Origin of the sequence: Paenibacillus sp. FSL H8-0282, assembly GCF_037963825.1 — a bacterium.
Lineage (GTDB): Bacteria > Bacillota > Bacilli > Paenibacillales > Paenibacillaceae > Paenibacillus_AQ > Paenibacillus_AQ odorifer.
This window is the reverse complement of sequence record NZ_CP150146.1, coordinates 2,941,242-3,056,584: the sequence shown is the minus strand read 5'-3', so window position 1 is coordinate 3,056,584 and position 115,343 is coordinate 2,941,242. Positions and strand designations below refer to the sequence as shown.

Annotated in this window: 126 protein-coding genes and 1 pseudogene (2 of these 127 cut by a window edge); 21 read left to right on the top strand and 106 right to left on the bottom strand. The window is 42.8% G+C overall.

The window, feature by feature from the left end; all coding sequences use genetic code 11:
* The 7 genes from NST94_RS13455 to NST94_RS13425 all read right to left on the bottom strand — a co-directional run.
* On the bottom strand, nt 1–683 hold the 5' portion of the coding sequence (locus tag NST94_RS13455) for an extracellular solute-binding protein (RefSeq protein WP_339282070.1). Its footprint begins 1,003 nt before the window's first position; 683 of the gene's 1,686 nt are visible here — the first part of the coding sequence; it begins with the start codon at nt 681–683; the stop codon falls past the left edge of the window.
* A 72-nt stretch (nt 684–755) separates the two neighbouring features.
* Complete coding sequence (locus NST94_RS13450; RefSeq protein WP_036678249.1) at nt 756–1,652, bottom strand: carbohydrate ABC transporter permease; 897 nt, start codon at nt 1,650–1,652, stop codon at nt 756–758.
* Nucleotides 1,653–1,681: 29 nt separating this feature from the next.
* Nucleotides 1,682–2,650 carry an ABC transporter permease subunit gene (locus NST94_RS13445; protein ID WP_076129315.1) on the bottom strand — a complete coding sequence of 323 codons (969 nt, stop codon included), beginning with the start codon at nt 2,648–2,650 and terminating at the stop codon, nt 1,682–1,684.
* Nucleotides 2,651–2,894: 244 nt separating this feature from the next.
* A complete protein-coding gene (locus tag NST94_RS13440; RefSeq protein ID WP_339190900.1) occupies nt 2,895–4,115 on the bottom strand; it encodes an FAD-dependent oxidoreductase in 1,221 nt (406 codons plus the stop codon).
* Nucleotides 4,116–4,199: 84 nt separating this feature from the next.
* Nucleotides 4,200–4,760, bottom strand: a complete 561-nt coding sequence (locus tag NST94_RS13435; RefSeq protein WP_232061338.1) for a YeeE/YedE thiosulfate transporter family protein — start codon at nt 4,758–4,760, stop codon at nt 4,200–4,202.
* 22 nt (nt 4,761–4,782) lie between these two features.
* Nucleotides 4,783–5,010 (bottom strand): sulfurtransferase TusA family protein, encoded by a 228-nt coding sequence (locus tag NST94_RS13430; RefSeq protein WP_076129313.1) that lies wholly within the window; start codon nt 5,008–5,010, stop codon nt 4,783–4,785.
* 66 nt (nt 5,011–5,076) lie between these two features.
* On the bottom strand, nt 5,077–5,766 hold the full coding sequence (locus NST94_RS13425; protein ID WP_076135115.1) for a YeeE/YedE thiosulfate transporter family protein: 690 nt from the start codon (nt 5,764–5,766) through the stop codon (nt 5,077–5,079).
* A 173-nt stretch (nt 5,767–5,939) separates the two neighbouring features.
* Between NST94_RS13425 and NST94_RS13420 the strand changes: the two genes are divergently transcribed.
* Nucleotides 5,940–6,824, top strand: coding sequence for a LysR family transcriptional regulator (locus tag NST94_RS13420; protein WP_076135116.1), 885 nt, complete (start codon nt 5,940–5,942; stop codon nt 6,822–6,824).
* A 2-nt stretch (nt 6,825–6,826) separates the two neighbouring features.
* On the opposite strand, the gene NST94_RS13415 is transcribed toward NST94_RS13420, so the two are convergent.
* The 8 genes and pseudogenes from NST94_RS13415 to NST94_RS13380 form a co-directional block, all read right to left on the bottom strand.
* On the bottom strand, nt 6,827–7,042 hold the full coding sequence (locus tag NST94_RS13415) for a sulfurtransferase TusA family protein (protein ID WP_076129310.1): 216 nt from the start codon (nt 7,040–7,042) through the stop codon (nt 6,827–6,829).
* Between the two features lie 14 nt (nt 7,043–7,056).
* Nucleotides 7,057–7,383: pseudogene (locus tag NST94_RS13410) on the bottom strand (PhzF family phenazine biosynthesis isomerase); the annotation flags it as partial.
* 43 nt (nt 7,384–7,426) lie between these two features.
* On the bottom strand, nt 7,427–8,230 hold the full coding sequence (locus NST94_RS13405) for a DUF5071 domain-containing protein (RefSeq protein ID WP_339282069.1): 804 nt from the start codon (nt 8,228–8,230) through the stop codon (nt 7,427–7,429).
* Entirely contained in the window at nt 8,197–8,637 is a 441-nt protein-coding gene (locus NST94_RS13400) for a hypothetical protein (protein WP_175617375.1), read from the bottom strand. Before NST94_RS13400 ends, NST94_RS13405 begins: the two co-directional genes overlap by 34 nt.
* Nucleotides 8,638–8,969: 332 nt before the next feature.
* On the bottom strand, nt 8,970–9,473 hold the full coding sequence (locus NST94_RS13395; protein WP_076185971.1) for a GNAT family N-acetyltransferase: 504 nt from the start codon (nt 9,471–9,473) through the stop codon (nt 8,970–8,972).
* 10 nt (nt 9,474–9,483) lie between these two features.
* Nucleotides 9,484–9,999 (bottom strand): TlpA disulfide reductase family protein, encoded by a 516-nt coding sequence (locus NST94_RS13390; protein WP_076185973.1) that lies wholly within the window; start codon nt 9,997–9,999, stop codon nt 9,484–9,486.
* Nucleotides 10,000–10,014: 15 nt separating this feature from the next.
* Nucleotides 10,015–10,542: a ClbS/DfsB family four-helix bundle protein gene (locus NST94_RS13385; RefSeq protein WP_076278990.1), complete on the bottom strand. Its 528-nt coding sequence runs from the start codon at nt 10,540–10,542 to the stop codon at nt 10,015–10,017.
* A 172-nt stretch (nt 10,543–10,714) separates the two neighbouring features.
* The gene (locus NST94_RS13380; RefSeq protein ID WP_339282068.1) at nt 10,715–11,581 is read right to left on the bottom strand and encodes a S66 peptidase family protein; all 867 of its coding nucleotides are present in this window, start codon (nt 11,579–11,581) and stop codon (nt 10,715–10,717) included.
* A gap of 170 nt (nt 11,582–11,751) precedes the next feature.
* On the opposite strand from NST94_RS13380, the gene NST94_RS13375 reads away from it, so the two are divergent.
* Nucleotides 11,752–12,246 (top strand): hypothetical protein, encoded by a 495-nt coding sequence (locus NST94_RS13375; protein WP_339282066.1) that lies wholly within the window; start codon nt 11,752–11,754, stop codon nt 12,244–12,246.
* Nucleotides 12,247–12,308: 62 nt separating this feature from the next.
* Here NST94_RS13375 and NST94_RS13370 read toward each other — a convergent pair whose 3' ends face one another.
* Genes NST94_RS13370 through NST94_RS13360 form a run of 3 tightly spaced genes read right to left on the bottom strand, consistent with a single transcriptional unit; the run spans nt 12,309 to nt 14,761 of the window.
* Nucleotides 12,309–12,782 (bottom strand): GNAT family N-acetyltransferase, encoded by a 474-nt coding sequence (locus NST94_RS13370; protein ID WP_339282065.1) that lies wholly within the window; start codon nt 12,780–12,782, stop codon nt 12,309–12,311.
* Between the two features lie 41 nt (nt 12,783–12,823).
* Nucleotides 12,824–13,855, bottom strand: a complete 1,032-nt coding sequence (locus tag NST94_RS13365; RefSeq protein WP_339282064.1) for a Gfo/Idh/MocA family oxidoreductase — start codon at nt 13,853–13,855, stop codon at nt 12,824–12,826.
* Nucleotides 13,856–13,873: 18 nt separating this feature from the next.
* Nucleotides 13,874–14,761, bottom strand: coding sequence for a sugar phosphate isomerase/epimerase family protein (locus NST94_RS13360; protein ID WP_339282063.1), 888 nt, complete (start codon nt 14,759–14,761; stop codon nt 13,874–13,876).
* Between the two features lie 124 nt (nt 14,762–14,885).
* Here NST94_RS13360 and NST94_RS13355 point away from each other — a divergent pair, with 124 nt between their 5' ends.
* Together NST94_RS13355 and NST94_RS13350 are read left to right on the top strand one after the other, a co-directional pair.
* Nucleotides 14,886–15,770, top strand: coding sequence for an AraC family transcriptional regulator (locus tag NST94_RS13355; protein WP_076129302.1), 885 nt, complete (start codon nt 14,886–14,888; stop codon nt 15,768–15,770).
* Between the two features lie 28 nt (nt 15,771–15,798).
* On the top strand, nt 15,799–16,620 hold the full coding sequence (locus tag NST94_RS13350; RefSeq protein WP_339282062.1) for a DUF2785 domain-containing protein: 822 nt from the start codon (nt 15,799–15,801) through the stop codon (nt 16,618–16,620).
* A gap of 89 nt (nt 16,621–16,709) precedes the next feature.
* Here the strand turns inward: NST94_RS13350 and NST94_RS13345 are convergent, their stop codons facing one another.
* The 7 genes from NST94_RS13345 to NST94_RS13315 all read right to left on the bottom strand — a co-directional run bounded on the left by NST94_RS13345 (nt 16,710) and on the right by NST94_RS13315 (nt 23,839).
* On the bottom strand, nt 16,710–17,504 hold the full coding sequence (locus tag NST94_RS13345; RefSeq protein ID WP_339190882.1) for a hypothetical protein: 795 nt from the start codon (nt 17,502–17,504) through the stop codon (nt 16,710–16,712).
* A 75-nt stretch (nt 17,505–17,579) separates the two neighbouring features.
* Complete coding sequence (locus tag NST94_RS13340) at nt 17,580–18,683, bottom strand: Gfo/Idh/MocA family oxidoreductase (RefSeq protein ID WP_076185988.1); 1,104 nt, start codon at nt 18,681–18,683, stop codon at nt 17,580–17,582.
* Between the two features lie 20 nt (nt 18,684–18,703).
* Nucleotides 18,704–19,426 (bottom strand): ThuA domain-containing protein, encoded by a 723-nt coding sequence (locus tag NST94_RS13335; RefSeq protein WP_339282061.1) that lies wholly within the window; start codon nt 19,424–19,426, stop codon nt 18,704–18,706.
* A gap of 25 nt (nt 19,427–19,451) precedes the next feature.
* The gene (locus NST94_RS13330) at nt 19,452–20,612 is read right to left on the bottom strand and encodes a Gfo/Idh/MocA family oxidoreductase (RefSeq protein WP_339173966.1); all 1,161 of its coding nucleotides are present in this window, start codon (nt 20,610–20,612) and stop codon (nt 19,452–19,454) included.
* A gap of 10 nt (nt 20,613–20,622) precedes the next feature.
* Complete coding sequence (locus NST94_RS13325; RefSeq protein ID WP_076194330.1) at nt 20,623–21,666, bottom strand: LacI family DNA-binding transcriptional regulator; 1,044 nt, start codon at nt 21,664–21,666, stop codon at nt 20,623–20,625.
* A gap of 188 nt (nt 21,667–21,854) precedes the next feature.
* Complete coding sequence (locus NST94_RS13320; protein WP_339282060.1) at nt 21,855–22,604, bottom strand: sulfite exporter TauE/SafE family protein; 750 nt, start codon at nt 22,602–22,604, stop codon at nt 21,855–21,857.
* Between the two features lie 359 nt (nt 22,605–22,963).
* Nucleotides 22,964–23,839 (bottom strand): LysR family transcriptional regulator, encoded by an 876-nt coding sequence (locus NST94_RS13315; RefSeq protein ID WP_076278999.1) that lies wholly within the window; start codon nt 23,837–23,839, stop codon nt 22,964–22,966.
* 128 nt (nt 23,840–23,967) lie between these two features.
* On the opposite strand from NST94_RS13315, the gene NST94_RS13310 reads away from it, so the two are divergent.
* A complete protein-coding gene (locus NST94_RS13310; RefSeq protein WP_339190878.1) occupies nt 23,968–24,861 on the top strand; it encodes a DMT family transporter in 894 nt (297 codons plus the stop codon).
* Nucleotides 24,862–24,932: 71 nt separating this feature from the next.
* Here NST94_RS13310 and NST94_RS13305 read toward each other — a convergent pair whose 3' ends face one another.
* The 6 genes from NST94_RS13305 to NST94_RS13280 form a co-directional block, all read right to left on the bottom strand.
* Nucleotides 24,933–26,432 (bottom strand): MDR family MFS transporter, encoded by a 1,500-nt coding sequence (locus NST94_RS13305; RefSeq protein WP_339282059.1) that lies wholly within the window; start codon nt 26,430–26,432, stop codon nt 24,933–24,935.
* A gap of 247 nt (nt 26,433–26,679) precedes the next feature.
* A complete protein-coding gene (locus NST94_RS13300) occupies nt 26,680–27,420 on the bottom strand; it encodes a stalk domain-containing protein (RefSeq protein WP_339282058.1) in 741 nt (246 codons plus the stop codon).
* A 130-nt stretch (nt 27,421–27,550) separates the two neighbouring features.
* Nucleotides 27,551–28,315: a M15 family metallopeptidase gene (locus tag NST94_RS13295; protein WP_339282057.1), complete on the bottom strand. Its 765-nt coding sequence runs from the start codon at nt 28,313–28,315 to the stop codon at nt 27,551–27,553.
* A 14-nt stretch (nt 28,316–28,329) separates the two neighbouring features.
* Nucleotides 28,330–29,241: a hypothetical protein gene (locus NST94_RS13290; protein ID WP_052097010.1), complete on the bottom strand. Its 912-nt coding sequence runs from the start codon at nt 29,239–29,241 to the stop codon at nt 28,330–28,332.
* Between the two features lie 59 nt (nt 29,242–29,300).
* Nucleotides 29,301–30,626 (bottom strand): FtsW/RodA/SpoVE family cell cycle protein, encoded by a 1,326-nt coding sequence (locus NST94_RS13285; RefSeq protein ID WP_076301973.1) that lies wholly within the window; start codon nt 30,624–30,626, stop codon nt 29,301–29,303.
* On the bottom strand, nt 30,623–30,955 hold the full coding sequence (locus tag NST94_RS13280; protein WP_036678319.1) for a PadR family transcriptional regulator: 333 nt from the start codon (nt 30,953–30,955) through the stop codon (nt 30,623–30,625). Before NST94_RS13280 ends, NST94_RS13285 begins: the two co-directional genes overlap by 4 nt.
* Before the next feature lie 81 nt (nt 30,956–31,036).
* Between NST94_RS13280 and NST94_RS13275 the strand changes: the two genes are divergently transcribed.
* The 4 genes from NST94_RS13275 to NST94_RS13260 all read left to right on the top strand — a co-directional run bounded on the left by NST94_RS13275 (nt 31,037) and on the right by NST94_RS13260 (nt 33,879).
* Entirely contained in the window at nt 31,037–31,615 is a 579-nt protein-coding gene (locus NST94_RS13275; protein ID WP_339282056.1) for a hypothetical protein, read from the top strand.
* A gap of 159 nt (nt 31,616–31,774) precedes the next feature.
* A complete protein-coding gene (locus NST94_RS13270; RefSeq protein ID WP_076186017.1) occupies nt 31,775–32,269 on the top strand; it encodes a hypothetical protein in 495 nt (164 codons plus the stop codon).
* Between the two features lie 198 nt (nt 32,270–32,467).
* On the top strand, nt 32,468–33,001 hold the full coding sequence (locus NST94_RS13265) for a PadR family transcriptional regulator (RefSeq protein WP_076186019.1): 534 nt from the start codon (nt 32,468–32,470) through the stop codon (nt 32,999–33,001).
* Between the two features lie 59 nt (nt 33,002–33,060).
* Nucleotides 33,061–33,879 (top strand): SDR family oxidoreductase, encoded by an 819-nt coding sequence (locus NST94_RS13260; RefSeq protein ID WP_339282055.1) that lies wholly within the window; start codon nt 33,061–33,063, stop codon nt 33,877–33,879.
* A gap of 195 nt (nt 33,880–34,074) precedes the next feature.
* Here NST94_RS13260 and NST94_RS13255 read toward each other — a convergent pair whose 3' ends face one another.
* Both NST94_RS13255 and NST94_RS13250 read right to left on the bottom strand, forming a co-directional pair.
* Complete coding sequence (locus NST94_RS13255; protein WP_076130929.1) at nt 34,075–35,529, bottom strand: DHA2 family efflux MFS transporter permease subunit; 1,455 nt, start codon at nt 35,527–35,529, stop codon at nt 34,075–34,077.
* A gap of 50 nt (nt 35,530–35,579) precedes the next feature.
* Complete coding sequence (locus tag NST94_RS13250; RefSeq protein WP_076186025.1) at nt 35,580–36,149, bottom strand: TetR/AcrR family transcriptional regulator; 570 nt, start codon at nt 36,147–36,149, stop codon at nt 35,580–35,582.
* 1,164 nt (nt 36,150–37,313) lie between these two features.
* On the opposite strand from NST94_RS13250, the gene NST94_RS13245 reads away from it, so the two are divergent.
* Nucleotides 37,314–37,748 (top strand): DUF4395 domain-containing protein, encoded by a 435-nt coding sequence (locus tag NST94_RS13245; RefSeq protein ID WP_076126204.1) that lies wholly within the window; start codon nt 37,314–37,316, stop codon nt 37,746–37,748.
* 11 nt (nt 37,749–37,759) lie between these two features.
* On the opposite strand, the gene NST94_RS13240 is transcribed toward NST94_RS13245, so the two are convergent.
* The 16 genes from NST94_RS13240 to mraY form a co-directional block, all read right to left on the bottom strand.
* On the bottom strand, nt 37,760–38,293 hold the full coding sequence (locus tag NST94_RS13240; protein WP_076305476.1) for a hypothetical protein: 534 nt from the start codon (nt 38,291–38,293) through the stop codon (nt 37,760–37,762).
* A gap of 64 nt (nt 38,294–38,357) precedes the next feature.
* Entirely contained in the window at nt 38,358–38,798 is a 441-nt protein-coding gene (locus tag NST94_RS13235; protein WP_280752839.1) for an NUDIX domain-containing protein, read from the bottom strand.
* Nucleotides 38,799–38,824: 26 nt separating this feature from the next.
* The gene (locus NST94_RS13230) at nt 38,825–39,700 is read right to left on the bottom strand and encodes a serine/threonine protein kinase (RefSeq protein WP_280752838.1); all 876 of its coding nucleotides are present in this window, start codon (nt 39,698–39,700) and stop codon (nt 38,825–38,827) included.
* A gap of 46 nt (nt 39,701–39,746) precedes the next feature.
* Nucleotides 39,747–40,016: a PQ-loop domain-containing transporter gene (locus tag NST94_RS13225; RefSeq protein ID WP_076126195.1), complete on the bottom strand. Its 270-nt coding sequence runs from the start codon at nt 40,014–40,016 to the stop codon at nt 39,747–39,749.
* Nucleotides 40,017–40,096: 80 nt separating this feature from the next.
* Nucleotides 40,097–41,086 (bottom strand): ROK family protein, encoded by a 990-nt coding sequence (locus NST94_RS13220; RefSeq protein ID WP_339282054.1) that lies wholly within the window; start codon nt 41,084–41,086, stop codon nt 40,097–40,099.
* A gap of 36 nt (nt 41,087–41,122) precedes the next feature.
* Nucleotides 41,123–42,622 carry a PLP-dependent aminotransferase family protein gene (locus tag NST94_RS13215; RefSeq protein ID WP_339282053.1) on the bottom strand — a complete coding sequence of 500 codons (1,500 nt, stop codon included), beginning with the start codon at nt 42,620–42,622 and terminating at the stop codon, nt 41,123–41,125.
* Between the two features lie 31 nt (nt 42,623–42,653).
* On the bottom strand, nt 42,654–42,965 hold the full coding sequence (locus NST94_RS13210) for an AzlD domain-containing protein (protein ID WP_036686713.1): 312 nt from the start codon (nt 42,963–42,965) through the stop codon (nt 42,654–42,656).
* Nucleotides 42,962–43,678 (bottom strand): AzlC family ABC transporter permease, encoded by a 717-nt coding sequence (locus NST94_RS13205; RefSeq protein ID WP_339282052.1) that lies wholly within the window; start codon nt 43,676–43,678, stop codon nt 42,962–42,964. The genes NST94_RS13210 and NST94_RS13205 overlap by 4 nt, the downstream gene beginning before the upstream one ends.
* Nucleotides 43,679–43,826: 148 nt before the next feature.
* A complete protein-coding gene (locus tag NST94_RS13200) occupies nt 43,827–44,930 on the bottom strand; it encodes a PRK06851 family protein (protein ID WP_076183817.1) in 1,104 nt (367 codons plus the stop codon).
* Between the two features lie 135 nt (nt 44,931–45,065).
* Complete coding sequence (locus NST94_RS13195; RefSeq protein ID WP_339190846.1) at nt 45,066–46,598, bottom strand: M56 family metallopeptidase; 1,533 nt, start codon at nt 46,596–46,598, stop codon at nt 45,066–45,068.
* Between the two features lie 11 nt (nt 46,599–46,609).
* A complete protein-coding gene (locus NST94_RS13190) occupies nt 46,610–46,969 on the bottom strand; it encodes a BlaI/MecI/CopY family transcriptional regulator (protein ID WP_076126183.1) in 360 nt (119 codons plus the stop codon).
* A 201-nt stretch (nt 46,970–47,170) separates the two neighbouring features.
* Nucleotides 47,171–47,611, bottom strand: a complete 441-nt coding sequence (locus NST94_RS13185; protein ID WP_076126240.1) for an NUDIX hydrolase — start codon at nt 47,609–47,611, stop codon at nt 47,171–47,173.
* A gap of 67 nt (nt 47,612–47,678) precedes the next feature.
* A complete protein-coding gene (locus tag NST94_RS13180; RefSeq protein WP_076126181.1) occupies nt 47,679–48,299 on the bottom strand; it encodes a thermonuclease family protein in 621 nt (206 codons plus the stop codon).
* 152 nt (nt 48,300–48,451) lie between these two features.
* Nucleotides 48,452–49,615, bottom strand: coding sequence for an MFS transporter (locus NST94_RS13175; protein WP_339282051.1), 1,164 nt, complete (start codon nt 49,613–49,615; stop codon nt 48,452–48,454).
* Nucleotides 49,616–49,696: 81 nt separating this feature from the next.
* Entirely contained in the window at nt 49,697–50,008 is a 312-nt protein-coding gene (locus tag NST94_RS13170) for a helix-turn-helix transcriptional regulator (protein ID WP_076183917.1), read from the bottom strand.
* Between the two features lie 106 nt (nt 50,009–50,114).
* A complete protein-coding gene (mraY, locus tag NST94_RS13165; protein WP_076126177.1) occupies nt 50,115–51,068 on the bottom strand; it encodes a phospho-N-acetylmuramoyl-pentapeptide-transferase in 954 nt (317 codons plus the stop codon).
* A gap of 295 nt (nt 51,069–51,363) precedes the next feature.
* Here mraY and NST94_RS13160 point away from each other — a divergent pair, with 295 nt between their 5' ends.
* Both NST94_RS13160 and NST94_RS13155 read left to right on the top strand, forming a co-directional pair.
* Entirely contained in the window at nt 51,364–51,984 is a 621-nt protein-coding gene (locus NST94_RS13160) for a TetR family transcriptional regulator (RefSeq protein WP_076218025.1), read from the top strand.
* A gap of 47 nt (nt 51,985–52,031) precedes the next feature.
* Nucleotides 52,032–54,335, top strand: a complete 2,304-nt coding sequence (locus NST94_RS13155; protein WP_339282050.1) for an MMPL family transporter — start codon at nt 52,032–52,034, stop codon at nt 54,333–54,335.
* A 101-nt stretch (nt 54,336–54,436) separates the two neighbouring features.
* Here the strand turns inward: NST94_RS13155 and NST94_RS13150 are convergent, their stop codons facing one another.
* The 6 genes from NST94_RS13150 to NST94_RS13125 all read right to left on the bottom strand — a co-directional run bounded on the left by NST94_RS13150 (nt 54,437) and on the right by NST94_RS13125 (nt 59,934).
* Nucleotides 54,437–55,567: a GNAT family N-acetyltransferase gene (locus tag NST94_RS13150; RefSeq protein ID WP_339282049.1), complete on the bottom strand. Its 1,131-nt coding sequence runs from the start codon at nt 55,565–55,567 to the stop codon at nt 54,437–54,439.
* A 36-nt stretch (nt 55,568–55,603) separates the two neighbouring features.
* Nucleotides 55,604–56,233 (bottom strand): hypothetical protein, encoded by a 630-nt coding sequence (locus NST94_RS13145; RefSeq protein ID WP_339282048.1) that lies wholly within the window; start codon nt 56,231–56,233, stop codon nt 55,604–55,606.
* A gap of 115 nt (nt 56,234–56,348) precedes the next feature.
* Nucleotides 56,349–57,134 (bottom strand): ABC-2 family transporter protein, encoded by a 786-nt coding sequence (locus NST94_RS13140; protein ID WP_036686696.1) that lies wholly within the window; start codon nt 57,132–57,134, stop codon nt 56,349–56,351.
* 6 nt (nt 57,135–57,140) lie between these two features.
* The gene (locus tag NST94_RS13135; protein WP_051491475.1) at nt 57,141–57,890 is read right to left on the bottom strand and encodes an ABC-2 family transporter protein; all 750 of its coding nucleotides are present in this window, start codon (nt 57,888–57,890) and stop codon (nt 57,141–57,143) included.
* A gap of 127 nt (nt 57,891–58,017) precedes the next feature.
* The gene (locus NST94_RS13130; RefSeq protein ID WP_076126169.1) at nt 58,018–59,073 is read right to left on the bottom strand and encodes an ABC transporter ATP-binding protein; all 1,056 of its coding nucleotides are present in this window, start codon (nt 59,071–59,073) and stop codon (nt 58,018–58,020) included.
* Between the two features lie 78 nt (nt 59,074–59,151).
* Nucleotides 59,152–59,934 carry a GTP cyclohydrolase II gene (locus tag NST94_RS13125; RefSeq protein WP_076183786.1) on the bottom strand — a complete coding sequence of 261 codons (783 nt, stop codon included), beginning with the start codon at nt 59,932–59,934 and terminating at the stop codon, nt 59,152–59,154.
* A 194-nt stretch (nt 59,935–60,128) separates the two neighbouring features.
* On the opposite strand from NST94_RS13125, the gene NST94_RS13120 reads away from it, so the two are divergent.
* Nucleotides 60,129–60,455: a winged helix-turn-helix transcriptional regulator gene (locus tag NST94_RS13120; protein ID WP_036686688.1), complete on the top strand. Its 327-nt coding sequence runs from the start codon at nt 60,129–60,131 to the stop codon at nt 60,453–60,455.
* Nucleotides 60,456–60,532: 77 nt separating this feature from the next.
* Here NST94_RS13120 and NST94_RS13115 read toward each other — a convergent pair whose 3' ends face one another.
* The 13 genes from NST94_RS13115 to NST94_RS13055 form a co-directional block, all read right to left on the bottom strand.
* Nucleotides 60,533–61,417, bottom strand: coding sequence for an ABC transporter permease subunit (locus NST94_RS13115; RefSeq protein WP_339282047.1), 885 nt, complete (start codon nt 61,415–61,417; stop codon nt 60,533–60,535).
* Nucleotides 61,414–62,406 carry an ABC transporter ATP-binding protein gene (locus NST94_RS13110; RefSeq protein ID WP_339282046.1) on the bottom strand — a complete coding sequence of 331 codons (993 nt, stop codon included), beginning with the start codon at nt 62,404–62,406 and terminating at the stop codon, nt 61,414–61,416. The genes NST94_RS13115 and NST94_RS13110 overlap by 4 nt, the downstream gene beginning before the upstream one ends.
* Complete coding sequence (locus NST94_RS13105; protein WP_339282045.1) at nt 62,406–63,491, bottom strand: DUF4179 domain-containing protein; 1,086 nt, start codon at nt 63,489–63,491, stop codon at nt 62,406–62,408. Before NST94_RS13105 ends, NST94_RS13110 begins: the two co-directional genes overlap by 1 nt.
* 46 nt (nt 63,492–63,537) lie before the next feature.
* On the bottom strand, nt 63,538–64,056 hold the full coding sequence (locus NST94_RS13100) for a sigma-70 family RNA polymerase sigma factor (protein ID WP_076135192.1): 519 nt from the start codon (nt 64,054–64,056) through the stop codon (nt 63,538–63,540).
* A 119-nt stretch (nt 64,057–64,175) separates the two neighbouring features.
* Entirely contained in the window at nt 64,176–64,493 is a 318-nt protein-coding gene (locus NST94_RS13095; RefSeq protein WP_036686678.1) for a hypothetical protein, read from the bottom strand.
* A 143-nt stretch (nt 64,494–64,636) separates the two neighbouring features.
* Nucleotides 64,637–66,091, bottom strand: coding sequence for an N-acetylglucosamine-specific PTS transporter subunit IIBC (gene nagE / locus NST94_RS13090; RefSeq protein WP_036686675.1), 1,455 nt, complete (start codon nt 66,089–66,091; stop codon nt 64,637–64,639).
* 47 nt (nt 66,092–66,138) lie between these two features.
* Nucleotides 66,139–66,645 carry a PTS glucose transporter subunit IIA gene (locus tag NST94_RS13085; RefSeq protein ID WP_076126158.1) on the bottom strand — a complete coding sequence of 169 codons (507 nt, stop codon included), beginning with the start codon at nt 66,643–66,645 and terminating at the stop codon, nt 66,139–66,141.
* 22 nt (nt 66,646–66,667) lie between these two features.
* Complete coding sequence (locus NST94_RS13080; protein WP_076126156.1) at nt 66,668–67,540, bottom strand: PRD domain-containing protein; 873 nt, start codon at nt 67,538–67,540, stop codon at nt 66,668–66,670.
* Nucleotides 67,541–67,753: 213 nt separating this feature from the next.
* Entirely contained in the window at nt 67,754–68,137 is a 384-nt protein-coding gene (locus tag NST94_RS13075) for a DivIVA domain-containing protein (protein ID WP_036686669.1), read from the bottom strand.
* A gap of 93 nt (nt 68,138–68,230) precedes the next feature.
* Nucleotides 68,231–68,590, bottom strand: coding sequence for a helix-turn-helix transcriptional regulator (locus tag NST94_RS13070; RefSeq protein ID WP_036686667.1), 360 nt, complete (start codon nt 68,588–68,590; stop codon nt 68,231–68,233).
* Between the two features lie 557 nt (nt 68,591–69,147).
* Entirely contained in the window at nt 69,148–69,300 is a 153-nt protein-coding gene (locus NST94_RS13065) for a hypothetical protein (protein ID WP_339282044.1), read from the bottom strand.
* 410 nt (nt 69,301–69,710) lie between these two features.
* Nucleotides 69,711–69,842, bottom strand: a complete 132-nt coding sequence (locus tag NST94_RS13060) for a GNAT family protein (RefSeq protein ID WP_254848749.1) — start codon at nt 69,840–69,842, stop codon at nt 69,711–69,713.
* Between the two features lie 37 nt (nt 69,843–69,879).
* Nucleotides 69,880–70,071, bottom strand: a complete 192-nt coding sequence (locus NST94_RS13055) for a GNAT family protein (protein WP_254847608.1) — start codon at nt 70,069–70,071, stop codon at nt 69,880–69,882.
* 251 nt (nt 70,072–70,322) lie between these two features.
* Here NST94_RS13055 and NST94_RS13050 point away from each other — a divergent pair, with 251 nt between their 5' ends.
* Nucleotides 70,323–71,213 (top strand): GNAT family N-acetyltransferase, encoded by an 891-nt coding sequence (locus NST94_RS13050; RefSeq protein WP_076183777.1) that lies wholly within the window; start codon nt 70,323–70,325, stop codon nt 71,211–71,213.
* 35 nt (nt 71,214–71,248) lie between these two features.
* Here NST94_RS13050 and NST94_RS13045 read toward each other — a convergent pair whose 3' ends face one another.
* From NST94_RS13045 to aroC, 7 genes are all read right to left on the bottom strand, one after another.
* Nucleotides 71,249–72,187, bottom strand: coding sequence for a GNAT family N-acetyltransferase (locus tag NST94_RS13045; protein WP_339282043.1), 939 nt, complete (start codon nt 72,185–72,187; stop codon nt 71,249–71,251).
* Nucleotides 72,188–72,309: 122 nt separating this feature from the next.
* Nucleotides 72,310–72,744 (bottom strand): hypothetical protein, encoded by a 435-nt coding sequence (locus NST94_RS13040; RefSeq protein WP_143766419.1) that lies wholly within the window; start codon nt 72,742–72,744, stop codon nt 72,310–72,312.
* Nucleotides 72,725–72,994, bottom strand: coding sequence for a hypothetical protein (locus NST94_RS13035; RefSeq protein ID WP_339282042.1), 270 nt, complete (start codon nt 72,992–72,994; stop codon nt 72,725–72,727). Before NST94_RS13035 ends, NST94_RS13040 begins: the two co-directional genes overlap by 20 nt.
* Before the next feature lie 156 nt (nt 72,995–73,150).
* On the bottom strand, nt 73,151–73,603 hold the full coding sequence (locus NST94_RS13030; RefSeq protein WP_076126146.1) for a hypothetical protein: 453 nt from the start codon (nt 73,601–73,603) through the stop codon (nt 73,151–73,153).
* A 322-nt stretch (nt 73,604–73,925) separates the two neighbouring features.
* A complete protein-coding gene (locus tag NST94_RS13025) occupies nt 73,926–74,120 on the bottom strand; it encodes a hypothetical protein (protein ID WP_076126143.1) in 195 nt (64 codons plus the stop codon).
* 33 nt (nt 74,121–74,153) lie between these two features.
* Nucleotides 74,154–75,011: an NAD(P)-dependent oxidoreductase gene (locus NST94_RS13020; RefSeq protein ID WP_076183766.1), complete on the bottom strand. Its 858-nt coding sequence runs from the start codon at nt 75,009–75,011 to the stop codon at nt 74,154–74,156.
* Between the two features lie 161 nt (nt 75,012–75,172).
* The gene (aroC, locus tag NST94_RS13015; RefSeq protein ID WP_076126139.1) at nt 75,173–76,228 is read right to left on the bottom strand and encodes a chorismate synthase; all 1,056 of its coding nucleotides are present in this window, start codon (nt 76,226–76,228) and stop codon (nt 75,173–75,175) included.
* 104 nt (nt 76,229–76,332) lie between these two features.
* Here aroC and NST94_RS13010 point away from each other — a divergent pair, with 104 nt between their 5' ends.
* Nucleotides 76,333–77,232, top strand: coding sequence for a LysR family transcriptional regulator (locus tag NST94_RS13010; RefSeq protein ID WP_339282041.1), 900 nt, complete (start codon nt 76,333–76,335; stop codon nt 77,230–77,232).
* A 927-nt stretch (nt 77,233–78,159) separates the two neighbouring features.
* Here the strand turns inward: NST94_RS13010 and NST94_RS13005 are convergent.
* Nucleotides 78,160–78,744 carry a general stress protein gene (locus NST94_RS13005; protein ID WP_076126136.1) on the bottom strand — a complete coding sequence of 195 codons (585 nt, stop codon included), beginning with the start codon at nt 78,742–78,744 and terminating at the stop codon, nt 78,160–78,162.
* A gap of 98 nt (nt 78,745–78,842) precedes the next feature.
* Complete coding sequence (hrpB, locus tag NST94_RS13000) at nt 78,843–81,335, bottom strand: ATP-dependent helicase HrpB (RefSeq protein WP_339282040.1); 2,493 nt, start codon at nt 81,333–81,335, stop codon at nt 78,843–78,845.
* Nucleotides 81,336–81,474: 139 nt separating this feature from the next.
* On the opposite strand from hrpB, the gene NST94_RS12995 reads away from it, so the two are divergent.
* Nucleotides 81,475–81,897 (top strand): GNAT family N-acetyltransferase, encoded by a 423-nt coding sequence (locus NST94_RS12995; protein ID WP_339282039.1) that lies wholly within the window; start codon nt 81,475–81,477, stop codon nt 81,895–81,897.
* Between the two features lie 137 nt (nt 81,898–82,034).
* On the opposite strand, the gene NST94_RS12990 is transcribed toward NST94_RS12995, so the two are convergent.
* Together NST94_RS12990 and NST94_RS12985 are read right to left on the bottom strand one after the other, a co-directional pair.
* Entirely contained in the window at nt 82,035–82,433 is a 399-nt protein-coding gene (locus NST94_RS12990; RefSeq protein WP_339282038.1) for a DnaJ family domain-containing protein, read from the bottom strand.
* Nucleotides 82,434–84,019: 1,586 nt separating this feature from the next.
* Complete coding sequence (locus NST94_RS12985) at nt 84,020–84,163, bottom strand: hypothetical protein (protein ID WP_339173866.1); 144 nt, start codon at nt 84,161–84,163, stop codon at nt 84,020–84,022.
* A gap of 333 nt (nt 84,164–84,496) precedes the next feature.
* On the opposite strand from NST94_RS12985, the gene NST94_RS12980 reads away from it, so the two are divergent.
* The gene (locus NST94_RS12980) at nt 84,497–84,973 is read left to right on the top strand and encodes an SRPBCC family protein (protein WP_076308080.1); all 477 of its coding nucleotides are present in this window, start codon (nt 84,497–84,499) and stop codon (nt 84,971–84,973) included.
* Here NST94_RS12980 and NST94_RS12975 read toward each other — a convergent pair.
* The 4 genes from NST94_RS12975 to NST94_RS12960 form a co-directional block, all read right to left on the bottom strand.
* Nucleotides 84,965–85,774: an SDR family NAD(P)-dependent oxidoreductase gene (locus tag NST94_RS12975; RefSeq protein WP_036686506.1), complete on the bottom strand. Its 810-nt coding sequence runs from the start codon at nt 85,772–85,774 to the stop codon at nt 84,965–84,967. The two genes, NST94_RS12980 and NST94_RS12975, sit on opposite strands and share 9 nt — an antisense overlap.
* A gap of 226 nt (nt 85,775–86,000) precedes the next feature.
* Nucleotides 86,001–86,867: a transglutaminase family protein gene (locus tag NST94_RS12970; protein WP_280752817.1), complete on the bottom strand. Its 867-nt coding sequence runs from the start codon at nt 86,865–86,867 to the stop codon at nt 86,001–86,003.
* Nucleotides 86,864–87,817: an alpha-E domain-containing protein gene (locus NST94_RS12965; RefSeq protein ID WP_076104260.1), complete on the bottom strand. Its 954-nt coding sequence runs from the start codon at nt 87,815–87,817 to the stop codon at nt 86,864–86,866. Before NST94_RS12965 ends, NST94_RS12970 begins: the two co-directional genes overlap by 4 nt.
* 75 nt (nt 87,818–87,892) lie before the next feature.
* Complete coding sequence (locus NST94_RS12960; RefSeq protein ID WP_036686502.1) at nt 87,893–89,356, bottom strand: circularly permuted type 2 ATP-grasp protein; 1,464 nt, start codon at nt 89,354–89,356, stop codon at nt 87,893–87,895.
* A 354-nt stretch (nt 89,357–89,710) separates the two neighbouring features.
* Here NST94_RS12960 and NST94_RS12955 point away from each other — a divergent pair, with 354 nt between their 5' ends.
* On the top strand, nt 89,711–90,589 hold the full coding sequence (locus NST94_RS12955) for a DUF1835 domain-containing protein (RefSeq protein ID WP_248548163.1): 879 nt from the start codon (nt 89,711–89,713) through the stop codon (nt 90,587–90,589).
* Between the two features lie 124 nt (nt 90,590–90,713).
* Here NST94_RS12955 and ftsY read toward each other — a convergent pair whose 3' ends face one another.
* The 12 genes from ftsY to NST94_RS12895 all read right to left on the bottom strand — a co-directional run bounded on the left by ftsY (nt 90,714) and on the right by NST94_RS12895 (nt 103,488).
* Complete coding sequence (gene ftsY, locus NST94_RS12950) at nt 90,714–91,721, bottom strand: signal recognition particle-docking protein FtsY (protein ID WP_076183732.1); 1,008 nt, start codon at nt 91,719–91,721, stop codon at nt 90,714–90,716.
* A gap of 36 nt (nt 91,722–91,757) precedes the next feature.
* The gene (smc, locus tag NST94_RS12945; protein WP_076126122.1) at nt 91,758–95,327 is read right to left on the bottom strand and encodes a chromosome segregation protein SMC; all 3,570 of its coding nucleotides are present in this window, start codon (nt 95,325–95,327) and stop codon (nt 91,758–91,760) included.
* Nucleotides 95,328–95,524: 197 nt separating this feature from the next.
* Nucleotides 95,525–96,229 (bottom strand): ribonuclease III, encoded by a 705-nt coding sequence (gene rnc, locus NST94_RS12940; protein WP_038570606.1) that lies wholly within the window; start codon nt 96,227–96,229, stop codon nt 95,525–95,527.
* 15 nt (nt 96,230–96,244) lie between these two features.
* Nucleotides 96,245–97,480, bottom strand: a complete 1,236-nt coding sequence (gene fabF, locus NST94_RS12935) for a beta-ketoacyl-ACP synthase II (RefSeq protein WP_076101782.1) — start codon at nt 97,478–97,480, stop codon at nt 96,245–96,247.
* A gap of 218 nt (nt 97,481–97,698) precedes the next feature.
* Nucleotides 97,699–97,932: an acyl carrier protein gene (locus NST94_RS12930; RefSeq protein ID WP_339282037.1), complete on the bottom strand. Its 234-nt coding sequence runs from the start codon at nt 97,930–97,932 to the stop codon at nt 97,699–97,701.
* A gap of 125 nt (nt 97,933–98,057) precedes the next feature.
* The gene (fabG, locus tag NST94_RS12925; RefSeq protein ID WP_036686492.1) at nt 98,058–98,807 is read right to left on the bottom strand and encodes a 3-oxoacyl-[acyl-carrier-protein] reductase; all 750 of its coding nucleotides are present in this window, start codon (nt 98,805–98,807) and stop codon (nt 98,058–98,060) included.
* A 54-nt stretch (nt 98,808–98,861) separates the two neighbouring features.
* Entirely contained in the window at nt 98,862–99,785 is a 924-nt protein-coding gene (gene fabD / locus NST94_RS12920; protein ID WP_076138632.1) for an ACP S-malonyltransferase, read from the bottom strand.
* A 21-nt stretch (nt 99,786–99,806) separates the two neighbouring features.
* Entirely contained in the window at nt 99,807–100,796 is a 990-nt protein-coding gene (locus NST94_RS12915) for a beta-ketoacyl-ACP synthase III (RefSeq protein ID WP_139329841.1), read from the bottom strand.
* Between the two features lie 8 nt (nt 100,797–100,804).
* Nucleotides 100,805–101,794 carry a phosphate acyltransferase PlsX gene (plsX, locus tag NST94_RS12910; protein WP_339282036.1) on the bottom strand — a complete coding sequence of 330 codons (990 nt, stop codon included), beginning with the start codon at nt 101,792–101,794 and terminating at the stop codon, nt 100,805–100,807.
* Nucleotides 101,778–102,374 (bottom strand): transcription factor FapR, encoded by a 597-nt coding sequence (gene fapR, locus NST94_RS12905; RefSeq protein ID WP_339282035.1) that lies wholly within the window; start codon nt 102,372–102,374, stop codon nt 101,778–101,780. The genes plsX and fapR overlap by 17 nt, the downstream gene beginning before the upstream one ends.
* Nucleotides 102,375–102,732: 358 nt before the next feature.
* Nucleotides 102,733–102,906 (bottom strand): 50S ribosomal protein L32, encoded by a 174-nt coding sequence (gene rpmF, locus NST94_RS12900; RefSeq protein WP_019911234.1) that lies wholly within the window; start codon nt 102,904–102,906, stop codon nt 102,733–102,735.
* 69 nt (nt 102,907–102,975) lie between these two features.
* Nucleotides 102,976–103,488, bottom strand: coding sequence for a DUF177 domain-containing protein (locus tag NST94_RS12895; RefSeq protein WP_036686482.1), 513 nt, complete (start codon nt 103,486–103,488; stop codon nt 102,976–102,978).
* 209 nt (nt 103,489–103,697) lie between these two features.
* Between NST94_RS12895 and NST94_RS12890 the strand changes: the two genes are divergently transcribed.
* Nucleotides 103,698–104,936, top strand: a complete 1,239-nt coding sequence (locus NST94_RS12890; RefSeq protein WP_076280754.1) for a nucleotidyltransferase — start codon at nt 103,698–103,700, stop codon at nt 104,934–104,936.
* Here NST94_RS12890 and NST94_RS12885 read toward each other — a convergent pair.
* Nucleotides 104,926–105,963 carry a SepM family pheromone-processing serine protease gene (locus NST94_RS12885; protein WP_076126114.1) on the bottom strand — a complete coding sequence of 346 codons (1,038 nt, stop codon included), beginning with the start codon at nt 105,961–105,963 and terminating at the stop codon, nt 104,926–104,928. The two genes, NST94_RS12890 and NST94_RS12885, sit on opposite strands and share 11 nt — an antisense overlap.
* A 152-nt stretch (nt 105,964–106,115) precedes the next feature.
* On the opposite strand from NST94_RS12885, the gene NST94_RS12880 reads away from it, so the two are divergent.
* Nucleotides 106,116–107,342: a nucleoside recognition domain-containing protein gene (locus tag NST94_RS12880; RefSeq protein ID WP_339282034.1), complete on the top strand. Its 1,227-nt coding sequence runs from the start codon at nt 106,116–106,118 to the stop codon at nt 107,340–107,342.
* Here NST94_RS12880 and coaD read toward each other — a convergent pair.
* The 8 genes from coaD to NST94_RS12840 all read right to left on the bottom strand — a co-directional run bounded on the left by coaD (nt 107,320) and on the right by NST94_RS12840 (nt 113,446).
* Nucleotides 107,320–107,832, bottom strand: a complete 513-nt coding sequence (coaD, locus tag NST94_RS12875) for a pantetheine-phosphate adenylyltransferase (protein WP_076126111.1) — start codon at nt 107,830–107,832, stop codon at nt 107,320–107,322. The two genes, NST94_RS12880 and coaD, sit on opposite strands and share 23 nt — an antisense overlap.
* The gene (rsmD, locus tag NST94_RS12870; protein WP_076190033.1) at nt 107,816–108,424 is read right to left on the bottom strand and encodes a 16S rRNA (guanine(966)-N(2))-methyltransferase RsmD; all 609 of its coding nucleotides are present in this window, start codon (nt 108,422–108,424) and stop codon (nt 107,816–107,818) included. The genes coaD and rsmD overlap by 17 nt, the downstream gene beginning before the upstream one ends.
* 362 nt (nt 108,425–108,786) lie before the next feature.
* A complete protein-coding gene (locus NST94_RS12865) occupies nt 108,787–109,743 on the bottom strand; it encodes an alpha/beta hydrolase (protein WP_339282033.1) in 957 nt (318 codons plus the stop codon).
* A gap of 228 nt (nt 109,744–109,971) precedes the next feature.
* A complete protein-coding gene (locus NST94_RS12860; RefSeq protein ID WP_081389784.1) occupies nt 109,972–110,076 on the bottom strand; it encodes a sporulation protein YjcZ in 105 nt (34 codons plus the stop codon).
* A 120-nt stretch (nt 110,077–110,196) separates the two neighbouring features.
* Nucleotides 110,197–110,619, bottom strand: coding sequence for a hypothetical protein (locus tag NST94_RS12855; protein WP_076275523.1), 423 nt, complete (start codon nt 110,617–110,619; stop codon nt 110,197–110,199).
* Between the two features lie 112 nt (nt 110,620–110,731).
* Nucleotides 110,732–111,016 carry a holin gene (locus tag NST94_RS12850; RefSeq protein ID WP_076101776.1) on the bottom strand — a complete coding sequence of 95 codons (285 nt, stop codon included), beginning with the start codon at nt 111,014–111,016 and terminating at the stop codon, nt 110,732–110,734.
* Nucleotides 111,017–111,036: 20 nt separating this feature from the next.
* Complete coding sequence (locus NST94_RS12845; protein ID WP_076301873.1) at nt 111,037–111,846, bottom strand: glycoside hydrolase family 73 protein; 810 nt, start codon at nt 111,844–111,846, stop codon at nt 111,037–111,039.
* A gap of 991 nt (nt 111,847–112,837) precedes the next feature.
* Complete coding sequence (locus NST94_RS12840; RefSeq protein ID WP_076126101.1) at nt 112,838–113,446, bottom strand: pentapeptide repeat-containing protein; 609 nt, start codon at nt 113,444–113,446, stop codon at nt 112,838–112,840.
* Nucleotides 113,447–113,569: 123 nt separating this feature from the next.
* Between NST94_RS12840 and NST94_RS12835 the strand changes: the two genes are divergently transcribed.
* Nucleotides 113,570–113,950, top strand: coding sequence for a PilZ domain-containing protein (locus NST94_RS12835; RefSeq protein WP_076126099.1), 381 nt, complete (start codon nt 113,570–113,572; stop codon nt 113,948–113,950).
* A gap of 113 nt (nt 113,951–114,063) precedes the next feature.
* On the opposite strand, the gene NST94_RS12830 is transcribed toward NST94_RS12835, so the two are convergent.
* Both NST94_RS12830 and NST94_RS12825 read right to left on the bottom strand, forming a co-directional pair.
* On the bottom strand, nt 114,064–114,792 hold the full coding sequence (locus tag NST94_RS12830) for a hypothetical protein (RefSeq protein WP_248548155.1): 729 nt from the start codon (nt 114,790–114,792) through the stop codon (nt 114,064–114,066).
* Nucleotides 114,786–115,343, bottom strand: the 3' portion of a protein-coding gene (locus tag NST94_RS12825) for an ABC transporter ATP-binding protein (protein ID WP_248548154.1). 144 nt of this gene lie beyond the right edge of the window; only the last 558 of its 702 coding nucleotides appear in the window; its start codon lies off the right edge, out of view — the gene reads right to left on this strand; its stop codon occupies nt 114,786–114,788. The genes NST94_RS12830 and NST94_RS12825 overlap by 7 nt, the downstream gene beginning before the upstream one ends.

Here is a 115,343-nt window from a genome sequence, read left to right as displayed (position 1 = left end):
AACGGAATAACGTCAGGGAACTTTGCCTTAACAGCATTTAAATAAGCATACAAATCATCTGTCGTTTCTAGCTTAGGAGAACCAAGCTCTTTGTAAATCTTTTTATTAATAGCATAACCGGCGTTTCCGTTTGGTTGAGTTGTATAATAATTCGGCAGCTGATAGATCTTCCCATCAGGGGAACGAAGCAATTCCAAATGTCCAGCTGTTAAGTATTTCTTAAAGTTTGGATATTTATCAATATATTCATCCAAAGGAACTAGCATATCCGCTTGGCGAAGACGTTCTACGTCAGCACCTTTCTCGGTCCACACAATATCCGGCAGCTCGTTACCAACGATCATCGTTTGCAGCTTTTGAGCGTTATTACCACCAGAGCTAATTCCTGTGACATTGATCTTCAGATTATCTAAAATCCATTTAGAAGCAGCATCTTTGCCCCATTTCGGCATTTGATACCAGCCGTAATTTCCGTAGAATGAGACTTCAAGCGGTTCTTTCCCTAATTCATACAAATCAGCCGCAGGAGCTTCAGTTGCTGTGTTGACCGCTGTTCCCCCTTCTTTCTCTGGTTCAGCAGTTGCCGCCGGAGCGCTTGAATTGTTGCCACTACAACCCGCCACCAAAGTCGTCAATAGCAAGGTAGACATCATACCGAGAAGCATCTTTCTCTTAGTCTTCAATGTATTTTCCCCTTTCAATTTGTAATCTATGTTCAAAGCAATACGCTCTAAACCCAATCTCATTCTATCATCCTACTCTTTCAATGATCCGACCAAGACCCCTTTAACGAAGAATCTTTGTAGGAATGGATACACACATACAATCGGAATGGTTGCAACCATGATCGTAGCCATCGTTAATGACTTCGAGGTTATTTTCTTAGCCGAGTTAATATGAGCAATGGAGCTTGCATCTACATTTGACAGCTGTTCTGAAGCAATATTAGAGAACAATATCTGTCTTAAAATGGTCTGAATCGGCATTAACTCCTCTTTCGTAATGTAAATACTCGCTACGAACCACTCATTCCAGTGATTTACTGCTGTGAACAAAGATAATGTTGCTATAACTGGTCCCGACAAAGGAAGTACGATGCGGACAAAAGTCCCCCAATATCCACAACCGTCAATCTTTGCTGACTCCTCTAAACCTTGTGGAAGACCTTGAAAGAAGGTCCGGAATATGATCATATTCCATACGCTGACCAGTGCAGGAATTATAAACACCCAAAATGAGTTGAAGAGACCTAAACTTCTGATAAGCATGTATGACGGAATGAGTCCCCCACCGAAATACATAGTAATGATACACATAATCATGTAGTATTTGCGACCCATCAGTTCACGCTTCGACATTCCATAAGCGAATATCGAAGTGGCCAGTATCGCTGTTACTGTACCGATTACTGTCCGCAATGTAGCAATGACGAATCCACCCATTAGACGAGAATCTTCAAAAACGATCTTATAATTCTCAAGCGTGAACTCACGGACCCAGAAAGTAACTCCACCTTTCGAAGTATCCATCCCCTCATTAAAGGAAATAACAAGTGAGTTCCAAAATGGATAAAAAGCGGAAAATGCCAGTAAGGTCAAAAATACATATATGAATCCTATAAATATTCGATCTCCTATATTAATACGTTTCATAGTTTGGTCCCCCTATATTGAGTAATTCATTACCACAAGCTGTTCCCTGCTCTTCTGGCAATGAAGTTGGCAAAGGTAAGTAATGTCACGCTGATCACGGCCTTGAACAATCCGATAGCAGTCGCATAGGAGTACCTGAAATTGTCTATACCGACACGTACAACATATACATCAACTGAATCTGACACTTCTCGTAGAGCTGGATTGGAAGCTAGGATCAAAATATCTTCGAATCCTGCATTCACCAGATTACCGATTGCCAAAATCATAAAGATGATTACAACTGGCATAATTGAAGGCAACGTTATCAAATATATCTGTTTAAACCGACTTGCACCATCCATCGAAGCCGCTTCGTATAAATGCGGGTCAATACCAGCAATGGCAGCTAAGTACACGATTGAAGCAAATCCAATTTCTTTCCATACATTGGTTGTAACTAAAATGCCCCAGAAATATTCTGTCATGGAAAGGAAGTTGATCGGTTCATCAATGAATTTCAATTTCTCAAGCAGCATATTTATACTGCCGTTATCTACGGATAACATCGAGGTAACCATTGAGCCGATAACTACCCAAGATAAGAAGTGAGGCAAGTAAGTAACGGTCTGAATCACTCGTTTAAAGAACATCTTACGGACTTCGTTCAGCATTAACGCCAAAATAATCGGTGCAGGAAATCCAAAACAAAACTTCAGTAAGCTGATGATGATTGTATTTTTCATAACCACTTCAAATTCAGGAGCATTAAAGAAGTAAATAAAGTGCTTTAAGCCAACCCAGTCACTGCTAATAAAGCTATTCCCTAACTTGTAATCCTGGAATGCAATTAGAATCCCGTACATGGGGATATAGGCAAAAATAAAAACTAGAACAAGTGCTGGTAATACCATAAGCTGTAGATCTATTTGCTTAAAAAAGCGTCTGATCCCGCTAGTTCGTTGCTTGTTGAGATTCGGTCCGGATCTCTTGTCTGGTGCGACGCTTGCGTTCGCCATAGGTGAATCCTCCTTGTGATGATTTTGAAGATATGTACAGATAATTGATGTCCTTTCTCCCTCCGCTATAGTTGCAACATTTATAAAATAATCATAAGGTTTAAGCGCTTTCAAAAATATATGACAAAACAACTATTATTGATACTTTGACACTCTCTTGCATTAGCTCGTCTCATATTCCTTAAGCTTGAATAAAAAAAGACACATACAGAGATAACATCTGTATGTGTCTTTGACTTTCTCCTTAATTAGCAAGAGTCCTCAGTATTTCTTCATTTATCTTTTCAGTAATTACTTTTTGGACCTTCCCATTATCCAGATAAACAATAGAAGGAACTGAATCTATCCCTAGCTTGGCAGCAAGTCCGGGTGACTTATATACATCTACCTTTGTGACCCTGACATCCGAATGGGATTGCTCAAATCCCTCAATTAGAGGCAATAACTCCCGACAGGAAGGATCTGTGGCATTCCATAAATAAACAACAGATGCTTTGCCTTGATTCAGAATTTGATGCTCATACACCTCACATTCAGATATATACTTCTCTGCACCATACCCTGCAATGGCACCATCGCCAACAGCGGTAGCAACTTGTTTTAGAAATTTATCGCACACATCTCCTGCTGCAAAGACCCCAGGTATATTCGTTTCCATTTTCTCATTAATAAGTACATATCCATTACGATTTAGATCTACTACCCCTGATAAAATTTCTGTGTTAGGGGTGTATCCAATAAATAAGAAACATGAATCGACCTTTACGTTTTGCAGTTCATTAGATTTTAAATTTTTCAGGACGACGGAATTCAAACGTTCCTCACCTTCGAAAGAACTTACCACCGTATTCCACATGAATTCCATTTTAGGGTTTTCTAGTGCCTGCGTTTTGGCAATTTCATTACAATCCATTTTCCCATGATCATGCATGACAGATACGATCACTTTATCTGCAAACTTAGTCAGAAACATCCCTTCCTCAATAGCTGCATCACCACTGCCAACGACCATAACTGTTTTCCCCGTATTTGCCGCAGCGTCACAGGTTGCACAAAAGGAAATTCCTTTATCATATAAGAACATATCTTCATTAGCTGCACCTGTAATTCTTGGTTTTCCTCCACTGGCTATGATAATGACTTTACATTCATATCGAACCCGAAAGGTTTCCACTACTTTAATCCCTTCCGCTGCCGAGACAGATTTGACATCTGTCATTTTGAAATCCACACCAAATTTTTTGGCTTGTTTATGAAATAATCCCATAAGATCTGTTCCGGTCGTTCCTTCAGGAAAACCAGGATAATTTTCTATTTCATTAGTATAAGTCGCAAGACCGCCTACCAGCGATTTTTCCAAAAGAAGTGTCTTCAATTTTGCTCGTCCACAATAGATCCCTGCTGTTAATCCAGCAGCCCCGCCACCGATAATGACGACATCATACTGTTCTGTCTTCTTTTCCATTTCAATTGACCCTCCTGTGTAGACTATGATTTCAATAAAATAGGCTGACTCTCGTCAGCACTATAAGCTCAGCCTATTTCACTTTTACATAAAGAATTTGGCTAATAATTTACTGCCTATAAATGCACCAACCAGCAGGAACAATCCAAAAATCCAGCCTGAAAGCGATAAAGAAGCTATAGCCGTAAATAATGCACCTATATTACATCCATTAGCCAGTCTAGCTCCGTACCCCATGAGCAACCCACCAAGTACAGCCGCCACTACCTGCTTTTTGGACTTAATTTTCTTAAGCTTGAACTCGGAAGCAAACAATGTCGCTGCTAATGCACCTAAGATAATCCCTACATTTCGAATAGACCCACCATCATTCAAAAATCCGGAAGATAATGTTTTTTGAGCTTTCTCCGTACTAAAGTAAGCCCAGTTATCTACATTTCCTCCTACCAGTCGATACGCCCAAGCTCCCCAGTCCGCGAAGGCGCTGGTTACTCCCCATCCTTTTGAGAAAACAGCCAGATGTGCTGTAGCGAACACAGCGAGAAGTACAGCTCCAGTTACATAAGTAAACGGTTCTTTGAGCAATTGCTTGTAAAAGCGGTTAGACGATATCTTCAACCAGAATTCGTTCACCGTTTCATTCACCGTCCTTTCCTACTTAGCGATCCTATTTTACCTTCTCAATAACAACTTCCCACTCGCCATCATCGACCTCTTCGATTTCCACATTATGTCCCTGTTTTCTCGCCCATTCTGGTACGTTTTTCATTGCGCAGCTATGATCAATAGCAACAACTAGAACGTCTCCAACATTTAGTTCAGTCATTTTCTTTTCTGTTCTCATTAACGGTACCGGACAAGCTTCTCCCAGGCAATCAAGTGTAAATTCAGCCATCTTAAAAACCACCTTTTATATTTTTTAAAATTCCTAATAGTGAAAATATTCACGTAATAACTTAAACTAATCTGCGCTTCCCATCTTTTTCTCTTGCCATTTAACTGCAGCGATGTACAACAGAAGAATGATCAGGAACTGAACAACTAGCGCTCCAAGCCAACCAAAGACGTCTGGTAAAAATACAGTGGGTGCATCCTTTATAACGTTAGCTCTCCACCAACCCATATCATGTGATCCCCAAAGTGACCCAATGACAAAAAACACAAGTGACAACATCTGCATCGTGAATCCTTCACCTACACGCATCAATGTACCCGAAGCGCAACCCCCTGCAATAACCATGCCTATTCCGAATAATACTGCGCCAATTATCAAAGCAAAACTGATTTGACCCACATTATCCATCCCAGGAATCGGTTTACCTTCCAGGAATGCTGGATACTTTATGGCTGTAAATCCGATCGTAGCGAGAGAAAATGCTATCAGTACAGCTCTTGTTACCGATGTGCTGCCTGTAATACATGGATCTCTAAGTGATGCAGTAAAACAGAAACGTGATCTTTGCAAAATAACGCCAAACGAAATACCGAAAAGCAGGTAGACAACCATTTTATCGTGGGAATGGTCTAGGAAAAAACCAAACCCAATAATGAGAACTGTGACCAGCAACGCGATGGGCAACTGACTCTTTTTAGGTTTTCTAGGAGCTCTGGTTCGGGTTGATTTCGTTTCGGGACTTACGGTTTGCCCCATAGTCTAACACCTCCATCGTTTTATGTAATTGACTATGTGAAAATAGTAACATACTTATTTGCGCTGTGGTTATCTGCTTTCTTTATGCTGTATAAGTGTTACTAATGGCACAGATGGAGCGTAATCAAGTATGCTATAGTTTGCACTAACAGCGGGCAACAGGAGGAATAAGTATGAATATGGAAACGCTTAAATTATTTTTAGATATTGCTTCGTTAAAAAGTATATCTAAAGCCGCTCAGAAATCTCATATCACCCAATCCGCACTGAGTCAGCAGTTGAAATCCTGGGAGAATACCTTGGGTTCTGAGCTTTTTGTGAGAAGTAATAAAGGGGCCAGCCTAACAGAAGCAGGGATTATAGCAGAGAAGTATGCGGAGCAAATCTGTAAATTGTATGATGATATGGTCACAGAGATCAATCATTTACAGCCAACACAACATGAGCTGTCTATTTATGCGATTCCAGAAGTCTGTAATTATGCCCTGCCATGTACTTTATATGAGGTAAAAAAGCATTTTCCCAATTGCCATATCACTCTAAACGAAGGGGCATCGTCACTGGTAGAAGAACGTTTGCTTCTTGAAGAAGGTGATGTTGGCTTTATTTCCGGGCCTTCCCCGAAATCTGAATTAAGCTCCAATATGGTGTTTTCTGATCAAGTTATGCTAGTGGCAAGCAGTACGACCGTTTGTCCTGATAAAATCACACTGAATGAGCTCCCTAAATATCCGTTAATCTGGTCCTCACAGCTTCATTGTGTGCAAAGGGCTTTAAATAACATATCTGCGGGTGAGCTTAAATTAAACATACTGTTTAATCTGGACTCCCTTGAGGCGGTAAAGCTTGCTGCAATTAGAGGACATGGTGTTGCCTTTCTGCCTTATATGTCCATAAAAAAAGAGTTGTATAGTAAACAACTCAAGATTATTCATATTGATCAGTTCCAAGTAAATAACGATGTCTACATGGTAAAAAAACATAATCAGCGTTGTGACAATGATACGAAACAATTAATTCGTTATATAGAAAAGACATTGATTGATACATTGTGTTGAACTTATATCTCAATCGTAATCTCCCATACCCCATTAATAACTTCTTGGATGGTACATTTCAAATTTGAACCACGACAGTAATCCGTGATGGAAACTTTTGCGCAGCTATGATCAGTAACCAGCATCACCTGTTCGCCATTTTGAATGGCTTTTTGATGTTTTTTTAACATCATTACTGGTACTGGACAGATTTCTCCCAGACAATCAATTTCAATCATGAAGTTACCATACTGAATTGAATGGGTAGCACCCCCACGTTTGTTTCGATCTTTATCGAGCCAGCTTCACCAAGGATCCCCTTTGTTTTTAAAGCAAATAAAGATGCCATTGTAGCATGTCCACAAAGATTGATCTCATGGCCTGGCGTAAAATACTTAAGCCTTAAATCAGCTACATCTGATGAGACTACAAAAACTGTTTCGTTAAAACCGACCTTATGAGCTATCGCTTGCATGTCACTTTCGCTCAAATGAGCCGCATCTAATACTACACCAGCTGGATTTCCTTTGTTGGGATAAGGAGAAAAAGCATCATAATGAAGTACTTTTATGTTGTTCATTGGTTAGTCTCCTTTCAATTTATTTCAATAAAGCTTGATAACTTCACGAAGTGAGAAACTCAGCAGTAAAAATTTCTATTTCTCTTAAAACTTCTTGGCGGTTAGATATCGCATTACATATATAAAAACGGTCTTTATTGTGCTCATGAAACTGTTTAATTACATTAGGCTGCTGATTTAAGAATTCTTTATGAAGAGCTTCACAATCAAGATGAGTATCATGAAGTTCCTTGAGTTCAAATACAAGGACATCTTTTTTGTGCTGGATTATTTCACAGACCACATCTTTTGCGTATATACCGTGAGTTAATAAGATTCTTAATGCCGATAGGTCATTGGCTTTTTCCTGTGAAATCTTAATTAATTCTGCTTGTATCTGTTGGACTTGTTTCGTGTTCCAATGATCAATTAATTTTTCGAAAATCCAATACACCCATTCTTGATCATCGCTGTGTTGATTTAGTACATCTTTAACATATGGAATCATCGGATCCCCTATTTCAAGTAAAAAACCAGCTATTTCCCCCGCACCTGGCCAATTTAAATCTTGTATCCATTCAAGCAAACCCGGCAATATGCTTTTCACACGTGGATATCCTAAACGTATGACTGTTTCAGCCGCTCCATCCCAATAGTCTTTTGATATAGGTTGTACTAATAAATGCAAAGCTTCATCCTTTATATATTGTAGCTTATTAATTGCATCTTCCTTTTCCTCTTCGCGTGTGTGCCATGATAATTTTTTGATTAGACTAGATGCTTCTTCCACTAGATTCACCCTTTGAACTTGAATTTTCCACCACGCCGTTCTAGCTACAACACTGCTTTCTTCCGCTTCATTATCCAAATTATTAATAAGACGATAACCGATGTCCCCAATAAGAAATACATCCAAATCGTTTTTTTAACCAATTCATCATTGGGATAATGGCCTTTATTATAAGCTTTTACAAAGATATCCTCTTGGGTCTTAATAGCAATGTAATCTTTTGGATCGGTATTGATAATTGAGTAGTAGGGCGTACCTTTAGGATAAATATTCGAGAAATTCCCCCTGTACGTGCCTTCCTCATCGGAATATTTAGTTACATGCCCTATCTTCTTATCGATTTCTTCGGAGGGGATGAGTTCATCGTCTGATATTTCGTAGATGTCACCTGAATAAACAACAAACGAACCGGCCCAATCCGCGTAGACCGCATGTAATGGCAATAAAGCAATTATGGCTAGAATTACAATAATGAATTTCTTCATCTCAACCTCCTAGCTTTGGGATTCGATTGATTTATAGATTGTTTTGAAATCTTTTCCATTATTTAATCCATCAATAAGCTCCACTAAACCTGACAAAGATTCCAAACCATCTATTAATTTCTGAATGGGCGATCACATCCGCGTTAAATCCGTCTGGATCAATATCGTTCAAAAGTATCGTTGTTGTGACCTCTGTAAAATCTGGTTCTACATAAAAGGTTGAGGATTTATCATATAGACAACAATCAGCATCAGAAGCAAAAATGAAAGAAATGCGGTGATGATTATGAGTTTCTTTCTTTTTTTGATCATAGGGATTAACTCCTTACGATTTAGATACAAAGTGATTTCCGATAAATGTATTTATGATCCTCATCCATATCCGTTGATTTCATATACCCCACACTGCGCCAAAACCTTTCATTTGCATCATTAGTCGGGGTTAACTCGATATACTTTGCACCGTCTGCATAAACATGTTTTTCGACCATTGAATAGGCAAATTCACCATACCCTAAATTCCGATACGTAGGTTCAATATAATACTCCATTAAAAAACACTTTCCACCCTCATCAAAATAAGTAACATACATTAAAAATCCAAGCACAGTACCGTCCTTATGTATAAGAAACAAATTTAAAGGATTTATATCTCTTGTTCTTAGCTCTTCAATGATCTCTCTATACTCGTCTGAATAAAAGTAATCCAGGTCAAAATCATCGCCCATAGATACGTGGAGAGATAATTCATTAATGTAACTATTAAAAAGTCCCCAAAATATATCTACATCCGATTGATCTTTTGCTGCAAAAACCTCTAAATGGATCGTATTCATTTCAACCTCCTTAATCATAGTTTTTAATGAAAATCTTAAACGAACTCTCAATTGCGTCAAAATCAGTCGAGCCAATAATTTGATCCATGACCTTGCCATCAGAGTTTATAAAAAACAACGCAGGAAAAGCTTGTTCACCAAATTGTTTATGGAGATCACCTGTTTCATCTAGGAGAACAGGATACTTTATGTTGTAATCCGCCACGTATTGTTTTACTTCAGAAAGATCATCTTGATAAAGCAAATTGATTCCGTATATGTTCACTCTATTTTTATATTTCTCATACAATGAGACAATCTTAGGAGCGTCGTCATTACAATATGGACACCATGAGGTGAAAAATACGAATACAGTGGGTTTCTCCGTGAAGTCCACTTGTATTTTGTTTCCATTCGCCAACTCTTTTAGTTCAATGTTCTCAGGACTCTTAATGGGTTTAGAAGTGTTGTTTACTACGACAAGTATAATCGAGCTTAATGCAATCAAAAATATAAATGTACTTACAATAATAGATATCTTCTTCAAAAATAATCCGTCCTTTTATACTTCCTTAGTTACATTAAGCTTTTTCCATTTGCGAATCTTAGAACGAAAAGTCTTAAACGGTGCTACTGAATTAATATGAATCCATTTGACCATTGGCCATCTTGGATTGTTTCCTGTCCATTTCCGCACGCCTTGCGTAAAAAGTTCTTCATCACTTAAAGAATCAATCCAGTTCTGCCACTGATGCTCTGTCTCTTGAAATAAAGATCTTAACTCGTCTAATGAGTAGGCAGCATATGTATGATAAAACGATTGATATAATCCGCCAAGCTGATTCCATTTATAATCCGGTGAAGGTGTAATAACGGTTAACCCTGCTTTTTCATCCTTATCCCATTTCATAATAAGATTCAACCAGCCCAATTGATAAGCAATGATTTCTGCTGGGGTACGATCAACCCCTTCCATACGATTGTCTCTTTGGGAGTGCTCAATGCCATCAAATTCATGATCAAGAGACTGATAGGCAATATGAATCGCATCTTTCAATTCTTCTTTTGATAGATAATCTTGTGTAGACATCATACCCCTCCTTTAAAACACTTTTTTAAATTACTTTACAAACGTATTATGTACTCGCTCTGATTTCAATAAATATGCAGTCCAAATTGCACACGTAAACACTGACCTAATGATCCCTTTGAGTGAATCTCCATTTCCAAGTTCTCTGGCAAGCGGAATTTGATAAAGAATTTCACAAAGTGATTTTATTGCCCACAACAATACACTTACTGTTACTGCCATGCCCAAGCTCAGCTGTCTTTATGATAGGAATGGAGGCGGAATGGCTAATTTCCTTCACATACTCTTCTACTATCGGGAATTCATTAAAGTTCTCAAGTTCTGAAAACGAGCCTAGAATCAATCCAGCACAAGCATCAAAATATTTCAATTGCTGGAGCTGAGCAAAAAAGGAGACTATTTTGTTAGCTCTGCCACTTAAACTCTCCAACAATAATATTTTGTCACAAGGATCCGGAAAATAGCTTGTCCCTGCCAGCTTCAAAAAACAGCGAATATTCCCCCCGATTACTATCCCGCTCATCTGGTTACCACGAATCCAATGATACCGGAAACTGTAAAGATCGTTTTGACCCTCGAAGAATGTTCGATAAAAAGCCCTTTGCTGCTCCGCCCCATCAGAAGACACTAAATTCATCAACTGATAATGATAGGATTTCGAATTATTTTGCGTAAATAAAGCGTTCAAAATAACTGACAAATCACTCATTCCAAAAAAGGGTTTGGGGTTCATTCGGATACTTTCATAGTCTATGTACTCTAAGATCTGATTGGCAGAATCCCCGCCTGAAATATCGAATATCGCGCTAATTTCAGTATTTTCAAATAGTTGATTCAGCTCCGCTGCTCTTTCCTTGGGATTGCCGCTGAAATAACCCTCTTTTCTAAACAAAGTATTAGCCATCACTACATGGAGTCCAAATGAATGCAAAACTCTTTTTAATTCCTCTACTTTAGCTAGGTTTTCTACTCTCACACCATCTGAACAAGCAATCAGTCCTACTTTATTCCCGCGAGTAAATTTTAAGGTTGTGTTCATTTTAATAATCCTTTCGATTCTACTTTTTAGTTTAATCTCCTCAAATTTACGATCATATTTACACCATACCATATTTAGGGATTTGAATCATTTTCTTCTTGAAATTATGAAACCACAACATGGTAATATAAGTATAATAATGCAAGATCAAATACATTGGGGGTGTACTAATGCGTAAATCACCGTTGATATTAAGCATGATATTATTATCCCTGGCGTTAATTATGGGATGTAGTTCAGAAGTAGATGATGCTACTAAAGCCGCAGAGAAATATAAAAATGTAGAATATACCGTCAAGGCTTCTGAGGATTTAATGTCTGATGAATCCATTCTTGCGCGAAATGAAGAGATGAAACCGTATTTTACAGAATACTTTTCCGAAAAGGCTATAGCGAACCGAATTACAATTATCCCATTTAAAATCGCTGATAAACAAAAGCTTTCTTTAAAACCGGAAAACCTAAAATTCAACCTTTCCGAACAAAAAAAAGAGATTATCGAGTTAAAATATACGGTGGATCTTGTTTTATTGGATAAGGATGACAAAGAAAGTAAACGTGTGCCTTTGGAAGGTATATTGACTCTCTTTGATGTGGATAGTAAATGGTTAGTTCAAGGGGATCGATTTGATACTGTAGCATTAATGAACTTGATTGATGGGTGAATTTGAATATCCTTCTTATCACAAAAAGCAGACTGCTCTAATGAGCAACCTGCTTTTTTGAATTACATTATTTTTTTGCTCATCCTATAATTGACCAACAAAACACCTTTTCGTTCTATACTTTGTTTCGCAATAAGCTGGTACCCCTGTCGTTCAAAAAAAGGTTTAGCAGTGATGCTTGCTTCGGTATCCATTTCATAAAGACCCTGTTCTTTTGCTTTCAATTCAAGCTTATTCGCCAATGCAGAGGCTACACCTTGCCCTTGGTAATCCTTGTGAACATATAATCGATCCAAATGTCCTTCTGCTGTCATATCAGAAAAGCCCACAATAATATTATTAATTTCGGCTACATAAGTGATATTTTGACGTAAAGAAGCTCTCCAAGTATTAAGCTTAAGTGCCTCTTCCTCTTTAGGTGCCCAAGCATCCAGCTGTTCCTGTGAGTAGTCTTGTTTGTTTACGGAATGAACTGTTTCGTAGAACAATGAGACAATTTGACTAAGATCCGATTCTCGGTAAGCTCTAATATTCATTTTGATCTCCTTGCTGGCGATTGTAGTAACAGAAGTCAATCTCAGAACTCCACTAGATCAATTTTCCGGCCAGATTCAGCACTTTCCAGCGCTCCGAACACCATTGCCATACTATACCGATTATCTCTACAATTCGTCTCTGCAGGACGTTGCTCTGCTAATGACAAGAACATCTCATCCAAACACCCGTGATGGAATGTTTTACTCATCTCAACGTTTTCACCATTTAGACGCTTTACGTCACGAATGAACTTATCACTCTGATCTCCTGCAGTAACTACCTCAGCATATGGCAGCTCATGACCATCCCAGATTGCGGTTCCTTTCTCCCCGTTAACCCGCCAAGAAGCTTCCCATGACGTGGATGCACCTTCTGCACACCAAGATCCCTGATAGGTAAATATTGAACCGTCGGACATCTCGAAAATGCACACTGCCGAAGCATTCCCCTCATACCATGAACCGGGAGGATTAAACTCCTGACAGTATACGGACACAGGGTTCGCGCCACTAATAAACCGGGCCTGGTCGAAGGTATGAATCGCCATATCCAGCAGCAACGGACTTTTCATAACATCACGGAATCCCCCGAAATGAGCCCCAAGGAAAAAGCTTGCACCGATAAATCCTGTTCTTCCGATGGTTCCTGATTCTATGATTTTTCTTAAAGAACGAATACGAGGATCATAACGGCGGTTCTGCATCACAGCATGAGCGTCTCCAGTCCGTTCCGAGATCTCAACAATCTTATTACATTCCTCCATAGTCTCAGCTAAAGGTTTCTCACTAAACACATTACATCCAAGTTCCAATGCAGTGCTAGAAATATTGAAATGACTTCCTGGAACAGTAACGTCAAAGATGAGATTTGCTGCGGTCTCCTGTATCGCCTGCTTAATATCCGTAAACGTCAGACATGAAATCCCATGCTTCACGGCCATCGCCTCAGCTGACTCCAACCTTATATCTACTAGAGCAACGATCTTAGTATCTGGACGCAATAAAGCGTATTCAATCCATGCATTAGCCATTCCTCCGCAACCTGCAACTACTACCCGATACTGTGCTGTCATATTTCTCCCCCTGACTTATTAAAGCGGATTAGGCACAAAGCTGCCTCCGCGGCATTGTTTTAAATGATTCAAGGCATGTACTTGACCCGTCATTTCCAGTTCATCCCGATAGACAGGATCATGCCAACCTTCAATATCAATGGTGCCTTTATAACCAGCCTGACGCAAAATGGAGATCACATCCGTCCAGTTCGTATCACCAAAACCCGGAGTACGGTGCCATACATAAGGTTTCGGGCCGTGGATTCCATATTCTTTTACAATATCCCAAGCGATGGTGGCATCCTTGCCGTGTACATGGAAAATCTTATCTGTCCATTTGCGCAGCTGTGGAATCGGGTCAATCAACTGCACCATCTGATGGCAGGGCTCCCATTCGAGTCCGATATTGTCAGCAGGGACAGCGTTAAACATCTTTTCCCAGGCTATTGGATGATGAGCGATATTCCAGTCCCCTGAAGTCCAATTGCCATCCATGGAACAGTTCTCAAAAGCAATTCTTACTCCGCGATCTGCTGCTCTTTTTGTCAGCTCACCAAATACCTCGGCAAACTTCGGAATCGATTCATCAATGGACACTCCTGGTAGTCGTCCCGTGAATCCTGATACCATATCAGTACCAAATACATGAGCAAGATCAATAAGCCGTTCCCAGCTCGCTAATGCATCGGAATTGTCACCCGTATTCGTCAAAGGATTGCCAAAGATGCCAACCGATGAAATCACAAAATCATGTTTTGCCGCAAGTTCTTGCACACGCTTACCAGTTTCCACAAGATCTGTTTCACCTGTAGTCTGCCAGAAGGTTAAGCTAAAAGATTCGAAGCCATGACCTACGATTTGCGGAATCACTCTAACAGCATCTCCGCCTCCAACTAATGTGCCTATACGCATTGTATCCTTCATCTTGTGTACCACTCCAATATTGGTTTATAGTAAGTTCTATAACCCGAGTATATACTGCATTTGAGCTTAAAACTCTTATTATATTGTGTTTATATAGTCGTATATTGTGGGAGTTGAATAAATATTGAGCTATCCTAATGATCTTAAAGAATACCCTCAATTAGAAGGAAACACCTATCCGTTTCGATTGTTTTTTAATGAATGCAAACATGCGAAAATCGGCCAGAACATCCTTTTTCTACACTGGCATGAGCATTTCGAAATCATTATCATGCAAGCAGGCAGCGCCATTTTCCACATCGATAGCAAGCCCTACGAACTGCATCCCGGAGAGGTTTTGTTTGTTCCTTCTGGAGGTTTGCATGTTGGATATAGTCTGCGGGATGATCATGTCCGATTTATATCCGTCGTATTTCATAGTTCTTTATTTAAAGATTGGAAGCAAGATCCTCAACATGAACAATTCGTAGCTCCCTATTTGGAGAATCGATATCAGCTACCAGTTAAACCAGCGGCACTAGTTCCAACCTGTTCTACTTATTACTCTCTTCTGAACACTATCGTGGATGAAGTGCATCAGAAAGGTCCTGCATTTCAGCTGATCATCAAAAATCAACTTCATCTGCTTTTTGTATTGCTCTCCCGTACCTTTTTGCCTGAGCAGGTTTCTGGCAGAACAAATGAACGTCAATCCTTCAATCGTGAGCGTTTTAAGCCATTGCTGGAGTACATGGAGAACCATTTTGATGAGAAAATGACTATTGAAAGCGCCGCGAGATCCGTTAATCTAAATCCATACCATTTCTGCAAAACCTTTAAGAAGCTCACCGGCCGAACCTTCATCGATTATGTTAATCTTTGCCGCGTAAATGAAGCAGAACGACTGTTGCTGGAGACAGATTTTACTGTAACGGAGATTGCTGGACGAGTGGGCTGCGACAATCCTAATTATTTTACCAAGCTGTTTAAGCAATATAAAGGAACTACACCATCCGGTATTAGAAAATAATTCACACTGGAAAATAGGAGATTATAAAATGAATTTAAAAGAAACGTTGATATGCATAAAAGAAAATGATTACCAAGCACCTTCCGATACCTTCCAGTTGGTACAAGAAATGATAAATAACATTGGTTCTTTAGATGCCCAACTACGGGATGAGCTAATTTATACAACTTTTTCTCATTGGATCCCAGGTAATTCTCTAACTACAAACGGACTGGAACAACTTATACCCGTTATCTTGGATAAAAACCATTTGCATTTTAAGCTTGGCGAAACCAATACAGACTCTGTCTTTACCAGATCTTTCTCTATGCTAGTTATCCCACTCCTCTTCATGAGGCATAAAGAATCACCATTTCTCTCAAGAGAGCAAATTCATCAGATAAAAGAGAAGGTATTTTGCAGTGTGCAAAATGAGCGGGATTACCGGGGGTATGACGAAGAAAAAGGCTGGGCTCATGCTATAGCCCATGCAGCAGATACTTTAGATGAATTGGCTCAATGCTCCGAACTGGATGAAAATGACCTCATAACTATCCTCGATTTGGTTTACGAAAAGATGACCCTAACAGATCGAATATACTCCGATGGGGAAGATGAGCGAATGGTAAGATCCATAATGAGTGTTTTAGATAGAAAAATGCTTAGTCAGACTTATGTAGAGCAATGGATTCAAAGTTTTGGTGATGTGGAGAAAAATCCAGAATTTCTTCCTGCCTTTAAACAAAAAAATAATATAAAGAACTTTTTGAAAAGTTTATATTTTCGAGTTAAATATTACAAAGTACATGCCAATCTCTGTCCAACAATCGAGCATACATTATATAAAGTAGAAAAAGTATACTATTCCTAATTAAAAAAAGTGAGGGTTAGAGCACCCTCACTTTCCATCTACAGTTCAAATACGTGGAGCACTTGCTACCTGTTGACGGGTCTATTAGATTATTCAGTAATTGCTAGCTCCATCCTCCGCACACTCGCAAGCGCGGGAAAAGATTCCAGCACCATCCCTGTATTCCATAACTTAACCTGCTGTCCTACCTGTAAATCCTTAAAGCTGATGGTCTTTCCAGCTTCATTAAACATTTCAGATTTCGCATTGAATGTGAACCAGTAAGATGGATCTTCGTTACCAGGTTCAAGGATTAGAATCCGCTTCGCCTGTTTAGTATCGATATCAACGATTGTACCTACTACATGCGGATCACCTATTTCTGAAATATCATAGGTCAACATCTTTGGATCGATCCACTTTTCAATTTCAAGCTTAGCTGCTTCCGCATCATCTGACGGAATGGTTATAGTTACTTTATTACCAATCGTATCTACACCAGAGCCGTAGAGATTCAGCTTCTGGTATAGTTCTTGTTCATGCAACAATTCTTGAGCAGCTAATAACTCTTGCATCGTATATTTCACATCATGAAGTTCATAAGTACCTGCAGTGAAAGTCTGAGCAAGGCTTTGCTCAATCTCCGAGTTCAAACCTACAATATTAATATGAACCTTGTTATCTTGCAGATAAATATCTCCGTTAGGAATCTTCTGAGCTGATAAGAAAGTCTTAACCGCGCCTGGATCATCCATTGCGGGGTTCGTAGAAGCTAAAATTTGTGGTTCTGAACTAATTACAGGAGTTGGAACCGGCTCCTTATTCGCTTGTTGAGCCTCTGAACAGCCACTGATTAACAAAATAACAACGGGAATCCATATCCAACCAATAATTATCTTACGCATCCTATTAACACCTCCACTCTTCATCTTCTCAAACGAAGACCGGAAGTGATAGGTTGCAGATTCAGGAAGAATTCTCTAATCCAAAGTATAAGGAGCAAGACCGATTGGAAGTGCCGCAGGACGAGTGCAGGTGCTTTCCATTTCGTAGAATGAATGAGCATCAGAAGAATCATGGAAAGCCCACATTGCTTCTAATACGTGATAAGCCAGTTCTCCACTGGCACGATGCTCTCTACCCGTCCGAATGGCGTAAGCCATATCTGCTGGTCCAATCCCGCGGGTATTCTGATCATACCCTGACAACAACGGCTGTTCCGTCCACTCATTCTCACCCATAAGCCGGAGTTTCACGGGACCCCCAAAGTTATTCGGGTCTGGAACTTGAATCGTTCCTAGCGTTCCGTAGATTTCTATATGCGGCAGGTTGCTCCCGCCAAAGATATCAAAGCTTGTAATCAACGTTGCAATGGCACCATTTTCAAATCGTAAGGTTCCGGCTACGTGAGTTGGAATTTGAACAGGAATTTTATTCCCAAATTTCTTCTCACTTGTTATCGTACGTTCTTCCAGCGCTTTCCCAGTCATTCCGCTAACCGTATGAATAGGACCCAACAGCTGCACCAAAGCCGTCAAATAGTAAGGACCCATATCGAACATTGGACCTCCACCAGCGGCATAATAAAATTCCGGATCTGGATGCCAATGCTCATGTCCACGGCCCAGCATAAACGAAGTAGCTGCAACAGGTTCGCCAATTACTCCTTCATCTATCAGCTTCAAAACCGTTTGAATTCCCGCTCCGAAGAATGTCTCCGGTGCACTGCCCACAAGTACTCCCTTTTCCCGCGCCGCAGTCAGAACTTTGCGTCCTTCTTCTCTCGTCACAGCTAGAGGTTTCTCAACGTATACATGTTTACCCGCTTCAATAGCTTTCAGGCATACTTCCGCATGAACAGCTGGGATCGTTAAGTTGATTACGATTTCTATCTCTGGATCATTCAGTAATTGTTCTGTGGTATAGACGTTTGGAATATTGTATTTATCCGCTTGTTCTTGTGCTCTCACCAAATCTAAATCTGCACATGCAACTAGATCAAGGATCTCGAACTTTTGACAGTTCTCCATATAGATACTACTGATTTTACCGCATCCAATAATACCAACTTTGACTTTATCCATTCGCTGATCGCTCCCAGAATTTATTGACTGTCTGCCATTCCACTATAACTATTATTACCCCCCGAAACATTGGATAATGCTTGCGCTTTACCTTCAGCTGCCCATATTAATCCTCTGCGCATCATTTCACGCACTTGCGGCTGATCTACAATGTCCGCATGATGCCCCAGTGAATTATAATAAACTCTGCCCAAGCCCCAACGTTTTGTCCAAGCTACTGGCATATCAACAGCCTTATTATACGAATGAGGCCCTTCAACTACTGGAAAACGAGTCGTAGCAAGAACTTCAACAGCTGGATCTACATGCAGATAATATTGCTCTGAGCAAACACTGAAATCTTCTAATCCTTCTACCAGAGGACTTGAGCTTTGACAAATCTCTACGGTATAGTTAACGCCGTCATTCCCAGGATGAGCTACCCATTGTCCACCCGTCATAAACTGCCAATCTACATTATTACGAAAAGAATCACACATCCCGCCATGGCAACCGGCAAGACCTGTTCCATGCTGTACAGCTGCGGAGACATGATTCACAAAATCCTGCTCGATTGTGCCCATTGTCCATACCGGCACGATCAAATCTAGTCCAAGAAGCTTATCTGCATCAGCAAAAGCCTCCAGTGTATTCGATACTTCAACTTCAAACTGTTCCTCTTGCAACATTTTAGCGAATATATCAGCGACCTGCTCAGGCTCATGACCCTCCCAACCGCCCCATACAATCAATGCTTTTCTCATCTTCAGCACTCCTTCTAAGGTTAGATTACATCTCGGATAAATCGACCCACCGGCGTTCATCAATAGAGCGTTCTACAGCCTCTAACACCGCTTGGCATTTCACTCCATCATTGAAATTTGGTTCTGGCTGACGACCTTCTTCAATTGCGTTAGAAAGCTCCAGCATTTCGTGAATAAACGTATGTTCAAAACCAATCGTATGACCTGGTGGCCACCAAGCCTCTGCATACTCATGAGCAGGATCGGTCGCCAGCACACGGCGAAAACCTTGTACATCCTCTGCATCCGAGGTCAAATAAACTTCTAATTCATTCATACGTTCGAAGTCGAATTTCACACTGCCAAGACTCCCATTGATCTCAAAAGAATTGGTAGAGCGATGACCCGCTGCGAATCTTGTAGCTTCAAAGCTGCCCAGAGCACCATTATCAAAACGGGCTAAAAATAAGGTGGCATCGTCAACGGTAACCTTACCCTTGGGTGCATCCTTATCTCCTTTAGCGCTTAAACCAGTCATTTCAGCGGCGAGCGGACGCTCTTTTATGAAGGTCTCGCTCATGCCGATTACTTCCTTCATATCACCTACTAAGAAATGAGCCAAATCTATGAGATGCGCCCCCAGATCTCCATGCGAACCTGAACCGGCGATATCCTTCTGCAGTCTCCACACTAAAGGGAAATCCGGATCTATTATCCAATCCTGTAGAAACCAAGCCCGAAAATGATAAATCTTTCCCAGCTGCCCACTCTCTATGAGCTTCTTAGCCAGTCGAACTGCCGGAGAAAAGCGATAATTAAAACCAACCATATGTGTAACTCCCGCGTCTTCAGCAGCTTGCAGCATTTCACGGGAATCCGCCAAGGTCAGCGCAAGTGGTTTTTCACAAAAAATATGTTTACCTGCTTTGGCTGCTGCCAAAGCTATCTCTTTATGCGCGTTGCTGGGAGCATTAATATCTATAAGATCAATATCCTCTCGAGCGATCAGATCCTTCCAGTCCGTAACACAATCCGCCCAGCCTAACTGCGATGCAGCTTCTCCAAGCGCTTCACTATTACGTCCACAGATTACAGACATTTCCGGTTTAAGCGCTTTCGGGAAAAACATAGGCAAACTGCGATAAGCATTACTGTGGGCTTTACCCATAAATTTATAACCGATCATTCCAATGCGAAGCTGTTTCATCTTATTCCTCCTAAGTGTTGATAGATTTAGATGAAGCTCGTATAACTAGTTCTGTCGGTAATTTGATCTGTACGGCTGGTGCGGGTACTTCTGCCAGATTGTTTCCCAGCAATTCAATGATTTGGGCTGCGGCAAGTTCACCTAGTTCGTAAAAGGGAACCCGCACACTGCTTAATGCAGGTGTGGTAAGCTCCGCAGCTTCCGAATCATCATAACCCACAATAGCTGGCAGGCGATCCCTTGGTATTCCTAGCTCCTGCAGCCCTTGCTGCAAACCAATGGCCATCCGATCATTAGCGGCCATAATCGCATCAATCTCATTCAGCAAAGGCAACATTTCTTTGGCAGCTATAATTCCGCTTTTCCGGCTAAAGTTACCTTCGAACAAAAGTGAAGAATCTACAGAAAGATTCACCTCTGCCAAAGCGCGGGTATACCCCGTTAAACGATCTCGGCTGTTGGAATAAGATTCTGGCCCATTTAGAAAAGCAATCCTCTTAAAACCTTGTTCCAGTAAGTGTTTAGCCGCTTGCCAGCTTCCTTCGACATGATCGGCATCCACCTCGTGAAAAGCTTCCCCAGCAAAATGCTGATTAATCAGACAAAAAGGATGGTCTTCTTCCTTCAAACGGCGGAGTGAGGCTAGCTCACCTGGCTCTTCTTTAGCGCCAAGCACAATGCAAGCATCGATCTTCCGCATCTTAAACAACTCGTTATAATCCATTGGCGCTTCGGCATTCCGAAACAGCATTAACAGATCATAACCCTCTTCTCGCGCCTTGCTCCCTATTCCACTTAATATTTCCGAAAAATAATAAGTGGAGAACAAGCGGGCTTTCGGCAAATAAGGCATCACTACACCCAAGTTCCCGCTCCGTCTACGAGCAAAGCTCTGAGCAAGTGAACTAGGGGTATAGCCTAGCTTCAGTGCAGCTGCCAACACACGTTCCTTCGTTTCTTCCTTAATCGGACCAACATTGTTTAACACGCGAGATACTGTGGCTTCTGAGACACCTGCAAGCTCGGCAACCTCTTTACGGCTGGCGATATAAATTCCTCCTTCTCATAGGTTATGAACAGTGACATTAAGCCTCGTTCAATTCGCTATTCGAAAACGCATTCATTTAATGTACGCGCGTACATTTTCTCATGAACAAGGCTCTTCGTCAACCCTAAGATTGGATAAATTTAAAAGACGTTCATATACACTAAGGAGAAGAACGTCTTTCTATTTCTTTTCAACTATCCGCGAGGTACTAGCATTAGGACACCAAGTAAAATGATAATCAGAAATAAGTAACTCTCAAATTTTTTAGCAGGAATACGTTTATTCACATATACCCCAAGCACCGTAGCTAAGAGAATTGCTGGAATAGAATATCCATAAAGAACAAGAGCATCCGCCGTCCACAATCCCCCGATAGCATGACCCGTTACAACGAGTACACCAGAAATAAGAAAATGAGCTTGCAACGTACCCCGAAAACGATCCGGATTCCATTGTCGTAAAGTACCATAGATCACGACAGGGACACCATTAAAGTTATAAGCACCGCCAAGTACACCCGAAGCGAATCCGAAAGGATAGACCCAGCCTTTTGCCTTAAGCAAGGGATGATCGATCGTCTTAAATATTCTCTTCTTAATCACCGAATAAACTCCATAAACAATCAAAAATATACCAAGTCCAGTCATAATTACACTTGCCGGTGCTAAATAAAGCATGACAAGTCCTACAGGAATTCCTATCACTGTTGAGAGTGCTAATCGAATCAAAATAGATCGTTCTATATGCCGCCACCCACTCACAACTGTAAGTGAGGCAACCGTGAGGCCTGCCAATCCAATCAAAGAAACTGAGGTATGTATAGGAATCGGGAGCAGTGCAAGCAGTGGCATGCTCACAATCGCTTCACCAAAACCAAACACGGTTCTCATTAAGGCACCTATAAATACTGCTACTACGACTAGTGTAATTATTGTAACGCTCAATCGTATAATCCTCCTCCTAATCTCATCCATCCGTAATTGTGCATAAAGTCCTCACATTTCCAGAACATCTGAATACATTCCTTATTTCCACACTTCTAATTATAACATATTAATTATTCTAAAACAGATATTAATAGAGGATAAACATGCAATTTAAAGTCTCTCAAATCCTCTATAATGCCGTAAAAACTATAAGATAATGGAGATATACATATATTTAACGAAAATCCTTTAAAATCGATTACAGCGGCCTGTGTGTAGTTCCTGTTTTCTGAAAAACTAGCTGAAGTACTAAACAAAAAAACTGATCTCCCTTAACTTTGATGAGGTATCAGTTTCTTATTTTTTGACGTATTTATTTAGGTGTTATCTTTCAGCCACACCTGCACATGCTTTAGGAATTTTTTGGTGACGGGAGAAGCATATTTCATAGAGTGGACAGCAATTCCTAACGATCTGAAACTACGTTCCTCCAATTCTAGCATGGCCACATTATAATTTTGCCGGGTCAAGACAAGCTCTGGCAAAATACTAATGCCAAGGCCTTTCTCCACCATCGACATAATGGCATAGTCATCACCTGCTGAGAATTTAACATGAGGTTTAATACCCGCCTTATCCAGCACACGTCTAACATCATAATCCGAGCCTGCTTTCGGGATAATGAAATCCTCCTTAGCAATTTGCGATAAGGAAAGAAAGGGTTCTGCACTAAGTGGATTCTCTTTAGATACAATCCCTAACATCCGGTCTTTTTTTAAAGGAATTACGTCAAACTTCTCACGTGTAGGCAGTGAAATAAAACCGCAGTCGATCACTCCAGCCTCTATCCACTGCTCAACCTCCAAATAACCGCCTTCCATCAGCTTGATTTCTATATATGGGTATTCACTGCGAAATTGCTTAATCATCCCTGGCAGCCAATGCACAGACACACTGGTAAACGTACCGATGGTGATCGTGCCAATCTCTAGCCCGTGGATGTCCGCTACCTCCTGCTTCAATTTCTCGTTCCACTTCAAGATTTCACGGATAGGCTGCAGAACTTGTTCCCCGTTTACCGTCAATTTCACACCGGATCTATTTCTAATTAATAACGCGAACCCAAACTCCATCTCCAAGCTGCTAATGGTGTGACTAATTCCGGATTGCGTAAAACCCAACATTTCTGCTGCTTTTGTTAAGCTGCCTAGCTCTACAACTTTCAGAAAAATCTCATATTTATTAATGCTCAACCTCTGTTCCCACCCTTATAAATTACATAAGTTTTACTCATGTATCCTATGATAAACATTCAGTTACCTTATGTATAGAGCCGTATTATACTATATTGAGTTGAAAATGAAGAAGGATGGATGAAGAGATGAAACCGCTCAAAGCTGAGCTGCTGCTGTTAGTTGTAACATTATTTTGGGGCTCCTCCTACATATTTATGAAAATGGGGTTAGGTACGTTAGGCGAATTCAATCTGATTGCACTCCGCTTCGGACTTGCTTTTATATTAGCCGCTATGATATTCCACAAACGATTAAGACGAGTAGACATGAGAACATTAAAATATGGTGCTCTCCTCGGATTCCTCCTGCTAGGCGTATTCACATGTATAACCTTCGGACTTCAAACAACCACCACCTCAAACGCAGGATTTTTAGTTGCATTGACGGTTATTTTTGTACCGATCTTGGATCGAGTTATTTTCAAAAAAAGAGTTGCACCTCCGCAAGTGTTCGGCTCCATCCTCGCCATAGCCGGGATTGGACTTCTTACCTTAAATGCAACCTTAACTATTCAACCGGGTGACTTTCTGTGTATTCTTTCGGCAGTGTTCTATGCGGTACAGATCTTATTTACAGGCAAGGCGGTAAAAGAATGTGATTCCCTGAATATTGGAATCTTGCAGTTAGGATTTGCCGGAGGGTTGGCCTTAGTGTTGTCCGCAATCTTCGAGACACCTTCGCTCCCCTCTACTTTGCCAGGTTGGGCAGCAATTCTAGCGCTTGGTATCCTATGCAGTGCCTGTGGCTTCATCCTGCAACCTATTGCTCAAAAATATACTTCACCAACCCGCACCGGACTAATCTTCTCCCTTGAGCCGGTCTTCGCTGCGATGTTTGGTTATTGGTTCGCTGCTGAGAAGTTGTCGATGCAAGGCTATGCTGGCGCAGCGCTTGTTCTGCTGGGAATCGTGGCTTCTGAGCTGCTTGGTAAAGCAACTCTCCCCGCATCGTGGGCTCAGAAGAAACCAGAGCATTTATAACAATAAAGGCGTCGTTCAACTATACAAGCTGAACGACGCCTTTTCTATATTATCTATGTTTTTGGGTTCAATTAATGCCCCATCATCATCGCCGCATCTGCCTTCTGTCCCTCTCCAGAGGAAGGATCTCCAGTGGAAAGCTTAGGCTTGCGCAAAATAATACTCATCAATACACCTACCACACCTATGCAGCCAGACAGGAAGAACACATCATCAAAACCACTAACTGCGGCTGTCAAAGGATTACTTCCCGCTTTCAGTGCTCCCATGTGAACAGCGATCTGACTAGTCAGGTAACCTGTCATTCCAGCTATAGCAAATGAAACAACGACTTGTTGAGCAGCAGCAGTAAGTGAAGTTACACTTCCCACCCATTCACGTGGAGCAGCATTCAAAACATGAGTATTCAAAGGCATCATCGTTAGACCCATCCCAAAGCCTAAGAAACCGAGGTATGTCATAATTAACGATAAATTTGTTGTAACACTAATTCCGGATAACAGGAACAAGGTGACCGTAATGATACTAAGTCCAACAAACGCCAGTGGACGAGCCCCGATCTTATCAAACAACCTGCCGCCAATCGGCATTCCGATTGCTGAAGCTAAAGCCTGCGGAAGTAGAATCAGGCCGGTCTCCAGCGGGGTATAGCTTCGAATCTGCTGCAGGTAAAGGGGCACAAATAACATGGACCCAAACAAAGCAGCTTGCATAACCCAAGTTAAAATAATACCTCGAGTGAAATCCGACGAACGGAAAACTCGCAGTTGTAAAAGCGGATTTTTGTGAAGCAGCTCCACAATGACAAGAAGGATCAATGCAACCCCTCCAACAGATAAGCCAACAATAGCGGGAGTAGACGACCAGCTTGTTCCACCGCCTTCATTCACCCCATAAGCCAACATAGAGAAGGCAATTGGGGCAAGGATAATGCCTAGGATATCGAGTTTGCCTTTGCTCTTTTGTTCAGACTTCGGCAAATATTTAACACCAAGAATAATACCAACAATTCCAATAGGTACATTAATCAGAAAGATCCAGTGCCAGCTTACGTACTCCACCAGCCAACCGGATAAGACTGGACCGAGTGCCGGTGCTAAAAGCATTGGAATACCAAGCATCCCCATAATAGAACCTCGACGTTCTACTGGAGCTAATTTAAAAACCATCGCCATCCCAATGGGAGCAACCATCCCCCCGCCAAGACCTTGAATGACTCGAAAAATAATGAGCTGAGATGAACTTTGTGCAACCGAACATAACATAGAGCCAAGAATAAACATCGTAAGAGTTGCCAGAAAAACTTGTTTTGATCCAAAACGATCGGTCATCCAGCCCGCGAGTGGGATTACAGCCGCTAAAGCTAAAGTATAACCCGTAATCGCCCACTGAATCGTTTTGAGATCGGAAGCAAAATAATCAACCAGCTTGGGAACGGCCACATTCACAACAGTACCATCCAGAATAACCATAATCATACCGACAATAATAGCAAGAAGCGGGGGGATGATTGCTTTTAACGAAAAGGGTTGCTCTTCTGCAGAACTCATTCCAGTCATTGTTTTTGTCATCCAGTACTCCACTCATTTCTCTAATTTAATTAAATGCTTTATTGATTATTTCAAATTTTAATTTACATTCGATGAATCTGGAAGTCAACAAATAAAACCATTTTTTACATTAAAAACACATCGGGTTTACGATACCCTTCAGAAATTATCTGGGAAAGTATATTAGAACAGCAAAAAGACTATGCATAATCCCCTAAAATCTTCTCGCTTGGGAAATGTGCATAGTCATCATGGAATCATTTTCCGATTAGAGCATCTCTCTTAATTCTATAATTTTGCCCGATGTGTTCAAAATAATTTCAAGTGGAATCTCTGTCTCTGCAAAATCCAATACACAGCGGATAGAAAATTGATCCTCGTTATAGCTACTTTTTGTAGATTTAATCCCATGATAATTCCCGGCTTTTACCGTAATTTGCTTCCAGTCTTCCAGTACTCCATTTGAGCTTGGCTTATTTACGACCACATCATAATGATATCGCTCCGATAATTCATTATATTTACCGCCGACCAGTAACCCCGCTATAACACTCGCTGTCACTTCAGGGGTATACACTTCAACTTGATTGGACTCCCCATCATATGAGGTTACTAAACCAATTGTCTTAAAAAAGGAGATTGGAACATAGATATGATCCTGTCTGAATTCGAAATCATCTTTAAAAACCAACTCTTGTGCATTATTGATGCTAACTAAATGTTCGTTAAGCTTCCATTTAATTATTTCATTTATCCTTGTTAGCGTTATAGTTTCTGGACTTTTTTGATATGTTGTTGTATATTTCAATGCATTGGAAGCCTCTCTGAGCGGAATCATGACCGTGGAACCCTTATTGTAGGCTGAATGGGGATCAGTTTCCAGTAGTTTACCATTCAAAATCACGCTAACCTGGCCGGAGTCTGCCCATACTGTTGGAGCGGCAAATCCACCAAATCCATTAGTTAAAAACAGAACACCTAACACAACAACCGCTGCCATTTTGATCATCGCTCGAAACCTCCCTTTAGTTATTACAAGTATTATGTGCGTTTCCAGCATGTGCTAATCCAAAGGATAATCAAGCCAAGAAAAAAAAGAAGCCGTTCAACATTATGTTGAGCCACTTCTTTAGAAATGATTATTCCACCTTGAAGTCAAAATACTGCTTAGGAAAAGGTTCTTTTATCAGCGTAAAATGCCACCATTCCTTACTATAAGGTTTAAAGCCTTGCTTCACCATAACCTCTTTGAGAATTGCGCGATTTGCTTTCTGAGTCTTGGTGATTAACGATGTATCATAAAAAGAGATATCTCCGAAAAAATCAAACGGGCTGCCCATATCTACATCTAGACCGGTCTCTTTATTGACGATCGTTAAATCGATGGTACTGCCACGGGAATGTCCTGATTTTTTCGCTATAAATCCGAGTTTGAATAAATTACGTTTATCCAGTAGCGGGTAATATTGCTGCTTCATCTTAGTATCCGCGGAATTCTGTGACCATCTTACAAAATGATTCACCGCGGTCTGCGGACGATAAGCATCATAGATTTTTAGGATATATCCTTTTTTGGCTAAATCCTCACTTACTGCCTTCAAGGCTGTAGCTGCAGTCTGTGAAAAGATCGCTAAAGGCGCTTTATAACCATCAATCCGCTTCCCTACAAAATTATTGTCTCCGTAATAGCGAATTTCAAATTGGGCAGTAGGTATCACTTCATCCAAATAGACAAATCCTTGCGGCAGACGGTTTTTCTTCTCCAGCTGCATTTGCTGCAGTACATTGTCTGTAGATGATCCAACGTAAGCTGCATCTGCACTGCCCATAAAAATAGTGTTTATCCATAACAACAGCACAAATGCGAAAACTATGATTTTTGTTCCTCTAAATCCGCTTCTCAATAGATCCCGCCTTTTCATTTCGAATTAACCGTTTGATTCAGAAATTTCTCCACTTCAGGTGTGAGTTTATTATTCGTGGAATCAAGTAACTGTAGTAGTTTTTCTAAAATCATTAGGATTCTGGTGTCGCCTTTGTTTCCTTTTAATGCATTCTCATACGCCTTCTTTACTTCAGGTTTGATTACTTGCTCATCATAGTCATAAGCTGGTGTGTTGCTTGATCCATATAATAAGCGTGAAGTTGCATTGAGCAGCTCTTTTTGAAGAACGGTTGACCGATTGGAAGCTGGGTATTTCGTCACAAAATCCTCCAGTGCAAGCGCCCTGTTCGTTAACTCTGTCCAACTAATCACAATAGCTGCATCAAAAACACTTGGTTGATTCGATTCAGTGGCCATGATGTCTATATAAGCAGCGATGTCCTTCGTGACATACGGCTTAAAGCTTTTGAACCCCTCATAATGCATCACTGGATAGTACATGCCCTCACTAGTCTCCAGCTTATACCCCTTATCCCGTCCTTCAATTAACATATTGCGTACATTAGCATCTTTGATCGCATTAAGGAGTGTGCTGTAGGTTAGATTTTTGCTTTTGGAAAAAGCATTATTTATCTCTTTCTGAACATTCTCCGGAAAAACCTTCTCAGAGTACACAGGTAAATATGCCTTCTGTGCATTTTCGAGCTGGAGTGTCATCTGAGTTGCTGTCCAGGTATCCACTTCTTTGATATGGTTAATCAAATAATTCCGTGCGTTAGCAAGAGATGCCGGTTTCTGTACATATTGTTGGAATTGGTTATAGACTTTTGCAGATTCTTTCACAGTTGCGGCAGCTACAGTATCAGTTGTATGTATACTCCCAAACCCTCCCATAGAGCCTAGGGCAAAGGCAACACTTAACAAGCCTGTTTTTTTCCATCCCATTAAAAGACCTCCCTTAAGTATTCATACTTAATAATTAGACATACGAGAGGATCCTGAATCTAACGCAGTACAGTATTATCCTGGACGGCTCCAATATCCTTCCTACGATAAATTCCCATCAAAAGTCCAATAGCCGCATATTCAAACCATACATGACTCCCATAGCTCAGGAAAGGGAACGGGATAGAAGTCAACATCATTCCGCCGCTCAAAACAGCAAGACCATAGGTTAGTCTTATGGCTAGTAAAAATGCCAAACCCAACACTAAAGCTTGTCCATAGGGCTCACGAATCGCTCGTATCGTAGATAGAAGCTTGATAAAGAACCAGGAGATAACTGCAAGCAAAAGCAGCGCCCCCGCCCAACCAAAACAATGAATAAGATAGACAGGCAACATATCTGAGTAGACATACGGCAGCTTTTGTTCTACTGCTCCGAATCCGTGCCCCCACCAACCCGCTGAACTAATAACTTCACGCATTACTTGATAGATATAGCCATAACCTTCTGGATCTAAAGATGGATTTATTGCACTAATAATTCTGGCCATCAGGTAGTCGCTATTGAAGATGAACATTAGTCCAACTATTACAAAGAACCCTAATAATACTACACTCTTTATCCAATCGCGAGTAATCCATACATATAATAGTAGTGAAGAGATTAGATACACTACAAGCTCTGGAAGAGAGTTTAAAGAGATAAGAAGCCATGCAGGTGCTAACAGAAGGCTTGTGTCGAACAACCCACTCCGCCAAGTTTTCTTTTTAGCCGATTCCTTACGATTCACTAAAATCCCTGCTAACGCGACTATCAAAACATAAGGACGATAGGATGTCATATCAGGTAAGATCAAAAAAATCCTAGGACCATAATTTACTCCATTTATTGTTATCCCCCAGAATATACTCGACAGAATTCCTGCTATTGATGTTCCGTATAATACCCACGAGAAACTTCTCAGCTTTCTGAAATCAATGAAATACAATCCAAACATCAATACAATTCCAATGAGTATATTTATCGCTTGGCGTCTAAACGCATTATCCAAAAAAGCACCTTTAACAATATCACTGTAGCCTACATCCACAGAACTCATTCCGATCAGACTGATCGCGGATAATAAAGCTACAACACCAAACAATTCCCAAGGTACATGTGGTTTATGTATTAGATGAAGTTCCTTTCCTAACGTTTGCGGGTTCCCCATTTGTGCGATCGCCCAAGCTATGGCTTCTTCCCGTGATACACCGTCTGATTCTTTTTCACAAATTAAATCTTCTAGATGACTAGCTAATTCTTGACGTATCTCTGGGTGAGTTTTTTTCGCTTTAATCTCTGCACACACTTCATCCAAAAATTGCTGCTGCCTCTCTTTCATCATACACCACCCTCTCCCAGAACGGAGTCAACTGCACCTTTAAACATAACCCATTCTGCTTTTTTCTCCTTGAGTTTCTCTTTACCTTCATCCAGAATTCTATAGTATTTACGCTTCCTTCCCTCTACCTCCATCCAGTAAGCCTCTACCCAGCGCTCACTTTCCATCGCATGCAGAATTGGATACAAGGTTCCTTCTTTTAATGAAAAAACACCCTGTGATCTCAGCTCCAGCTCTTTGATTAACTCATAACCATATAATGGCTTCTCCAGTAAAAGAGTCAGAATTAACGTACCCGTACTGCCCTTCAGCATCTCTTTACTTACTTTCAACAGCTAACACCTCCTAAATTCTAACTTTACAATTGGCGTGGGACCGGATTCGGCTCATTCTACGGGATTTATACCGTTGATTTGCTTCGTCGAGCCGGATTCGGTTCATTCTACGGGATTTATACCGTTGATTTGCTTCGTCGAGCCGGATTCGGCTCATTCTACGGGATTTATACCGTTGATTTGCTTCCTCGGACCGGATTCGGCTCATTCTACGGGATTTATACCGTTGATTTACTTCTGCGGACCGGATTCGGCTCATTCTACGGGATTTATACCGTTGATTTGCTACCTCGGACCGGAATCGGCTCATTCTACGGGATATATACCGTTGATTTGCTTCGTCGAGCCGGATTCGGCTCATTCTACGGGATATATACCGTTGATTTACTTCGTCGAGCCGGATTCGGCTCATTCTACGGGATATATACCGTTGATTTGCTTCGTCGAGCCGGATTCGGTTCATTCTACGGGATTTATACCGTTGATTTGCTACCTCGGACCGGAATCGCCTCATTCTACGGGATTTATACCGTTGATCTGCTTCCTCGGACCGGATTCCGCTCATTCTACGGGATTTATACCGTTGATCTGCTTCCTCGGACCGGATTCCGCTCATTCTACGGGATTTATACCGTTGATTTGCTTTTTTTCCCATGACTAATATCTGTATATCATGAATATTAGTTATCCTTTTATACCTAGGACAACTATACATCGTAAATCTATGTATGTAAAGTTTCTATTAAGAAAGCCCTTATTCCCTCCTCATTCATGTATAATAATGGTAATACAAGCTGCATGTTGAGGAGATCAACGATGAGAAAAACAACAATAACAATCTTGAGTTTTACCGTTCTTTTCATATTTATTTTCGTTGGATATATGCTCCGTAACAATTCAATGAACTATTATGAGACGTGGAAGATAAATTGGGGCATATCGATCTCTAAACCTACAGAGTCAAAGGTGATATTTGAAAGTCCACCCAGTTTCCATGGGGATGGCGAAAGCTATTACTTATTAGATTATGACGAAAAGCAATTCAAAGAAATCAAAAACGCAGCATTTTGGCATCCCCTCAATGTTGAATCCATTGACCCCTTAAAAGAGAGAATATCAAGTTTCAAAGACTCTGTGATTGCCATTTATCCAAATGAAAAAGAAAAATACGAAAAATTATTTTGGGCTAACCCTATAGAACTCGAAGAAAGAGGATTGTATTACTATAAGAAAAAAGATGATGGTAGCTACTGTATCGTGATCCTTAACGTGGAGTTACAACGAGTATATATGATGGAATGGACACAATGAAAATTTAATAAGTGAGAATTAAATGACGATCGCTCCCCGGTATTCTGCCAGGGAGCGATCGTCGTTTTTTCGGGATGTCTCTTAATTATTATGAATACATAAAAAAACAACTCCAAGTATCCGTCCAATATATATTGACTCAATATATAAAGGTCTGATATATTGTGATAACGATATACAATTAAAGGAGGCCCTATTTTGAACAGTCAGGATGTTATTTTAGGCATGCTTATGAAAAAATCGTTGACTGGATACGAAATAAAGCAGTTATTGGAGGAAATATTCTCTAATTTCTATAGTTCTAGTTATGGAACGATTTACCCTACACTTGCTCGCATGGAAAATGAGGGTCTGATTACTAAGGAAAACATACCTCAGGAAGGTAAGCCTAATAAAAATCTTTTAAACATCACGGATAAAGGAAGAGATAGTTTTAATGCCTATTTACTAGCCCCACTAGAGGCTGACAGTATTAAGAAATCTGATTTTATGATGAGGCTTTATTTTGGTGAATTTGTCGGGTATGAGAAGGTGATTATTTGGTTGAAGCAAGCTCAAGAGGAATCACAACATAAGTTAGATCAATTACTCGCTCAGTATTCGCTTTATAAAGATGAAATGCATCCAGCACAGATCATCTGCATTCAAATTGGCATAGAAGAATATAAGGCTAAACTAACAACCATTGCTGAGGGATTGTTAAACATGGAGAAGTTAGTACTTACGAAGTGAGTTTTAATACGAACCAGGTTAAGATGTACCGCTCATAAAACTTTTAGGAGGAATTGTAGATGAAAACAATTTTTATAACGGGTGCTTCGTCTGGTATCGGTAGAACTACAGCAAAACATTTTGCTGAAAGAGGATGGAATGTGGTAGCCACGATGCGTTCACCTGAACAAGAAAGTGAATTCACTACACTTGATAATGTGTTGGTGTTACGGCTCGATGTTGAGAAAGCAGACACGATTCAACCTGCGTTAGAGGAGGCGATCAAACGGTTCGGTAAAATTGAGGTTCTTCTCAATAATGCTGGTTATGGAACAATGGGACTTATAGAAGTAGCTACAGATGAGCAGATCAGAAGACAGTTTGAAGTCAACGTTTTTGGTCTTATCAGTATGACAAAAGCCATGCTGCCACATTTTAGAGCTAATCAAGATGGTTTGCTGATCAATATCTCTTCTATGGGTGGAAAAGTAACCTTTCCTACAATGTCTCTGTATCATTCAACGAAATTCGCCGTAGAAGGTTTTTCTGAATCCGTATCTTATGAATTAGCATCACAAAACATCAAAGTAAAGTTAATTGAACCTGGTGCCATTCAGACAGACTTTGGTGGTAGATCGATGGAGTTCTTTTTTAATGAAGCATTAACGGAATATAAACCTTTTACTACTGCATTTTTGAGTAAATTGGGTGAGATGGAAAAACAACCTGCGTATGCTTCGCCTCCAGAACTTGTTGCGGAAACAATATATCAAGCCGCTACAGATGGGACAAGTCAATTCCGATATGTTGTTGGTGAAGATGCAAAAATGCTCATTCAAATGAAAGAAAATACGGCCGAAGAAGAATATCTGACTAATATATCCCAGCATTTTTCTTAAAAAAGAAAGCTTTAAGTGGAGTCGCTTTTCGGTATTCTACCGAGGAGTGGTCCTCTTTCTTATTGCGAACAAAAAAATCCCCTTCGATCAACAGTGTTAAGTCCATGAGATCATGAACTTTTTTTCACTGTCAATCCTAAGGGGATTTTACAAACTAACCTATTCGCACACCTTTTCTTGCGTCAAATTTATTTATTAATGCATCGGGGTATTCATTTTATGATTAACAACTACTCTTTTTATGAAGAAAGCAAGAATTAGTCCTACAATCGCCATACTCATTCCGAAAATAAAAGCATTTTGTACACCGTTCGTGAACGCAGGTAACATATTAGCTGGATCTGCTGGGTTCTCCACAGTTTTCATGTAGCTTTTTGAACCCGCGGTCATAATGCTGACTGCTAATGCAGTACCAATGGCACCAGCAACCTGCTGCAGTGTATTCATAATAGCTGTACCATCTGGATAAAGTTCTAGTGGCAACTGGTTAATACCATTCGTCTGTGCCGGCATAAATACCATTGAAATACCAATCATAAGCGTACTGTGAAGTACGATTACGAACACAACCGTAGAAGCTACAGTAATACTGGAGAAGAACCACAAGGCTACTGCTGCAATAATCAGACCTGGAATCACGAGCCATTTCGGACCGTATTTATCAAACATACGACCCATAATTGGGGACATCAATCCGTTTATAATTCCACCTGGAAGCAGCAACAGACCCGCTTTGAAAGCTGTATAACCTTGTCCTTGTTGAAGGTACATCGGAAGAATCAACATGGAGGACAGAATAACCATCATACAGATAAATACCATAGCTACACCAATAGCGAACATTGGATATTTAAAAGCACGCAGATTAATCATTGGCTCCTTCATCTTCATTTGACGAAGTCCAAACAATAACAGTGCTACTACACCTACGATGATCGCAATGATCACTTTCGGACTTCCCCAGCCCGCTTCTTCCCCGGCGCTACTGAAACCAAACACAATACCGCCAAACCCGAGTGAAGATAAGACAATAGAAAGGATATCAATCTTCGGTTTCGTCACCTTTGTTACATTCTGCATGAACAGAATCCCGAATATCAATGCAATCACTAAGAATGGCAATGACAACCAGAAGATCCAGTGCCAGCTGAGGCTTTCAATAAGCAGTCCAGCAATGGTAGGCCCAATCGCCGGAGCAACCATGATAACCAGACCGATCATCCCCATTGCTGCCCCACGTTTTTCAGGAGCAATGATGATAAGGATTGTATTAAACATCAGTGGTAACAGAAGCGCTGTTCCCATAGCTTGAACCACTCTTGCTGTAAGTAAGAACTCAAAGTTAGGTGATACTGCCGCTAGGAATGTTCCTAGGATTGAAAAACATAAAGCCGCTATAAACAGCTGTCTCGTCGAAAACCATTGAAGCAGCATCCCCGAAATTGGTACTAATATACCCAGTGTAAGCAGATAAGCTGTTGTCAACCATTGTGCCGTTGCTGGGGTAATTTGTAGGACATTCATAAGATCGCTTAAGGCAACATTTAATGCCGTTTCACTGAACATTCCGATAAAACCTGCTAATAATAAAGAGACAAGAATTGGAATAGTCTTAAACTTCTTGACCTCTTTTTGTTGATTCCCTTGCATAGTTGCTTCCACCCTTAATCCTCCTGATAATCTTATCTATTTGTCTGTATCTAACCAAGTATTACTGGGATAAACTTTGCCGCCGCGAGAAGCGGTTGTTCCTCCCGAAAAGTCAGCGTCTGGAGAAGCGCCCCTTCAAATAAAGAGATTACCACTGAAGCCTTATCGGCCGCGGGCTTGTTCTCTACGCCCTCATCCAAAAGACGTTTCTTGATCACATCCTGCAAGTCCATAAACACAGATTTACATGCAGTCCGCAGCTCCTCACTAATACAGGATGTCTCCGCCGCCAACCAAAAACTAAACGGAACAATCCCTTCGTATGAGGATTCCACAGCATCTTTAGCCATTCCTAGAATGAAATCCTCCATTGCCTCAGACGCACTCTTGCTGTTCTCCATATGATGTCTAAGCTTCTGAGCGACAACTTCACTAGTCCGGTTAATACATGTCAAAGCCAGTTCTTCTTTACCGTGAGGAAAGTAGTAATAAAGAGACCCCTTCGGTGAATCGCTGTCTTTAATAATCTGATTCAGTCCTGTTGCATGATATCCCTGAGAAAAAAACAATTTCGAAGCTGTGTCCAAAATCGCCTCACGCGTATTCGGCTTGTTCGACAAGCTGACACTTCCTTTGCATTATAACAATTGGTCTACATAATAAAACCATATTTCAAAGAGATATGTCAACACATAAATTACTTAAATTCAAAGTAATTTTGGTGGAAGATCGTGGGGGTTGGGTTGGGTTGGTTGGGTTAGCTCCATCCTCCCTATCGGACTCAGATGCAGCTATTTGCGCTAAAACATGCTTTTGGGCTCATTTTCGGACCTCACCGTCGCTATTCCCCTCAAACCGGACTGTTTTCATCCCATTTTGTGCACATAGCTGCAATGGAGTCCGATAATTACTCAAAAGGTTACTTTTCCAGCATATAAGGACTCTGGGGTCCGATAGCTCCTAACTTCGTACATCCTTCTACTTCACATTTACTTCTCATCGAGCTATTAGCTTCATTAGGTCGCACACTTGCCTCACACTATTTCCGCGTATGCATTTGTCCGTGTACTCCCTTGCTTCACACTTACTCCCACACTTTTGTTTTCCCTGTACTACACTTGCTCTCAAGCTAACATTCCTATCGGACTCAGATGCAGCTATTTGCGCTAAATCATGTCTTTTCACAATTTTCCGGACCTCACCGTCGCTATTCCCCTCAAACCGGACTGCTTTCATCCCTTTTTGTGCTCATAGCTGCATTGGGGTCCGATAATTACTCAAAAGGTTACTTTTCCAGCATATAAGGACTCTGGGGTCCGATGGAGTGAATGAGATGAGGTGAAGGAGATGGTGTGCAGGAGATGGTGTGCAGGAGATGGTGTGCAGGAGATGGTGTGCAGGAGATGGTGTGAACGAGAGAAGGCCCAATGTGCTGTGGAGAGGAGGTGAGGACGTAATGTGCTTGGGGTGGGATGCTATTAATGTCCATCTGTATTTTCTCAATAAATTACTACCTGCCTCCATCCAGCCCATCTGCTCCTTCTGTCCCCACTCGCCCCATTTGCTCCATCTGCCCCCATCTAGCCCGTCTGCTTCATCCGCCCATCTGCTCCACCTACCTCCATCCGCCCCATATTCCCCCCCGCTTCCAGCCATCTCCATACCTTCTCTCTCCCTCACTAAATTAACTCCCGACACCCCATGTCCGCTTGAAATTATCTACTTCCCATTCCCACAATCACAGCGTATACTATAATTATTCCAATGTGAAAGGTATGAATAAAATGCAAAACGTGCCCAAAGGAATTCCCCGGCCATTAGTAAAAACTAATCAGGCGTTTATCGTCATTTCTGTAATATTAACCTGGCTAACAGGACAACACTGGATACTAGCGCTGCCCTTGTTTGCCGGATTGCTCGGTCTTTTGTTCGGTTATAATCCCATCATTAAGCTAGCTGCCAGGTTTCTGACAAAAGAGCGTTCCCACTATGTACTCGAAGACTGGTCACAACAACAGTTTAATCAAAGCATAGCAGTCTTCTGCCTCGCAGGGGGTCTGATCAGCTTCATCGTTGGCTGGACGATCGCAGCTTACATTTTCACAGCGCTCGTTGCGGTGGCCGCCACTGTGGCAATCCTAGGTTTTTGTATCGGATGTTTTATCCATTATCAATGGAGAATGTACAATTATAGACGTAAACAAAGCAGCACAAATTAAATTTGTTAATCTTAACCTCTCTCTTCTCCAACAACATCCCAGCGATGGTGAAATTGTAGTAACCGTGGATGCAGTGATGAAGGTGCAGATGGCAACAATAACCGAATCTTTACAATCCACTCTTCAAAAGAAGAATAAGATGCAAACTGATTCGCCACCTCAGGCGTTAAATACAGAAAAATCGGCGAAGGATAGATCTCCAAAAGATGCCGCAACGCTGAATCAAGCGGAGTATACTTCTTTCGCTTCCCTTCCAAACTCTCTACCGTGATAAAGCTACGCCCTTGCTCCCTTTTCCATTCATGCAGCCGGTCCTCTCGCTTATAATAAGCGCTCACCGGCTCTTTGCTCATCCGTCGCACCGTTTCCTCATGAAGTGGATATAACACCAGTTTGGTGAAACGCCGGTCTGTTGCAGTTTTTGCCGCCACTTCAAGCTCTTGATCTGTTATATGTTCAAAAGAGTCGTAAAACACTAAAGTCCCTTTACGTTGCTCAACTGGTGGCTCATAGCCATAGGGTACATGCTGAATGTCTCTTTTCAATGAAATCCCTCCTGCTTGTTCTATTTATTAATCATATCATGTGACAACAGCAGGACTATCATTCTTATCCTACAGCTGAAGATGAATGGTTAATGAAATCCTGAACTTTTGATATCAAGGCTGGGTAAATCAAGGGATACGTCAGCTCTTTTGGTATCTCAGTAAATCCTCTGATTTCTGCCATCTCATAAGGAGGAAGTTCTGCGAACTGTTCCACATTTGCAAAATATAACTTACCATAATTTTCTGGAGCGTCGATACTAGTGACCCTATAAATAGCTATTGGAAAAAGTGAGAATTGTTCCGCACCCGTTTCTTCATATAATTCTCTGGCAGCAGCCTGCTCCGGGATTTCGCCAACCTCTATATGCCCTCCGGCAAACTCCCACGTCGAACGGTTCTGATGTCTCGCTAAGATCCATTCTTCACCATGTTTAACTATAATAACAACGTACTTCAGCTCAACTTCTTTTTCCTTATCCAAATCATAAAAGTTTACCTTCAATTATATCCCTCGCCTTCCCTCCAGCCTCAAACATTTTTTGCCGCATCCCAAGCCAATTTATATTCCGCTACATTCCGATACCGCTGCTCCCTCACCGCACCGACAGCCCGCAAAGCAACCTCGTAGAGGGCTTGGCTGGTTTCCCATTTTGCAAACGATCGATCGGATGCTCCTCCTAACAAAACAAATGCTGTGGCGCCCATATTAAATACATTCGTAACTTCATCAATCGGTGCATCCAAGATAAACTCTTCCGGTGACTTAAATCTGGATGAACCCCAGAAGTTCTCTCCTAGATCATTTACAGTAGGCTTACGTCTATAATAATCAATATCACAAATTTTAGTTTCATCGTTTACAAAATCATATAGAATACTTCCATCATAAAAATCGACAGCCACATAACCCTGTAACTCCACATATTCGTGAAACGAAAAGATTACATCTAATGAAGACAGACGTTTTTCAACGGATAATTGCTTATAACGAAAAAAAGGCGACTCCGGATGACTCAGCTTCGCTTCTCCCGCAAACAGCCAATGCGAATGTAAACATTCACCTGCAAACCAATCAAAGACTGCTACATACCCCGACTCAACTTCAAAATGCGACAGTAGCGTGATCAGCGCATCATATCTAAGTTCGTTATATAACGGAATAGCTTCAATTAAACGGTTAACGGCATCCCGAGGATTCCCGGCATAAGTCAAAGGTTTCGCCCCAGCAAATTTCACAAAATACTTCTTCCCATCCTGCTCCACGCCAAAAGAAAGATTTCCGGAGTCTTGCTGATCGAACACTTTAAACACTTTTCCCAGCTTAGTTAACCAAGCAAAATCACAGGCTTCCTGCAATTGAAAAGTTACCGCATCGATTTCATATGTATAATTTTTTTCGCGCAAATTAACCTCCTGCATTCACTTTCTAGATTAAATTTATAAGCTTCATTCATGGTCTTGTTCGATATTTAATCACTAGAATAATAACCAGCAATACAACACATAAAGACATCGTATTCGTAATCAAAAAAGCTAATCCAACCCCCGTAACCGCCAAACTGATCGCATAAGCTTCCATTAGACTAATCCCGAGCAGCATAAGTAAATACGATTTGAGATTTAAATCGGCTACGGATTTTGATTTGAGGATTTGAACAATCTGCGGGATCCATCCCAAAGAAAGAATCACTCCACCTATTAATTGCATGATTGCAAACATAAGAGCACCTCCACGGTTTTATACAGTTGTATTCCGGGCGGCCCGATCTGGTTCCATTTCATGTAAAAAAACAATTAACACTAAGCAAAGTTTAATTTCCCTGCATCTTGCAGCTTACTATACGCATAAGAGGCCGCACCTATAGTTCCTGCTCGACTCCCAAGCTCTGCTTGAACAATTTTACACTTACTGCTTGATAGCTTCAACGCATGCTGATGCACAGTCTCTCTTACAGGTTGGAGCAATTTATCTCCCGCCGCTGCCATTCCCCCGCCTACAATAATAAGATCCGGGTTGAGGATATTCACAACATTCGCTAATCCAAATCCAAGTATAGTTCCAGTCTCCTGCATTACTTCCATAGAGAGAGCGTCTCCAAGTTCGTAAGCCTCAGATATCATTAACGCGGTAATTTGCTCAACTTGATCCTTAGTCCAAGTCTGAATAATACTTGTTCGACCTTCTTTCAGCTTCTCTTTAAAAGTATTCACCATGCCAATCGCGGACACATATCGCCCCAAACAACCGGAGCTTCCACATTTGCAGGGACGCCCGTGCCTGTACATATTCATATGCCCAATTTCACCAGCGCTATAAGACGTACCGTAGATCACTTTTCCGTCGTTCACAATACCCGACCCTAATCCCGTTCCCAAGGTAATCAGAACCAGATTGTTATACCCTCTTCCTGCACCTTGTTGCCATTCACCATAAAGATTAGCCCTAACATCATTATCAATAAAAGTAGGAAAGTCATAGAATTTTTTCATCTCATCTACAACATGTACATGCTCCCAATCCGGAAAATTCGGTGAGAAAAAAGAAATTCCCGTTACTGGATCAAGTAATCCTGGCACTCCGATTCCCATTCCTTCTACCAAATCTAATGGAATATTCGCTTCATCCGTGATTAAACATACTGCTTCTCTAATCCGTCCCAACACATGGGCTGGGCCCTTAGCAGCCTCTGTTGGTATAGATCTTTCTTTTACAGCTATAAAATCAGTATCGTAAATCCCTGCTTTAATATTGGTTCCGCCAAGATCAATCCCTATCATATACCGTTTCATAAAAACCTCCAGAATTAGATATTCTATCGCTTTCGATTAAGTTCTAGTACTAACTGCCGCTTCCGTTTCAGCTAACATCAAGCGGTTCACACCCATCTTAATCTGATTCTCGGTGAGATTAGAATAACCAAGTAGAAAGACAGGACCTTGAGGTTTACTGCCCACGAAATAAGAAGACGCAGGATAGACCCGAACTCCATATCGTAACGCCAATTCAGCTATACGATACTCTTCGGCATTGGATTCCAGTTCAATTAATAAATGAAGACCCGCCTCTTCCCCATAATAGCGTACACGACTGCCAAATTCAGCATCTAAACTTTTTACTAGACAAGCCCTGCGGGCAGCATAAAGTTTCCCCATCTGTGTAACATGCCTTGCATAATGTCCATTCTGAATAAATTCCGCCAACGCTTCCTGATCCAGAGCAGAAGACATACGATCTGTTATCCATTTGACCGCCAAAAAAGGTTGAATCAAAGTCGGAGGCAATACAACATAACCTATGCGCAGAGAAGGAAATAACACTTTACTAAAACTGCCTACATAAATTACTCTACCGTCAACATCTAGTCCAGCAAGTGATGAAAGCTTCGGACCCTCGTACCTGTATTCACTATCATAATCATCTTCAATAATAAAAGCTTGATTGGCTTTGGCCCATTCCAGTAACTGCACTCTTCGTTTCATCGACAGGGTCACCCCGAAAGGAAACTGATGCGAGGGAGTGACATAAGCTAGTTTTGGTTTTTTATGAGGACCTTCTTTGATGGTATCACAGCTTACTTGAAGCTCATCTACAGAAATACCCTCTAGGTCAACCCTTATGGGTGTAACCACCGCTCCAGCGAACGAAAAAATCTCCCGCACAACGTTATGTGATGGATCTTCAACAATAACATGATCACCTTTTGAAACAAAAATTCTCGATAATATATCCAATGCCTGCGTAGCCCCAGATGTAATCACAATTTGCTCCGGAACCACGGGCATCGAACGAGTAGACCGTAATAAACGTGCAATCTCTTGGCGTAGTCCCAAAGAGCCCTCGACCGGGCCGTAACCCAAAGTATCAGGAGATGCACGACGACAGGCATTCATTAATGCTTTTTGCCACTGATCCATTGGAAAAGCGTCCCATGCAGGTACACCGTGCCGAAAATTACATAATACTGTGTTCAAGTCGTTTTCTATAATAGAAGAAGGATTGAGTGTAAGGAAATCAGGACCTTTCGTTATAAAATTGTAAGGGTTCTCAGAATCCTGGGGGTCTTTCTCCTCCACCGGCAGCCCCGCTATATAGGTTCCTGCCCCTTTTCTCATCTCCAGATAACCCTCTGCTTGAAGTAGCTCGTAGGATTGAAGAATTACACTTCTGGATACTTCCAGTTGATTAGCCAAAGTCCTTGATGGAGGCAGTGAATCCCCCCCACTTAAAGCTCCTGAATGGATAGCATTACGAACCTGCTCATAAATTTGACGGCTTAATGGAATGGGTCTTTGTTTATCGAGAGTAATCAGCAAATCATGCTTCATAAGATTTCCTACCCTTCTAATCCGGGTTTTCTTAATGGTTCATAGTAAGGATTTTTACAATTAGTGCTGCAGAAACAGCGCCTAAGATCACGAGTAACAGCGGGATTTTCCTAATTAATACCAGTATAACAGCGACTATACCCGAAGCGATACCTACAAGATTGTCATCTGCGTCCACCTGAAATATCCCAGGAACCGTTAAAGCACTAAGAACCGCGATAGGCAAATATTCCAACAAAGCTTGGACTTTGGAAGAGCCATTCGTATGCTTTGTCAGCAGCAAAGGTACAAAACGAAATGAAAATGTAAGGATTGCCATCCCGATAATGATCAGAATAGTCATACGGATACCTCCTTTTCTACTTCAGCTTGCTCTCGAAATAAGGAGCCTACTGCCATACCCATAAACATAGCTGCAAGTATCGAGGAGTTTCCAAGTACGGGATGTAGAAGCCATGAAGAACCCGCCGCTGCTAAACATATGGCCAAATTCCGAATGCTTCCCTTTAGTTGTGGCACTATTAGTGCTATCAGTAAGGCATATAATGAGGTGTTCAAAGCAGGTAAGTATATAGCCGGAATGTAGGATGCCAGCGATATTCCCGCAGCTGTTGCCAGCAAATTTGCTATATACGGAGGAATTTGTAGACCCAGCAAATATGGAAGAGTTATATTTTCTTTTGAATGATTGCGGGGGATCATACTAACAGCGTACACTTCTTCTGTTAAACTGAACCCAATCCAGACTTTGGCCAGCGGATTGATTGTACGGTCAAGCTGACTCCCAAAAGATAGGCTGATAAACAAATATCTTAAATTAATGATCAACGTAAGCAGCAGGATCATTGGAGCGGCGGCACCAGCGGCAAGCATTTTTACGCCAATAAATTGGCTGGCTCCCGCAAATACGAGCGCTGACAATAAGAACACTTCCAGACTCCCCAGGCCTAATCCCTTACCGACCAATCCAAACGTAAAACAAGCAGGAATAAATCCTGCAACAATAGCTACAGAATCCTTAAGACCCGTTCTAAACATCACTTTCTGATCACTCATAAGTTTTTCTCTCCCTTATCGTTGTCCCTAGAGAGAGCATACTTGGATACAATTCTGGTGGAAATAACCGCATGGGTGCGTATGTACCATACCAATTTCTTGACATAGAAAAAAGACCGCCCGCTAAGAGAGCGATCTTTAATGAAGGTTAAACCTCCTGAGGACTTTCCATAATCCCGCTGATTTCTTGTTGAATTTGTGATTTAATCTGATCTACATGGTCAAAATCTGTAGCTGCGGCATAGATTGTCTTTAACTCATCCAAAAATACTTTGGCATCTGTCAGATGTTGAATGGATTGTTTCATGGTGCTGGAATATCGCTCTTTAATACCTGCGATGGCTTCGGCAAAAGCTTCATCCGTACCTGGCTGAATGCACCGTGAATACATATCAACAATCTCGTCGGTAGCACGGTCAGGGAAATACTCATGCGGAGCTGTGCTGTCAAAAATAGCAAACCCAAGCTCGCGTACGATAATCATATCAAGGCTGTTCGGATCGAAACCACAGTGGTAAATCTCAACATCGACACCACGTTTTATTCCTTCAGCCGCCAATTTTTTTAAAAGTGTAGATTTACCGGAACCCGCGCGACCTTTTACAAGATATCTTTTTAGCCCTGCGGTTAAATTAGGTACAAAATCCACTGCACCCTTAGGCGTAGCTGCACCTAAAAAACGGTGATCCACTCGGCTTACTTTTTCGAAGTTCTGATCACCATACAGAAGTTGAATATACTCCTGAGTCAGCTCATCAGCGGCTTGGAAATTCATTGTCGCAATATAAATCGCTTCCCATTCGTCATGAATGCGGAGTGCTTCAGCAAAGCCTGAATAAGCTAGTTCATGCTCTTCCGTGTACTGATCAACTAAGCTGTCGATCTCAACACAACGCTGGCTTAACTGGAGCGTATCGACGGCCTGCTCCAAATTCACATGTATGATGGCCTCTTCAGGCAATTCTGGCTTAATGACCCGTGGAGCCGTACCATCTATAATTCCTACTTTTAATTCAGGAATAACCACTCCGTCGAGTGAATCATTATCTGACGCTGCGTGAATTAACCAGATCTCATAACCTTGTTGAGCCAGAAGATCTCCAATTTCTCGAATGATTCTAGTTTTCCCCGTACCGGGGCCTCCTTTTAAAACAAACAAACGTGTTAAACCTTGCAATGACGACTCATAGAGGTTAGAGAAGCCGTGAGCTGTGTTACCGCCAGCAAAGAAATTCAGGATTGTTCCGTCCATAATCGCACACCTTTCCGGGCTGATGTCATATTTCATTGTTCATCTTATTAACGTTCTGCGGGAAGGGTGACGCTTTAGAAATCGAAGTTAAGCAGGAATCTAACATTTATGTGACAACACACTCTTGGATTATTCTTAATTGTATTTGCTCAGTATCTCTTTCGCTTCCCTCTGCGTCATATTTCCTTGCTTGACTTGTTGCTCACAGTAAGGTTTAACCTTAGCAAGAAGCTCTTCCTTCGTGTCAAACGGGCCAAATGAGATAACCTCACCGTTGTCCGACGAAATGGTTTCACTGTAGACAGAAGTACTTATTTCAGTCGCATTAGAGGACAACATCATGTCGTCCTGACCATTCACGGTCTTTGAAATTTTTGTCCCGTTCTTAATATCAGCAAGATTTTTTTCATACCTAGCGATAACATCATCCACACGCTTCTGTGTCCATGTGAACCACCCATCTCCTGAGGTCCATGCTTTTCCTCCAATTATTTTTGGGAGTTCTATTTTTTCATCTTCGAGCCAAGCTTTGTATTCATCATAAGTCCACCATTCTACATCTGAAACGGGATATTTTGCTTCATACTCCACTTGGTTCATCCATGTCTTTCCTCCATTCGTTGAGTACTGAATATTATCATTGTCCCCACGAGTCAACACAGATGAATCTTGATTCGTGTTCAAGCCAGCAGACTTCGCTGAACTGGTTGCAAAAACAGCCGTAGCACCAACAACTAAGACAATGGCTAGAACAGTCGCAAAGGTGGTCGTTTTTTTCATCTTCATAATCATCATAATCCTTTCTTCAATCGCATTTTTTGAAAAATGATTGCTTAAAGGGTTTAGCTTATTCTTTCGTTCTTCCATTGTTATAAGAGACATCGCATAAGCTCTTTTCGTTGTTTCGCCAAATGATCGCACAACCGTTTCATCACAGGAATGTTCAATATCACGATTAGCCAGCATATACATGACCCACACTAACGGATTAAACCAATGAACACAGAGAACAGCTGTTAATATCAGCTTCGTTATCTGATCGAATCGTCGAATATGTACTAGTTCATGCATAAGAATGTATTGTATCTGCTCAACATTACTCCAGTCTGTATTTTTCGGCAGTAGGATTACTGGATGCTTAATTCCATAGGTTAGGGGTGAACGGATTAAATCCAATTGCCGGATCTGTATCGTGCGAGTCAACTTATGTTCATCTAGCCACTTCAAAGCAACTGGATGATCAACAGGCAAAGAAGCATGAAATTCTCTTCGACATTTCACATAAGTGATGATGAAGTACAATGCGGAAATAACCATACCCATTATCCAAATGACTAAGATAGACGAGATAGCAAAAGACAAATGGTTATTAATCGACTGAACCTCAGAAGTCGAAGTCGAACCTACTAGATTCATGGGTAAGGTTAGAGGGGAGGACGGATTAACGAAAGTCACATTGTTCGAATTATTCAAAGGTAAACTATCAACCCATGTGTAAATACTAAATGGTGACGGCAAAGAAAAGGGAATCAGTAGTCTGTATACAACCACCCCCCATAACACCATAAAGGTTTTCTTAGGCAGCTTATTGATGACCAGCGATCGAATGACAATAATAGCCACGATCATCACCGCAGCAGTAAAACTCATATTCATAAAGGTGCTCATAGGCCATCACCTCATTCAACGTTATCGACGATTTGTTTGAGCTTCTCAATCTGTTGAGCAGATAATTTCTTACGCCCAAGTAAGGATGCAAATAACTTGTCGACAGAACCATTGAACACCTTGTCAATCAGCTCATCTGTCTCCATTTCTTGTACCTGCACCTTAGCAATTAACGCATGACACATAAAATTAGGTTCATAGCGCTCAATTGCACCTTTACCAATACACTTTTTGATAACAGTATAAGTTGTATTCATATTCCAACCAATCTCAGCCTTCAAAATATCAGAAATTTGTTTGGCAGACCTATCTCCTTCTTTCCATAACACTTCCATTACTTTAAGTTCCGAATCAAAAAGTTTAATAGTCATTTAAATCATCTCCTTACACTATTGCAATAGTTTGGGTCTCGGATACAGACTACTCCAATAGTTTGACGAAGTCAACACTGCTGCTATAGTTATTTTCAACAGAAAAATTCGTGGGTGTACTGAAACTTCCGAGGAAATGGCAAACTAAAGAAAGGGCTACCACTAGGCAGCCCTCTTTAATCTTTTGAATACCATCCGACATCACTTCACAAAACGATCCAAAAACCTCTTAATGACGGGAACATCTGGAGGAGACAGCTCGCTTGGCAATTCTGCATAATTAAAAAAACGCAATTCCTGCACTTCAATTCCATCTACCTTTAGCGCCCCATCAAAGTCTGTGCATAGATACGCAGCCACAACATTATATACTTCATCCCCGTGCGGGTATTTATAATAAAGATCTTTTCCAGAGAACATGTCGAACAATTCAAGACCTTTGGCTGTTAAGCCCGTTTCCTCAAAAAGCTCCCTCTTAGCGACCTCTTCTAAAGTCTCCCCAAGCTCCATCGAGCCACCTGGTAAACCCCAGCATCCGTTGTCCGTTCTACGTTGTAATAATAATTGATGATTGCTGCACAATAAAACACAGGCTCCTGCCATTATAAGCGGTCTGGTACCTACCAGCTTTCTTAACTCCATAATATAATCGCTCAAAAAACTACATCCTTTCTTCTAATAGGCTCAAATATCCTAAGCTAATTAAAATTTATTTCTTTTTCTGCACATGAAAACCATTGTCTTGCGCGTAATTTTCAATGCTCCAAATACCTATTCCCCGCTCTCGCGCCTTATCCTGAATCGCTCTAAATTGATCTACGTATTTTGTATTAGGTGCAAATACATAGGCTACACGTGCATAACCCTGCTCTAGCAGAATCTCATTGAACATTTTCCCATCTATATAGAGGTAACAAAGTAGGCGGCCATATTTGTCCCGCTCCGATACATCAAGTTCAATTTGTACATCTTTATCCGTAAGCATCTTTTTGGCGAAATCAGAAGCTTCTAGCGAAAAGGGCTGTGGTTCGGGGATGTTCGGATTCACTGACTCTGGAGTATCAACCAGCAATAAACGAATGGTTTCCTTTTTGCCGCCTATAGTCAGCTTCATGGTGTCACCATCGACTACTCGTGTTACCTTTGCATCTATTAAACGTTTGTTGTCCTCTGTTGTATTGTCTGGCGTAGAACCCAATCCAGAACTGGAATCAGCCGTAATCGTTGGAACTGGCTCTAAAGTAATCTGCTCGGCTAAGTTGCAGGCAGTTGTTGTTCCAAGTAAGAGTGTGATAGCTAAAAAGCTTTTTACTAGATAAATCTTATTCATTGTTAACCTCTTTCTTATACACGTATGTAATTTCATGGGGTCTATTAAAAATAAATTAAAAAACTTAAAAACACAAGACTGTACTACTAATCATAGAAAACAGCGACAGCCGTGTACCAGAAAAAAGATACTTGGCTATCGCTGTTTCGCCTTTACTCTACCCCGTTTAATTTGGAAATCTTTATTTTGATTATGATCGATAAGAAAGCAAGCAGGGAAAACATAATTCCGATCCAGATGAGTTGCTGTATTCCTGCATGAGAAATAAACCAGCCACCGATAGCAGTCCCTATAGTAATTCCAAGGTTGGAAAATGAGATAAACAAGCTGTTACCGAATTCGGGAGCTTCTTTCGCCTCCGTCGTTAACCATGCTTGACTGACAATCAGTCCGCCGGAATGCACTGCCCCCCAAATGATTATGATAACAACCATCGGAAGGAAATAAGAACCTAGATAATATACGAATAAGTAAGTTACCGCATATAACAATGGAAACATGATAACGGTCTTTGTAATGCCTTTATGCAAAAGGCTTCCAAATAAAAAATTCCCAAAAATCATGATTATCCCAAAGGCCATCAACATGATACTAATCCATGAGCCGTTCATATATGTTACCTGCCCAAGATATTCAGCAAAATAACTGTACACAGAAAACATAGCTGCAAAGATAAAAATAACTGCCACAATATTTAACCACAATAGGGGCTTGCGTAAAATACCAAGTTGTTTACCATATGACATTTTTTCTTTAACTGGCATGGAAGGAAGCCAAGCTAGTATTCCTAAAAAGGCAATTATACTTACGACAGCTCCAAACAGAAAAGCGACTTCTAACGAAATTTTGTCCGCGAGATAAGAAGTCAAAGGCACACCAAAAGCAAACCCGACCGTTATTCCGGCGAAAACCTTTGTAACTGCTTTGGTGCTCTTTTCCGGAGGGACAAGTTGGGCAGCGGTAACAAGTGCAACTGAAAAAAACACGGGATGAAAAATAGCAGGGATAATACGGAAAATCAGCATTACTTCAAACATGGTCGTATACGCATAAACAATATTTGAAATTGCAAAAATAAGTACAGCAGTTAATAGAATTACTTTACGATTAATTCCAGAAGCCAATAAGGTCAGAAATGGACCTGAAATAGCAACAACTAAAGCAAATATACTTACAAGCCATCCAGACTGAGAAGTTGATATATTAAATTTTTGAGTTACCTGTGGCAGAACACCTATAATCCCCATTTCCGTTGTAATAATGCCAAATACGCCTAAAGCCAAAATAATAATAAGTAAAGGGTTAACCTTTTTCATTTTAAAATAATCCTCCATTTATATTTACATATTCAGATTTGTAGATATGTATTATCAAAAAAAAGCCCTCCCTCCTTTCTCCTATAGTTTCTCTTTAATATACTCGGAAAACTCTTGAATTGTCTTTTCGTTTCGACGATAATACGTCCACTTCCCAATTCGCTCAGATTCCAGCAAACCAGCTTTTTGCATAGTCAATAGATAGCTCGAAATAACCGACTGTGCAAGCCCCGCTTTAGCTTGAATATCTCCCACGCAAATCCCAATTTGAAAATTTAGGCCTTGTTGTAAATAAGGCTTTTCATCAAAAAATTCCTCGGGAGTTTTTAGCCACATCATAATTTGACTGCGAGTCTCGTTAGACAACGCTTTGAATATCAATAAAGGTTCCATGTGTTCCATTATATCTATTTTTATAGATTTGTAAATACAAAAGATGCCGATGTCTCGTTGTTGCAATAACATTATGTAGATTCATATTTCGTATCGAATTGTTCGTTTAGTGAATTAAATATTTCCATATCAACCAGCACAGCAGTACAGATACCCAAGAAATGAAACCGAAAATCATCACGATTTTGTTTTCACTCCATCCGTATTTTAAGCTGAAGTGGTAATGGATCGGAGCCATCCGGAATAGCCGCAGCTTCGTCCGTTTGTAGTACCAAACTTGTAAAATGACCGACAACTGCTCCGCAAAATAAACGAAAAACAAAATCGGAATCAAAAGCTCAACCTTTTCAATGACAGCCAGAACGGAAAGGGAGCCACCGATCGCGAGTGATCCAGTATCGCCCATAAACGCTCTTGCAGGATAAATATTGTAAAGCAAAAGCCCTAGCAGACAACCGATCATAACAAGTGAAAATGTCTGCACTTCAGGTTTGTCCGAAATCATAAAAAAGAAAAAATACGACGGTATGGCAACATTGATCAGTAGCCCATCGAGACCATCTGTAAAATTGATGGCATTCGCGGATCCGACCACAAACAGCAAAATGATGGCCACATAAAGGTACACAGGCAACTGCAGATTTTGGCCTTTAAATAACTCGATATTACTCGTCAGGCCGAACGAATGGAATAACACATATAATATAAATCCAGTAAAAAGAAATTGAAGCACTAGTTTTGAGCGGCCGCTGATGCCGGATGGGTTTTGCCAAAAAGCCTTTTTGAAATCATCCAAAAATCCGACTGAACTAAACAACAAAAACGTAACGCATAAGAGTAACATTAGAGGCCCGGGTTGAAACTGCAGCGAAATCGCTATCCCGATAAGCAGGATCAACCCTGCCATTAGTGGTGTACCCCGTTTGGCCTGATGATCTGCTGGAAGCTCGGCACGAATTGGCTGCGTTAACCTCAGTCTATGCAGCGTCCAGATTAATAGAGGCGTAAACACCGCCACCAGAAGAAAAGACAGGCCGGAAACAGCCAGAATTCCATACATATAAAGAACTCCCCTCTTTGAAAAAGATCATTTATAATACTCACAAAATATTTCTAGAGTTAATGAGGTCGTCTGTAATTATGTACTCTTTTCATCTGTTGATAAAGAGAAATTATTCTATTTTTATTTCCTGTTTTCTGCTGTGAAACTACTGGGAATTTTCTATAAGCAGATTCCAAAGCATAAACTTGCCCAACGAGAAAGTTTGCACATTGGGCAAGTTTACATTAGTATAAAGTCAGTAATCCTAATCTTCACCACAATTACAGCTATATGGGAGGTGTATACATAAATTATGATTAAACAAACGTTGAGAGATTTCAAAAAAGAAGCCACTGAAAAAGCGCTAGCTGAAGCGGCATTCGAACTTGCACTTGAACATGGGTTGGACGGTTTTGTTGTTGAAGATATCGTGCAAAAAGCCGGCTACTCCAGAAGAACTTTCGCAAACTATTTCACATGCAAGGAAGAGGCAGTTGCCATGGGAGCAGTTACCGTACGGAACACGAATGAGTATGAAGAATTGCTCACCAAAATCCCTGAAAATGCCTCCCTGCTGGATACCTTATATCAACTAATTAAGATGCAACTTACATCTGAGCTTATAGGGAGGTTGCGTGAGCTTTCTTTACTTTCCCGAAAATTCCCAGCTCTCGAGCCCCATTATCTAAGAGCAATACATCTTACGCAAACTGGAGCACAAAAAACATTGTTGCACTTGTCAAATGGTAAGTATGACGAGGTCTATACTTATCTGCTTATAAATTCGGTTTACGGAACTGTGCTTCCCTTAATTGACGGAAAACTTAATGTGCTGCTTCCGGGACAAACGACGAGCGACGATCCAAGTCCTGAAACGCTTACGTTCGATCAATTTTTGGAAACTATTTACGGATATTTACGCAACGGATTCTAATAGGCTAACAATCAGTTTTCATCATCGAGGGAGTGTAAAATAGATACATGTCAACATTATTATACAGAGTGGGAAAAACCGCTTATCGCAAACCTGGGTACTTCATTTTAGGTTGGATTTTAATTTTAGGAATTGTCATCTCTATGATCAGCATGAATGGTATTCATATCAGTTCAGAAATGAAGATTGAAGGCACAGAATCGCAAAAGATTTTGGATCAATTAGCAACAGAACTTCCGGCTGCATCTGGTGGACAAGGGAGTGTCGTATTCAAAGCACCTGAAAATGAGCGATTGGATACGCCAGAACGTTTGGCAGCGATCACTAAAGGTGTTAATGAGGTTTACGGTATAAACGAAGTGATTAATCCTGCGGATTATGCAGCGGAAGCAAGTAGTTCAACTACTGAAGCAACTCAGGCTGCCAGTATGGATCAGTCTGCAGCAGCCACAGCACCCCTTTCCTATGGTCCTCTGATGGCAGATGGCGTTCCAGTACCTGGTGTTATTCTTTCCGCAGACGGTAGCATTGCATTGTTCCAGTTCCAGTTTACCATTGAGCAATCTGCTATCTCTCAAGATATTTTTGATTCTGTAATTGATACCGTCATGAATGTCGAGAAAGATACCAACATCACTGTACTGCCGGGCGAGACACTCAAATCAGTATCTATCGGTGTAGGATCAGCTGAGATTGTCGGACTTGTCATTGCTGCAATTGTTTTGCTGGTGACGCTTGGCTCTGTCGTTGCAGCAGGTCTGCCCCTTATAACTGCACTGCTTGGAGTCGGCATCGGTGTAGGTGGAGCATTTTCTATTTCCAAATTCATTGAAATGCCTAGTGTCACTTCCGTCTTGGCGCTTATGATTGGATTAGCCGTCGGAATCGATTATGCTCTTTTCATTGTAAATCGCCAACGCCGGATGATTATTGATCAAGGATTAAGCGCACAAGAAGCTGCGGCTAGAGCAATTGGCACATCCGGCAGCGCCGTATTTTTCGCCGGTTTGACGGTTATTATTGCTCTCTGCGGTATGCTTGTAATCGGGCTTACTTTCTTATCTACGATGGCGTTAGTAGCAGCTGCTACCGTCCTTATCAACGTATTTGTTGCCTTAACCCTATTGCCGGCATTGCTCGGATTGGTGGGTGAACGCATCTGTTCACCTAAAGCTCGCAAGAAAAACAAGGATCATCATACAACGGGTAACCGCGGTATAGCTGATGGATGGGTTAAATTCGTCATCAAGTATCGTTGGGTCACTATTGTTGCCATCGTCGTGGTACTTGGCGTAGCAGCAACCCCTATAGCAAAAATGGAAATGGGCATTCCCGGAGCTGCCTCAGCGAATTTGGATACGGTAGCAAGACAAAGTTATGATGCTATATCCGAGGGTTTTGGAGAGGGCTTTAACGGACCGCTTATTCTGGTTGCAGAACCAAAGAATTCTTCCACTCCAGTCACTCCGGAGCTCCTAGGAAATCTTGTAAAAGAGCTCCAAGCTCAAAAGAATGTCGCATTGGTCACTCCTCTGGGCATGACTAAGGATTTGGCTATCTTCAGTCTGATTCCAGAAACGGGTCCTAGCGATATAACAACCAAAAATCTGGTGAATGATTTACGGGCTACGGAATCTAGTATCGCTCAAAGTAATGATGTTAAACTCGGGGTTACCGGCTTTACCGCTGTTAACATCGATATGTCGGCCAAACTGGCAGATGTATTTCCCATTTATGTAGGAATCATCATTCTCCTATCGCTCATTATTCTTCTGTTGGTATTTCGTTCGATTATCGTTCCTATCAAAGCTACGATCGGCTTTCTGCTTAGCATACTCGCTACCTTCGGGATCACCACAGCCGTGTTCCAATGGGGCTGGCTCCATTCTCTCTTTGGTTTCGACACCGGTGGCCCATTGCTAAGCTTTATGCCAATCATCGTTACGGGTATCCTATATGGGCTTGCGATGGACTATCAGGTTTTCCTTGTCAGTTCCATGCGTGAATCGTACGTTCATGGTCATGAGGGATCAGAGTCCGTTGTCCATGGATACAACCAGGTGAGTCGTGTCGTAGTAGGCGCTGCTATAATTATGATCTCCGTTTTTGCAGGGTTTATTTTTACGGATGATGTCATGATTAAACAAATCGGCTTTACACTGGCCGTAGGGATCTTAATCGATGCTTTCATTATTCGAATGGGATTAGTTCCTGCTGTAATGTCTATTTTCGGCAACAAAGCTTGGGCACTTCCAAAATGGCTCGACCGTATTCTGCCAAACCTGGATGTCGAAGGCGAGAAACTGATTGCTACACTCAATGCTAATGACAAATCTAATTCCATGAAATAGATACAATAATAAACAGCCTGAGTCCTGTATTCCTAGGGGTTCAGGCTGTTTTGTTTCTGTGGTAAGATTCGCTTCCCATGAAACGATGTTGGAGAAAGAGCTTAATAATTAAGGATTAAAGCGGGGCGCACACCGTAACAAGCCAAGTTGACATGTCCGTAACTGCGAATACTGCTACGAGTACCTACAAAATACGCACGTGAGGAAATCGCAGGTTGAGTTCTCAGCCACCACCATGAGCAGCCGAACTCTTCATCCTTCTCAAGGATATAATCAGCTTTGACTTTTTTATCATACACATACAATTTACATCCATCGTTCTTTTTCACTTTGGAGAATCCCGTTCCTATCGCCCTACGCTTCGCACGTAAAGTATCTTCTCCAAGTTTAAAGGTGAATTCATTCGCCTCCGAAACACTAAGCAGAAAAATCTTATCTTCCGTGTTTATACTTCCCTCTCCGTTATCTGTGCATTGTGTAGTCTTGATGAGCCTGTGCTCGGAGTCATTAAAAGCGGCATTATAAAACTCATCGTTCAACCACTTTCGCAAATCGGAGTCATGCCATGTAACATCAACATATTCACCATGATACCGCCTGCAATCCAAAATGTACTCGCTTAAAATGAACAGCTCTCTACCTGAATTTTGCAGCACCCGCCACTTTATCGGCATTTTTTCTGCTCCGTCCGCCATTTGCGGATAAGAGCCAAAAGTAATTATTTCGCCGGGTTTTGCCCGCTCATACATGGGAGTAAGATTATCATTTTCATTAAAAATCATAATAATAAATTCTGTAGTTCCTTTAACGATTTCAGCTTCCCTGCTAAATCCTAGTTTTTCATACAAGCGTATCGCTCTATCGTTGAACTTCGCCACTGTCAGCCGCTTTGGTTTTTCCTCGCATCTCTCATTGATATAGTTAAGGACTGTTGTGAAAAATTGTGTCCCATTCCCCTGTCCGGTTAACTCAGGCTTCATTCCTAAACCCACATCTATAAAATCCTGAGAATATGTATATTTATCATTTGGAACCTGTGCTGGACTTCCTACACAGAAGAATCCGATCAATTGTTTATCTGCATCAAGTACAGAAAAAAATGCTTCCTCTAGCATTTCGCTTATAGCTTCAGGAGTTAGTTCATTATTGTAAAAATCATAGGGTGGATCATATTGCCAGCTTAAAATATCCCTAGCAGCATCAGCATTCAGCTTTTCCACGTAAAGTTCCATTTCGCATCCCCCTTTGTTTTCAAAATCGATAAGTCCCTAAGAGTCTAGCTCTGCTAACTCCTGAAGGATTGTCTCTACATCACCATCAGGATTTAACGCTTTGATCATCTCTTTTGTAATGGCTGCATCCTCATAAACTTGTGCAACAACCTCTAAAGGGAGTGTGAGTTCAAAATAACCTTCGGCAAATTCCACAAAATCCTCAGCTGTGCGGAAAATAGTCCCTAGCAAAAAGTCCGAACCATCTTCTACCTCCGCTGGAATCTCTACCTTCCCCTTCTGCCACGTCAAGTCGTTATTTTCACGCCAAAAACAAAAAGTAACATCATCCTTAGCTATCGCCTCATCTTCCAGTAAAGACAATAGCGAGGTTGGGACCTCTTCATAGATTCCTGGCCAAATTTCATGTTCGTCGCGCGCATATGGACTTACTTCGGATTCATGATCAAAACCTTTAATTATCGTTCCTTGAGGTGTAAAAATAATAAACAAATTATCGCCTGAGCCATTATCGATCGATGCTAGAGAAACATTCTTATCAAATTTAGAATCAAAACTATGATAGCGAAGCCATTCCTCTGGACATAAGACAATATTTAGAGAAGCAAGTATTTTCATAAGTTTTTTTAAGTTTTCGGGTGCTGGTAAAATATCTAACACATTCATCTATGATTCCTCCCCAATGTAGATATTAATGATTTTAGCATATTCATGAATTCCGGGTAAAAAAAAAAGACTACCCGAAGGTAGCCTTTCCAACTTAACAAAACACTAGCTTAACTTAAGACCCCGCACCTTTATATCTTCGTACGCCATAACTCCAGGCTAACAAACCAATCCCCAGGAATATAGCGCCTACTACAGGTGTCATCAGAGCAAGGCTGGTCATCTCCTCCCGCTGTAGAAAAAGCGCGGCTGGATACACTCCGACGAATGCAAATGGAATGATCCAAGTAAGCAATACCTGTATAGCACGATTGTAAATCGTTACCGGGTAACGGCCATAAGTCTGAATGTTGTACATTAACGGAAGAATGCCAGTAGGAGCATCCGAATAGAAAGACAATGAAGTCAACGTTGTGTAAATCCCCGTATAGATGGCGACCGCACTTAACGTTAGAATGATCAGAGCCGGTATCGTCCACCATTCAAAAGGAAGACCCAGATTGCTGCCACTGATGGCCATAATAATAATACCTATGAATGAGCCCATAAGTGCTGGTGGATCAACATTTTCCAAAAAGATCTGGAACAAATTATGAGCTGGGCGTGTCAAAATACGGTCCATCTCACCTTTAACGATGTAACGTTCACTAAATCCCCATAGATTCACAAAACAACTAAACACCCCAAATGGCACCATAAAGAATCCATAAACGAACACTACTTCATTCTGATTCCAGCCGCCCAGGCTATCTGTGTGCATAAAAATTACGAGAATAAAGATAAAGTTGGTAGCTTGAAAAAGTAAGTCTGAAATGACCTCTACCCAAAAGTCAGCGCGATAGGTGAGCCGGCTCTTCATATAGTTTTTGATATATTCAATTAATAATCCCAGGTAATACATGTTTCCTCAACCTCCCTGCACGAAGAGACGCTGCCGCGCCGCATGATATAACCAGACAATTGGAATCAGCAATACTAGGAACCAAATAATTTGTATCCCTAATACATTCCATATTCCAACCCCTTGCACACGTCCCGTAAACACTGAACCTGGCAAGTAGGTAATCGCCTGAAACGGCAGCACCTCAAGTACGGAAGATAACCAGTTAGGAAACAGACTGATCGGTACGATTAAGCCGGAAAATAAGTCTACAATCACCCGCTTCATTCGCATCATGCCTTCATTATTTTCCACGAAAAATGCCGAGAGCCCTGTGATGATATTGATCTGTGAATTAATTAAAAAGCTGAAAAAGAGCATCACCAGGAACCCTGCCCAAGCAGATGGCGCTGTTGGCAATTGAACCGGGAACAGCAGCATCGCTATCGCCATGCCGGGAATCATAAATAAAAGGAAGCGGAACATTCCCTCTCCAAGACCTTGCATCATTTTGACTAAGACATAGTTATAGGGCCTTATAAACTGGATAGCGATACTTCCATCACGGATATCCGTAGAGATCTCGCGGTCTAGGTTATTAAAATAAAAGGCTCTAGCCATCCACGACACAGCAACATATGATGTCATTTGCGTTGCAGTAAAGCCACCCAATGAATCCCCATTGCCATAAATGGCCATCCAAGTGAAATAGTTAACCCCAATATTCAGTGAATAGATAAGAATACCTGAGTAGTAGTTAATCCGATAAGCAAGCATGGTAAGAAAACGGATGCGTATAAAATCTAAGTAAGCCCCGAATAGTAATTTACGGCTATTCTCCTGAGGACCGCCAGAAGATGAACTTCCTGAGGAGGAAGACATAGCTGTTGCAGGATTAAGCTTATCAGACATGTAAAGCCTCTCTTTCATCCTTCAGAGCGGCAGCCATTTCATCAGGCTTGTCTGCAGACCCGGATTGATAAATACTGCGAACAATATCGTCCGTATTGGTCTCTATGATTTTGATATCAGTAATGTCTGCTTTTCCCACTACTCTGCCTAATACATCCGATACATTTAGCTCTAGCGGTATCCAGACAGACGCCCCTAAATCGTTCTCCGCAGACCAAGTAACAGGCAATCCCTCAGTCCATAACTCAAGTTGCTGACGTTTCGTAGCATTTCCAAATTGAAATTGAACCTCACGTCCGGTTCCCCAACGCTGCTTCAGGTCTTCCAGTCCTCCGTCATAAATGATACGGCCATCATCAAGCATTATCACTCGGGAGCAAAGCGCCTCAATATCTTGCAGGTCATGTGTAGTCAGCAGTATGGTTGTCCCATGCTCGCGGTTCATATCTTTTAGGAATTCACGGATCTCTGACTTCACCACAATATCTAAACCAATGGTCGGTTCATCCAGAAATACAATCGACGGATTGTGAAGCAATGCTGCCACTAATTCACAACGCATCCGCTGACCTAGACTAAGCTTACGAACCGGACGATTCAGCAGTTCTTGCAGTTGCAGTCGTTCGACCAATTCATCCAGCCGTTTCTTGAAATCTTGTTCAGACACCCGGTAAACCTTGCGCAGGAGCTGGAACGACTCAATCACGCCAATGTCCCACCATAGCTGACTTCGTTGCCCGAATACCACACCGATATTTTTCACGAATTTCTCGCGCTCCAAATACGGAACATACCCACCTACTGTCAGGTTTCCGGAAGTCGGCACGAGAATACCTGTGAGCATTTTGATCGTGGTCGATTTCCCAGCACCGTTCTCGCCGATATATCCACAGATCTCACCTTCAGGAATGGAAAAGGAAATGTCCTTCACCGCAGTCACTTCCGTATATTCCCTTTTAAACAAATCAGCGAAGGCCCCTTTGAGACCCTCGCGGTTTTTTTGTACTTTGAATGTTTTGCGTAAGTCTTGTACTTGAATAGCAGTCATATTGTACCTCACTAAGCTTAGAGTTGGTTCCCAGTACCCCATTATAATAGAAGAAGCGCAAAAGCACTACTTCAATCTTTACTTAGCCAGTCTTTCATTTAGCGAATGGGTGTCCTTCACAGCTTCTAAATGCCCTGAGCGAGCGACTTTAGTCCGCAAATATTTCTCGTTAAAAGAAGATACATCTCCCCATAACGCTACTCTTTTCACGGCATTCATCCCTGCAGCCTTGAGCGCATCCAATTTCTTCGGATTATTCGTAATCAGCGTCACTGGTTTGTGACGTAAAGTTTGCAGAACACTGATTGCCTCTTCGTAGTTTCTTGAATCATCAGCAAATCCCAACTCTAAATTAGCCTCAACTGTATCGTATCCTTCTTCCTGTAAAAGATACGCTAAAGATTTACTGAACAGGCCAATGCCTCTTCCTTCATGATTCGCGAGATAAAATAATGCCCCAGAGCCATGCTCAACAATCATTTTCATGGATTGATGCAGCTGGAAGCCGCAATCGCAACGTTTACTGCCAAAAATATCGCCAGTATGGCAGATGCTATGCATCCGGATCAATGCATCCTCAGATTCTTCGAAATCGCCATATACCAACACACTGGATTGTTGTCCTTCTGCTAAGTTCATGGATGGCAAACGTGAAATTAAAGCTGCCGTTGCTTTACTGCTATCCTCTTGAAGAAGCTCTGCATCCGTTGTATTCAGCCAGTTGTACCATTTAAAAACAACGGTCTCGCCGTCTAAATTCACCGGTAACGTAATGGGTCCAACCAATATATTTGTGGAATTTGCTAAAGGAATTCGCGTGATTTTATTCTGTAAAATAGAAGTGATTTCTGGTTTAATCATAATTACACCTTCCTCATTGTTCATCAATGCTTAGATAGAGCTAAGCATAAGGATAAAATATTAGTTAAATTATAAGTAACTATTTGTAAGTAAGTTTATCATTGTAATATAACTTCGTCAAGTTATAATATATCTTTAAATATTTATAATTACTTTATGTAAGTTTATGATATAATGAATGTCGAGGTGATATTATGAATGATTTCAACATGTGTCCTCGCTTTGAAAAAGCGGTAGACTTGCTAAGTAAACGTTGGGTCGCGCTGATCGTTTTCGTGCTTATGCCAGGGCCACGCCGTTTTGGTGAAATTGAGAGCTGTCTGTCCAATCTCAGTGGCAAGGTGTTATCTGACCGATTGAAGGAAATGGAAACCGAAGGCATTATAGAGCGAACTGTATATCCTGAAATGCCAGTACGTATTGAGTACTCTCTGACTCCAAAAGGCACAGCGCTTGCTCCTATACTTGGTGAAATTGGAAACTGGTCTACCGAATGGATTGAGCTTGGTATTAAGAAATGATTCCCGCTACACAACACAAAGAGCCCTAATTGTCCCGATCATGAGACAAGAGGGCTCTTTTTGGATTAACATCCCCTTTATAAGTCTTTTCGCTCGAAGCGAAGTAGACCTATAACAAAAGCTAACAGGGTATATCCTATCGCATAAAAAATAAACATATTTGACGGAACCGTATTAAAATCCAGCAATCCATTCATGCTGCCGAACAATCCCATCATTCCACTCATTTCATTAGCGCTGAACAGGACGGCGGTCATTTTCCGCTGTAAACCATCCACTGGCATAAGCAGTGCCATCATTCCTGACAGATTATTTAATGTGTCAAGGACATCGGGTTCTAATCTCAGTGATCCTCCGATCTTATCAATCATCCCGCCTAACCAGCCAGCTCCATATAACATTGTCATAAAGACACCATTCCCCACTGCTGAGAAGAATCCAGAACCCAGCATAGAAATCGTAATTAGCAAAGGCACTACAGAAGAGAATAACAAAAATGATTTCAATAGGACTACGGCATCTCTAGGAACGGTGGCATGGACCTCAGTAATCCATAAAATAGAAATAAATAAAATCAGGGCATAACCGATCCCAAGCGTCACATATCCAAGCCAGCGACCTGTGTACCATTTCCACCGCGGCAGCGGTCTTGGCAGTAAAGCCTGCATAACCCCTTGTTCCGCTTCACCTGCAATAGCTGAGAAGGAACTGAAGATCGCCAAAAAGGCGAGTACAAAAGCGCCAAAAAAGAATCCAAGTGATAATATAAAAGCACCATTTGTAAAATTAGCTAAGAGATGCTCGCCACTGCTAATATCTGTTCTGTTCGGTATTCCGCTTTGTCCGATCGTATTTGCCACAAACCAAAATCCTATAAGAAAGACAATGGTCATAAGCAATGTTAATACCATTACTCGTTTGCGCAGCAATTCCTTCCAGGTCATTCCTATGATTATTCTCATTCGTGTTCACCTCTGTGACTTAGGCCGGATACAGCACTCATAAACCAGTCTTCCAGACGTTCTCGCTTCCGTGAGACTTCATATAAGGTCATGCCCTGTTCAATAATTAACGTGTTCAGCCAGCCTACTTGCTCCTCATTCTCCAGTTCCGCTTCCAGCCAAACTGTGCTACTCTCCAATGTAGATGGGATTGAAGCTCCTTTTTCAGATTGAGCTCCGATATCCGCTGAAACTTTGATCTGAAGCTCAGTACTATCCTGTAACCAAGACAACAAAATAGGCGTAAAACCGCCCACTTTAAAATGCCAGCTTGTTCGCTTATTTAAGATCTCAGATACTTTCCCATGCCGCAGTATAACTCCGTTATTCAGCAGTGCCATACGGTCGCAGATGAGTTCAACATCCTCCAGTAGATGAGAGTTAAGAAATATTGTAACTCCCTTCTCTTTTAGCCTCTGCAAAATATTCCGAACTTCCTGACGTCCAATCGGGTCTAGCGCCGATGAGGGCTCATCCAGAAAAACGATGGCCGGATTGTTTACAAGAGCGCAAGCAAGCCCTAATCTCTGCTGCATCCCTTTGGAATAATGTTTCACACGATCCCGTCCACGGTTTCCAATTCCAACTTCCGCTAGAAGCTCTGGAATTCTTTTGTCGGCTACAGATCGCTCTACACGGCACAGCTTGGCATGCAGTCTTACTACTTCTTCCCCCGTAAGCCATTCTTGATAGCGATATAATTCCGGTAAATATCCGATTTGGGACTTGGCTTCAAGTGAACCGATCTTATGACCAAATAGAGTAGCACTACCATTCGATGGACGAATGAGACCTACCAACATTTTGACAAAGGTACTTTTCCCCGCACCATTAGGGCCGAGGAAGCCAAAGGCTTCCCCTTTCCCAACAGTAATCGTTACATCACGGCAACCACGTCCGTTATCATATTCTTTGGTCAAAGACTTCGCTTCTATTGCGGCAGCCGTCATTATTCAATCAACTCCCCTAGCTTCTCTAAGAATACAGCTTTATCTGTATACATGCTTCCTCCGTTGAAATCAAACAGTTGTCCGTTCTGTACCCAAACGGCCGAGTACACAATCCCTTGACTATATTCATTCTGATTCAGTAGAACCGTTGTATCTTTAATCTTTATTTGATCGGTATTCAGGCCTTTTACCAGTGGCAGAGGAATTTCACCCGATAAAATGCGGCTCTGCTTTAAGCTGGATTTCAGATAATCTGGCAGCAATGGAAAATCGATTATAGCTTCCAAAGCTTCATCAACCTTTATAGTTGGATCTACCGTAATTAAAGGAGTCTTCGTCTGTGTAAGATTAGCCCATTTATCATTATCCATCGAAAGATCATAATTCACGATCTCCGAAAGATCTAATTTAATTTCTTTCCCATCTATGGCCTCTGGAAGAAGCTGTTTAGCACCCAATCTTTTCATTGCTTTATTAACTGCTTCAATATTAAGCTTCAAGGTTATTTCTTGTGAATTGGTTATATATGCGCTCTTCACATTCTCGAGCAAAGTTCCGCTTGGAAGTGTAAAACCTAGAGTCTCTTCTACCTGATCTAGCGGAATAATCCCTTTATTTGAACCAAAGGAACTTGTAAACACACCAAATTTGTTCATAGCTTCATTCATGGATTGACTTTCATTTACCTGATAAAAAATATCCCGGATATCATTTTCATTCACAACTGTAACTTCTTCCATCCGAAATTGATTCAGCAGCGATGCCATAGCCGTATTTCCTACTGGAGTTCCAAGTATAACCGCAAAGATCGCGGCACCTGCCACTGCTACTCCCCACTTGCGCCGACGATTCATGCGAGGACGCTTGGATCGGCGATTTGCTGTTGGATTGTCATCCGTAGATTGAGGCTGGTCTATTTTTGGATCTGTTTTATCATCATCTTTCATAACATCCACAGATAACTGCTGACTCCACACAGACCATTTGGGACTTGCAGGCTCAGACGCTAACTTGTTTTGCAATTTGGCCCAGGCTTCATCTGTATGTTGTTTATTATGATCTTGATTTAGCGGTTGTTTAGTCATTAGTAATCCCTCCTAAATAATTTGGAGCTTCGTTTATCTCGTTTTGTTATTCCGTCTGAGACAGTGATTTTGCTGCATTTTGTCTTAACCTCTGGGTCGCACGGTGCAGTAATGTCCCTACTACGGGAGGTCTTAGACCAAGCTCGCCTGCTATTTCCGCATAACTGTAACCAGAGTATCTAAGCAGAAGCGCTTGTCTATCCCTGTCAGGCAGCTCGTTCAACCATTCATGAACATCCTCCTGATCCAGCTTACTGATTAAGACTTCCTCTCCTGAAGGAGGTGATTCCCCCACTTCGTATAACTGTTCTTGTTTATTTTGCAGCCGCCGTTCCCTTGCTTTTTTGTCCAGATAATCATATCCAATACGAGTAAGGACTCTATGAAGCCAGGCACCCAGCGCTGCTGGATCATCTGGGGGGTTACGATACAATCTCAGAAAAACTTCTTGTGCCAAATCATCTGCTGCCGACTCATCACGAACCAAAGCGGTCAGCTTACGTCTGACAATAGGATAATGTTCATAGAATATTGCTTTAAAAATTTCAGATTCCGGAATTTCCATCTTGTAAATCCTCCTTATCAGCTGCAGCTATAAGTAAGACGACTATCAATGTATTTTTGTATCAAGATTACGTAAAAAAAGACAGCCCCTAAATTAATAAGGAAACTGTCTTCTAGTGTTTACCTAATTCGAATGTAACGATTAAGAATCTTTTTAGATAAAATACTCCGTTCCAGCCTAAGCTCCCAGAGCTGCTCTTTCCACTGAAACTGTTGCTCTGAATGTTCATTCTCCCGTAACTTCTCAAACAGCTTCATGATCATTATGTTAATGGCATCAAACCTTGACCAAAGTTCTATTACACTTTCTTCTTGTATCTGAGGACTTTCCGCTGCTGCACTAAGATTCTTTAAGCGCTCAATGATGTCAGCCTGCCACTGCCCATCTTTAATCGCCTTGGCGTAATTTAAAAGATCCAAATAATCATCGACTGACATGTGTACCGACTCCTTTGCTTACTTATACCAAGTATTATACTAGGCATTATCTATAAAGCAACCCTTTATCTCTGGACACAGCAAAAAAACAGGACTGGTATGAGAACCAGCCCTGTTTAATGATTTCAACATGATCAATTTAGTTATAAAAGCTTTTGAATATCATCTTTAATTTGCTCTGATTTTGGACCAAATACGATCTGAACAGCCCCTTGACCCAGTCTCATGACACCGGAAGCTCCGAGCTGTTTCAATGCGGAATCTTTAACGGCTTTTTCGTCATTAACAATCAGACGAAGGCGTGTGATACATGCATCGATATTGCGGATGTTCGATGGACCGCCGATGTTCTCAAGAATTTGAGCAGCTTTAGAAGACGATGAAGGCGTTCCATTACCTCCAGGTGGTGCTAACAGGCTTTCTTCATCATCATCTTCACGTCCAGGTGTTTTTAGCTTGAACAATGAGATAATAAAGCGGAATAGTACATAATACAAGACGAAGAATCCAAGACCCACAGGAATAAGTATCCATGCATTAGTAGACAGTTTCAGGTTTACAAGATAATCGATCAAACCTGCGGAGAAACCAAAACCAAGCTTAACATCTAAAATGTACATCAAGGCCATGGAGAATCCTGTTAATAAAGCATGAACTCCGTACAAGAGTGGTGCTACGAACATAAAGGAGAACTCAAGTGGTTCAGTGATCCCTGTTAAGAAAGAAGCAATGGCAGAACCGATGAAGATGGAAGCAACCATTTTACGTTTTTCCGGTTTAGCTGTATGAATAAATGCAAGTGCTGCCCCTGGAAGCGCAAACATCATAATTGGGAAGAATCCAGTCATAAACATCCCAGCAGTTTTATCTCCAGCGAAGAAGCGGTACAAGTCACCATGCACCAGTTCACCAGCTGCATTCGTAAAATCACCAATTTGGAACCAAGCAATCGTATTAAGCACGTGGTGAAGACCGAACGGAATCAGCAAGCGGTTAGCTGTACCGAAGATGAATGCTCCAACAGCCCCCAGTGACACAACCCAGTTCCCGAAGTCACTAATAACATCTTGTATCGGACTCCAGATCATACCCACAAATACAGCAAGAACCATCATAGAAGCTGCCGTAATGATTGGGACAAAACGTTTACCTGCAAAAAATCCGAGCCAATCAGGCATTTTTATATTGTGATATCTCTTGTATAAGAACGCTGCCCAAGCACCGGCAAAAATACCACCAAGCACACCCATGTTCAATACAACATCATCATTGATGAAAGAGAATTGAAGCGGTACGATAAGCAGAATCTTAGTCAGTACCATGTAAGAAATTACTGCTGACAAAGCTGCTACGGCGTCACCGGCAAATCCAATGGCAACCCCTACCGCGAAGATTAAGGCTAGGTTACCGAAGATCGCATTCGCTCCGGCGTTTAGAAATGGAGCAAAGTATTGATTCAGAAATCCACCAATGGTCGCTCCTAGCGGAATATCTTTTTCGTAGTTAAGCAAACCAAACCCTTGAAGAATAGCTGCCGCCGGCATGGTTGCAACAGGAAGCATTAACGACTTACCTAGTTTTTGTAGAAAAGCCAACATTTAAAATCATCCTTTCGGTTCAATAGTAGTAGTGCTCTATAAACCATTTACTTTGAAGCCACGGTAAGAATCAGATCCTGTCCTGCTGTAACCTGACCATAATGTCCGCTTACTTGAGGTGGATTCTCCTCTGTACTGGTCACGATTACAGGCGAAATTGTGTCACAACCTGCCGCGCGAATTACGTCCAGATCAAATTCGATTAGGGTTTGACCTGCTTTTACTTGATCTCCAGAGGTTATATGACTGACAAAACCGTTGCCCTTGAGGCTGACAGTATCGATTCCGATATGTAATAGCAATTGCATACCGGAGGAATGTTCCAGAATGACTGCATGACTCGATTTCACGATATGAGCAACCCTACCGTCAAAAGGCGCTTTCAAAATTCCTTCAGAGGGTTTTATTGCAATTCCGTTACCCATATGACCGCCAGCAAAGGTTTCATCCGGAACCTGTGCTAGTGGAACTGACTCCCCGCTGATTGGTGCCATGATTTCGATGGTATGTTCAGTATGTTTCTCTTCTTTTTTTGATTTCCATTTGGAAAACATATGCTCCACTCCTCTTAAGATGTTAATTTGATTTCACTAAAGTCTGAAATAACCGGTGCAAATGCATGGCTAGAAAACATAGTTCTTCTTCCGGAATTTCGACCTCAAGCGATCTTTGCATTACTTTACCGAGCTTTTTAGCCAGCTTGTATTCCTCTTTGTATTCTTTCTTAATATGTTTCACAAAGGGATTATCTATTAGTGATCCTTTTAAAATACGTTCCAGCGAAAAACGCAAGTGGATCATTAATCGGATATGATTCATACTGCCGTGCTCAAAAGTTATCTTTCGTTCTTGCTGAATCATGTCTAGAAGCTCATTGACAATATTAGAGGCCTTGACTAACTGACCAACCGATACATTATTGACGGCTGAATACACATGATAAGTAAGAAATCCAATCTCATCTTCGGGGATTTGCACTTGAAATTCAGCATTGATTTTCTCCGATGCCTTGTAAGCGATCTCAAATTCCTTCGGAAATGACATTTTGGTTTCTTGCAAAAACGGATTAATAATATCCATCCCGTTGCGCAGACGGTAGATGGTGAACTGTATGTGGCTCGGGAGTGCCAGATAAATCTTGTCGTTTAACTTGTCAGGAAATTGACTTTGGATATCTGCAATTATCTCATCAGTTATTTTCATTACCTTAGGATCTATATCTTCCAGCAAAACTTGATATTGGCTCCAGGCTTCGCGATCTTCTAGACGAAACAATTTTTCAATCCGAGCATCATTTCCTTCGATCACACCAGAACCCTTCACTGCAAATCCAATACCTTTGCCAATGATGACATATTCCTTCCCGTTTTTGCTTCCCTGAACCATTACAACGTTATTCCCAATTACACGCTGTACTTGAAATTGCTCGATCTCTCGCGACAAGCTCATCACTCCTCTCCCTAATTATCGTCAAATTGGAACAAAAAAAGCCAAGAATTGTCTAATGAAAATAAAGACAATTCTTGGCTCATGCCCTTAACGGTAACACGCCACTAAAATATAAATGATCATTTATGAACATATCATAATTCATGAACTGCTAACTCGTCAATGGTAAATTTAGAAATGTCAAGCGGAGCTCCCATTATCCCAAACAGCGCCTTATAAAAATTCTTCCACGCGAGGAAGCTTATCTTTAAGCTGGCGGACGTTAGTTTCAAGCCTCAGAATAACCTCTTCCAATTCTTTTGGATCAATGCCTCGGGAAACAGGAACCTGGATAACCTCTGTTTTTGTTTCTGCCTTTAATTCCCGCATTTCCAGCTGCTGCTCTTGCCATTTATCCATCAGATCAGCTATCGTCGCATAGAAACGTTCGTAATCTTTGATTACGCTGTCCAGAAATGTATCTACTTCCTCCGCATCGTAGCCACGCAGCTTCATGCTGAATTCTTTTTCATGTATGGTTAGAGCGTCTAATGTGATGCCAAGTTGACTGAACAGCTTCCGCTGTTTGTCTAACCGGCGTTTCATATGTTCATCCATCTTTTGCTACCTCCAAGTATATACTGCAATCATCCGGCAGTAACCATTATAACAGGGTGAGCGCATCCTGAAAATATTACTATAGTTGCAGTTCTAATAGTTGTCCACAACAGCTTTATTCAAAATGCCTAAGCAGCGGTCAAGATCCGTCTTTACCTGCTTTTTATATAATTTTGCTTTCTCTTCTCCATCTGAGGTGAAATGGTAAAGTACGATTTCTTGAAAATCCACTTTAGGGTCATTGCCTTTAAGCTGCTTGGTACGATATAAAATCCCTTGCTGCACCAGCTCATGCAGGGCGCGATAGATTTCACTCTGTGGAGGGGAATAACCATGGGCTTTGAAATCCCGACGTAAATCCTCCAGCATTTGATATCCGTAACCGCGGTGTTGTTCTACCATTGTTATAAGATACACTTTGATAAACGCTCGTTGAGCAATCATAAACGCCATATAAACCCTCCTCATGTTGTAAATGTTGTTGGCTAATCTTTCCTTCTATTACTCTAGTATAAGCACTATTTTCCAACTTTCACAACCTGAAATTTGATAGAGGGTTCACTTATTCCGTTGTTTATAGAGATTTGGTGGGATACAGGATGATTTATATGGATGTGAGTAGGGAGAGTTTAGTTTTTTGTGGTTTTCTATTGTGAATTTTTCATATGGTGAAATTACGGAATAAATGATTGTACATCGTTGATTTCGTAGAATGATCCTTGAAGAAGTAGGTCCACATGCTTCGGCACGAAACAAACTCTATCTGAACCCGCATGCTTCTGCACACCCCTCGCATTCTTTGTTTAATTTGATCCGTTTAGTTTGATCAGTTTAGTTTGATCAGTTGCTCGTTCGAGCTACTATCGGACCCCATTGACTCTATTCGCTGCTTTTCCCCACTTTTGCTGTGCTATCGGAAACCATGGGCGCTATTAGCATAAAAAAGTAACATTTATACAGCTATTCTTGAGGAATAGCTGCACTGGTGTCCGAAACTACTCTGAAAAAGCTTAATATTTGCAAATAGCGTCTTCTGGGTCCGAAAGTTTCTGCGCAAACCAAACTCCATCTGGATCAATATACTTCAGCACGATACAAACTACATCTGAACCCGCATGCTTCTGCACGATACAAACTACATCTGAATCCACATGCTTCTGCATGATCCTCCTCCCATTCTTTGTTTAGTTTGTTCAAGTTTGCTCGTTCGAGCTACTATCGGACCCCATTGACTCTATTCGCTGCTTTTCCCCACTTTTGGTGTGCTGTCGGACCCCATGGACGCTATTGGCATAAAAAGTAACATATATAGAGCTATTCTTGGGGAATAGCTGCACTGGAGTCCGAAACTACTCTGAAAAAGCTTAATATTTGCAAATAGCGTCTTCTGGGTCCGCAAGCTTCAATAGAACATCAATTCGAACAGCAAAACGCAAAAAAGCGATCCTCCATGTATTGAAGAATCGCTTTTTAGGTAACTAATAAGTTCCACTTTGCCAAGTTCATTTTCTAAACGTCCTTCTCAGCTATAATCCCTGCGCCACTCCGCTTTCCAAGTAACCTCTCCTAAGCACTATTTCATAGCGTTTTTCTCCATAAATTCATCCTTCGTCAATCCAAACAACAGTAAGTCTAAATACTGTCCATTTGTATAAATAACTTTACGGCGCACGCCTTCTTGAACACAACCCACTTTTCTAAGCATAGCTGCTGAGGGTTCGTTACCTTCGAGCGCACATTCGTTAAACTTGTTTGAGTCTAAGCTCCAAAAAAGCATACTTCAACAGGATGTTGATAGCTCTTGTCCCATACCCCTTACCTCGATGGTCTCTATCCACTTGCACGCCTATACTGAACGTACCATTTTTCTCGTCTATGCTATTAAGATTTACTCCACCCACATATTCACCATTCAGATTTTCGATCGTAAACATCAGCCGCTGTGATGAGAATTCTGCAAATGTGAACGGATCTTAGTCTTATTTTCTCATCCTGCCAAAAATAATGACTGTAATCTATCTCTCTCATCTTATACCTCCGAGTTAATAATTTAGAAATTATGATAACACATCTACAGGATTATATTGGTATAGTATTTTTAAAATCAACTTTACGGTTAAAAAGCATAGTATTATATATTCATAAAATGCGAATCCCAAAATCATCTGAAATAGAGGTATATTCTATGAATGAATATCAATTGATTAGCGATTATAAACACATCGATAAATATAAGCTTAGCTTCAATTCTTTAGCCCAATCAATCTTTGGTATTGATTTTAAACCTTGGTATGAACAAGGGGGCTGGAATGACAAATATATTTGTTATTCCTTTATCGATGAAGATCACGTCATTGCGAATGCTTCTATTAATAAAATGACTATTCTCATCAACAAAAAAGAATACAACGCCATCCAAATTGGGACGGTGATGACACATCCTGATTATCGTATGCAAGGTTTATCCCGAAAATTAATAGACCACATTATCGCTAAGTACGAACATGAATACGACTTTCTCTACTTATTTGCTAATGAGCGCGCTTTGGATTTTTATCCTAAATTCGGGTTTGAACGCATGCAAGAAAGCAGCTTTTCACTTAATGTTGCTCATCTTAGCAATCAGCCAACTACAACCTACTCTGTGCGGCCTTTATCTATAGGTAACCCCGTTGATTTTAGCATGATCAAAAATTTTGCAGTCAAAAGAACACCAGTATCCTCTGCGCTAAGTGTGATAAATAATGAACATCAGCTGCTGTTTTATTTTATTCTTCCTTTTCACGATTCCTTTTATTATATTGAAGAGGCTGACGTTATTGTGATCTTTAAACATGAGGATCATCAGCTTCATATTTTTGATATTATTAGTACAACAAGTTTTGATATCAATACAGTATTGAAAAGCATTATTTCTCCGGATACTGAAGTTATACATTTTTATTTCACACCAGATTATCCAATCGATCAAGTTAAGGCAGAATTAATTTCACAGAGTGAAGATACCTTATTTATACGTCCGCTATTAAAAGAACTCCCTCAACATTTCATGTTTCCTATTACCTCTCATGCCTAGTTAACAAAAAAAAGGCTGCCATCTGGCAGCCTTTCTTAGTCGTGCATAGGAATATACATACTCTGTATCTCTTGTACTCCAGGGACAAATCCTAGATTTAAATAAACAGACTCCGCATCATTACCTTCCATGACATATAATCTTAGGATCGGATACTTATCTTTCAGGAGATTAAGTCCTCTTTTCAACATCAGTGTAGCAATCCCTTTTCCTCTGTAAGCAGGTATTACACCAATACTGTAAACTGCTGCGTAATCATCTTGTAAACCCAAAAGACAATTCGCAATTAGCTGTCCTGATTTCTTATCATACACAAGCGTTGACGCTGTCAGTAATTCTTCATTTGTGTAATTAGGTTCTTCACTTGGGATAAAATCTTCATAAGCGAATTTTTTTCTCCTTGTTGCCTCAAGACTTCCATCGAAGCTCGCATAGTTACATTCGGCGATCTGCTCTTCAAGAATAAAACGTTTAGCGCACATTCCATTATCTTCGATCTGAGGACTTTCAATCCTTAACTCTTTGTTCCATTCGACCTCAAAATAATCTGTAGGACGGTGCATCCAACGGCATCTGAACTCATCAGGCCAAAACCCTGCCCGCGCAAATAATTGAACCTGGTCTGGCAGAACCTCGAAGGTTTTTATAGGTTTTGTTCTATCCGACCAATAAATCAAAAGCTTTTTTAATAGCTTCAGCACCACAAATGTATCGTTAAACGGTGGAATAACAAATAAATGATATATCCGGTTAGGCGACATCCTTACTCCACCTATTTTAGACTCGCCTTTATAGATCCAAAAAGCGTTTCTTTGGGCAGAATTGAACCTTTCTTCTTTAAAAAAACCATTATATTGCATATTATAATAAATGGAACAATACAGTCCCCACTCTTCTGAGTCTGCCTTACGAATAGAATAATCATTATTTAAGTCATATGAAATCTCGTATTCAGACCATGCCATTAATTGCATTTACATTTCCTCCTCGCTAGTCCTATAACCTTCTGTATTCCATAGTATCACTTCTTAAAGTAAATGTTTGGTAATAAACTGTTATATTAGTCTTTTGCCGATTTAAAGCAAATGCTTTTCTTTTATCTTAGAAACGGCTTTACCTGGTTTTTAACCTCTAACTTTTGATAAGCTTGACGGACCATCAGCATACGCGCGAGTGTGATTTGTTCGTATTCCCGGGCAACATTAGGTTTATCATTTGCACTAATATGCCTTTTCGTTAGCCATTCATCACCGCTACTTAACGGTCCTTGCGAGAACTGAATTCGAATATATGCAGCTTCCAGCAATCTTTCCCTGCCAGGAGAATGATATTGCTTAAGTTCCGCAATAGCTGTCTGCAAAACCTCCGCTGCATCTTCCACATGACCCATTGCTTTTAACATTTTAGCTTGCAAAATAACCCCTGGCACCCACACGCTCACATGCCTCGTGGAATTACACATAACAAGCGCTTTGTCCAGTTGGACATTTGCATCTTTAAGATGATTCCGTTCATAGAAAAGATCCGCCAAAAATACAAAACCATGTCCTTGTAACGTTTACTATAGATGCAAATTTCTCTATGCCTTCCCTGTTTTGGTCCAATAGCTCAACGAACGTATCCACGTCCCCCTGATAAAATGCAACCGAATCACGATACAGATCCAACCGCATTTGAATTACGGCTTGCTCTTTTTCCGGAATAATAAATTCCTCTTCCATGAAAAGTTCAACCTTTTGTAAGAAGCGTTTGGCATCATCTGATCGTCCAGCGACAGCCATCGAACCCGCTTGAAAATAAAACAAATCAGGGTGCACAATCTATTTTTGATCGGCAACTTACCTAATAAATCTAGCAATGAAGATTCATCGCCATCTTTGATAATTGAATTGAAAGGCCTATCCATACATGATGCAGAAAACGTATAATCCTCTGCCTCAAAAGCATGCTGGATAGCTTCCAAGACCAGCCCTTCCTGAAAAAGAGCGGAAGGCAAGAATCAAACCCGCTACCCATCCATCTGTTTTTTGCTCGAACAAAAATAACTCTTCTTGTGTAAGATGCTCGCTCAAGGATTGAGATTGCAGCTCATCTTTTTCGTCAAATGTAAACCTCAGATCATCGTTACTTAATTCTAGAAGTTCCTGTTGTGCTCTTAGGCGGGATAAGGCGAGTGGCGGGAGGGTTCTACTCAATATTACAAGCTTCACATTAGCCGGAAGATGTCCGATGAAAAAGCCCATACTTTCATGAATCGATTGATTCGTAATCGCATGATAATCATCCATTATAAGTGTAATAGAGCCTGGAAGAGAATGCAGATCGTTTAATAAAAGAGGAATCGCAGTTTCTACTGAACCGTCACGAACAGACTGGATAAACAAATCCAAGCGATTTAAAAAGGGGCGAAAGATTCTCTCAATTGCAGCATGCAAATTTAACCAGAATCGTACAAGATGGTTATCTGCAAGCTATGCAACCTCATCGGAATGAGTACGAGCCCATTCGGCCGCAAGTGTCGTTTTTCCAAACCCAGCTGAGGCGGCAATAAGCGTCACTTTGGCACGATTTTCATCCATGAGTTTAGACATTAATCTTATGCGCTGAACATAATAAGGAGCCTGTTTTAACCATCTATTAAGTAGTAACATAACATTCTAGCTTTCTGACATCCAATCTCAAAAAAAAGACCGCCAATGGGCAGCCTTTTTTCTAATATATTCTTGAGCATAACCAAAAAGCTGAACCCACTGCGATAATGCCTGCCATAGATACAAACAGGACATACCCTTTCTTTGTTCTAGTAACGGTGTGTTTATCATAAAACTCTGGTTTTCGAACGATTCCAAACCATAGATCAGCAATTAAATTCACGACTACTAAAGAAAAATTCTTTAATTTACTCATGTCATCTCTCCTTCTACATGTTTGGATTCATCTTTAACCTTTCAAGCTCTGAGCAAAACCTGACCTCCATGACGGGTATGATGGACTCCATCCGTAATCCATTCGAGCTTTTGTATTGGACGCTCCCCGTTCCCAGCCTTCTCTGCCCATATGCAAAGGAGGTCTAGGAGCTCCCAAGATTTCAGAAAAAACAGGCACCCAATCTATTCCTCGCGCAGGTTCATTGTCCACAATATTAACTGGACCAGAAGGCCAGTTCAGAGCAAGCGCCGCCGCGTTAGCTGCATCCTCCACATGAAGGAATGACGTAACCGCTTCTGTTGCAGTCAGTCTCCCTTGTCGAATTTCTTCTGTCATTAATCCCGCAGCATCATACCAAGTCCCTTGGCCGTACAACATTCCGTACCGCAAAATCACATGATTAGGAATTTCTGCAACTGCCTTTTCAAGTGAGCGGATACCCTCAATGGTTCTCATCCGGGATTCAGAAGCATTAGTATCTAATGGAGTATTCTCCGTGGCAGGTCCCTCACCAGCTTCATAAGCCCAAGAGATACTTTGGGCAATAATCTGTTTAACCCCGCTTGTCAGTGAAGCATCGACAATATTTCGTGTTCCTTCTATTCTTATCTTTGAATTATCTGCAAAATTCCGCTGACTTAATGAAGTCAGCTGATGAATTACCACTTCAGGTTGGGCTGCTTGAATAGCCGCAAATATAGACTCACGCTCATACACATCCGCGATTACCGCTTGTGCCCCTAAGCTCTCAAGGATTGTTTTGTTTTCTTCTTTATGGGTCAGACCGATAACCTCATGCCCCGCTTGTAGTAACTTAGGAAGCAATGACCGTCCAATCACACCAGCAGCACCTGCAACAAAGATTCTCATCTATTCCCTCCTTTTCGCTGTACTGTATCTTATGGCATAGCTAGAGACAAAGCATAATTTGAATGATTATCCATATGATACCACATATGCAAAAAAGACTGCACCTCACAGTCTATTGCTAAGAGGTGCAGTCTTTGATTTGTTTCATTTTATAAAGTGTTTCATCCAAAAATAGCAGCTTGTCTTTTATAAAGATCTTCCAATACTAAGCAAGCCATTGCTTCAACAACCGGGACGATTCTCGGACAGATACATGGATCATGTCTGCCCTCCGTTTTAATCTCAACTTCTTCACCATTCGTGTTTATGGTCTGTTGAGTAACAGAAATCGAGGATGTAGGCTTTACACTTATTCGAAAAATAATCTCTTCTCCTGTACTGATTCCGCCTATAATTCCACCGGAATGGTTACTAAGAAATCCATCCTTATTCATCGCGTCATTATGTTCACTTCCAAGCATAGAGGCCGCTTCGAATCCAGCTCCAAACTCTATTCCTTTTACAGCACCAATAGATAACATCGCTTTAGCTAACTCTGCATCCAATTTATCAAATACGGGTTCTCCAAGACCCGGAATAACCCCTCTAATCCGACACTCCACGATACCTCCGCAGCTGTCTCCAATCGAAGCTAAGTGTTCAATTTTTTTAATCATTTCAGCTCCAGCCTTAGCATCACAGGCGCGGACTGCATTTTGTTCAATAACATCTTCATCAAAGGTTTGACACTTAATCCCTCCGACCTCTTGCGTGTAGGCTAGTACCTCAACCCCTCTTCTTTCGAGCAGTTTCCGAGCGATCGCTCCGCCAGCTACTCTTGCCGCTGTTTCCCTGCCAGATGCCCGCCCACTGCCTCTATGATCGCGAATTCCATATTTCTGCAAAAAAGTATAATCCGCATGGCCGGGTCTAAATGAATGCTGAATATCGTTATAGGCCTCCGGTTTCATATCTTTGTTGTACAGAACTACAAAGAGTGGAGTTCCGGTTGTTTTCCCTTCGAATATTCCTGATTGTATTTGCACCACATCATATTCCTTACGCGGTGAAGTTACAGAGGACTGGCCTGGTTTCCTTCTATCCATCTGTTTCTGAATATATGCTTCATCAATTTCAACATTAGGTGTAACTCCATCCACTATGACCCCAACCGCTGCACCATGTGACTCTCCAAAGGTAGTAATCTTAAATACTTCTCCAAATGTGTTACCTGCCATAATATTCAAACCTCCATTGCCGACTCTTTTATTATTTATATATCCAAATTATAATAAGATTGTTGCAATTAATGAAATCACATTTTCAACAGACTGTCATAGAGGTGATCTATATCAAATTCTTTAACCTTGAATGGTATCGTATTTTTTTATATACGGCTCGTTACAAAAATCTAACAAAGGCTGCAAATGAATTGCATATTACACAGCCATCCGTAAGTTATGCCATTAAACAAATGGAGGATTCTTTAGGCCTCAAATTATTTCATCGTTTATCTAAAGGTGTAGAGCTAACCGAGGAAGGACGGGCGTTATTGGAATATGTTGAGCCCTCTTTAGTCATGCTGGATTCTGCACAAAAGCATCTTCATAATCTGAAGCAATTAAACGAGGGAGAAGTTCGGATTGGAGCGAGTGATTCCCTTATAAAAAATCTTTTGCTGCCGCAATTGAACGTATTCCACAAACAATATCCCGGCATACGAATTCGGCTATCACACGGAAAAACGCATGAGATCACCAAACGTTTGAAAGAAGGCGAAATAGACTGTGCGCTCGTCCATATGCCTATTGACGATCCACAATTAAGTATTCAGACGCTTGCCACCCTTGAGGATTGTTTTGTAGTGGGACGAGCCTTTCAGGAACTGGCAAACCGTTCGCTTACGGCAAAAGAACTTGCAGAGTTACCTTTTATTTTATTATCCCCAGAAAGCAGCACCAGACTGTTTGTTGATCATTGGTTTGCTGGTAAGGGGTTGTCCGTTAAACCAGATATAGAGCTGGGCAGCATCGATTTACTCTCTGAATTTGCAAGACTTGGTTACGGGGTAGCCTTTATTAGCCGTTCTTTTGTAATTGAGGAGATTCAAAAAGGAGAACTTTTCGAGTTGCAATTAGATGATCCCCCTCCACCCCGGAATATAGGCTTCGCAATCCATCGCGATATGAGGTTATCCGTGGCAGCTGATTCTTTCGTCCGCATGCTTCGTATCCTTGATTAAGATCGTGCTGGTAGCAGCACATAAGGACACTCCGGAACGTGGCACGTGCTTAGCAACCATAAGGTCGCTGCGATACGGGGGGATTTCTTAGCAGCAAACCGGGGGCGTATGCTCAGTAGGATAAGGACACAGAGTCCGGGTGCACTTACGTAGCAATATAAGGACATAGTGGAACGATGCACGTATGTAATAGCAAAAGGACTCTAGGGAACGGTGCATGTACGTCAACGGAACGGTGCATGTACGTCAACGGAACGGTGCATGTACGTCAGCGGAACGATGCACCTCTAGCATAAGGACACAGTGATCAGGTACGCATACGTAGCAGTACAAAGACAGCACGTGCGTAACAGTATTAAGGACACTGCGTAACGGGGCACGTTCGGAGTTGCAATCCGATGCGAATACTCTGTAGCATAAGGACACGTGACCGGGTGCGCTTACGTAGCAATACAAGGACAGCACGTGCGTAGCAGCATAAGGACACTCCGAAACGATGCAGGTACGTAGCGGGAAAGGACACAGTGATCGGGTGTGTACGTAGCAGTAAAAAGACAGCACTTGCGTAGCAGCATAAGGACACTCCGAAACGATGCAGGTACGTAGTAGAAAAGGACACAGGGGACCTTAAACGCAATATTATTCAATATTTGGAGCCCTATCGGACCCCATTGCAGCTATTGGCAAAAAAAACAGGAAATAAGAGCCTCATTCTATAGAATAGCGTCCATGGAGTCCGAAATCCTGCTGCAAAGACCAAAAATTAGCCAATAGCGTCATCTGGGTCCGTACCCCTCAGAAGAGGATGAGCAAAGGGGGATTCCGGGAGGCGCGATGGACTAAAAATACAAAAGGAGCGATTCTCCATTAAATCGGAGAATCGCTCCTTGTAACCTTTTACCGCTTTTAAAGCAGGTTATTATAATGTTATATTTTATCGCGGTTGTAGACTTCAGCCGTCCGATCCGCTCTGTTAGCCATCGAATTTCCTAGTCTAGTGTCTTCGTTATAGACGCCTTCGTAACGCTGAGTATTCAGCGAACGGTTACCGCGGAACACATCATGTGCTTGATAGCCGCGTCCATTATCATCGACTAGTACAAGGATTTTGCCGCTTTCCACATAACCTTCGTACTCTTTAGCCTCATCCTCAGGAATACCGAGTCCGATCAAGCCGCCGACTAATCCACCTGCGCCTGCACCAACTGCTGCACCTGTAAGGGTTGCAACTATAGGCCCTGCCGCCAGAATCGGTCCAATCCCCGGAATCGCCAAAGCTCCGATCCCTGCTAATAGTCCGGCAACGCCGCCAACTACACCACCTGTAGCAGCGCCTGTTGCTACTCCTTCTGGAGCTTTTGTGCCTGTATCCTCTGAGATGTTTCTAAGCTCATCACGATCACGTGTGATTACTGATATTTCATCATTATTAAATCCTTGATTGTGAAGTCCTTCAATTGCTCTGGTTGCTTCTTGTTCTGTGTCGAAAATACCTACGATTTTTTTAGTCACTTGAAGCCCTCCTTAGTAATTGTCTTCGCTAGTAATTACCCTTTAAACGGGAGACCAAACATCTAAGGAAAAATTTCAAGAGCATATGTAACCATAAATTATTTTACAGGACGTGTACGATTAGTCGGAATAGCCTGTAATGGGTCATCTGGCCAATAGTGCTTCGGGTACCGTCCCTTCAGATCTTTTTTGACCTCAAAATAGGTCCCCCGCCAAAAACTTGCTAGATCAGAGGTTACCTGCACAGGTCGTCTAGCTGGTGACAAAAGATGCAGCAATACTGGCAATTTTCCCCCTCCAATTCGAGGTGTGTCCAGCTGTCCAAACATCTCTTGCAATCTTACTGCCAATACCGGGGCAGCAGGATTAGTATAATCTACAGGCACACGCGAGCCACTAGGAACAGATATATGTGTAGGTGCCTCCTTTTCCAGCATCTGCCGCTGATTCCAGTCTAACATCCCCTCAAGCGCTCGCGCTAACGGTACACGCTGAAGGTCGCGGAGGTTCCTCATACCTTGCAGATATGGCAAAAGCCATTCATCCAACGTAGCAATTAAAGCAACATCTGATACATCCGGCCAATCTGAACGTAAGGTATGCATAAACATCAAACGTTCGCGAAGCTGTATGGTTCCCTTCTCCCACGGTAGGATTTCAATGCCATCTGTAGCGATGACACTTAATAGTACATTTGCCATTTCTTCCGCGGAGGGTCTTTCATGTGAAGTTTCTTTTAAGACCAACGCGCCGAGCATTGTGCGACGACGTTTCTTCACACTTCCACTTTCTTTATCCCAATACACATCCGCTTCCTCGGTGATGCGGTCTGCATGATAGGAAAGCAGTTGTCCTTCTTCTATCTCAGCTGCCAGCATAATTGCGCCCTGTGTAGCGCGATCATCGATCGAAGCAGCTACGATATAAGATGACCGGGCCAGCGGTTGCCCTTCCCGCATGGCCGCCCCCCGACCGGAGGAGAGCAGAAACGCGCCATCGCCGCGTTTCTGCCCGATCCGGTCGGGATAGGCGAACGACAGAAGCAGCCCGCAGCGGCTGATGTCGTTCACGTTCTCGCCCGGCGCGGCTTGCAGCTGCGCCAGGAAATGGCGGCTCTCGCGCTGCACAGCGCGCAGAGCCGCCGGGTCCGCTCCGCCGCTATCAGCGGAGCGCTCGAACCGGAGCAGCGCCTCAACGCGGAGCGTGAGGTCGCAATCTAGGGCCGCGGGACCCTTGAAAAGGTCCCGCTCTTGCAGCAGCGCCGCCAGCCGGCAGGCGAGCGGTGCTGTGCCAAGCTCTGCCGCGCGCAGCAGCATATGCGCGGCTCGCGGGTGCGCGCCAAGCGCGGCCATGCTGTGGCCGTGCGGCGTAATAGCGCCGCCGGCGTCCAGCGCGCCGAGCTGGCGCAGCAGCGCGGTGCCCTGCGCATAAGGCGCAGCGGGCGGCGCGTCAAGCCAAGATAGCGCGGCAGGATCGCGCACGCCCCACAGCGCCAGCTCCAAAGCGAGCTGCGCAAGGTCCGTCTGCATAATCTCCGGCACATTGTCATCCGGAAGTCGATTATGCTCCTCCTGACTCCACAGCCTGTAGCACACGCCAGGGGCTGTTCGTCCAGCACGTCCCCGCCGTTGATCCGCGGAGGCTTTCGATACCGGGACTGTCGTTAGACTTGGCATTCCTGTGCGTGGTGAGAATACCTGTGTACGGCGCTGCCCTGTGTCAATTACCGTTCGCACGCCTTCAATCGTTAGACTTGTCTCAGCGATAGAAGTCGCGAGCACTACTTTTCGTTCACCTTGAAACGATGCAGCCACGGCTGCATCTTGGATATTTTGTGGCAGCTGGCCATATAAAGGGCGAATTACCGTCTGCTCTGCCAAGCTTCCATTTTCCAACTCACTTTGAGTTCTGCGTATTTCTCTTTCCCCCGGTAAAAAGACGAGAATATCTCCGGGTTGTTCAACAAGCGCACGTCTCACAGCAGCTGCAGCAGTTTTTTCCAGTGGAAGATTCCCAGTAGTTGGCACATAGATTGTTTCTACAGGATAGGTTCTGCCCGGACAATTTACTACGGGCGCATCGCCTAGTAAAGCAGACACCCGCTCACTGTCCAAGGTAGCTGACATGATAAGAATCCTTAGATCCTCCCGCAGCACAGCCTGTGCTTCCAGTGTAAGGGCAAGTCCCAAATCCGCATGAAGACTGCGCTCATGGAACTCATCAAAAATAACTAAACCCACATCACCCAAAGAAGGATCGCTTTGCAGCATTCTCGTTAATACTCCTTCAGTGACTACAACAATCCGCGTATTTTTGCCTACTTTAGTGTCATTCCGCATCCGATAACCTACCGTCTGTCCAACACTTTCTCCAAGGCAGGATGCCATGTAAGTGGCGGCAGATCTAGCAGCAAGCCTTCTAGGCTCTAACATTAAAATGCTTTTACCCGCCATCCAAGGCTCGTCCAAAAACGCCGGAGGCGTTCCTGTTGTTTTGCCTGCACCCGGTTCAGCGATAAGTACTGCTGCCTGCGCAGTGTTAAGTATGTTTTTCAGGTCAGGAAGCACCTGTATAATCGGAAGCTGTTTCATTCTATCTCTCCATCGTCTATAATCATATGTTATAATTTTCCTTGAAGTTATCTTAGATCATCTTCATCATGTGTGAAAAAACCTTAAAGATCAAGACTTACCATCCATACCCTCTATAATATTAATAAGGAGACTTACTATGATATTCGTAACAAAAGCTACAATTTCAGATCTACCCATGCTCACCAAAATAGACAGCAAGATCATTGGCAATGAAAGCCGCAAATCGAAGATTGAAAAATATATCAAGCATGAGCAGTGTTACGTAGCATCGCATAATGGAACGTTTGTAGGATTTGCTTGCTGCGATACCACCTTTTTCGAATGTTGTTTTATTCAGCTGGTCATTGTGGATCCTGAGTACAGACGCCTAGGCATAGCCAAAACACTCCTTAGCTACATCGAGGAACAATGCCCCACCCCCAAGCTTTTCACCTCCACCAATGAATCCAATACGATCATGCAGCAACTATGTCTTTCTCAAGGGTTTGTTAAAAGCGGAGTCATTGAGAATTTAGATGAAGGCGATCCGGAATGGGTATATTTTAAACAAATTAGATGAGTATACATGTTTAGTTACACATAACAAGCAAAAAGGCAGCTCTTCTGTCTAAACCGACCAAGAGATGCCTTTTTATTTTACACTATTTATTCTGATGTCCAAATGAATGTAGGCATTTAGGCAGTAACTTAAGCAGGTTATTCCTCTTCCTTTATCATCTGTTCGTGTATTTGAGCATTGTATTGCATAAAAGCAGGGTTACTATCCAAGCCGCGTTCACGCAATAACTCCTGTAGACGAAGTCTTTTCATAGACAGTTTTGACCGCAAAGCCTTGCCCTCGCTGGTTTCTGCACTTCCCCTATTATGACACGCCGCTAGCAATCCTTCCAACGTAACACATTCAGCTCGCAGAGAGATTTCCTCAGGCACCAGTCCGGAGTTCTTCATGATTTTAAAAGACATCCGCAATTCTTCCGGCACACCCGATAAATCCTCGAGCTCCAGTGGCTTGCCATGCCCAGGTAAATCTCGAAATTCCCCGTTACGCATAGACTCCTGAATCCGCTGCTCAGCTAACCAAGACATCATCCCCATATACGCAGCCTCCTTCACCAATGACACACTATTAACTACCCTGCCTAAGCAAAAGTATATTTTATGGAATTGCGTTAATTTTAGCATAAAAGACTTAGGATTTGCATCAAGTTGCCGGAATGCTTTCTCAGATCTTTCCTATGCTGTTAACTATAGGGATGGCGAGCTATTTACTCAAATGCCCCTTGCCCTCGTCGCACAGTTGAATAGCTCAGACTCTGTAACTATCGTACACAATGTATATTCTAAGCCCATAACCGCAACGTCAGCATACACTGGCTACCGTGAAACGTTTGGACCCAGGAGCTCTTGCTTGTATACTACATCCTTCATTACACATTCATTACATCTTCGTCGCATAGATCGTCCGGACCCAGCAGCCCTTATTTCACAAATTTAGTCCATTTCGCTGTACTATCGGACTCAGTTGCACCTATTCGCTCTAACACACCCTACTTTTGTTCAAAAACGCGGTAATAAGCGCTATGCGGTCCGATACTTCTAATAAACACACCAAAAACGCCAAATAGCTGCAATACAGTCCGATACATTAGCGAATCCACGCCTCCACAAATCGATCGGACCCAGCAGCCCTTATTTCGCTAATTTAGTCCATTTCACTGTACTTTCGGACTCAGATGCAGCTATTCGCTCAAACACACCCTACTTTTGTTCAAAATCGCAGCGATAAGAGCTATGCAGTCCGATAGTTCTAATAAACACACGAAAAACTCCAAATAGCTGCAATACAGTCCGCAACGCCGATGCATCCTCGCTACCATGTAACGTTCGGACTCAGATGACCTTATTTCACAAATTCAGGCTTATTCCCTCTGCTATCGGACTCAGTTGCAGCTATTCGCTAAAACCCACCTTACTTTTGTTCAAAATCGCAGCAATAAGCGCTATGCGGTCCGAAACGATCAAAAATCAAACAAAAAACGCCAAATAACTGCAATACAGTCCGCAAAACAATGCATACTCGTGGTCGTAGATCGATCCGATTCAGCAGGTCTTGCTCGTATACTACGTCCTTTACACCCTCATTACATCTTCGTCGCCATAGATCGTTCGGACCCAGCAGCCCTTATTTCACTAATTTAGTCCTTTTTACCCTGCTATCGGACTCAGTTGCAGCTATTCACTCAAACACACCCTACTTTTGTTCAAAATCACAGCAATAAGTGCCATGCAGTCCGATACTTCTAATAAACACACCAAAAACTCCAAATAGCTGCAATACAGTCCGCAACACCGATGCATTAGCACACACTCGCCACCGTGAAACGTTCGGACTCAGATGATCTTATTTCACAAATTCAGGCCTCTTTGCTCTGCTATCGGACTCAGTTGCAGCTATTCACTCAAACACACCCTACTTTTGTTCAAAATCGCAGCGATAAGAGTTATGCAGTCCGATAGTTCTAATAAACACACGAAAAACGCCAAATAGCTGCAATACAGTCCGCAACGCCGATGCATCCTCGCTACCAAGTAACGTTCGGACTCAGATGATCTTATTTCACAAATTCAGGCTTATTCCCTCTGCTATCGGACACAGTTGCAGCTATTCGCTCAAACACACCCTACTTTTCTTTAAAATCGCAGCAATAAGCGCTATGCGGTCCGATACTTCTAATAAACACATCAAAAACGCCAAATAGCTGCAATACAGTCCGCAACGCCGATGCATCCTCGCCACCGTAGATGCTACTGTTTACTTCCGCCATTCATCATTCACTTATCCCTCTCTTCACTCCCTTTTCCCCGTCATGCGTACTTATCACCTTCATCACTCCATTTTCACCCTCATCACGCACTTATCCCTATCTTCAATCCCTTTTCCCCGCCAACACTATCTCCGCGCCGTACGCAAATCAAGCTCGTGGACTTGCCTAGGACCTTATTTCTCCCGCTATTTTATTGCCCTCTATTCCCTATAAGATAGTCTTCTAACTCACAGCCGGATCGTGCAATTAACACACGCGATTGCTATACTCTTTCTAATGAGCCTCAACTCAATAAAAAAAGGACTACCGCAGTAGTCCAAAGGAGAAATATAAATGTTAGCTAACATCCAAAAAGAAGATCAATATTATGTCGCTCGTTTCGAACGCCAGTTAAAGCATTCCGCAACTGAGATTTGGTCTTATTTGACCGAAAATGAGAAGCTTGCCTTATGGTTCTCTGAATTAAAAATCGAGGACCTGCGTGAAGGCGGACTTATAAAGTTTGATATGCAAAACGGAACGTTTGTTGATATGGAAATTACCGTGCTGCAGCATCAATCTATTTTTGAGTTTACATGGGCTGAAGATCTTGTTCGTTTTGAGTTATACCCTAATTCAGAAGGCTGTTTACTCGTCTTGAACGAAACACTACAAACGCTTACCCCGCATACACCACGAGATCTCGCTGGCTGGCATGTTTGTCTAGAAGTGATCCAGCATCTTTTGGAAGGCACGACGCTGGAGTCACGGAAAGACGAATGGAATAAATGGTACGAGCAATACCGGGAAGCGATCTCGAAATTAGGATAACAAGGACTCCGCGCCGTCAATCACGATTTGCGCACCTGTAATATGGATAGATTCATCCGAAGCCAGAAAAGCAACGAGATCAGCGACATTATCCGGCTTGCCCGGTCCATCCGCCAAGGGTTGCGCTCCATCAGGAAATTCAATCGGAATGACGATTGCTTCTACATCCTCGCTCATTTCAGTGGTTTCATCTATATTCGTAGCAATAGCCCCAGGGCAGATCACATTCACACGAATCTTAAACTTAGCAAGCTCGAGAGCTGCCATTTTGGCAAAAGCCACCTGTCCAGCTTTGGTAGTGCTATAAGTAGACCACCCAAAGCTGGCAAATCTAGTGTTCCCATTAATGGAACTAGTAATAATAATACTGCCCTTCCCTTTATCTTTCAGATGAGGAATAGTATATTTCAGAGTCAAAAAAGTCCCCGTCAAGTTCACCGACATCGTACGCTCCCAGTCGCTCAAGCTTAGTTCTTCTATCGGGCCCACAGCGCCATTAATTCCCGCGTTAGCGAATACTACATCCACACCTCCGAATTGTTCCACCGTACAACGTACGGCTTCCTCCATCTTTTTCTCATCCGAAGTATCTACCTCTATGGCCAGCGCACAATCTTTTCGAAGCTTATTAAGCTTTTCTGCCAAGGAAGAGGTTCTTTCAAGATTTAAATCGAACAATGCTACATTTGCACCTTCCCGCGCCAGCTTAATAGCGGTAGCACGGCCAATTCCCGAGCCCGCTCCGGTTATAATCGCTGTTTTTCCAATAAATCTTTGTTTCTTAGATATGTTTGGGCTCATATGTAATCTCTCCTCTAATGTCTGTAAGATAAGTACTATGGATCAAGATTACCCAAATAAACCTGTAATGGAATCATCTCGTTCATAAATCTTCAGAATTTAGGCACGCCGCACAAAAAAATCTCCCCATTCAATAAGATGAGCGGAGAGTTTGTTTCGAATATTTTGATTTTTTTGATTGTTTCGATGTTCGATGTTCGATGTTCGATGTTTCAATTATTTCAGTTCAGTTGTCCAGCTTGCGTACGTCCACTTTTACAGTCAGTGTTCCTGCTCCGCCGCGATATACCCCTTTTACAGGTACTATATCTTTATAATCCCGTCCATGACCCAGCTTGATATAACGCCAGTTCACTTCAACATTATTCGTCGGATCAAAACCAAGCCAGCCCGTACCCGGAATATGGGTCTCCACCCAAGCATGTGAAGCCTGCTCGAAATTAGCATTGCTGCTCTGTAGATCACCGACAAAATGATATCCACTAACATATCTTGAAGGCAGACCCACACTGCGGCAGACAGCGATCATAAGATGAGCATAATCCTGACAGACCCCCCGCTTGAGCTTGAGGGCTTTTTTTACCGTTGTATTTACGCTTGTTGCCTCAGGATCATAGGTGAACTGTTCATAAATCGTCGAAGATAACCTCAGAATCCATTGATACATATCTTCAGCTTCACTAAAAGGGTACTGTGAGGCGAACTCTACCAATTCAGGAGTCACCTCGGTATAACGGGTCGGCAAAATAAACTCAATATAACGGTTCTGAAACTTTTCATCATTTAATAGCTTAACTTGCTCTTCAAGGCTGGTTCGCGGAAGATCGGTACCCTGGGCTTTATCCAGCGTTACTACAGTAGCTTTAGTATGAATGACCATTTCCGTATGTGGTTTATTAACTGAATAGGCATGCACCCGATTACCAAAAAAATCCTCATACGTTAATAGATTAGCTGCTGGATATACTTCAACCTCATGGTGATAACAGGATTGCCGATAGTTGGTGCGTGGGGTAAGCCTGATTTCATTGACACTGTCCGTAACCGGCTCTGGATAACTGTATGTGGTGGTGTGATTGATTTGAATCTTCATACAGATACTCCTTCTCGCCGAAAAAAGGCGCCCTCCATCGTTTTGCCCAGTCTCTGGCAAGATATTACGAGTGATTGCAGCACATCTTCCACCAGTTCACCGGACATTTCCTCTTTCTCCATATAATCCAGCTCTGCCTTCAGCTTTCCTGCTTGACGGATGACCTTCTCATGACCTGAACCTTTTTCTGAGGAATCTAATTCAAGCCTAGCTAAATGCTCTTCCAGCTGGTGAAAAGAAAAGCGGATCGAACGTGGAAATTTGGGATTTGCGATCAAAAAATCTAAAATGCTCTCCGGTGACATAGCATCTGCATAGTAACGGCGAAACGCCTGATAACCACTTACCGATTTCAGCACAGCCTGTAACTGAATATAAATTGCATTAAGCTCTTTAAAACGGCAAGAGGCAATAACTGCCTGCAAAATACGCGTCGTATTCTCTGCACGTTCCAGAAAACGGCCGCTCTCTATAAAATGCCATTCATTTCCCCTAAGCATTACGGATTGTTCTGCTCCTAGAAACATAGCTGCACGTTCCTTCACCTGCTGGTAGAAATGATGTGGGCCACTCATAATATCAGCGACTGACCGCTCACCAAGCCATAGATTAAAGCTGTTGACGATATCCCATAACTCACTTGGAAGATGCTGGCGCAGTGTGCGAAGATTATTTCTAGCATGATGTACGCAAGAGAATAATGAATTCGAATTGCCTAAATCAAGTGTAATAAAGGATAACACGTCCTGTTCAGAAAAGGTTTCGAACTGCTGCAAATATTCACTTCGAACTCCTAATGCATCGATAAGCCTCGACCATTTATGTCCTTCTTCTTGAAAATCCTCTTCCTGCTGGATATGATAATGTACATTGATTAGCCGCGCATGATTCTCTGCCCTTTCAATATATCGGCCGATCCAGAATAAAGCCTCCGCATTTCGATTCAGCATCTTTAGCCACTCCTTTATCCTCCAAATTGATGCTGCATATTTTTGATTCACAATCAAGGCTTACAAGATAATAGATCAAGCCATAACCCAAGTATCCTTTACGCCACCACCTTGCGAGGAATTCACAACCAGTGAACCTTCTTTCATAGCCACTCGTGTTAATCCACCAGGTATGACATGTGGCTTCCGGTCTGCGCCCATTAATACAAAAGCCCGAAGATCTATATGCCGGGGTGCCATAGTGCCTCCCGACAATACGGGTGCTCTGGACAAGGACATAATTGGCTGTGCCACATAACGGTCCGGATCGGCAATAATTTTCATTCGGAACTCCGCTAATTCTTCTTTGGTCGCCTCACTTCCGATCAACATCCCATATCCTCCGGATAATGAGGTTTCTTTAACAACCATTTCGGATAGGTTCTCAAGAACATACAGGCGTTCATCAGGTCTGGACAACAAATACGTCGGCACATTACCAAGGATCGGCTCTTCATTCAGATAATAACGAATCATATCCGGTACATAGACATACATCGCTTTATCATCTGCAACACCGGTTCCCGGAGCATTAGCAATCGCTATGTTACCTGCCCTATATGCATTCATAAGTCCTGCCACACCCAGTAAAGAATCAGGTTGAAAGGCTAGCGGATCAATGTAATCATCATCCAACCGACGATACAGCACATCTACGCGACGCAGTCCGTTCATTTCTTTCAAATATATTTTGTGATCCTTTGTTACCAAATCTCGTCCTTCGACCAAATGTATACCCATCTGCTGTGCCAAAAAAGCATGTTCATAATATGCAGAATTGTACTCTCCAGGCGTTAGGAGTGCTATAACCGGATCTGACCTTCTTGAAGGAGATAGACTACGAAGCACGGATAAGAAGCGATTTAAGCTATGATCTACATCTCGGATGGAGCTGGCAAAGGACAATTCAGGAAACAATTGATTCATAAGTGTTCTGCCTTTAAAAAGATAGGAAAAGCCGGAGGGTGTTCGCAGGTTGTCTTCAAGTACATAATAATGCCCATCGTGGTGGCGGATCAGATCGATTCCTGAGGTGGTGATATAAGCTCCACCGGGCACTCGCAGACCTGACATTTCTGGCCGGAAATAACAGTTGGAAATAATCATACGCCTAGGGACGATGCCATCTTTAACAATGTATTGCTCATGGTAAATGTCATGAATGAATAAATTCAAAGCTGTGATACGCTGAATAATTCCAGCTTCTAGCCTCTCCCACTCATTCTTAGGGATAATACGTGGAATCATATCGAAGGGGATCGTTCGCTCCATAGGATGATCCTGAGCCGGGTTGTAAAGCGTAAAGGTAATTCCTTCTTCCATCATCCTACGCTGCATTAAATTTTGCTTCCCTTGCAGCTCTTCGGAGCTCATTCCGGAAAACATGCGATTCACATGTCTGTAGTGCGGCCGGACATTCCTCTTATCAGCATACATTTCATCGAAAAAATGCTGTAATGGATACGGAGACAGACCTGGCAGAGGATCTAATTTGGACATGAGCCCGACTCCTTTCGATAGATGTAATCTTTGTTAACAACTTATACTTTCATTTCAGAAAACATCCATGGAAATATTGGTTTATATTCTCATAATACGTAAATCCACTCGTTCATGTCAACATATATAACAGAGAAATGTGATTCCGGAGATATTTGTATTTTTTGGAATCGCTTCCTTTCTCTCTTATATAGGTTGCCGGAGATGAAATGTAGATTCATCATTGAATTGTATGCAGGAAGTGTGACAAGCATTACTGTTATGAATTTTTCATATAATGTATTTTTTATATAGTTGCCTGAGGATGTGGATTCATTGAGTATGGTATAATTTGTTGCGATGGGAGAGTGACTTATGGAGCACAAATATACTATGTCAATTGAGCAGGAAGAGACTAGGCGGAATCACATTTATCTGTTATTTGGCCTGTCTGAAGCGGGATCAATGAAGGTAGCCCTTAGTCATCTGGGTTGTCGTCATTTAATACGAGTACTTTCATTTAATGAGACGTTCTCTGCTGGACCGTTGCGTGGATTACATAATAATGAAGGCTATCATACCCGTGAGTTATGGTTTCAGGAACGATTTCCGGATCAGGGTTATCATTTAAATCCCCAGCATAAACTGGCAGCCATGATTCAGACCTTAAAAGAAATTCCCGAGGACAAAAAAATCACTATTTGGTGCGGAGATAACTCCCATGATCAGACAGGTTTACGATTTGCACTTTCTATTCTTAGTGAGAGGACGCAACCTATTCATGTTATTGATTCAGTCAAGGCTTATAGGGAGATTGCCGCTTCATTTGAAATCGGCTTATATCCCAGAGCACTTAGTCAGCTCCCAAATGAAGTTCTGCAAAAAATTATAGAAATTACCGAAAACACATCCCCTATCACCTCCGCTCAAAGAAAACAGTATGAACTAGAATGGCAAAAAATCAGCAACACCGAGGATATGCTTAGAGTTTGGGCTGATGGCCAGCTTATGAATGTTCCCGAGAGTTACTATGACGAAGAAATTCTTTCTTTAATTCTGCAATTTCAACAGTATGAGGATCGAGATGGCTACGTAAATGCAGGTCTAGTTGTAGGCACAATTATAGGGCAATGGAATTTGTATCTCAGTACCTCATTCATAGAATATCGCTTCTGGAGGCTAATTAGTGAGGGAAAGCTGTTATTTAAAGGGATCCCTTACGCGATGCATTTATACTTTCTAAAAGTCGCTTAGCAGTTGCTACAAAATGACTGACAAACCCTTTTAAAAAAAGAAAAGGAATGCCCTCCTAACTAAATATAGCTTCGAGGGCATTCCTTGTAAATATGACTTCTTTATGATTATATTGTGCTGTTGATTACACTTGCTCTTCCGATTCTTCTAACTCTTCTTCCTCGGCAATTAATCCGGCAAAAAGAGCATGTACGAACTGCTGCGAATCAAATGGCTGCAAGTCTTCCATTTTTTCTCCAAGACCTACAAACTTCACCGGCAAATTCATTTCCTGACGAATCGCTACAACGATTCCGCCTTTAGCCGTACCGTCCAGCTTCGTCAAAACCAAGCCAGTGACACCACTCTTTTCACCAAATAACTTGGCTTGCGTAAGTGCATTTTGACCCGTCGTAGCATCTAGCACCATCAGTACCTCATGTGGAGCACTTGGGATTTCTCTTTGAATGACGCGGAAGATTTTGTTGAGCTCTTCCATCAGATTGCTTTTATTCTGCAGTCTGCCAGCAGTATCGCAGATTAAGATATCCACATTGCGCTGTTTAGCCGCTTGCACCGCATCGTACATTACAGCCGCCGGGTCAGAGCCTGCTTGTTGTTTAATAACATCTACGCCTGCGCGTTGGCCCCAAACCTCAAGCTGCTCAATCGCTCCAGCACGGAACGTATCCCCTGCAGCCAAAAGAACTTTTTTACCTTCTTGTTTGTAACGATGAGCCAGCTTGCCGATGGTAGTCGTCTTGCCCACGCCATTGACCCCAACGAACAAAATAACCGTAATTCCATTCGGATTTTCCTTCAGGCTGTTATCATCATCTCCGCGCAGCAGCTCCATAAGTTTACGGGACAAAATCGGCTTCAGCTCGGCAGCATCTTCAATCCGATTTTGCTTCACTTCGGCACGCAAATCCTCGACAAGGGTCATAACAGTGTTTACACCCACGTCTGCACCAATCAAAATCTCTTCCAGCTCTTCGTAGAACTCTTCATCTATCTTTTTGCGGCGGATGATAAGGTCGGAGACCTTCTCTACAAAACCTTTACGGGTTTTCTCTAATCCGTCGCGGAATTGTTTCGTTACACTTTCCGTTTTGCCGGAAATGCTTTCTTTTAATTTTCTAAAAAAGCTCATTTGGTTCCTCCTAAAAGTTTCTCTTCTTTGATGAATTTAAGCAATCTCAGCTTCTTCATCCTCTAAACGTACTGAGACGAGCTTGGAGACGCCGCCCTCTTCCATCGTTACTCCGTATAACACGTCCGCCTCTTCCATCGTTCCTTTGCGGTGTGTAACGACGATGAACTGAGTTTGTTCAGAGAACTCGCGTAAATACTGTGCAAAACGAACAACGTTCGCTTCATCGAGCGCAGCCTCGACCTCATCCAATACGCAGAACGGAACTGGCTTCACTTGCAAAATAGCAAACAATAACGCCATCGCTGTTAGAGCGCGTTCACCGCCAGATAAAAGCTGCAGATTTTGCAATTTTTTACCCGGTGGTTGGGCTACGATATCTATACCTGTTTCCAGCATATGTTCCGGATCCAGAAGCATGAGATCCGCTCGCCCGCCGCCGAACAGCTTTGAGAACACGGTCCCGAACTGTTTGCGGATCGCATCAAAGGTCTGTTTGAAACGTTTGGACATTTCATCTTCCATCTCGCGGATTACTTGATACAAGGTAGTCTTAGCTTCGACTAGATCATCTTTTTGTCCACTGAGGAACGTATACCGTTCATGGACCCGCTGATATTCTTCGATCGCCCCTAAGTTAACCTCTCCTAGCGCAGAAATACTGCGCTTCAAACGCTGTACATCGGCTTGTGCGGCAGGTACATCTTCAGGCACTGGATATCTCTGTTTTGCTAATTCATAACTTAGCTCGTAGTCATCACTCAGCTTGCGGAGAATATTATCCAGCTCCACATCGAGTCGACCGACAGAAACTTCAGTGGCACGCAGCTTGTCCTCGACTACTTTAAGGGCCTGACGTTGATCTTTAGTCTTGCCTTCCTCAAGTTCCAGCTTACGGGTTAACGCTGTACGCTCAGCACGCGCAAAATCCAAAGTTCCAGTCGTCTCTTCCTTCTTCAAGCGGTAACTGTTCAAATCTTCCTTCTGCTTCACAGCTTCCAAAGCATTGTTAGCCAGATCCTGTTCAATCGTATGTAACAGATTTCGATTCTGGCGCAGCTCCTTGTCCTGTGAACCCACATCTTGTCTTAGGCGACGTAACTGCTCCTCCAGGGAGAATATCTCCTGATCGAGCTTGCCTTCCGAGACTTTCATACTGGTCAACTTGCCTTGCAGCTCTTCCTTAGCTGATTCATTCGCTTTACGCGCTGATTCAGCGTTACGGATACCCTCATGGGCTTCCTTTTCTTCCTTTTCAAGGCGTTCAAGCTCAGCAGTGGCTTGCTTCCGCGTCTCTTCAAGCGCACGTACTTCATTCTCAAAGCCGCTGCGTTCCGCACCTGTGCTCTCCACTTGCTCCTGCACATGCCGAAGCTCATGCTCGAGCTGCTTCAAATCACCGGAGACTCTTTGCTCTTCCAGTCTTTTCTCATCGCCATCACGGCGCAGGTCCTCCAGCTTCACGCTAGCGTTCTCCTGCTCCTCACGAAGTCTGGCAATGCCTTGCTTCAGCTTCACTATTTGACGTTCGCTTTCTTCAATCTCACTGCTTAATTGATCCAGCTGACGTTTGCGGCTAAGCAAGCTATTGTTCTTCTTATGCTGGCTACCCCCGGTCATTGAACCGCCGGCATTAACTACATCGCCTTCCAGGGTAACTACCCGATAACGATATTGGCATCTAGCGGCGATACGGTTCGCTTGCTCCAAGCTCTCCGCAATAACCACATTGCCGAGCAAACTGCCAATAATGCTAGTATATTTATCATCGTAACCAACGAGTTCGGAACCAATTCCAACAAATCCGTCAGCATCACCCACCATACCACGGTCACTGCCAGAAATCTGGCGCGGCCGGATAACATCTAGCGGAAGAAAGGTAGCTCGTCCCAGCTGACGTTGCTTTAGAAATGATATCGCTTGGCGGGACACAGTCTCATTATCCATGACCACATGCTGAAGTGATGCGCCTAGAGCAGTCTCAATCGCCATTTCCAGCTTCTCCGGAACAGAGATCAGCTCCGCAACCGCACCATGCACACCGTTGAGCTGTCCTTTGCGCGCACCCTTGAGCACTTCTTTAACCCCAAGCATGAAGCCGTCGAAATCATCCTGCATCTCTTTCATGGTCTCATGACGAGAGACTTGCGCTTCCCGCTTCTGTTCCCATTTCCGAAGACCGGATTGTGTTTCTTCGATCAGCTTCTGACGTTTACTAAGCTGCTCACTTTCAGTGATATAAGCCCCGCGAAGATTGCTAAGCTCCTTCCCCAGCTGGGCAATCTTGTCCTTCAGCCCTTTCTGGTTGGCAGACAACTCTTCATGCCGGGCTGTCCATTTGCCGCTTTCTTCTTCACTGCGGCTCATACGACGTTCCAGATTCTCCTTTTGCTGATCCGCGTAACGAATTTCGTTACGTGCATTCGCCATAAGGTTCATTAGCTCCAAAAGAGCACTTTTGAGCTTTTCTTCCTGGCTCTGGCTAATACCGTCTGCCACACCTTCAAGCCTTGTCTCTTCATCTTCGATCTGTTTCCGAAGATCCACAAGCTTAAGCCGCGATTGTTCAAGCTTAAGCTCCAGATCCACGACTTCACGCTGACGATCTGCAGAACGCTCGCCAACCGAACCTAACGTGAGCATTAACTGCTCACGATTACTTTCCAGATTGCGCTTGCGTTCCCTCAGCACTTCACCGTAACCTTCGCTCTTCTCAAATGCTTCGCTATAACGCAGCAATTGCTCTTGCTGCTTCTCGATCTGTGCTTCGATTGTGCGCAGTTCAGAGCGCCCGCTCTCCAGCTTGGCATCATGAGCCGAAACCACAGTAGACAGCTCCAGCTGCTCGTCCTTCAACGTTTCAAGCTTAGCGTTACCTTCCTGCCAAGCGGTATGAATGCCTTCAATCTGGTGTACGTATACTGAAATTTCCTGATGTTTTAATTGTTCGCGAAGTTCCTTAAAGCGGATAGCTTTCTCGGACTGATCCTTAAGTGGCCCAATCTGATCCTCAAGCTCACTGATCAAATCATGAATACGAAGCAGGTTCTGCTCGGTATCATCCAGCTTTCGACTTGCGTCTTTCTTGCGCGATTTATATTTTACAATACCTGATGCTTCTTCAAAGATGCCTCGCCGATCTTCGGAACGAGTACTTAGAATCTCTTCAATCCTACCCTGCCCGATAATCGAATAGGCTTCACGTCCGATACCGGTATCCATAAACAGCTCTGTGATATCCTTCAGACGGCAGGATTGCTTATTAATTAAATATTCACTATCTCCACTGCGGTGGACTCTCCGAGTCACTGTAACTTCGCTGAAATCCAGCGGAAGTGTGTGATCTTCATTATCAAGCGTAAGTGATACTTCGCCATAATTCACGGCTTTACGCGCATCACTTCCAGCAAAAATGATATCCTCCATCTTGCCGCCACGCAGTGATTTAGCACTCTGTTCGCCGAGTACCCAGCGTATGCCGTCAGAAATATTGCTTTTGCCGCTTCCGTTCGGGCCAACTACAGCCGTTATACCGCGCACAAACTCCATTTCTGTTTTGTCGGCAAATGATTTAAAACCAGCTAATTCTATCCGTTTCAAAAACATACTTGCCAATCACCTCTGACCCATTATACCATAGCGTTTGTACCCTAAAAAACCATTAAGATGTACCTTATCCTTTGTAAAGCGGAACATATAAGTTCTTATATTGTCGAAAAAGAGCAGCAACGGTCTGAGCTCCGCCTAAACGCCGGTATTCAGACCTTTGCTGCTCTCCTCCGCTTGTCCCCTTGATGCAAAACTCAGGCACCGTCCTCTTTCAGATGCAAAAGTGCTGCTGCTGCAGCCTGCTGCTCTGCTTCCTTCTTGGACCGGCCGCTTCCTTTACCAAGTGAACGGTTAGCCATATACACCTCTGAGACGAATTCACGCTCATGTGCAGGTCCCCGTTCTTCTATAATTCGATATTCCAATGTACCCATATTGTGCTGCTGAATTAGCTCTTGCAGTTCCGTCTTATAATCGGTCATCTGCATTTGCAATTTCCCATCCGTCTCCACGAGAGGAAATACGTGATTATCAAGAAAACTCCGCACTGTTTCCAGTCCTTGGTCGAGATAAAGCGCTCCCACGAAGGATTCGAATACATCAGCCAGCAGGGCCGGGCGAGTACGTCCGCCCGTAAGTTCTTCCCCTTTGCCCAATAGTACATAACGGCCAAAACCTAAACTCTCCGCAAACTTGACCAGTGAAGGCTCGCATACAATAGCGGCCCGCAGCTTGGTCAACTCTCCCTCAGGTCGGTCTGGCAATAGATTGTACAAATATTCAGAAACCGTTAACTCCAGAACTGCATCGCCAAGAAATTCGAGACGCTCATTGTCCTGATGCTGATTGAAACGGTGTTCATTCACATAGGATGCATGGGTAAAGGCCTGCTTCAGAAGCACAGAATCGTGAAATTGGATTTGAAGTTGCTGTTGTAACTGCTTCAGTTCTCCTTTCACCGCACTGTCCCCTTACTAATTATATTTTTTTAGAATAACTGTTGCGTTATGTCCCCCGAAGCCGAACGAATTCGACATTACAATATCAAGATCAGCTTTACGTGGCACATTTGGTACATAATCCAGATCACATTCCGGGTCTTGGTTGTCCAAATTAATCGTTGGCGCAATCATCCCTTTTTGCAAAGAAAGGCCACAGATAATAGCTTCTACTCCACCAGCAGCACCCAGAAGGTGACCTGTCATGGATTTCGTCGAACTAATTGCCACTTTATAGGCATGGTCACCCAATGCTTTTTTAACAGCAGCAGTTTCTGATCTATCTCCTACAGGCGTTGAAGTACCATGAGCATTGATGTAATCAATATCTTCAGGAGAGATACCAGCATCCCGGATTGCCATCTTCATGCAGCGAGCTGCACCATCTGGATCAGGCTCAGTCATATGATGAGCATCTGCGCTTAGACCATAACCGATAACCTCAGCATAGATCTTCGCTCCACGTTTCTCAGCATGTTCGAGTGATTCCAGAATAAGAATCCCGGCACCTTCACCCATAACAAAACCATCGCGATCCACATCAAACGGACGACTTGCCTTCTCAGGCTCATCATTGCGAGTGGACATTGCTCTCATTGCACAAAAACCAGCCATACCTGTTGGACGAATGGTCGCTTCGGAACCCCCACAGATCATTGCATCTGCGTCTCCACGTTGAATCAAGCGGAAGGATTCCCCAATGGAGTGACTTCCTGTAGCACAAGCAGTTACTGTCGTCGTATTAGGACCCTTTGCACCAAGGTTAATGGACAACTGCCCAGAACCCATGTTAGCGATCATCATCGGAATGAAGAACGGACTAACCCGCTTCGGTCCTTTTTCAAGCAACAAGTTATGATTGTCTTCCCAAGTTCCAAGACCACCAATACCTGATCCTACAGATACACCTATTCTTTCGGCATCAATATCTTCACCGATCTTAAGTCCGCTATCTCGCAATGCGTCCTCACCGGCAGCCACTGCAAATTGTACAAAACGGTCCATTTTGCGGGCTTCCTTACGACCAAAAAGTGCCTCTGGATCGAAATCTTTAACAGAGGATGCTATTTGCGTAGTATACTCACTGACATCAAAGGTCTCAACCTGTGATACACCGGATTTGCCGCTCATAAGATTATCCCAGAACGTCTCCAAATCTTTGCCCAATGATGTAACTACGCCCATCCCGGTAACAACCACTCTATGACTCAAACACAATCACCCCATCTATAGGTTGTATACATTATATTCAGAACTTATATACTTTCTGTTGCTACTATATGAACAGCGGTAACCGCATCATTAACCATCCTGCGGTTCTGTTATATCCCTTATATAGTTGCTCAAGGCAACCTTTGATTCATCTTTAGTGCTCTATAAATGAGGAGAAGTCCCGCCCTAGCAGGAACGGGACTCTCAATCATATGACTCTAGGTATGAGATTGTATGTACTTCACAACTTCACCCACGGTCGTAATCGTCTCTGCATCTTCATCAGAGATTTCCATATCGAATTCATCTTCCAATTCCATAACCAATTCTACTACATCAAGAGAATCAGCACCTAAATCATCTTTGAAAGACGTTTCTAATGTTACCTCAGCTTCATCGGCACCTAAGCGGTCGATGACAATGCGTTTTACACGCTCTAATACATCGGACATCCGGTTCACCTCCTCTTTTGGTATTATACGAGATATGAGTTCAAAATACCATAGAGCGTCAAAAACGCTTTCTTTATCCCTCACATTTCAGCATTAAAACAGTGTAATTTCTCCTTGACGGAGAGTTACATATACATCCCGCCATCCACGTGTAGTGTCTGGCCGGTCATATACGCAGCGCCTTCAGAGGCCAGGAAGACTACAGCCATAGCAATCTCTTCAGGACGCCCCAGACGAGCAAGTGGAATGCCCTTCTCAAGCTCACTGCGCACTTCCTCAGAGAGCTCACGCGTCATATCTGTATCAATGAAGCCAGGAGCGATACAGTTCACCGTGATCCCCCGTGAGGAAAGCTCACGAGCCGATGCCTTCGTTAAACCGATGACACCTGCCTTAGCTGCGGAGTAATTAGCTTGTCCAGGATTTCCTGTTACACCTACTACGGAAGAAATATTGATAATTCGCCCGTAGCGTTGCTTCATCATAGGGCGTGTAGCTGCCTTTAGGCAGTTAAACACCCCTTTTAGATTCGTTTCGATCACTTGATCGAACTCTTCTTCTTTCATGCGCATAATCAGGTTGTCTCTGGTAATGCCGGCATTATTGACAACAATGTCAATACGTCCCCAGGTATTCAGAACCTCTTTGACAAGGTTCTCGGCCTGTTCACTATTGCCGACATCGCCACGAAGGGCAATACCCTCCGAGCCAAGCTCGACAATCCGAGCTACGGTCTCTTGTGCGGCTGCTTCACTGCCCGCATAGTTCACGGCCACCTTCACGCCATGTTCCGCGAGAGCAAGTGCAATACTGCGGCCGATGCCGCGAGAGCCACCAGTTACAAGGGCCGTTTGACCCCGCAATGCTGAGAACATCATTTATTCCCCTTTCGATCATATTGCTATTGATAAACAATGTTTGAACGTATCTTACAAGACAGCTTGCACACTTTCAAGTGTGTTAATGTTGATTACTTTGACCGTTTTGTCTATTTTGCGGATCAGACCTGCCAGAACACTGCCAGAACCAATTTCCACAAAAGTATCCACACCATCAGCAATCAGCCATTCAATACTGTCTTGCCAGAGCACAGGGGAGTACACCTGGCGAACAAGCAGTTCACGGATTTCTTCAGGATCCGTTACAGGTGCTGCGGTAACATTGACAATAACAGGTACAGCCGGAGCATTAAAAGTAACACTCTTCAGCTCGTCTGCCAAGCGGTCTGCCGCAGCCTTCATCATCGAAGAGTGAAAAGGTCCACTTACTTCCAGCGGAATAGCCCGCTTTCCGCCTGCTTCCTTAACACGCTGCACAACACCGTTAACCCCGGCTTGTGAACCAGAAACAACAATCTGTCCCGGGCAGTTCACATTCGCCAGTTCTACCACGCCGCTCTCCTCGGATACGCTCCGGCATAATTCTGCCAGAGCATCCCGCTCCGCACCAAGCACTGCAGCCATAGCTCCCTGTCCACCTGGAACAGCTTCCTCCATAAAACGACCGCGTAAACGCACGAGTCTTACAGCATCTTCATAGGACAATACGCCTGCCGCAACCAGTGCGCTGTATTCTCCTAGGCTATGACCAGCTACATAATCCGGCTTCATCCCTTGATCACGTAATGCTTCCAGATAAGCCACGCTTGCTGTTAGCAGAGCCGGTTGCGTATTTACGGTCTGTTTCAAATCACTGTCAGGTCCTTCAAAAATCAGCTGGCTCAGTGGAAATCCGAGCACCTCATCACCTTTTTCGAATACCGCGCGGCTGTGCGGAAGAGCTTCATATACATCTCTACCCATTCCAACTGCCTGTGCACCCTGACCGGGAAAGACAAATGCGATTTTACTCATAAGTAAGAACTCCTTCCTCTATTACCAGATCAATACGGACGCGCCCCAAGTCAAGCCACCGCCGAATCCAACCATCAGAACCGTGTCGCCTTCCTTCATGCGTCCTTCTTCCGCCGCTTCAACTAGAGCTAGAGGAATAGAAGCTGCTGATGTATTAGCATATTTATCAACATTGATTACACATTTCTCCGGTGGCAGGTCAAGCCGCTGCATAGCGGATTGAATGATACGAATATTCGCTTGATGCGGTACGAACAAATCAATATCTTCTTTACCTAATCCGGCTTTAGTAAGCACACGTTCTGTAGCTGAGCCCATAACACGAACGGCAAACTTAAACACTTCACGGCCATTCATATAGATGAAATGTTTCTTGTCTTCAACCGTCTGCTGAGATGCAGGCAAGCGCGAACCCCCAGCTTCCAGCTTAAGCAAGTTTCCTCCAGAACCTTCAGCACCCAGATCGAAGGATTGGAAACCGCGTCCCTCTGGAACTTCACCGATGATTACTGCTCCTGCACCATCGCCAAACAGTACACAGGTGTTACGATCCGTATAATCAGTGATGCGGGATAAAGTGTCCGCACCAATTATGAGTGCATTATTGTACATTCCGTTCTGAATAAAGCCAACCGCAGTAGCTAGGCTGTATACAAAACCAGAGCAGGCTGCTGACAAGTCAAATGCCGCAGCACCTTTTGCTCCAAGTTTATCCTGCAAAATGCAGGCTGTGGAAGGAAAGGAGCTATCAGGGGTTACCGTTGCAATAATAATAAGATCCAGATCTTCGGCTTTCATGCCTGCAGAATCCAAAGCTTTAAGTGCAGCTTCATAGGCTAAATCAGAAGTTGCCTCATGTGGTGCAGCGATATGTCTTTCACGGATCCCTGTCCGACTGACGATCCATTCATCGTTAGTCTCCACTATTTTTTCTAGATCACTGTTTGTTAAAATTTTCTCAGGTACATATTTACCCGTACCGATAATCCCAACCGGCCGCAACTGTTTCATTTCGTCACTCACTTCCCGCTAATTTCCTTGGATATACTTGGCACAAGATCGGCTTGCAGAGCAATCCGCGCTTGTCTTACTGCATTTTTAACCGCATTTCCGTCTGAAGATCCGTGCCCCTTAACTACCAATCCGCTAAGACCAAGCAGCGGTGCACCGCCATGCTCTTTATAATCCATCTTGCCCTTCAGGGCTCTAAGCTCCGGCATCAGCATAGCCGCTCCAAGTTTAGTCTTCAGAGAACGGCTGAATTGCTCCTTCAGTAAAGAGAACAATGCACCCGCTGTACCCTCAAGCGACTTCAACAGGATATTACCAGCAAATCCATCGCAGACAAGCACATCGCAGTTTCCTGTCAGTACGTCGCGTGCCTCAACATTACCGATAAAATGAATGCCCGGCAATTTCTCCAGCAGTGGATAGGCTTCTTTGGTCAGTTCGTTGCCTTTCCCAGGCTCCGTCCCTACATTTAGAAGTCCAACCCGCGGCTTAGCAATGCCATGCACTTTATTCCGATAAATGCTGCCCATCAGCGCATATTGCACCAGATGTTCAGGCTTCGCATCCATGTTAGCGCCAAGATCAAGCGCAAGCACGCCAACATCATCCAGCGTCGGAATCATAGGTGCCAGCGCCGGACGTTCAATCCCCTGCATACGGCCTACTACAAGTAACCCTGTAGTCATAAGCGCCCCCGTGTTACCTGACGAAATCATAGCATCTGCTTCGCCCTCACGCACCATACGTCCAGCTACAACCATGGATGAATCTTTTTTGCGGCGAACCGCCTTAACCGGCTCTTCATCAGAACCAATAACATCTCCTGCATGCCGCACACTCAGGTTGGACGGCTTGTCCTTCAGCAGTGGCTCTAGTCTGGCTTCGTCACCTACGAGCACAATCTGCGTATCTTTCCATTCCGCGGCCGCGGACAACGCCCCCTCGACATTACATTCAGGAGCGTTGTCCCCGCCCATGGCATCAATGGCGATCAACACTACGGTTACCCCCTTCACTATACTCTTCATTAGCGGAACGATACACTATAAAGTGGCCTTGAAATACCAATTCTTCTCCGACATAGGTGAATACGTCCACCTCTGCTTTGCCGCCTCTGCCTGCAAGTGACCGCACTTGAGCTTTAGCAATGCACTTCTCACCAAGCAGAACCATACGAACAAATCGTATGTCGGCTGAAGCAGTCAAGGCAATTTCATCGTTAATCACAGCAACCGCAAGCGAATTGGCTTGAGCAAACACGTAGTGGCCACGGGCGATCCCATTTCTGGAAAAGACATGATCCTCACGAATTTCAAAGATCGAAATCCCGCTCTTATCGAGCTGTAAATCGACAATATCTCCGATCACTTCATCCGCAGGCAAAGAGCGCACCTGATCATAGGAATGCTCTGCCATTTGTTTCATTCTTTCACGCAGTTCTGGTATTCCCAGCTCCATCCGGTCTAACCGAATCGTCTGAATGCTCACCTTCAGCTGACGAGTCAACTCCCGATCAGTTACAAAAGGATTGCCTGCAATTATATGTAGCAGCTGTTGCTGACGTTCTTTCTTGGACATCCGCTCGATAGCGGCTCACCTCCTGGCACATGCCAAGCGTAAACGCCTTCGGCGCCCTAATAAGGACGGTAAGCGTTTAAGCGAGAAATATAAGACATAAAGTATAGGTGCATAACTTATACTTCCTTATATTTTAAAGAAAGCATCCGGCCGCTTGAATGGCCGCTGTTATATTAGGTCAAACAATCATAAATATTATTTAGAACCAGGTACTAATATGTAGTATAAAGCATGCCGCACCAAAAATAAAGCATTGACTTCTGAGCGGAACATAAAGTATAGGTGCAAACCCTATCTTTATTAGATTTGGACAAAAAAATAGTACCTCACCGAAGTGAAGTACTACTTATTTTTGAAACTATTGTTTGATGATTTCTCTTGCTTTGTAAGTTCCGCAAACTTTGCATACGTGGTGAGCTAGTTTCAACTCTCCGCATTGTTCACATTTTACCATGCCCGGCACAACCAACTTAAAGTGGGTGCGACGTTTGTCACGGCGTGTTTTAGACGTTCTACGTTGTGGTACTGCCATGTGTTCCACCTCCTCGTGATATTTCTGTCAGCCTGCTCCTCAGAGCAGGATGTGTTTTGTTGTAATGTTTCATTTGAAAAAGTCTTTCAACCCAGCGAGTCGAGGATCGATCACTGTGTTGTCGCAACTGCAGGTGCCTTCGTTCAAGTTCTGTCCGCATTTCTGACAAAGACCAAGACAGTCTGCCTTGCACAATACCGAATCCGGTAAGTGCAGTACGAAATTTTCTTCCACATACGGGATAAGATCCACAACCTCATCCTTGACGTAAATGAGATCCTCATCTTCGTCATCATCTGGAAGAACTGGCTGCTTAAGCCACTTGAAAGTCTCAGCAAAAGGAATGTTCAAATCACTTTTGACCTCCGTGAGACAACGTGAACATAACATGTCCACATCTCCACTCAGTTTCCCCACCACGTTCACACAATCGGTTCCCGCGGGCAGCGCTTTAAGGTCTACTGAGAGCGGAGCAACAGTTAGAATATCCTTGCGCCCTTTGACTACCTCGCTGACATCCACAACATCGTGAATATGTAACGGCTCGTCGGCATTCGCTAATTTGCGAAAGTGAATCTGCATACTTATCACTCCCAAACAAACAAAATTTATTATACCTAGTATTCTATACCTTTGTCAACCATTTTCCCTTTATATTGTTTCAGAAAATGCGGTGAATTATGATATAACTATTAGTGTAAATCAAAAGATCAGCTTGTGCTAACAGTATCTCTAGAAATCTACCCTACTAAACTCAATAAATATACCTTACTTATCGGAGGGAAGCCACAGTGACAACGGTTGGAATTATCGCAGAATACAATCCCTTACATAACGGACACGTGCATCACTTCACGGAAGCCAAAAGACTTTCCGGCGCAGAGCGCACCATCGTCGTCATGAGTGGTCCCTTTACCCAGCGCGGCGAGCCGGCGGCGGTAAGCAAGCAAGCCCGGACAGAGATGGCGCTGCATATGGGCGCCGACCTCGTCATTGAGCTGCCGGTGGCTTATGCCGTCCAGCCAGCCGAGTGGTTCGCGTTCGGAGCAGTTGCACTGCTGGAAGCGACCGGGGTCGTGGACAGCTTGTGCTTCGGCTCCGAAGCCGGCACTTTGGGCTCGCTGCTCCCGCTGGCCAGATATCTGGCTGAGGAAAGCAGCGAGCTTCAGAGCGAGATCCGCCGCCGCATGGCACTCGGAGCGAGCTTCCCCGCCGCGTACAGTGCAGCGGCGGCGGTGGCCTTTGAAGGGACTCTCCCGGAAACGGAGAGTCCCGGAGATGCAGGCGAGCTGCTGCGCCAGCCGAATAACAGCCTTGGACTGCATTATCTTATCGCCTTGCAGCGGCTGCACAGCAAGATAATGCCACTAACCGTTCCGCGCACAGCAGCAGGCTTCCATGACCCATTACAAGCCGACTCTTCTATTGCAAGTGCGACGGCCATCCGCAAGCTGCTGCAAGAAGGCGGATCTCCCGCTGCTTATATGCCGGATTATAGCGTGTCCATTTTGGAAAGAGAGCATGCAGCCGGAAGGGGCCCTCTGAGCTTGGAGAGCTTCAGTATCCCGCTCCGCCATCTGCTGACCACCCATACTGCTGCCGAGTTACACGCGATCCATGATATGAATGAAGGCTTGGAGAACCGAATACTGCGGCTTTTGCCTGAGTTGGAGCAATTCTCTGTTTCAGGCCTGCTTCACGCCCTTAAGAGCAAGCGCTACACGCATACACGGTTACAGCGTCTGCTGCTACATGTTCTGTTAAATCATTCTAAAAAAGAAATGACCCCTTCCATACTAGCAGAGGGGCCCGGATATATTCGTATTCTTGGTTTTAGAGAAAGCGGACGAGCACTGCTTAAAGAAATGAAACAAAAAGCTACGTTGCCCATCGTCATGCGCCCGTCCCTTTGTTCCCATCCGCAGCTTGAGCGAGATCTTCAAGCCGCTTCCGCTTTCGCGGGAGCTTTTAAGGAACCCCGTAGAAATGATATGTACCGCGATTATTTGGAACCTCCGGTCATGGTTTGACCGGCAGTTCCACCATATACTTCAGCGCCTCATCCAGCGTAGATACAGGCACCAGCTTCATAGATGTGCCGATTTTATCAGCTTTTGCTTTGGCTTCGTCATAATTCTTAACAGGCACGAAAAAAATCTCCGCCCCTTCTCGGTCCGCAGCCACGATCTTGTGTTTCACTCCACCGATAGCACCAACTACACCCTCAGCGTTAATCGTACCCGTCCCTGCAACCCTATGGCCCTTAGTTAAATCTCCAGAAGTAAGGCGATTGTAAATTTCCATAGTGAACATTAGCCCTGCCGAAGGTCCGCCAACATTTGTATCTACAAAGCTGACAGCTTTCCCTGCTTCTTTTGGTTTTACTTTTTGAACGGCGGCAATAGTGACTCCAAAACCAGGTCGAACGGCAGCTCCCTCTTTATCCTTTATTTCAACCAACGTCACTTGTTCTTGTACTTCCTTGCCATTTCTTTGCAAAACAACAGCGACTTGATCTCCGATTTTTTTAGAGGAGAGCAGTTTAGACAGTGCTTCAGGATCGGGCACTTTTTGTCCCTCTACACTAATGATTTTGTCACCCGGCAGAAATTGTCCTTTATTACTTTCTACAGGAACCGAAAAGACGTAGAGATAATCCACTACATCCTCATATGGAATTCCCGCTGCATGATAAGCGGCCTGAACAGAATAAGACTGTGAGCTATTCATATAATAAACCTGCTCTGCAGCATATTCATCTTCTGATTTATCCCCTAGCCGGGTTTCTTTTCGCACAACCTCTGAATTGGAATTAAAAGCAGAGGCGACCAATAAGGCCACATTAGCATAACTAGCAGACACCGTAGTCATCATAAACGTTCCTTCTTCAGCCGGATCGGCATTCTCTACCTTAATCATAGGGGCAACTTCAGATGCACTGCCTGGCTGATATACGATGTACGGGGTGTTCATAAAGACAAATACATACACGATTACTACAAACGTAAACAGATAAGCTGTGGCGCGGAAACCCGGCCGATGCTTCAGTTGCTTCACTGCTCTTCCCTTCTTTCCCGCGGCACTTTTAGGATATGAATGATTGAACTTCATTACCGCTTCGACTAGTGGTTTGGCATGATGGTTGTCTACTCTGCATAAATTGATAACACATCGTCCATGCCTTAAGTTATGAAGAGGTGATCTGAGAAATGAAAAATATTCAAATACGCCGACTAGCTACACGCTCCACATCATTTATACCCGGGATTATGGCAATCTTGACAGCCATTGCAATTATTATCTCACCGGAGAGCTCCTTTGAGGCTTCACTCCAAGGATTGAAGCTTTGGTGGACACTCGTATTCCCTGCCCTGCTCCCCTTCCTGATGCTGTCAGAGATGCTTACCGCCTCGGGTTTCGTGCATGGTTTCGGAGTGCTTCTGGAGCCATTGATGAAAAAGGTCTTTCGTCTGCCCGGTGCCAGCGGCTGGACCTTGGCACTCGGAATCACAGCCGGATTCCCCGGTGGAGCTGGAGGGGTCATGCAGCTACACAAGCAGAACAGCATTTCTGACAAGGAAGCCGCCCGACTTGCCGCACTTACACACTTCGCCAGCCCGGTAACCATGCTTATAGTAATTGGCATAGCTTTTCTACACAGTACTTCAGCAGGTTATTTCCTATTGGCCATCCACTGGATCTCTGGACTTCTAGCCAGCTACACCGATGCTCTATTAAAGGGGCGGTCAGCGAACACGAAACCAGTTGATAAGATCTCCACGGACACCAAACAGCCTTCTTTATATAGTCGCGTTCAGCTTGCAGCAACAGATGCCAGAGCAAAAGACGGACGCAGCTTCGGCAAGCTTCTCGGCGAGTCCGTCGCTAATGCCGTGCAAAGTCTGATGGTCGTGGGCGGTTACATGATTATGTTCGCTGTAGTCATCAATATCATCACTACTGTACTTCCCGCATTGCCAGCTGCTCTGCCAGCAAGCTTGCTGGAAATTCATTTAGGCGCCGACGCAATCAGCAAAGGGCTAGCAAGCATAGGAACAGGTCCCTCTAGTATGTTTGGGATAGCTTTGCTGTCTGCTGCACTGGGCTGGAGCGGACTCTGTGCGCAACTACAGGTGCTGACCATGCTCAAACAAGCCAGAGTCAGATTTCTACCCTACGCTACGGTTCGTCTGATGCATGGACTTTATGCTTTTCTGTTAACTTTATTGCTCTGGAAACCATTGTTGGCTATCCCTAAAGCTGCTTTACCAGCACTTGCAGACTCACGCCCGACTCCAAGCGGCACCCTTAATGTAACGGACATATGGAGCTCTTTTCCACAGCTGCTAAGTCTGCAAGCCCTTCTGCTCATCATCCTGTTGGGATTATCTGCTGGAACGTATCTAGTAAGTACTATTCGCCATCGGCTCGGTTAAATTTACGCTTCATCGCTTGTTCAACCTCAGGCGTCACAAAATCAGTCACATTCCCGCCGAAGTGGGCGATTTCTTTAACAACACTGGAACTTAAGTACGAATATTTCGGATTAGTCATCATAAAAATCGTTTCTGCATCGGGATCCAGGCTATGGTTGATCGATGCGTTTTGCAGCTCATATTCAAAGTCAGTAACGGTACGGATACCCCGAACAATGACTTGAGCATCTTTTTGACGAACATAATTCACTAACAGATCACGGAAGCTGTCAATTTCCACATTGGGAATATCAGCGGTCGCCTGTCTTAATAGCTCTGTCCGTTCATCAACAGTAAACAGCGGGTTTTTACTCAAATTATTAAGCACCGTTACAATCAAACGGTCGAATTGCTTGGATGCGCGCCGAATAATATCCATATGTCCCATAGTCACGGGATCAAAGGTACCTGGATAAATGGCAACACGTTCTTTTCTAATTTGCTGACTCATTCTCTACCTCCTCACCAGCTTCACTTTCCTCTGCAGGATTAGTTTCATACTGGTAAATAGAAATTGTCGTTTCTCCGTATACGGCCTGACGCAGCCTATAAAATCCTGGAATATCTTCAGGATAGGCATAACTTGATTCATGCTCCAGAACAATAATCGCGTCCTCTTGCAGCATTCCTTTTTCGACCATCATAAGCATAAGCTCATCTCCATGCTTCAAGCGATAGGGAGGATCCAAAAAGACCAAATCAAAAATTTTCCCCCGCTTCTCCAACGCACTTAGCGCTCTCCCAGCTTCATTACGGTACACCTGCGCTTGTTCTTCCAGCTTAGTAGCCTTCAGATTGGCGCGGATCGTGTCGATACTTTTAGGATCCATATCAACAAATACGCCGCTTTCCATCCCTCTGCTTAAGGCTTCGATCCCCAACCCCCCAGTACCGGCGAACAAATCCAGCACCACTCCACCTTCGAAATATGGGCCTATCATGCTAAATACAGCTTCCTTCACCTTATCGGTCGTAGGCCTTGTCCCACTTCCCGGAACACTCTTCAGTGGCCTTCCTTTTGCACTTCCCGATACCACTCTCACTGTTATTCACCCGCTCTATATCTCTGTTTGTTATGCCCAAAAGGGCATAAGTCCACGCCTATCGTAACACATTTGCGCGATGAAATAAAAAATTTGTCTAGATATGAAATAAGAAGGCGAAACAGCTTATTCAGAGAAATAAGTCATCTTAATGTATAAGATTGGACTTCCAGGGACATCATGTAATTATCGACACCACAAATGTCGTAGACAACCGCGGAGCAGGCTTACGTTTCCCCATAAGCTCTTCGTCCGGTTTCTCCTCTCCCATGAAAGGGGCCCTCGAAAGAGGGCCCCGAATTTATGTTTAACGGTATTATAAGCACGAAAAGACTACCTTTCGGCAGCCTTTTCAGCAACAACTATTTCACAAATCTTCCGATAAACTCAGAAACTACGCTCTCATACTTAACCGGATCCATGCGGAAAGCTTCTCCGTGACCCGCATTAGGAACGATGTAAAGCTCCTTCTCGACCGGACTATTTTCATATACCGTATGAACCATTTCCGTAGGAACAAAAGTATCATTATCGCCATGAATAAACAGAGTTGGCGTTTTAGATTTCTTCACCTGTTCTAAGGCCGAGGCTTCACCAAAGGAATAACCTGCCCGGATCTTTGTTAGCATACTGGTCGTATCTACAATTGGAAAGGCGGGGAGATGGTACATTCTTTTTAATTGAAAGGTAAGCTCGTCCTTCACTGAGGTATAGCCGCAATCTTCCACAATTGCTTTAACATTAGCTGGTAAATCCTCACCGCTTGTCATCATTACGGTAGCTCCCCCCATGGAAACACCGTGCAGTATAATCTGTGTATCCTCACCGTTTGCTTTCAGAACTTTCTGTATCCACTTCAAGTAATCCTTACGTTCTGGCCATCCAAATCCGATATAGTCACCCTCACTTTCTCCATGTCCTCTGGCATCCGGCAGCAAAATATTATATCCAAGTCTCTCATAATACATTCTGGCATACCCGCTCATTTGAGTTGCATTTCCAGCATACCCATGAGCAATAATCACTGTCTTATTGGAATGTTCAGGAGCAGCTAAATAGTATGCTTTAAGCTCTATTCCGTCATCAGAATTCATCTCCCATCTATCAAAGCTCTGGGTATCCCACCACTCTTGGTCTGCCTTCGAGGTATCTTTAGATTGTTCTACCTCTGGACTGGACTGCAGGTCAGGGCTTTCATTCAAGAAGTCCTTTGAAGCACGTGCAATAGCAACATGATAGAAATAAAAGCTTCCCACAGTTACAACAATGATTAAAAGTACAATAACAGAAGAAATTCCGATCATCATTTTTTTCTTCAAACTAGCTCTCTCCTAAATAAAATTTAACAGTATTAATCTATGTTATCAGATTAAGATAACATGTATATTTGAATATTCAAAATCATAGTATTGTAAACTCATGTTATTCACTACGTGATTAGTATTCTTTTAACTTAATATTTTATATAGCCTTAATGGACAAAATACCTACAAAAAAAAGCCCCAAGTCGGCAAAATGCCAACATGGAGCTCTGCTATTTTAGTGAATTAGAATATGCATGCGCTTGTAATAATTACTAATAAGATGAACAAAACTAAGATTGCGCCTGTAGAAGTAAAAGCACCACCAACATGACCAAATTCAGCACCCATGAGAAGACCTCCTCCGTATTTAGAATACATCATAAGATATGTAATTATCCCCTTAGAAGATTGGGCGTTCAGTTAAAAAAAACCTCTACTGGGCTACCAGCGAGGTTTAGGGCTATACAATTAATCAGAAACTAAAATACCATCAAAGCTTTCTGGGCCCACACGTACTGTACCGAGAAGATTAGAAGAAACAAATGCTGTATAAGTGAGCTGAGGTGTGATGGCTGGTAAGAAATCCGCTGCTGAAAAGGTTATTACTTGTGGAGCCAGAATGCTAAGAGCAAAAGTAGAAGTAGCAGAATACACTTTTGGATCAGTAGCCAAGGTTCCTCTTACAATCGTAATTGTGATGCCCACTAACGCTAGCGGAAGCGTCACTGATATCGTTCCTTTAAGGAGAACACGTGGATTGGTAGTCACTCCAGCCGTTAACAACCCAATCTGTCCAAAAAGCTGCGGCGTGTTAAGTACCGTAATAGGAATCGCTATAGAGTTGGCTAGGCTGGCATTTTGAGATGTTCTTGCATCAAGATAAGTTCCCATCGTTGCACCCCCTTTATAAATTGGCATACCATAATATATTAGTGTTCTCGACTGAATGCATAGCCACATTACCAGTGTAAAACGATTGTTTTATAAAACTCATAGGCAAGATCTATTTATCATCTTTTTTCGTCCCATCCCTTTTATTAAAAGCTAGTTCAAACAAACCGGTCGCTGATAGCCCCGCAAGCCCCCCCGCCCAGAGTCGCAGAATCAGATTCATATCAGTGAACGGATAGGCAACTGCTCCAACCAGCAAGCCAATAGCCAACCCCACTACTGGCACAATGTTCCGCGGAAGTTCAATGCTATTCTTCACAAGTTGTACAAGTGCCATTACAAAAACAGCTAGGACTGAAGCAAAGGCAAGCACACTGTTGAGAGCATCGTTATACATGTTTTTTAATCCTCCTTATTTCATTTTTTACTTCCTGTTACAAGTAAACCTGCACGGTTCAGCACCGTTAATATGCGATAGAAATCGTAACTGCCACCCGATGGAGTATCGAGAAGTCCTGCCGCAGTCGCTGCTTTCACAGCCGCCTCAGCCCATGCAGGGACATTCATGACTGCCCGATTTTCAATGAATGTCACCCGATCCGTAAGCTTATTAATCGACTGCCCCTGTTCTTGCACACCTGTTTTCAGCGTATCCCTGCTATCTGTAAGAGCTGCTATAAGAGCACGCAGTTCCTTTACTTCCGATTCTAGACTAACAAGCTTTTGCTTATCCTCTGCTGACATCTCATCATCTCCTCCCATGGATTTGTCGTCATATTGATACAGATTATAGGTATTCATAATTTGAATCAGCTTAGCTGCATAGTTCGGATCAGTAGCGTAACCAGCTGCGGCAATCTCTTGTGCAGCCACCTTGCCACTCGCACCGAGAACCTTGCTGTAAAGGTTGCGATTCCATGAGACTCCATTCACAATCAAGTCGGAGTGATCCGCGATAGATTCTCCCCAATTGTAATAGGCTCGAAAAGGGGCATTAACTTTAACAGCTTTACCGTTAATATATTCAGTAGTTTGTACAGTAATGCTGCCAGCAGGTCCACTTCCTTTGATCCCAAACAAATTATTCGCTTTGATAGTCAATCCACTGCTGCCCCAGCCTGACTCCAGAGCCGCTTGAGCAATGGTTAACGAAGCAGGAACCTTAGTGAGCTGCATGTCCTTTACAGCAAAATTCGCAATCTTCGCTATAAACTCGCCTTCTGTCATCTCATCACATCCTCTCCATTTATTAAATGCGTGGCATCATAAAATGACTGTGCTTATCCCCTACTAACATTGTGTTTTTACTAGATTCGAATCCAACTCGGCAACAAAAAAAGCCATCCCATTACCCATGAAATGAGTGCTGGAGTAGCCTCAATGATCTGAATATCTGACTTCCTAATTACATCTCATTCGCTTACGAATCCGCTATCGGACTCAGCTGACCTTAGTACGCGGCTTTAGCTCACATTTGGAATGTTAACGGACCCCATAGACGTAATTAGCACCAAAAGCACTCAATATCAAGCTCTTCATATGGAATAATGTCTCTGGGGTCCGAATTCACGCTCAAAAGGTTAAAAACATGCTAATAACGTCATCCGGGTCCTTAAGCTTCAGTAGACTGATTATGACTCGGCGGTGTAAAAGCAGCCAAACAACGATCCAAAAAAAGGAGTAGTAGTTCTCCTATTATTAGAGAACTACTACTCCGTTGACTTTTCATGACATCGACCTCTGCTATCCACTATGACGTAGAGCGTCTATGTAAAATGGAGGGGTGCACTTCTCGGTAGCTCAAGCGGTGCCTTAAGTCCTGCATAATGCATCCTCAACTCCTTTCACCCGGACAATATGTAATTATTAGTAAATCTAGCTTGTGAATCCCGTAGAATTAGCGTAATATATAGTAATAATTTACTATATAGGAGGGTCTAACAGACTATGCCTTCATATTATTTTAAAGAAGTATGGACACCCTTGCGCTGGGTAGGTATAAAGTTTTTTCGTGATGATGATGGATTCTTATGGATTAAATGGTGGGCAAAACCCAGAAAACGGTTACGTTAACGCATACTATTACATATGCAATAATAAATAGGTTTAGCAGTTAGAGTACTCATAATAATCTGCGCTGCCACCCCCTCCGCTTCAAGCATTGATTTGCTAGCGGAGGTCTTTATGATCCACGCTAGCATCTGATGCCGTCAGTTTACTAATTCCCTACTTTTGCCCCAAATGAACGTGCCAAGAGTACCGCCTGTTCAATATCCATCCGCACTCCCTGCAGATCCAGACTCTTTAAATCAATTCCTTCAACAATCGCTTCCCGCATATCCGCTCCCTTAAGCTTGCATTGAGACAATTGTACACGGCTCAAATCCGCTCCGCGTAAGTCACTTTTTTGCAAATTACAGCCCATTAAATCCGCTTCTGTAAATCGAATCCCTCGCAGATCCTGTCTGCTTAGATTAGTATGTCTTAGGTTCGTGTACGACCAGTCCCCTCCGAGTAGGGAGATCCCGTCCAAATATGCATTTGAGAAATCCGACCCTACCATCTTGCAATCTTCAAATTTAGATACAAACAGGTTCGCTCCCGTAAATTTACAATTGGTAAAAGCTGAACCTTTATGGTGAGACGCATTAAGCATGGCTCCTGTAAAATCACAATCAATAAATCGGCAGCCAATAGAGTTCATCTCTTCCATAGAAGTGCCTTTGAAGGAGCATTGCTCGAATGTGCAGTTATTTAACTCACCATCCTGCAAGCTTCCTTGATCAAAATTGTGATTACGGAACGTTTCATTAAGGTATTGGTACATATAAATCTCATCACCTTCATTAGTATTAAAAAAATTAATTCTTAATTAAAAATAGCACTTTAGTAGATTGTTCTCAACATTCCCTTTCGATATAATAGCAAATAAACAATGGGGAGGAAAATTATGGATGTGTCCAGCAGGAAAGAACCATTCCGTTATGTTATGAACCATCCGCTTGAATGCTGGATTGAAGTTCCGCTTAACAATTCCGGTCCAGGTGCTGGAAAGTTAACAGAGGCTGTATTACTCGATCTTAGCCGTTCGGGTTGTAAGGTACGTACTCCTTTGAATCTTCGATTCACTGCAAGAGATACTAGGCTTATTATTCATCTTCAATTAAATGAAGAGAAGCTTCAGCTCTTATGCAGCGTCCGGTGGGGTTGGATGTTTGGGCTTGGCCAATATCAATATGGAGTTAAATTCCGCTTGGACGAAAATGAGGAAGAACGCCTAATAAGAGAGCTTGAAACATGGACCGCCACCCTTCGGGTTGAAGGTCTATAGAACTTACCCTAACAGATGCCCTTCACTTAGAAGGACGTCTTTTTTTGCACAAAAACGAAGACAAAGCTAAATCGCACTGTCTCCGTTCTAAAAACTATTCCGCCAAGTTGTGGCTAGATGTCCACTCTTTTATTAACGAGCTTGATGATGACCGCTATAAGAAGAACTGCTATCACCGCTTCAAACAGAAGAGGAGCTAGATTCAAATGACCCTGTATAAGCTGGATCCCATTTGCGGTATCCGTCTCATCTATGACCTCGAACTGGAATACACTTTCCCAAGCAGTGAAGTTACTTTTGAAAATAAAATACTCCAAATAGAATATTCCATTCTGTAACAAATACGCAGTGGCCAGCCCAATCCATACTCGCCCCTTAAATTTCACACTTCGTGCAACCGTAATGGAGACCATCAAGGTAAGCATAATATAACCGGCAAACCAATACGCCTGCAAGAGAACTAACAATCCCACTGTCCAGAAATTCTCCGGAAGAAATGAGGAGGGATACATTGAAAGATACACGCCAAAATGGATCAAAGCTATTAAAATAATACCCAGCATTAGAGCTAAATAGAGCACTAACGGAGAAAGGACTGTGTTCAGGGTTCTTACGGGCACTAGGCGACGATTATAGGAATTTATATTGTTAAAAAAAGTTTTTGCTGCCATGACAAGAAGGATCATTCCTGCAATAACATAAGCTATTCCGTTCAAAGTAAACCGTTCATAGTCATGCAGTTTGGTAAATCCTAACCCAATCTGTGCCAGAATTATGATTACAAAAACTGCAAGAAACTTATCCCTATCCCGTCTAAAATCATACTTCACTAGCTTTAGCATTCTGCGTACACCTCTCTGAACAGTTCGTCAATACTTTTGCCATGGCGTAGCCGAATATCCTCTACCGCAGTATGCATCAGAATTTCTCCCTCTTTTATAAAAATCACATCATCAAAGATCCGCTCAATATCCGATACTAAATGGGTTGATAAGAGAATGGTACTGTCCTCTTCATAAAACTCTACTAACGCGTTAAGAATTTTTGTTCTAGCTACCGGATCTACACCACCAATGGGTTCATCCAGCAAATAAAGGCTAGCTCGGCGTGATAGAGCAAGTGTAAGCTGTAAACGTTCATTCATCCCTTTGGACAGATCCTTTACCTTATCTTGCACTCTTAGTTTCATAAACTCCAGCATTCGCGAGGCTTTAGTCTGATCAAAATCCGGATAGAATTCAGTTTGGAATTTCAGAGCATCAGAAACACTCATCCAGGATTCTGTAAGCGGCTTATCAGGCATAAACGACACCACCGCTTTACTTTCTGTTCCTACAGAACCCCCAATGACGGATACACGACCAGAGGTAGGCTGTGACAGCCCGGCGATGAT

Coding starts and splice junctions, on each gene's coding strand:
- NST94_RS12830 (WP_248548155.1), bottom strand. CDS start 114,792: ATGCTAAAGCTAGTGAAGTATGATTTTAGACGGGATAGGGATAAGTTT.
- NST94_RS13430 (WP_076129313.1), bottom strand. CDS start 5,010: ATGGCTGAATTTACACTTGATTGCCTGGGAGAAGCTTGTCCGGTACCG.
- NST94_RS13145 (WP_339282048.1), bottom strand. CDS start 56,233: ATGAATGTGTTAGATATTTTACCAGCACCCGAAAACTTAAAAAAACTT.
- NST94_RS13140 (WP_036686696.1), bottom strand. CDS start 57,134: ATGTATTACCTGGGATTATTAATTGAATATATCAAAAACTATATGAAG.
- NST94_RS12965 (WP_076104260.1), bottom strand. CDS start 87,817: ATGCTGAATCGAAATGCGGAGGCTTTATTCTGGATCGGCCGATATATT.
- NST94_RS13105 (WP_339282045.1), bottom strand. CDS start 63,491: ATGACTAAACAACCGCTAAATCAAGATCATAATAAACAACATACAGAT.
- NST94_RS13215 (WP_339282053.1), bottom strand. CDS start 42,622: ATGAAGCATGATTTGCTGATTACTCTCGATAAACAAAGACCCATTCCA.
- NST94_RS13060 (WP_254848749.1), bottom strand. CDS start 69,842: ATGCTTAGAAAAGTGGGTTGTGTTCAAGAAGGCGTGCGCCGTAAAGTT.
- NST94_RS13045 (WP_339282043.1), bottom strand. CDS start 72,187: ATGCAATTAATGGCATGGTCTGAATACGAGATTTCATATGACTTAAAT.
- NST94_RS13020 (WP_076183766.1), bottom strand. CDS start 75,011: ATGAGAATCTTTGTTGCAGGTGCTGCTGGTGTGATTGGACGGTCATTG.
- NST94_RS13095 (WP_036686678.1), bottom strand. CDS start 64,493: ATGTCAGTCGATGATTATTTGGATCTTTTAAATTACGCCAAGGCGATT.
- NST94_RS12990 (WP_339282038.1), bottom strand. CDS start 82,433: ATGGGGATGATGTCTTGGTTAGCTGAGCAGCGGATTCAGGAGTCTATG.
- NST94_RS12880 (WP_339282034.1), top strand. CDS start 106,116: ATGAAAAATATTCAAATACGCCGACTAGCTACACGCTCCACATCATTT.
- NST94_RS12975 (WP_036686506.1), bottom strand. CDS start 85,774: ATGAGCCCAAACATATCTAAGAAACAAAGATTTATTGGAAAAACAGCG.
- fabG (WP_036686492.1), bottom strand. CDS start 98,807: ATGTTCTCAGCATTGCGGGGTCAAACGGCCCTTGTAACTGGTGGCTCT.
- NST94_RS12840 (WP_076126101.1), bottom strand. CDS start 113,446: ATGTACCAATACCTTAATGAAACGTTCCGTAATCACAATTTTGATCAA.
- NST94_RS12915 (WP_139329841.1), bottom strand. CDS start 100,796: ATGAAACAGTTGCGGCCGGTTGGGATTATCGGTACGGGTAAATATGTA.
- NST94_RS12960 (WP_036686502.1), bottom strand. CDS start 89,356: ATGTCCAAATTAGATCCTCTGCCAGGTCTGTCTCCGTATCCATTACAG.
- NST94_RS13065 (WP_339282044.1), bottom strand. CDS start 69,300: ATGCAGAAGCATGTGGATTCAGATGTAGTTTGTATCGTGCAGAAGCAT.
- NST94_RS13255 (WP_076130929.1), bottom strand. CDS start 35,529: ATGCAAGGGAATCAACAAAAAGAGGTCAAGAAGTTTAAGACTATTCCA.
- NST94_RS13210 (WP_036686713.1), bottom strand. CDS start 42,965: ATGACTATTCTGATCATTATCGGGATGGCAATCCTTACATTTTCATTT.
- NST94_RS13420 (WP_076135116.1), top strand. CDS start 5,940: ATGAATATGGAAACGCTTAAATTATTTTTAGATATTGCTTCGTTAAAA.
- NST94_RS13300 (WP_339282058.1), bottom strand. CDS start 27,420: ATGATCAAAATGGCAGCGGTTGTTGTGTTAGGTGTTCTGTTTTTAACT.
- smc (WP_076126122.1), bottom strand. CDS start 95,327: ATGTTTTTGAAACGGATAGAATTAGCTGGTTTTAAATCATTTGCCGAC.
- nagE (WP_036686675.1), bottom strand. CDS start 66,091: ATGTTGGCTTTTCTACAAAAACTAGGTAAGTCGTTAATGCTTCCTGTT.
- NST94_RS12835 (WP_076126099.1), top strand. CDS start 113,570: ATGGATGTGTCCAGCAGGAAAGAACCATTCCGTTATGTTATGAACCAT.
- NST94_RS12970 (WP_280752817.1), bottom strand. CDS start 86,867: ATGAAGATTCAAATCAATCACACCACCACATACAGTTATCCAGAGCCG.
- NST94_RS13450 (WP_036678249.1), bottom strand. CDS start 1,652: ATGAAACGTATTAATATAGGAGATCGAATATTTATAGGATTCATATAT.
- NST94_RS13130 (WP_076126169.1), bottom strand. CDS start 59,073: ATGACTGCTATTCAAGTACAAGACTTACGCAAAACATTCAAAGTACAA.
- NST94_RS13180 (WP_076126181.1), bottom strand. CDS start 48,299: ATGAATAAGATTTATCTAGTAAAAAGCTTTTTAGCTATCACACTCTTA.
- NST94_RS13170 (WP_076183917.1), bottom strand. CDS start 50,008: ATGGAACCTTTATTGATATTCAAAGCGTTGTCTAACGAGACTCGCAGT.
- NST94_RS13360 (WP_339282063.1), bottom strand. CDS start 14,761: ATGAAGGATACAATGCGTATAGGCACATTAGTTGGAGGCGGAGATGCT.
- NST94_RS13380 (WP_339282068.1), bottom strand. CDS start 11,581: ATGAACACAACCTTAAAATTTACTCGCGGGAATAAAGTAGGACTGATT.
- NST94_RS12930 (WP_339282037.1), bottom strand. CDS start 97,932: ATGTCCGATGTATTAGAGCGTGTAAAACGCATTGTCATCGACCGCTTA.
- NST94_RS13155 (WP_339282050.1), top strand. CDS start 52,032: ATGTCAACATTATTATACAGAGTGGGAAAAACCGCTTATCGCAAACCT.
- NST94_RS13135 (WP_051491475.1), bottom strand. CDS start 57,890: ATGCTTGCTTATCGGATTAACTACTACTCAGGTATTCTTATCTATTCA.
- NST94_RS13260 (WP_339282055.1), top strand. CDS start 33,061: ATGAAAACAATTTTTATAACGGGTGCTTCGTCTGGTATCGGTAGAACT.
- NST94_RS13225 (WP_076126195.1), bottom strand. CDS start 40,016: ATGTTTGCAATCATGCAATTAATAGGTGGAGTGATTCTTTCTTTGGGA.
- NST94_RS13070 (WP_036686667.1), bottom strand. CDS start 68,590: ATGGCGTTTATGATTGCTCAACGAGCGTTTATCAAAGTGTATCTTATA.
- NST94_RS13195 (WP_339190846.1), bottom strand. CDS start 46,598: ATGAGCACCTTTATGAATATGAGTTTTACTGCTGCGGTGATGATCGTG.
- NST94_RS12955 (WP_248548163.1), top strand. CDS start 89,711: ATGGAGCACAAATATACTATGTCAATTGAGCAGGAAGAGACTAGGCGG.
- fapR (WP_339282035.1), bottom strand. CDS start 102,374: ATGTCCAAGAAAGAACGTCAGCAACAGCTGCTACATATAATTGCAGGC.
- NST94_RS13385 (WP_076278990.1), bottom strand. CDS start 10,542: ATGTCTACACAAGATTATCTATCAAAAGAAGAATTGAAAGATGCGATT.
- NST94_RS13340 (WP_076185988.1), bottom strand. CDS start 18,683: ATGGATAAAGTCAAAGTTGGTATTATTGGATGCGGTAAAATCAGTAGT.
- hrpB (WP_339282040.1), bottom strand. CDS start 81,335: ATGAAACAGCTTCCGATTATACAGGTGCTTCCTGACCTGAAAAACATA.
- NST94_RS13125 (WP_076183786.1), bottom strand. CDS start 59,934: ATGATTAAACCAGAAATCACTTCTATTTTACAGAATAAAATCACGCGA.
- NST94_RS13220 (WP_339282054.1), bottom strand. CDS start 41,086: ATGAAACGGTATATGATAGGGATTGATCTTGGCGGAACCAATATTAAA.
- NST94_RS13100 (WP_076135192.1), bottom strand. CDS start 64,056: ATGGAAATTCCGGAATCTGAAATTTTTAAAGCAATATTCTATGAACAT.
- aroC (WP_076126139.1), bottom strand. CDS start 76,228: ATGGCAGGTAACACATTTGGAGAAGTATTTAAGATTACTACCTTTGGA.
- NST94_RS13025 (WP_076126143.1), bottom strand. CDS start 74,120: ATGAGTAAATTAAAGAATTTTTCTTTAGTAGTCGTGAATTTAATTGCT.
- NST94_RS12895 (WP_036686482.1), bottom strand. CDS start 103,488: ATGCAGATTCACTTTCGCAAATTAGCGAATGCCGACGAGCCGTTACAT.
- NST94_RS13415 (WP_076129310.1), bottom strand. CDS start 7,042: ATGATTGAAATTGATTGTCTGGGAGAAATCTGTCCAGTACCAGTAATG.
- NST94_RS13285 (WP_076301973.1), bottom strand. CDS start 30,626: ATGATGAAAGAGAGGCAGCAGCAATTTTTGGATGAAGTGTGTGCAGAG.
- mraY (WP_076126177.1), bottom strand. CDS start 51,068: ATGTATGGAATTCTGGCTGTTTCCGGCCTGTCTTTTCTTCTGGTGGCG.
- NST94_RS13190 (WP_076126183.1), bottom strand. CDS start 46,969: ATGACTATTAAACTTTTTGATTCGGAACTTAAAGTAATGGAAGTGTTA.
- NST94_RS13425 (WP_076135115.1), bottom strand. CDS start 5,766: ATGGGGCAAACCGTAAGTCCCGAAACGAAATCAACCCGAACCAGAGCT.
- NST94_RS12855 (WP_076275523.1), bottom strand. CDS start 110,619: ATGGGAACTTATCTTGATGCAAGAACATCTCAAAATGCCAGCCTAGCC.
- NST94_RS13370 (WP_339282065.1), bottom strand. CDS start 12,782: ATGAATATTAGAGCTTACCGAGAATCGGATCTTAGTCAAATTGTCTCA.
- NST94_RS13080 (WP_076126156.1), bottom strand. CDS start 67,540: ATGAGCTTGTCGCGAGAGATCGAGCAATTTCAAGTACAGCGTGTAATT.
- NST94_RS12850 (WP_076101776.1), bottom strand. CDS start 111,016: ATGTATAACGATGCTCTCAACAGTGTGCTTGCCTTTGCTTCAGTCCTA.
- NST94_RS13305 (WP_339282059.1), bottom strand. CDS start 26,432: ATGACAAAAACAATGACTGGAATGAGTTCTGCAGAAGAGCAACCCTTT.
- NST94_RS13440 (WP_339190900.1), bottom strand. CDS start 4,115: ATGGAAAAGAAGACAGAACAGTATGATGTCGTCATTATCGGTGGCGGG.
- NST94_RS12860 (WP_081389784.1), bottom strand. CDS start 110,076: ATGGGTGCTGAATTTGGTCATGTTGGTGGTGCTTTTACTTCTACAGGC.
- NST94_RS13050 (WP_076183777.1), top strand. CDS start 70,323: ATGAATGAATATCAATTGATTAGCGATTATAAACACATCGATAAATAT.
- NST94_RS13110 (WP_339282046.1), bottom strand. CDS start 62,406: ATGACGGCTGCCGCAATAGAAGCGAAGTCTTTGACCAAAGAATATGAT.
- NST94_RS13365 (WP_339282064.1), bottom strand. CDS start 13,855: ATGACAGCACAGTATCGGGTAGTAGTTGCAGGTTGCGGAGGAATGGCT.
- NST94_RS13290 (WP_052097010.1), bottom strand. CDS start 29,241: ATGGGATGGAAAAAAACAGGCTTGTTAAGTGTTGCCTTTGCCCTAGGC.
- NST94_RS12845 (WP_076301873.1), bottom strand. CDS start 111,846: ATGACAGAAGGCGAGTTTATAGCGAAGATTGCGAATTTTGCTGTAAAG.
- rpmF (WP_019911234.1), bottom strand. CDS start 102,906: ATGGCAGTACCACAACGTAGAACGTCTAAAACACGCCGTGACAAACGT.
- NST94_RS13115 (WP_339282047.1), bottom strand. CDS start 61,417: ATGAGAATAATCATAGGAATGACCTGGAAGGAATTGCTGCGCAAACGA.
- NST94_RS13120 (WP_036686688.1), top strand. CDS start 60,129: ATGAATGATTTCAACATGTGTCCTCGCTTTGAAAAAGCGGTAGACTTG.
- NST94_RS13310 (WP_339190878.1), top strand. CDS start 23,968: ATGAAACCGCTCAAAGCTGAGCTGCTGCTGTTAGTTGTAACATTATTT.
- NST94_RS13205 (WP_339282052.1), bottom strand. CDS start 43,678: ATGAGTGATCAGAAAGTGATGTTTAGAACGGGTCTTAAGGATTCTGTA.
- NST94_RS13345 (WP_339190882.1), bottom strand. CDS start 17,504: ATGCGTAAGATAATTATTGGTTGGATATGGATTCCCGTTGTTATTTTG.
- NST94_RS13085 (WP_076126158.1), bottom strand. CDS start 66,645: ATGTTTTCCAAATGGAAATCAAAAAAAGAAGAGAAACATACTGAACAT.
- NST94_RS13035 (WP_339282042.1), bottom strand. CDS start 72,994: ATGGCTGTCGCTGGACGATCAGATGATGCCAAACGCTTCTTACAAAAG.
- fabD (WP_076138632.1), bottom strand. CDS start 99,785: ATGAGTAAAATCGCATTTGTCTTTCCCGGTCAGGGTGCACAGGCAGTT.
- NST94_RS13350 (WP_339282062.1), top strand. CDS start 15,799: ATGAATTTAAAAGAAACGTTGATATGCATAAAAGAAAATGATTACCAA.
- NST94_RS13335 (WP_339282061.1), bottom strand. CDS start 19,426: ATGAGAAAAGCATTGATTGTATGGGGCGGTTGGGAGGGTCATGAGCCT.
- NST94_RS13375 (WP_339282066.1), top strand. CDS start 11,752: ATGCGTAAATCACCGTTGATATTAAGCATGATATTATTATCCCTGGCG.
- NST94_RS13175 (WP_339282051.1), bottom strand. CDS start 49,615: ATGAAAAAGGTTAACCCTTTACTTATTATTATTTTGGCTTTAGGCGTA.
- ftsY (WP_076183732.1), bottom strand. CDS start 91,721: ATGAGCTTTTTTAGAAAATTAAAAGAAAGCATTTCCGGCAAAACGGAA.
- NST94_RS12980 (WP_076308080.1), top strand. CDS start 84,497: ATGTTAGCTAACATCCAAAAAGAAGATCAATATTATGTCGCTCGTTTC.
- NST94_RS13160 (WP_076218025.1), top strand. CDS start 51,364: ATGATTAAACAAACGTTGAGAGATTTCAAAAAAGAAGCCACTGAAAAA.
- NST94_RS13200 (WP_076183817.1), bottom strand. CDS start 44,930: ATGGACGGAACAATCCTGAATTTCTTTGCTGGCGGTAACACAGCTCAC.
- NST94_RS13270 (WP_076186017.1), top strand. CDS start 31,775: ATGAGAAAAACAACAATAACAATCTTGAGTTTTACCGTTCTTTTCATA.
- NST94_RS13445 (WP_076129315.1), bottom strand. CDS start 2,650: ATGGCGAACGCAAGCGTCGCACCAGACAAGAGATCCGGACCGAATCTC.
- NST94_RS13395 (WP_076185971.1), bottom strand. CDS start 9,473: ATGAATACGATCCATTTAGAGGTTTTTGCAGCAAAAGATCAATCGGAT.
- NST94_RS13055 (WP_254847608.1), bottom strand. CDS start 70,071: ATGTTTACGATCGAAAATCTGAATGGTGAATATGTGGGTGGAGTAAAT.
- NST94_RS13400 (WP_175617375.1), bottom strand. CDS start 8,637: ATGAAGAAATTCATTATTGTAATTCTAGCCATAATTGCTTTATTGCCA.
- NST94_RS13075 (WP_036686669.1), bottom strand. CDS start 68,137: ATGGATGAACATATGAAACGCCGGTTAGACAAACAGCGGAAGCTGTTC.
- NST94_RS12985 (WP_339173866.1), bottom strand. CDS start 84,163: ATGGCGGAAGTAAACAGTAGCATCTACGGTGGCGAGGATGCATCGGCG.
- NST94_RS12995 (WP_339282039.1), top strand. CDS start 81,475: ATGATATTCGTAACAAAAGCTACAATTTCAGATCTACCCATGCTCACC.
- NST94_RS13330 (WP_339173966.1), bottom strand. CDS start 20,612: ATGAAACAGCTTCGCATTGGAATGATCGGTTATAAATTTATGGGTAAA.
- NST94_RS13245 (WP_076126204.1), top strand. CDS start 37,314: ATGCAAAACGTGCCCAAAGGAATTCCCCGGCCATTAGTAAAAACTAAT.
- NST94_RS13185 (WP_076126240.1), bottom strand. CDS start 47,611: ATGGAGTTAAGAAAGCTGGTAGGTACCAGACCGCTTATAATGGCAGGA.
- coaD (WP_076126111.1), bottom strand. CDS start 107,832: ATGAGTCAGCAAATTAGAAAAGAACGTGTTGCCATTTATCCAGGTACC.
- NST94_RS13150 (WP_339282049.1), bottom strand. CDS start 55,567: ATGGAACTTTACGTGGAAAAGCTGAATGCTGATGCTGCTAGGGATATT.